Annotated in this window: 78 protein-coding genes, 2 tRNA genes and 3 pseudogenes (2 of these 83 only partly in view); 31 read left to right on the forward strand and 52 right to left on the reverse strand. The window is 26.7% G+C overall.

Translation table 4 applies throughout. The features are described from left to right. From EXC66_RS02205 to dcm, 14 genes and pseudogenes are all read right to left on the reverse strand, one after another. A protein-coding gene (locus EXC66_RS02205; protein WP_006886743.1) for an ABC transporter ATP-binding protein crosses the window boundary here: on the reverse strand, positions 1-1,259 show its 5' portion. The gene continues 67 nt to the left of window position 1, outside the view; the window shows 1,259 of its 1,326 coding nt (coding positions 1-1,259); the start codon lies at positions 1,257-1,259; its stop codon lies off the left edge, out of view. Between the two features lie 2 nt (positions 1,260-1,261). Further along, the gene (locus EXC66_RS02210; protein ID WP_006886744.1) at positions 1,262-2,461 is read right to left on the reverse strand and encodes an ABC transporter ATP-binding protein; all 1,200 of its coding nucleotides are present in this window, start codon (positions 2,459-2,461) and stop codon (positions 1,262-1,264) included. 6 nt (positions 2,462-2,467) lie between these two features. Next, positions 2,468-3,490 carry an ABC transporter permease gene (locus tag EXC66_RS02215; protein ID WP_006886745.1) on the reverse strand — a complete coding sequence of 341 codons (1,023 nt, stop codon included), beginning with the start codon at positions 3,488-3,490 and terminating at the stop codon, positions 2,468-2,470. Positions 3,491-3,492: 2 nt separating this feature from the next. Then, complete coding sequence (locus EXC66_RS02220; protein ID WP_006886746.1) at positions 3,493-4,530, reverse strand: ABC transporter permease; 1,038 nt, start codon at positions 4,528-4,530, stop codon at positions 3,493-3,495. Positions 4,531-4,532: 2 nt separating this feature from the next. Further along, positions 4,533-7,631, reverse strand: a complete 3,099-nt coding sequence (locus EXC66_RS02225; RefSeq protein WP_006886747.1) for an ABC transporter substrate-binding protein — start codon at positions 7,629-7,631, stop codon at positions 4,533-4,535. 9 nt (positions 7,632-7,640) lie between these two features. Further along, positions 7,641-13,037 (reverse strand): PDxFFG protein, encoded by a 5,397-nt coding sequence (locus tag EXC66_RS02230; RefSeq protein WP_006886748.1) that lies wholly within the window; start codon positions 13,035-13,037, stop codon positions 7,641-7,643. Positions 13,038-13,164: 127 nt separating this feature from the next. After that, a tRNA-Leu gene (locus EXC66_RS02235) sits at positions 13,165-13,248 on the reverse strand. Positions 13,249-13,266: 18 nt separating this feature from the next. After that, entirely contained in the window at positions 13,267-13,764 is a 498-nt protein-coding gene (locus EXC66_RS02240; protein WP_006886749.1) for a dUTP diphosphatase, read from the reverse strand. Positions 13,765-14,477: 713 nt separating this feature from the next. Continuing rightward, positions 14,478-14,744, reverse strand: a pseudogene (locus tag EXC66_RS04540) (IS30 family transposase); the annotation flags it as partial. 870 nt (positions 14,745-15,614) lie between these two features. Then, positions 15,615-17,276 (reverse strand): IS1634 family transposase, encoded by a 1,662-nt coding sequence (locus tag EXC66_RS02250; RefSeq protein ID WP_112579085.1) that lies wholly within the window; start codon positions 17,274-17,276, stop codon positions 15,615-15,617. A 151-nt stretch (positions 17,277-17,427) separates the two neighbouring features. Further along, positions 17,428-17,586: a BspA family leucine-rich repeat surface protein gene (locus EXC66_RS04545; protein ID WP_465100954.1), complete on the reverse strand. Its 159-nt coding sequence runs from the start codon at positions 17,584-17,586 to the stop codon at positions 17,428-17,430. Positions 17,587-17,601: 15 nt separating this feature from the next. Further along, positions 17,602-17,874, reverse strand: coding sequence for a BspA family leucine-rich repeat surface protein (locus tag EXC66_RS04440; protein ID WP_006886475.1), 273 nt, complete (start codon positions 17,872-17,874; stop codon positions 17,602-17,604). A 24-nt stretch (positions 17,875-17,898) separates the two neighbouring features. Then, positions 17,899-20,727, reverse strand: a complete 2,829-nt coding sequence (locus EXC66_RS02260; RefSeq protein WP_006886476.1) for a DUF262 domain-containing protein — start codon at positions 20,725-20,727, stop codon at positions 17,899-17,901. Beyond that, entirely contained in the window at positions 20,717-21,955 is a 1,239-nt protein-coding gene (gene dcm, locus EXC66_RS02265; RefSeq protein ID WP_006886477.1) for a DNA (cytosine-5-)-methyltransferase, read from the reverse strand. The genes EXC66_RS02260 and dcm overlap by 11 nt, the downstream gene beginning before the upstream one ends. Positions 21,956-22,258: 303 nt before the next feature. On the opposite strand from dcm, the gene EXC66_RS04320 reads away from it, so the two are divergent. The 4 genes from EXC66_RS04320 (at position 22,259) to EXC66_RS04325 (ending at position 23,587) form a co-directional block, all read left to right on the forward strand. Continuing rightward, complete coding sequence (locus EXC66_RS04320; RefSeq protein WP_165166782.1) at positions 22,259-22,402, forward strand: hypothetical protein; 144 nt, start codon at positions 22,259-22,261, stop codon at positions 22,400-22,402. 37 nt (positions 22,403-22,439) lie between these two features. After that, on the forward strand, positions 22,440-22,634 hold the full coding sequence (locus EXC66_RS02270; protein WP_129622352.1) for a hypothetical protein: 195 nt from the start codon (positions 22,440-22,442) through the stop codon (positions 22,632-22,634). Between the two features lie 32 nt (positions 22,635-22,666). After that, positions 22,667-23,470, forward strand: a complete 804-nt coding sequence (locus EXC66_RS02275; RefSeq protein ID WP_129622354.1) for a DDE-type integrase/transposase/recombinase — start codon at positions 22,667-22,669, stop codon at positions 23,468-23,470. A gap of 35 nt (positions 23,471-23,505) precedes the next feature. Beyond that, positions 23,506-23,587, forward strand: a tRNA-Leu gene (locus EXC66_RS04325). Positions 23,588-23,611: 24 nt separating this feature from the next. On the opposite strand, the gene EXC66_RS02280 is transcribed toward EXC66_RS04325, so the two are convergent. From EXC66_RS02280 to EXC66_RS04550, 17 genes are all read right to left on the reverse strand, one after another. Next, entirely contained in the window at positions 23,612-24,277 is a 666-nt protein-coding gene (locus EXC66_RS02280) for a SprT-like domain-containing protein (RefSeq protein ID WP_006886305.1), read from the reverse strand. A 207-nt stretch (positions 24,278-24,484) separates the two neighbouring features. Continuing rightward, positions 24,485-25,231, reverse strand: a complete 747-nt coding sequence (locus EXC66_RS02285; RefSeq protein WP_129622357.1) for an IS30 family transposase — start codon at positions 25,229-25,231, stop codon at positions 24,485-24,487. A 34-nt stretch (positions 25,232-25,265) separates the two neighbouring features. Continuing rightward, positions 25,266-25,667, reverse strand: a complete 402-nt coding sequence (locus EXC66_RS02290) for a hypothetical protein (RefSeq protein ID WP_129622359.1) — start codon at positions 25,665-25,667, stop codon at positions 25,266-25,268. 92 nt (positions 25,668-25,759) lie between these two features. Next, entirely contained in the window at positions 25,760-27,289 is a 1,530-nt protein-coding gene (locus EXC66_RS02295) for a DUF31 family putative serine protease (RefSeq protein WP_006886308.1), read from the reverse strand. Then, positions 27,279-28,823, reverse strand: a complete 1,545-nt coding sequence (locus EXC66_RS02300) for a hypothetical protein (protein ID WP_006886309.1) — start codon at positions 28,821-28,823, stop codon at positions 27,279-27,281. Before EXC66_RS02300 ends, EXC66_RS02295 begins: the two co-directional genes overlap by 11 nt. Positions 28,824-29,124: 301 nt before the next feature. After that, the gene (locus tag EXC66_RS02305) at positions 29,125-29,457 is read right to left on the reverse strand and encodes a hypothetical protein (protein ID WP_006886310.1); all 333 of its coding nucleotides are present in this window, start codon (positions 29,455-29,457) and stop codon (positions 29,125-29,127) included. A gap of 164 nt (positions 29,458-29,621) precedes the next feature. Next, positions 29,622-34,052: a DNA-directed RNA polymerase subunit beta' gene (locus EXC66_RS02310; RefSeq protein WP_334198991.1), complete on the reverse strand. Its 4,431-nt coding sequence runs from the start codon at positions 34,050-34,052 to the stop codon at positions 29,622-29,624. After that, a complete protein-coding gene (gene rpoB, locus EXC66_RS02315) occupies positions 34,042-37,641 on the reverse strand; it encodes a DNA-directed RNA polymerase subunit beta (protein ID WP_006886312.1) in 3,600 nt (1,199 codons plus the stop codon). Before rpoB ends, EXC66_RS02310 begins: the two co-directional genes overlap by 11 nt. Before the next feature lie 327 nt (positions 37,642-37,968). Continuing rightward, positions 37,969-38,337: a 50S ribosomal protein L7/L12 gene (rplL, locus tag EXC66_RS02320; protein ID WP_006886313.1), complete on the reverse strand. Its 369-nt coding sequence runs from the start codon at positions 38,335-38,337 to the stop codon at positions 37,969-37,971. Positions 38,338-38,373: 36 nt separating this feature from the next. After that, positions 38,374-38,871, reverse strand: a complete 498-nt coding sequence (rplJ, locus tag EXC66_RS02325; protein ID WP_006886314.1) for a 50S ribosomal protein L10 — start codon at positions 38,869-38,871, stop codon at positions 38,374-38,376. A 176-nt stretch (positions 38,872-39,047) separates the two neighbouring features. Next, complete coding sequence (locus EXC66_RS02330) at positions 39,048-40,454, reverse strand: hypothetical protein (RefSeq protein WP_006886315.1); 1,407 nt, start codon at positions 40,452-40,454, stop codon at positions 39,048-39,050. After that, a complete protein-coding gene (gene holA / locus EXC66_RS02335; protein ID WP_129622361.1) occupies positions 40,402-40,968 on the reverse strand; it encodes a DNA polymerase III subunit delta in 567 nt (188 codons plus the stop codon). Before holA ends, EXC66_RS02330 begins: the two co-directional genes overlap by 53 nt. Then, the gene (locus EXC66_RS02340) at positions 40,941-41,339 is read right to left on the reverse strand and encodes a DNA polymerase III subunit delta (protein WP_129622363.1); all 399 of its coding nucleotides are present in this window, start codon (positions 41,337-41,339) and stop codon (positions 40,941-40,943) included. Before EXC66_RS02340 ends, holA begins: the two co-directional genes overlap by 28 nt. Before the next feature lie 28 nt (positions 41,340-41,367). After that, positions 41,368-42,600 carry a ComEC/Rec2 family competence protein gene (locus EXC66_RS02345; protein WP_006886317.1) on the reverse strand — a complete coding sequence of 411 codons (1,233 nt, stop codon included), beginning with the start codon at positions 42,598-42,600 and terminating at the stop codon, positions 41,368-41,370. 98 nt (positions 42,601-42,698) lie between these two features. Beyond that, positions 42,699-43,196: an MAG0490 family ComEA-like DNA-binding protein gene (locus EXC66_RS02350; protein ID WP_129622365.1), complete on the reverse strand. Its 498-nt coding sequence runs from the start codon at positions 43,194-43,196 to the stop codon at positions 42,699-42,701. Positions 43,197-43,277: 81 nt separating this feature from the next. Continuing rightward, positions 43,278-43,517, reverse strand: coding sequence for a YneF family protein (locus EXC66_RS02355; RefSeq protein ID WP_006886253.1), 240 nt, complete (start codon positions 43,515-43,517; stop codon positions 43,278-43,280). Between the two features lie 252 nt (positions 43,518-43,769). Beyond that, entirely contained in the window at positions 43,770-43,985 is a 216-nt protein-coding gene (locus EXC66_RS04550; protein WP_083815523.1) for a leucine-rich repeat protein, read from the reverse strand. Positions 43,986-44,958: 973 nt separating this feature from the next. Between EXC66_RS04550 and EXC66_RS02365 the strand changes: the two genes are divergently transcribed. Continuing rightward, positions 44,959-45,303 carry a hypothetical protein gene (locus EXC66_RS02365; RefSeq protein WP_129622366.1) on the forward strand — a complete coding sequence of 115 codons (345 nt, stop codon included), beginning with the start codon at positions 44,959-44,961 and terminating at the stop codon, positions 45,301-45,303. 28 nt (positions 45,304-45,331) lie between these two features. Here EXC66_RS02365 and EXC66_RS02370 read toward each other — a convergent pair whose 3' ends face one another. From EXC66_RS02370 to mutM, 4 genes are read right to left on the reverse strand one after another with little or no spacing between them, the layout of a single operon-like run. After that, on the reverse strand, positions 45,332-46,414 hold the full coding sequence (locus EXC66_RS02370) for a zinc-binding metallopeptidase family protein (RefSeq protein WP_006886250.1): 1,083 nt from the start codon (positions 46,412-46,414) through the stop codon (positions 45,332-45,334). A gap of 28 nt (positions 46,415-46,442) precedes the next feature. After that, positions 46,443-46,745, reverse strand: a complete 303-nt coding sequence (locus EXC66_RS02375; protein WP_006886249.1) for a Smr/MutS family protein — start codon at positions 46,743-46,745, stop codon at positions 46,443-46,445. Then, positions 46,733-47,272 (reverse strand): cysteine hydrolase family protein, encoded by a 540-nt coding sequence (locus tag EXC66_RS02380; protein WP_006886248.1) that lies wholly within the window; start codon positions 47,270-47,272, stop codon positions 46,733-46,735. The genes EXC66_RS02375 and EXC66_RS02380 overlap by 13 nt, the downstream gene beginning before the upstream one ends. Next, a complete protein-coding gene (gene mutM, locus EXC66_RS02385) occupies positions 47,262-48,122 on the reverse strand; it encodes a bifunctional DNA-formamidopyrimidine glycosylase/DNA-(apurinic or apyrimidinic site) lyase (protein WP_006886247.1) in 861 nt (286 codons plus the stop codon). Before mutM ends, EXC66_RS02380 begins: the two co-directional genes overlap by 11 nt. 48 nt (positions 48,123-48,170) lie before the next feature. Here mutM and EXC66_RS02390 point away from each other — a divergent pair, with 48 nt between their 5' ends. From EXC66_RS02390 to EXC66_RS02405, 4 genes are read left to right on the forward strand one after another with little or no spacing between them, the layout of a single operon-like run. Beyond that, the gene (locus tag EXC66_RS02390) at positions 48,171-48,665 is read left to right on the forward strand and encodes a Sua5/YciO/YrdC/YwlC family protein (protein WP_006886246.1); all 495 of its coding nucleotides are present in this window, start codon (positions 48,171-48,173) and stop codon (positions 48,663-48,665) included. Between the two features lie 57 nt (positions 48,666-48,722). Further along, entirely contained in the window at positions 48,723-49,787 is a 1,065-nt protein-coding gene (locus EXC66_RS02395; RefSeq protein WP_006886245.1) for a Dam family site-specific DNA-(adenine-N6)-methyltransferase, read from the forward strand. Then, positions 49,780-50,550, forward strand: a complete 771-nt coding sequence (locus tag EXC66_RS02400; protein ID WP_006886244.1) for a DNA-methyltransferase — start codon at positions 49,780-49,782, stop codon at positions 50,548-50,550. Before EXC66_RS02395 ends, EXC66_RS02400 begins: the two co-directional genes overlap by 8 nt. 60 nt (positions 50,551-50,610) lie before the next feature. Next, positions 50,611-51,465: a type II restriction endonuclease gene (locus EXC66_RS02405; RefSeq protein ID WP_006886243.1), complete on the forward strand. Its 855-nt coding sequence runs from the start codon at positions 50,611-50,613 to the stop codon at positions 51,463-51,465. A 351-nt stretch (positions 51,466-51,816) separates the two neighbouring features. Here the strand turns inward: EXC66_RS02405 and EXC66_RS02410 are convergent. Together EXC66_RS02410 and EXC66_RS02420 are read right to left on the reverse strand one after the other, a co-directional pair. Further along, positions 51,817-52,799 (reverse strand): annotated as a pseudogene (locus EXC66_RS02410) (IS30 family transposase). A 296-nt stretch (positions 52,800-53,095) separates the two neighbouring features. Then, complete coding sequence (locus EXC66_RS02420; RefSeq protein WP_006886538.1) at positions 53,096-59,851, reverse strand: coiled-coil domain-containing protein; 6,756 nt, start codon at positions 59,849-59,851, stop codon at positions 53,096-53,098. Positions 59,852-60,693: 842 nt separating this feature from the next. Between EXC66_RS02420 and rpsP the strand changes: the two genes are divergently transcribed. From rpsP to rpsR, 11 genes are all read left to right on the forward strand, one after another. After that, positions 60,694-60,948 carry a 30S ribosomal protein S16 gene (rpsP, locus tag EXC66_RS02425; protein WP_006886537.1) on the forward strand — a complete coding sequence of 85 codons (255 nt, stop codon included), beginning with the start codon at positions 60,694-60,696 and terminating at the stop codon, positions 60,946-60,948. Beyond that, the gene (gene trmD, locus EXC66_RS02430; RefSeq protein WP_006886536.1) at positions 60,948-61,634 is read left to right on the forward strand and encodes a tRNA (guanosine(37)-N1)-methyltransferase TrmD; all 687 of its coding nucleotides are present in this window, start codon (positions 60,948-60,950) and stop codon (positions 61,632-61,634) included. The genes rpsP and trmD overlap by 1 nt, the downstream gene beginning before the upstream one ends. Then, positions 61,624-61,974 carry a 50S ribosomal protein L19 gene (gene rplS / locus EXC66_RS02435; RefSeq protein WP_006886535.1) on the forward strand — a complete coding sequence of 117 codons (351 nt, stop codon included), beginning with the start codon at positions 61,624-61,626 and terminating at the stop codon, positions 61,972-61,974. The genes trmD and rplS overlap by 11 nt, the downstream gene beginning before the upstream one ends. Positions 61,975-62,115: 141 nt before the next feature. Next, a complete protein-coding gene (locus EXC66_RS02440) occupies positions 62,116-63,444 on the forward strand; it encodes an MAG3090 family protein (RefSeq protein WP_006886534.1) in 1,329 nt (442 codons plus the stop codon). A 96-nt stretch (positions 63,445-63,540) separates the two neighbouring features. Then, positions 63,541-65,901: a coiled-coil domain-containing protein gene (locus EXC66_RS02445; RefSeq protein ID WP_006886533.1), complete on the forward strand. Its 2,361-nt coding sequence runs from the start codon at positions 63,541-63,543 to the stop codon at positions 65,899-65,901. Positions 65,902-65,945: 44 nt separating this feature from the next. Further along, complete coding sequence (locus tag EXC66_RS02450; RefSeq protein WP_006886531.1) at positions 65,946-68,366, forward strand: UU173 family protein; 2,421 nt, start codon at positions 65,946-65,948, stop codon at positions 68,364-68,366. A 266-nt stretch (positions 68,367-68,632) separates the two neighbouring features. Beyond that, entirely contained in the window at positions 68,633-69,814 is a 1,182-nt protein-coding gene (locus EXC66_RS02455; protein ID WP_129622287.1) for an IS30 family transposase, read from the forward strand. Between the two features lie 217 nt (positions 69,815-70,031). Further along, positions 70,032-82,265: a GDSL-type esterase/lipase family protein gene (locus tag EXC66_RS02460; RefSeq protein WP_006886225.1), complete on the forward strand. Its 12,234-nt coding sequence runs from the start codon at positions 70,032-70,034 to the stop codon at positions 82,263-82,265. Between the two features lie 150 nt (positions 82,266-82,415). After that, positions 82,416-82,778 (forward strand): 30S ribosomal protein S6, encoded by a 363-nt coding sequence (gene rpsF / locus EXC66_RS02465; protein ID WP_006886224.1) that lies wholly within the window; start codon positions 82,416-82,418, stop codon positions 82,776-82,778. Positions 82,779-82,809: 31 nt separating this feature from the next. Next, entirely contained in the window at positions 82,810-83,595 is a 786-nt protein-coding gene (locus EXC66_RS02470) for a single-stranded DNA-binding protein (RefSeq protein WP_006886223.1), read from the forward strand. An 18-nt stretch (positions 83,596-83,613) separates the two neighbouring features. Continuing rightward, a complete protein-coding gene (gene rpsR / locus EXC66_RS02475; protein WP_006886222.1) occupies positions 83,614-83,871 on the forward strand; it encodes a 30S ribosomal protein S18 in 258 nt (85 codons plus the stop codon). A 63-nt stretch (positions 83,872-83,934) separates the two neighbouring features. Here the strand turns inward: rpsR and EXC66_RS02480 are convergent, their stop codons facing one another. Next, the gene (locus EXC66_RS02480; RefSeq protein WP_006886221.1) at positions 83,935-84,666 is read right to left on the reverse strand and encodes an MAG0110 family membrane protein; all 732 of its coding nucleotides are present in this window, start codon (positions 84,664-84,666) and stop codon (positions 83,935-83,937) included. Between the two features lie 65 nt (positions 84,667-84,731). Here EXC66_RS02480 and parE point away from each other — a divergent pair. Further along, a pseudogene (gene parE, locus EXC66_RS02485) lies at positions 84,732-86,656 on the forward strand (DNA topoisomerase IV subunit B). Positions 86,657-86,693: 37 nt separating this feature from the next. Here parE and EXC66_RS02490 read toward each other — a convergent pair. Further along, the gene (locus EXC66_RS02490) at positions 86,694-87,377 is read right to left on the reverse strand and encodes a LemA family protein (protein WP_006886219.1); all 684 of its coding nucleotides are present in this window, start codon (positions 87,375-87,377) and stop codon (positions 86,694-86,696) included. Positions 87,378-87,385: 8 nt separating this feature from the next. Then, the gene (locus tag EXC66_RS02495; RefSeq protein WP_006886218.1) at positions 87,386-89,290 is read right to left on the reverse strand and encodes a hypothetical protein; all 1,905 of its coding nucleotides are present in this window, start codon (positions 89,288-89,290) and stop codon (positions 87,386-87,388) included. 673 nt (positions 89,291-89,963) lie between these two features. Between EXC66_RS02495 and EXC66_RS02500 the strand changes: the two genes are divergently transcribed. From EXC66_RS02500 to EXC66_RS02515, 4 genes are all read left to right on the forward strand, one after another. Then, positions 89,964-90,932, forward strand: a complete 969-nt coding sequence (locus EXC66_RS02500; RefSeq protein WP_006886217.1) for a hypothetical protein — start codon at positions 89,964-89,966, stop codon at positions 90,930-90,932. Positions 90,933-91,000: 68 nt separating this feature from the next. After that, positions 91,001-92,746 (forward strand): S8 family serine peptidase, encoded by a 1,746-nt coding sequence (locus EXC66_RS02505; protein ID WP_165166784.1) that lies wholly within the window; start codon positions 91,001-91,003, stop codon positions 92,744-92,746. A gap of 114 nt (positions 92,747-92,860) precedes the next feature. After that, positions 92,861-93,796, forward strand: a complete 936-nt coding sequence (locus tag EXC66_RS02510; RefSeq protein WP_006886215.1) for a hypothetical protein — start codon at positions 92,861-92,863, stop codon at positions 93,794-93,796. After that, positions 93,789-94,538 (forward strand): ABC transporter ATP-binding protein, encoded by a 750-nt coding sequence (locus EXC66_RS02515; protein WP_006886214.1) that lies wholly within the window; start codon positions 93,789-93,791, stop codon positions 94,536-94,538. The genes EXC66_RS02510 and EXC66_RS02515 overlap by 8 nt, the downstream gene beginning before the upstream one ends. Before the next feature lie 62 nt (positions 94,539-94,600). Here the strand turns inward: EXC66_RS02515 and der are convergent, their stop codons facing one another. From der to EXC66_RS02530, 3 genes are read right to left on the reverse strand one after another with little or no spacing between them, the layout of a single operon-like run. Next, positions 94,601-95,902 carry a ribosome biogenesis GTPase Der gene (gene der / locus EXC66_RS02520; protein WP_006886213.1) on the reverse strand — a complete coding sequence of 434 codons (1,302 nt, stop codon included), beginning with the start codon at positions 95,900-95,902 and terminating at the stop codon, positions 94,601-94,603. Continuing rightward, positions 95,895-96,572 (reverse strand): (d)CMP kinase, encoded by a 678-nt coding sequence (gene cmk, locus EXC66_RS02525; RefSeq protein WP_006886212.1) that lies wholly within the window; start codon positions 96,570-96,572, stop codon positions 95,895-95,897. The genes der and cmk overlap by 8 nt, the downstream gene beginning before the upstream one ends. 48 nt (positions 96,573-96,620) lie before the next feature. Beyond that, positions 96,621-97,058, reverse strand: coding sequence for a hypothetical protein (locus tag EXC66_RS02530; RefSeq protein WP_006886211.1), 438 nt, complete (start codon positions 97,056-97,058; stop codon positions 96,621-96,623). A 44-nt stretch (positions 97,059-97,102) separates the two neighbouring features. On the opposite strand from EXC66_RS02530, the gene ftsY reads away from it, so the two are divergent. Both ftsY and EXC66_RS02540 read left to right on the forward strand, forming a co-directional pair. Further along, on the forward strand, positions 97,103-98,095 hold the full coding sequence (gene ftsY, locus EXC66_RS02535; RefSeq protein ID WP_006886210.1) for a signal recognition particle-docking protein FtsY: 993 nt from the start codon (positions 97,103-97,105) through the stop codon (positions 98,093-98,095). After that, a complete protein-coding gene (locus tag EXC66_RS02540; RefSeq protein ID WP_006886209.1) occupies positions 98,088-98,318 on the forward strand; it encodes a sigma factor-like helix-turn-helix DNA-binding protein in 231 nt (76 codons plus the stop codon). Before ftsY ends, EXC66_RS02540 begins: the two co-directional genes overlap by 8 nt. Before the next feature lie 228 nt (positions 98,319-98,546). Here the strand turns inward: EXC66_RS02540 and EXC66_RS02545 are convergent, their stop codons facing one another. Both EXC66_RS02545 and pfkB read right to left on the reverse strand, forming a co-directional pair. After that, on the reverse strand, positions 98,547-100,568 hold the full coding sequence (locus tag EXC66_RS02545) for a PTS fructose transporter subunit IIABC (protein WP_006886208.1): 2,022 nt from the start codon (positions 100,566-100,568) through the stop codon (positions 98,547-98,549). Further along, on the reverse strand, positions 100,559-101,476 hold the full coding sequence (pfkB, locus tag EXC66_RS02550) for a 1-phosphofructokinase (protein WP_006886207.1): 918 nt from the start codon (positions 101,474-101,476) through the stop codon (positions 100,559-100,561). The genes EXC66_RS02545 and pfkB overlap by 10 nt, the downstream gene beginning before the upstream one ends. 160 nt (positions 101,477-101,636) lie before the next feature. Here pfkB and EXC66_RS02555 point away from each other — a divergent pair, with 160 nt between their 5' ends. Next, positions 101,637-102,380, forward strand: coding sequence for a DeoR/GlpR family DNA-binding transcription regulator (locus tag EXC66_RS02555; RefSeq protein WP_006886206.1), 744 nt, complete (start codon positions 101,637-101,639; stop codon positions 102,378-102,380). 38 nt (positions 102,381-102,418) lie between these two features. On the opposite strand, the gene lpdA is transcribed toward EXC66_RS02555, so the two are convergent. The 5 genes from lpdA to EXC66_RS02580 all read right to left on the reverse strand — a co-directional run bounded on the left by lpdA (position 102,419) and on the right by EXC66_RS02580 (position 109,519). Further along, a complete protein-coding gene (lpdA, locus tag EXC66_RS02560) occupies positions 102,419-104,587 on the reverse strand; it encodes a dihydrolipoyl dehydrogenase (RefSeq protein ID WP_112579250.1) in 2,169 nt (722 codons plus the stop codon). Positions 104,588-104,589: 2 nt separating this feature from the next. Continuing rightward, positions 104,590-105,486 (reverse strand): 2-oxo acid dehydrogenase subunit E2, encoded by an 897-nt coding sequence (locus tag EXC66_RS02565; RefSeq protein ID WP_006886350.1) that lies wholly within the window; start codon positions 105,484-105,486, stop codon positions 104,590-104,592. Between the two features lie 16 nt (positions 105,487-105,502). Then, positions 105,503-106,501 (reverse strand): alpha-ketoacid dehydrogenase subunit beta, encoded by a 999-nt coding sequence (locus tag EXC66_RS02570; protein ID WP_006886351.1) that lies wholly within the window; start codon positions 106,499-106,501, stop codon positions 105,503-105,505. A 2-nt stretch (positions 106,502-106,503) separates the two neighbouring features. Then, a complete protein-coding gene (gene pdhA / locus EXC66_RS02575; RefSeq protein WP_006886352.1) occupies positions 106,504-107,622 on the reverse strand; it encodes a pyruvate dehydrogenase (acetyl-transferring) E1 component subunit alpha in 1,119 nt (372 codons plus the stop codon). Between the two features lie 175 nt (positions 107,623-107,797). Then, positions 107,798-109,519, reverse strand: coding sequence for a GIY-YIG nuclease family protein (locus tag EXC66_RS02580; RefSeq protein WP_006886353.1), 1,722 nt, complete (start codon positions 109,517-109,519; stop codon positions 107,798-107,800). 54 nt (positions 109,520-109,573) lie between these two features. Here EXC66_RS02580 and secA point away from each other — a divergent pair, with 54 nt between their 5' ends. From secA to rplA, 3 genes are all read left to right on the forward strand, one after another. After that, the gene (gene secA / locus EXC66_RS02585; protein ID WP_006886354.1) at positions 109,574-112,084 is read left to right on the forward strand and encodes a preprotein translocase subunit SecA; all 2,511 of its coding nucleotides are present in this window, start codon (positions 109,574-109,576) and stop codon (positions 112,082-112,084) included. 168 nt (positions 112,085-112,252) lie between these two features. After that, positions 112,253-112,837, forward strand: coding sequence for a 50S ribosomal protein L11 (rplK, locus tag EXC66_RS02590; protein WP_006886355.1), 585 nt, complete (start codon positions 112,253-112,255; stop codon positions 112,835-112,837). Beyond that, the gene (gene rplA / locus EXC66_RS02595) at positions 112,837-113,532 is read left to right on the forward strand and encodes a 50S ribosomal protein L1 (RefSeq protein ID WP_006886356.1); all 696 of its coding nucleotides are present in this window, start codon (positions 112,837-112,839) and stop codon (positions 113,530-113,532) included. The genes rplK and rplA overlap by 1 nt, the downstream gene beginning before the upstream one ends. Positions 113,533-113,797: 265 nt before the next feature. Here rplA and EXC66_RS02600 read toward each other — a convergent pair whose 3' ends face one another. Both EXC66_RS02600 and ylqF read right to left on the reverse strand, forming a co-directional pair. After that, a complete protein-coding gene (locus tag EXC66_RS02600; RefSeq protein ID WP_006886357.1) occupies positions 113,798-114,982 on the reverse strand; it encodes a restriction endonuclease subunit S in 1,185 nt (394 codons plus the stop codon). A gap of 269 nt (positions 114,983-115,251) precedes the next feature. After that, positions 115,252-115,343, reverse strand: the end of a protein-coding gene (gene ylqF, locus EXC66_RS02605; protein WP_006886358.1) for a ribosome biogenesis GTPase YlqF. Its footprint extends 754 nt past the window's final position; only the last 92 of its 846 coding nucleotides appear in the window; its start codon lies beyond the right edge, outside the window; it ends in the stop codon at positions 115,252-115,254.

Below are 115,343 nucleotides of genomic sequence, written 5' to 3' on the forward strand. Positions count from 1 at the left end.
TTTACTTTTAGTCACTCAGGTTGGTTATTTTCACTATATTTATGAATATTAATATCATATTGATATCCTAGTAAACTACCTTTATCGCCATGAATTGAAGGAACTGCTTCTAAAAGAGCTTTAGTATATGGGTGAAGTGGATTATTAATTATTTCTTCAGTTTTACCTATTTCCAAAATTCTACCTTTATTCATTACAGCAATTCTATCAGAGATATATTCAACCATTCTTAGATCGTGTGCAATAAAAAGAATAGTTAAATTATATTTATCTTTAAGATCGTTGAATATATTGACAACTTGAGCTTGGATTGATACGTCCAAAGCTGAAATAGGTTCATCAGCAACAAGTAATTGAGGACGAAGTACAACAGCACGAGAAATTCCAATTCTTTGTTGTTGACCACCCGAGAATTCTAGTGGATAACGTGGTAAAACAGATTCATCAAGACCAACTGATTTAAGAATTTCTACAACTAAGATTCTTTTACATTGATTTTCTGTTAATTTTGATAGTTCTTCTCTTTTAATTTTTAACTCATTAAGTAATTTTGTCGCTTCCTCTAAACCTTTTGTTTTTGCTATATCATTTAGAAATACATTATAAAATTCTTCAAATGCAATATCTTCATTTGTGGCTATTTTAACATTTAATTTTTCTAAATATTCACCATAAAATTGTGGATATTTTTTAGAGTCAATTAAATCGTAAACATTTTTTTGAAATTCTTGATCTTTATTATAAAGATAAATCTCTTTTGAGTTTTTAGTATTACTTAATCCTTCTGAAACAACACTTTCAACGTTAATATGTGGATTTAAACTGTTTGCAGGATCTTGAAAAATCATCTGAACTTTGTTAACTAGAAAGTTAACTACTTCATTATATTCTTTAAGTTTTTTTCCAAACTTAAAGCCTCTAGTTAGTTTATTTGGTATTTTTTTACCTAGTAACTTAATTTCTCCAAAACTATAAGGAACTAAACCTACTAATGCCTTACCGATCGTACTTTTACCAGAACCAGATTCGCCAACTAAACCTAAAACTTCACCTTTATAAATATTTAAGTTTAAATCACTTACAGCTCTAAATGATTTTGAACCACGTCCATAAGTAATATCTACATTTCTTAATGTAACTAATTCTTCTTGTTTATCATCACTTTTTAACATCTCTTCAACACCTTTGGTTTGCACACGTGTTGTAGTATATGTTAATAATCCAAACTTTTTGGTTTTTTCTTGATAAGTATTATTCATAATTATTTATCCTTTTTATTTAAATAATTAGTTCACATTTCTTGAATTAATTTAGGTGGTTGGTAACTTTCAGCTCTTTCATCTAAAAGAGCTGATTTAACTCTATGAGTTTCAGATTTGAAATAAAATTTAGACTCTTCAACAAAATCAATTCCTAGCGCATAATCATTTCTAACAGCGAAAGCTTCACCAACAATATTATTTAAGTTTGATGGAACACTTCCACGAATAGTTGAAAGTCTTTTTTCCTTGTTTACATCAGGCATACTTAATATTAATCCTCAAGTGTAAGGGTGTTGTGGATATTCTAGAATTTCTCTAGCTGTACCTTCTTCAATAATCTGTCCTGCATACATTATAGAGATATAATCGGCCATTGAAGCAACTACACCAATATCGTGGGTAATAAATACAATAGAAAGTTTAAGTTTATTTTGTAATTCTTTAATGATATCTAACACTAAGGCTTGAACAGTTGGATCAAGTGCGGTGGTTGGTTCATCCATAACTAAAATTTTAGGTTCAAGAGCAACAATTGCTGCAATAACTACCCGTTGAATCATACCACCACTCATCTCATGAGGATAAAGTTTCATGACTGCTTCAGGATCATTTATTTTAGTCATTCTAAGGAATTCAACTGCACGTTCATACGCCTCTTTACGGTTATTAACAACTTTATTAAGCAACATTCCCTCGATAATTTGCTCACCGACTTTCATTGTTGGATTTAATGTTGACATCGGGTTTTGAAATACAGCAGAGACTACAGTTCCACGATAATGTGAACGCTCTCACTGTTTAGCAGTAAATTTTTCAACGTTATGATTATAAAGTTTAACTTCACCAGAATCTATAACTGCATTATCTCCTGTAAGTCCATAAAGTAAACTAGTGATAACTGATTTTCCTGAACCTGACTCTCCAATGATTGCGTGTACCTTTCCTTCATAAATTTTAAGTGATGGCCCACGAAGTACTTTATTTTTTTCTCCAGGACGTGCTGGATTAAGAAATGAGAGATGAATATCTTTAATTTCTGCTGCAATTTTTAATTTTGTTCCATCGCTAAATTCTTGAAATTCAGCTTGATTGTAAAATTCTTCAAGATTAATAGATTTTTTACCTCTAAATTGTCTTAATGATTCTCAACTTAAATTCTTTTTAAGTTCATTAAATTTACTAATAATTTTCTTGTTCATAAAAACCTATCTTTGTCTTCTAAGAGCATCTTGAATATTTGAACCAATTAATTGCACGCATGTTGTAATTAAAATCAAGAATGATGATGGAACAAAAACATATCTTAAATATGTAGGGAACACTTTTTGACCTTCAGAAATTAAATTACCTAATGTTGGAACATCATCAATGGCTAAACCAATAAATGCTAAACTAGTTTCTGAAAGAATAACGCCAGGGATTGAAAAAACAAGTTGAGTAATCAAAATAGGTAAAATAACTGGAATGTAATTTTTTAGAATTTTATAAGTAGGTGTTCCTAAAACTTTAGAAGCACTAACTCATTCGAAATATTTCGCTCTTTTAACTTGTGCTCTGATTTGATTTGCCATTCCACTTCAAGATGTAAGTGAAAGTGAGAATACAATAACTCAAAAACTTGGCGAAACAATAATTGTCATTAGTATAAGGATAATAATAGTTGGTACAACTGAAATAATTTTAATTATGAAAGTCATGATTTTATCAAATAATTCAAATTGTCCCATCATAATACCGATTGTTAAACCAATGGCAACTTCAATAAAAGTACATACAATTGCTAATGCTAAAGAGTATCTAAGACCTCATCATAGTCTAGCTCAATAATCTCTACCGATATCATCAGTACCTAAAATATGATAAATTCCATGATCATCAGTTTGATTGAAAATCAAGTTTTTTGCATCTGTAAATGAAGCGTTTGGATCTTGAGTTGTAAAGGGAATAATTAGTGCAAGTAAGATCATTACAAAAATTGTAATAATTGCAAAAACTCCACCAAAACCATGTGCAAAACGGTATACAAATTCCTTAAAAACTTTTGTTTGAGCACCAAGATGTAAATCATTGTGATAATCAAAAGTTTTTCCAACAATTTTTCAAGCTTGATATTCAAAAGGTTTAGTTATTGGATTAGGAGCAAGATCTTTATTAAGTGTATTTGTTGGACCAAGTTCTTGACGATTTTTGATTTTTTCAAATCATTTATCAAATCTTTTATTACTCATAACTATTTACCTCTTCTTCTAATTCTTGGGTCAATAACTTCATAAAGAATATCACGAGTTGCATATGAAAGAATTGTAAGAATTGCGAACATAACTATCAAGAATAAAATTACATTATAATCCTTGGTTTGAATTGCTTGAAGAAGTGTTGCACCTGAACCTGAAATAAAGAATATTTGCTCAATAAAAATACTTCCGATAAATGAACCAAAGATAACAGCTGGAAAGAATGTTGCGATTGGGAAAAGAGAAGGTTTTAAAGCATGTTTTCAAACAAAACGATTCTTGCTTAAACCTTTTAAGTATGCAAATTTAGCATGTACTGAATTTAATTCACGGTTTAATTCAGTTCTAATATATTTGATATAAACAATGATACTTCCAAGCGAGAGAGCAAATCCAGGTAAGATGTAAGTTATAAAATCTTTATCATTAAAGATATATGGTAAACCAACTAATCTTCCAACAAAAACTAAAACTAAAGCAAAGATAATTGATGGAACAGATGAGAAAATAGAAACTAGCACAGTTGAGATTCTATCTACCATTCCATTAGGGTTTTTACCAACTCAAATACCAATACTAATACCAATAACAACTGTTAAAAATACTGATCAAATACCAACTAGGAATGATTTATAAAACCTCTCTCAAATAAAATCGTTTATTTCTCTAGCGGGAAAAAGTGATAAAGAAACTCCAAAATTTCCTTTAAATAAGTTGCCTAAATACATAAAATAACGTTGAATAATTGGTAAATTAAGTCCGTATTTAGATTCAATAGCTTCTTTTGCTTCTTGATCTAAACCAGCAGTAATTGTATTAGAACCTGGAACAGCATTAATTAAGAAGAATGTAATTGATACAACAATAACTCCAATAATGAAGAACTCAACAATAATTTTAATAAATTTAAATAATATGTTTAATAATGGCGAGTCGATTGCTACTAATTTCTGTTTCAAACTAAGTTCTTCAGTTCTTTTATTTGTGAAGAAAATTAGATTTTGATCAATCTTATTTCTTTTGTTTAGTTTCATTATTAACCATCCTTTCTTCTTGGCAATCCACTGCGTGGTGGGTTAGTATAATCATATGCATATTGTAGTGCAAAACGATAAAGTGAGTCTACACCACCAACTTTAGTAATTTCTCAGTTTGTATCAACTTCCATTAAAGGTATTACTGGAGCAGCATCACGAACAATTTTTTCAATCGAACCAATAAATGTGTAAATTTGAGCCTGATCTCATCCTTCGCTGTTTTCCTCATTGGTTAAGTTACCTGAGAAGAATGCATTGAGTCTTGAAGTGTACTCTGAAAGAGTTTCATCATTTCTTTGATAACTTAAATCAATGAATTTTCTTCAGTAATCAGGAATTTGTTTTCCTGAGACTGATTGTTTAACTTGATTAAAGTTAAGTCTTTCCCTAGTATCAGTAGTTAACTCTACAATTTTTTCAATACCAAATTTATTGAATATGTATTCGTTGAACGCTTTTGCAATTTTTAGGTTTGTTAACCCAGAGATATTATCAAGTTTAAGCGAATCTTTGTTAAGAATTATTGATATGTATAGAATTAAATTCGAAACATATTCATTTGTAAATAAGTTTGAGTAATCGACATATTTTTCTTTTAGAATTTGAGTAATTTCTTTAGATTTGGTTTGACTAAATTCTGTTAAAAGTAATTTATTTTTAGTTCTGCCAGGTCTTTGAATTAAGTTTATTCATTCCGAATTACTTTCAATAATTTCTCTTATTCTGTTAATATCTTTAGTTAAAACTTCAATTTTTGTTAATGTTTTATTAGTCTCTGGATTTACTAATTTTTCCAACACTAAATTAGAAATGTAATCTGCATAAATGAATGAACCTACAGGGTTATCTTTAAATGCGATATTTTTTTGCCCTAAAGAATCAATCTCATCACGTTTAAAGAATGCACCAATATAATCAGAAGGTCCGTTTCCACCAATTCTGTCATAGTTTTGGTAGATAATGTCATATTTACCTGTTTCAATAAAGCTTACAAAAGTATTTTCAGGTAAACTTTTTAACTCAATATTAATATATCCGTTAAAGGCAGCATTTAATTTTTCTTTAAGGAATTGACCTGCTTTTTTCTGCTCATCAGTTGAATTATTTAGGAATGTTAAAGTTATCCCTTTTAAATCTGGGTGTTTAGCCTTAAATCTATCTAAATAATATCTAGCAGTTTCTAAATCATATGCGATATCTTTACGTTGAGTTTTTTCAAAGTTAAACGCTTTTGAAAGGTGAATTACATATTCGTAATTTTGCAAGTCAAAAGTTTTGTTATTTTTAGCATTTGATGTTAAACCATTAAAGAACATTTCAAGGTTTTTTCCATCAAAAGATTTATATTGGCCATAAGCAGTTCAGGTATTAACTGGGAATGAGAAATCTCAACCTACATATTTAAGGATATCTTCACGATCAATAGCAAAATAAATAGCATTACGTAAATCTTGATCTTGAACATAACCATTTGTATTAGTTTCATTATCTAAATTAAAACCATAAGCAATTGTTCCATAACCTTGGTTTTTATTCAAATATTGTTTAAATAATGGATCAGATCAGTAACCAGTAATTTTATTTGCTGGTATAAATGTTTGAGAGATAATTCCATCTTCAAAAAATGTCGCATTAATATTCTTATCAGTTGAGAATAAAATTTTAATTTTATTCGATATTGTATTCGAAGCATCAAAGTAGTCTTTATCTTTTACTAAATCAATATATCCTTGAGGTCCAAGTACAATATCATCTATTAAAAATGGTCCAGTAGTTAAGAATTTTTTAGGATCTGAACCATATTTTTCAATTCCTTCACCTTGAGTTTCAACATAAGCACGATTGATTGGATAAAGGTTTGAAAGAATTGTAAAAAGTAAATATGAAAGATCAGGAGTTTTATTCTCATCAAAAATTGCTGTAAAACCAAATTGATTGTAACTTAAAGTTTTAATTTTACTTTCAATTCGATTATTATTAAACTCAAATTTTTGATATGGGTTAACATATTGATTTTTAATTAATTTAATTTGTACTTGTTTAGCATCTTTAGTGAGCAGTATAAAATCTTGAACATCTAAATTTGGATTAAAATTTGGATTTAAATGTAGTGATTTTGCAATTTCTTCATTGCTAAAATCTAAAAAATACTGCCCTGTATAAAAACCGAATTTTAATGCTGCTTGTTTTATTTTTTCAATTGCATCTAAATCAATTGGATTACCATTTGAATCACTAACTTGACTTTTTCATGGGATATCGTTAGGATCTTGAATATATCTTCCTAGTTCGTTGTTATAAATATATTTTCTACGACCTCAAGGGTTTTTATATGAAGTATTAAATAATTTACTATACTCTCTCTGAGCCGCAAGAAATTCATCAGCGGCTCTGAAGCTATATTTAACAATAGTATCTAATTTTTGCGAACCTGTATTTAAGTCTAAAATGTACTCTAGATAATCTCTAAGATCTGAAGCATTAACATAATCACCATTACTTCATTTGTTTTTGTACTCATTTAAATTCCCTGTGATCGCCATGTAATTATTTTGATTTTTTGGGTTTCTAAATGCATACATAGAAGCACTTTTTTTAACATCAGAACCGATTGTAGGAGCTCCTAAACCACCAACGATTGAAAAGTTATCTACTGCATATCATTGACCTAGAACATTACCATAACCATCTTCAGTTTCTAATTTTGAATTTAGTTTTTTGTAATAATCATCAAAATTTGAAGACTGATCTGCTTCGATTACATCCATCATAACAAAGTTGAATTGATTAGTAGGAATTACACTTTTAAGTTGTGCATTTGGTCCTGATTTTAGGTATGAGTCAACTAATGAAGGAAGTACTTTATCCATTGATTTATAACGAATATAGTTTAGATTATTAATAGGTTCTGTGGCTAAACCAAAATCATATTTAATAAATGATGAATTTTTAGAAGTGTTAATTCCATAAATTTCTTTAAGTTTATCTAACTCAGTTTTTTTATTATCATTACATGAAACAAGTGTAGCAAGAGAACTAAATATAGTTACACTACCGATTGCTAATAATGGTCATTTTCATTTAATATTTTTTTTCACTTAGTCCTCCTATATATTAAATTGATGATTTACCGAAATGATAACTTTACCGGTTTTTTCTTTATCTTTGTTTAATTCATTACTGATGTAAATTGGTGCTTGTGATGAATCTTTACCATTTTCAGATAAGCTAGATATATCTCCTAAATTAAGTTGAGTCACTACTTGATTGTTTTCATCAACAAATTCCATGTAATATGAATGTTTTGGTAAAAGTAATGCATCTCTATATTTGGCCATAATTGCATAATCACTGATTCATGTAGAATATCCTAAATCATGAAGAGTTACTTTAGATGAAGCATCATTTTGCTTTTGTAAATAGAAAATATTATTTGTTGAATTAATATTTACATTAACATATTTAATTTCATTAGTATTAACATCAGTAAATTTAATTTTCTTAATCTTATCTGCGTATTTATTTTCGATAAATCCATACATTGCAACAGCATCATAATCTTTATTTCTAAATACCCCAGCGATATTTCTGTTTCCAACTCCATAGTTCATTAATTGAGAAATAAAGAACGCTTTAGGTCTACTTGTAATTTTTTCGCCGTTAAAATCTTTTAGTCTGATAGTCTCATCGATAACTTCGTTAAGATTTTCATCATATAATTCCATTCCGATTTTTTCTTTTTGTCATCTATCTTTAAAGAAACCATTTGATTTACTTATAAAGTTACCAAAGTATGAAGATTCTCTTGATTCTACACTAGACATTTTTTGTCCACTAAAAATCTCTGGATTTTTGAGATCTTTGATTATTTCATCTCTAACAACTTGAGTTTTTTCAAACTTCTCACCTATTACAGAAACCATCTTTAGTGCATACTCGTCCTTAAGATTATTTAACTCTTTATATTTAGGATCTCTTAGATATGGTTGTCCTTCATGCTCTTTTTCGAATTTTTCAATTTCTTCTTTAAGACGTTCTCACTCTGCACGATATTCTAAATATTTAGTATTATATTCTGTAAAAATTTTAATAACTAACTCATTGTTGTAGTAATCATCTAGTTTTGAAGATATTAAGGCATCATAAATTGCTCTATTAGTCTTGGCATGATCTAAAAGGCGATCATTTCAAAAACTTAATTTAGTAGCATCAACAACATAATCAAGACCAGTTGTTGCCTCATTAATTCCGTTTAAGAAACTTGGTAAATTACCAAAATTATTTGTGTTAGCAATATAAGTTGTTTGAACATAATCACGAGTTAGAGTTTCTGCTAATGAATAAATATAGTCAGTGAATTTATCATTTAATAACGGTTCAATTCTAGTTGCATTGTATTGTGTTACATCAACTGTAGGAGTTCCATTTGAGAAGTTTGTTGTAATAATTGAGTCATAAGTAATATTACCTAGACCTAAATCTTTGAAAAATACACTATTTCCGATAAATGTATATAAATCTCATGTATCAACATTAACAACATATTTAGAATCTTCAGTTACTTTAAGAACATAATCATAAATAGCTTGTTGAAGGGTTTCAACATCAAATTTGTATTTAGTTTTCTCATTAATTAATTCTTTGTTATCAACATAACCTTCGCTGAATTGAGGTTCTAAAATATCAATTCCATACTCTTTAGAGAAGATCGCTTCATGTGAAATTAAATCTGTTGCAGGATTAAAATCAACTACACTTAAGAATAAATTACTATGTCTGAAACGGTACATTAATTCGTTAGCAATATTTTGTTCACTACTTAAAATCAATTCAATTTTTGATGAATTTGTATCATTTTTTGTTGCTAATAAAGCATTTTTAAATGTTTCAAAATCAAATTTACTCTTTACATAGTTAATATCTCAGTTGTATGATACAGTTTTATCTTCGTTAATTACTTTAATTGCTTTCTTATAATCTATTGAAGTGTAAGCAAATAACTCTTCAAGAGTGTTAAATGTTAGTCCTTTTCTTGTTCTGTTTTCAGTTTTATTATTTATAACATCTTTGAGATAACGTTTATTAAACGATTCAAAAAGATTGTCGATAATACCTGAATAAGAACGACTGAATGGATTTATAACAATTGCTTGCAATTTGTTAGTTTGTTTATTTGCGAAGATATCTTCATAATCAATTCCAGGAATTAAATATCCGTTAGAATCTACATACGAAAGTAATTTAGATGATACAAATGAGTTAGGGTTATTGGTTAAAATTGACTTGTCATTGAAACCAAAATAGTTTGCTAAATTTGTTTGTAATGAGTAACTAAATTTTCCATAAGGAGTACGTTCAGCAAAGTCTTTTAAATTATTCAATATGTTAGCATTTGCATCATAAGAACTTTTTAAAAATTCTGAATCTGACACATATGGTGTTGTATATTTAGACTTAACTTTATAACTACTTCCTGAATTTTCAACAAAAGCTAATCTAACTCCTACACCCGAGGATTCATGAACACTTCCTCATTGTGATGTTTGTCTACTGCTGTTAAAGATGTTTTCGGCTTCACTATAAGCATCCCCACTTAAAGCTAAATTATGATAAGTATTTCTAGTGATTCCATTATTTGTTTGTTCTAAAAAGTTTGTTTTAGGATCAAATTCATATAATTGATTTCTATAAACTAAATTTCTTTTATAAACTGGGTTTGATAACTCGCCACTAAGAGTTCTTAATGATACCTTTGTCTTACCACCAAGAGAGGTATTTGAATTATTTCAGCCGCTTTCGTAGTATCTTGTGTAAATTAGCTGTTGGAAAATCTTTGTTATCTCAGCAACAAGAGCATTTACTTCAGCTATTTCATCACTAGTTAATTCCTCATTTAATGGAATTGAAATTGCTGGTGTATTGTCTTTATTTAACAAGTTAACTTTAGTAACAATTTTAGTTTTAGGATCATTATTTAATCATTCAACCACTTTTATTGAAATTGTATTTTGTTCCTCATTAACTTCAAGAATACCTTCTAATGAATTACCCATTCCATCAGTGATATATCTAGCAATATTTGCAGCTTTAACATTACCTACTTTAAATGTTGTATTTCCATTTTCATCTAACTCTTTAACAAAAACTTTAGCTTCACCTTCAATATAAGGATTTAAGGTTCCTGAATCAGAATCAAATGAGTTAGCTATAAATAAATCACCTAAATTTACACCTCTTAATTTAGCAGCTTTTTCAAGTCCTTCAAAGTTTTGCAAGAAACGTCTTTCTGGATTGTCAATTACATTACCTACTTCATCATTTTGCTTATTTGTTCCTCAAATGTCTGCATAACTTTCAACAGCGATTGAACCACCAGATTTGATGTACTTAAATCTAGTAAATTCACCAGTTTCACTAACTATACCTGATGTATTTATTCTGTCAAAGTCTAGGTTTGTTCTTGCATATAAATAATTTCTTAAAGCATAAGCTGAATAATATGATGAGTCTGATGCTCCACCACGAGTTGAAAGTCCACCAATTAGAACAGCATTATTTGGTGAATCTCAAGCTTGTCCTTTTTCAAGCGTATAATGGTGACCATATTCATGAGTAGCAACATATTTTAAGAAGTCTGTTGAAATACCTTCATAATTAGGTATCGAAGCTGACAATAATAGAGGAAGACCAATTCTGTCTTGGTCACTAAACCCTTTATAATTTCCCTCTTCAATAAAATATTCAAAAAATCCTTTATCATTTAATTTTTTAACTACATGTGGTCCAGTTCTATCTTTTAATAAGTGAGGATATTTTTTGGCCATAACATCAAAAAGTCCTGCATATGCTTCATTATAGATTTGGAATTTTCTAGCAGCTAAACCTTTAATAGGATTTCCGTTTTGATCCACTAAAGTTGTATCTTCTGAAGAAGCCGATACAGCTATTGGATTAATTGAGCCATTATAACCGATTGCAGATTTAATTTGATCAAATTGTTCTCTTATGTTCTTATTATTTTCAATATCTTTGATATCAAAGATAATTCAACGGATTTCATTATCATTTGATTTTAATTTAAAATTAATTTTTTGTGCAGAACCAAATTCATTTCTGTCAATTCTAATTTCTTCAACTGTATAATTTTGAATTCTATTTTTTAGGTTTTCTTCGAGATTATTATAATCAGCAAATTCTTTTAGTGAATTTATAGCTTCAATTCTATTTCTGAAAAATCTAATATTTTCTGAAGTATTTGAAGGAGTATAAATAGTTAGAGTTTCTTTTTCAAATTCATGTACATCATAAAAATCATAGAAATGTTCAATTGTATTATTTACAGTTGTTCTAAAAGTGTTGTAAGAAATTATATTTTTATCATTTGATACACCAGGTTTAAGAGTGTATTGATAGTATCTTCTAGAATCTGTTAAACTTTTATCTTCAAAAATTACATTTAATGCTTCAACTTTATCGTTTACAACAGAAACCTCTTTTACAGTCATTAGTTTAAAATCAGCTTTTGTTATGTTGCTTGCAGTAGGATCTGTTTGAGATAATTTGTTTATTAAACTATTAAACTCTTCATCTGAAATATCGGAATTAACTACTATAAAATCACTTAATGATCTAACTGAATTTAATTCATTGGGTCTAGAATTTCTAGAAAGCATTACTAAAAACTCTTTACCTATTAATCTTTCTGGAATTGTGACACCTAAATAAGAAGAACTATTAATAAGTCCTTCTCTGGCATTTTTGATCGAAGTAGCTAGAGGAATATTACTTAAAAATTCATTAACCTTTTCCAATGACTCTGGGTTACTAAAGGTTGAATATGTTAATGAGTCGTTAGCATTTCCTGAACCACTTAAAATTGAGTAAATTGGCATTGAACCAAAGAAAGCGTCAGGGAAGAATTTTATTTCACTTGACTCCTTATGTAATGTTGAGTGTGAACCTAAAGTAATTGCATTACCATTTTGTTCAACTCCGGGTACAATTCTAAATGAATTAAGTGTTAATAAATCAGGCCCTCATGAAACATTATCTATGAATCATTTAGTAAATTCAATAAATTGTTTAGGATTCACAGCTAAAACATATTCATCATAGAAACTAAAACTTCCATATTTAACTTCCAATATAAAACTTTCATTGTAAATTTGGTAATAAATATTGAAAAATTCATCAAAAGTATATTTTTTACTTGGATTAGATTCGAATCAGAACTCGGTGTAATCTTCACTAACTTTACCCACAACTGTTTCTTTAAGTGGATCAAGAATAGTTAGTTCTGGTTTTAGTTCTCCGTTAACTCTAAAGGATGAATAATCATTAACCAGTTTATTTTTAGGTATACTTGAATATGTTCCATTCACTTCATCTGAGTTATTTGCATAGATAAACATTCCTGATATAGCTATAGCTGAACCAGCAGTTAAAACTCCAAATGAAGTAAGAATTTTTTTCTTTAACGATATTGTCTTACTTTTTTTACTCATATATTTCCTTCTTTATCGCTATATTTAATTAATTTATTTTAAATTATAATAGAAAAGCTATATATACATAGCAATTAAAAGAATTTTTATAACGTATTTTTAAAAATAAAAAAACGCGTAAGCGTTATGGTGCCTAAGACAGGACTTGAACCTGCACGGATTTCTCCAGTGGATTTTGAGTCCACAGCGTCTACCATTCCACCACTTAGGCGTGTAAAATTATTATACACTAATAATTCGTTTTTATTCTCTCATGATTTTTTTTATTTTTAATTTCGTATCATTTTGCTATTTCATTTTCTTCTAAACCATAAAGTTCAGCAAGTCCCAAAACCAATTCAAATATATTTAATAATTTTTCTTCATTAATTTTATTATTTGCCTGCGAAATAGCACTAAAAGTCTCTATCAATTGTTCATTTATGTCATTACTAATAATCTTAGAATTAATTGTTGTTGGTAGATTATAGTCATTACCAAACGACACCAAAAAATGAATTAAATCAGCGAATTCTTCACATATAAAGTCCCTATTTAAGTTTCTTGTTTTCTTTCAGTACTTAAATGTTTCTATCTCATTTGCAAATTCTCCTAATTCAACCATTAGAGCAATTAATTTTCTTTTTTCTAAGTCGTTTTTTGTAAAATTCGGATTCAAATCTAGTGCTTTTTGAGTAAGTTCTTTATCTAATTCTAATTGTTTATTAAATATATCTGTAAAATTCATGAATTAATTATACACAAAATAAATAAAAATAACCCCAAATTAGAGTTATTTATATTTGTATTTGCCATTCTTAAAATCATTTAAATAATTTTTTAAAATAAATGTATCTTTATCTAGATGAATTTCACTAAATGATTTTAAATATCAATTCTTTTGATTACTATAACACCAAAAATTAAGGGTGGTGGAAAAAATGTGTGGAGAAATTATTATTTAGATTTTGCTCGATCGTTATATATTGATTTTATCGAAGTAAAAAATAAATTAAATGTCAATTTATAAATTAATTCTTAATCCTTTTTTAAATCTTGAAGTGCAAATGCTTATCTTAACAAGATTTTATATTAAAATTGGTAGATTTTTTGTGAAAATAAGCTCCGCAGCGCTTGAAAAGATCAGTCCGTTAGGACGTTTCCTTATAAATTTTTAAAAAGAAAAGCCAGAGCGACGACTGAGCCTATAAAAATGAACTACATTAGAGATGTGGTTTAATAACGAAAAAAATCAAAAGCCTCTCCACTGCGTTTGAGTGGAAAGCTGATCAATAAAATAATTATGTAAAACATATTGTGGTTGAAATTGTGATATATGTAGTAAAAGACCACATTTTATTATTCAAGATTAGGTAATAGATCTAGTAAAATCATTTCTATATTTAACTCTTGTTTAGCCTTTTCTCTAGAAGATTTAAAACCAAAAATTTTTCTTGGCATATTGTTTATTTCATCTTGAAGCTCTTGAACTTCTTCATCATTTAGTTCCGTAAAATCAAATCCTTTTTTAAATTTTCTACGAATTAGTCCATTTAAATGTTCATTCGAACCTCTCTGAAATGAACAATATGGTTGTGCTTTATAAATTAATAAGTCATTTTTATAGATTGCTAATCTTAAGGTATGGAATTCAAATTTATTATCTGAAGTTATTGAAAAAAATGGAAATGGATAATCCTTAATTATTTCATTCAGCGCCTTGTTTATCTCAAATCAAAATTTGCTAGTGACCTTTTTATAATGGTAAAACGTGTTTTTCTTTCTGTTAAAGTTAGCAAGTTATGATATCCTTTTCATTTTCTTCTGATAACTAAGTCAATTTCTCAATAACCCCATTTTTCTATAGTTTCTATACTTTTAGGTCGCATAGGTATAGGAAAACAAACTTATTACCATGAGTTAATCTAATCTTATAATCAATCTTTCTTTTACTATTCTTAACATAGCACTTTCTTAAACAGTTTTTCATTTTCTGGACTCAAATATTTAATTTAATCCACTCGTAAATAGTTCCAAAAGAATAACCTTTTTTACCTGTTTTTTCTTGATAAAGTTTAAGAGTAGCTTGAAAACACCATGATAATTTTCATAGCGTTCCGCAAAGAAATCATTAAATTCTTTATCTACAAAAGCATTATGATTTATTGAATAGCATTTTCTAATTTTTGTTTTTTTATTAGCGTATGCAGCATCATATTCACTGTAGATATTAGAATTTCGTTTAACTTCTTTAGAGATTGCTTACAGATCTTTTTAACATTTGTGCAATTTCTTTAATGTTTTGGAAATGGAGTTGATTTGAATAATTAATCTTTCTTCTGGTTTTAATTGTGTATAATTTATATAACTCATTTCAAAATTTAGGGTTAAAAGAGGAACATGCGTTTGATTTTAGTTAGTTTCTCTTTTTTATTTTAAAATAATTTAAACTAAAAAGCACAAACACAAATATGTTTGAACTTGAAAGTATAATCAATGAAAAAATATCGCATTATAATTTACGATATTTCCTGTGTTTCCCACTTAGTAGCATAAATAAAAAACTATCAAACACTAATTTGTTTGGTAGTTATTTTTTTATTTTGTAATCTCATTAAAAGCAAATTTAATAAGATTAAAATCTTCTCAAGATTGCTCTGTAATGTTATTTTTAATCTCTAAAGTTTCAATTAATTTTCCATCAAAATATTTTTCTGTTTCTTTAACATCTCTCATAATTGAGATTATTTTTTCGACAGTAAATTTATCATCTCCAGAAAGTCCTGTAAATTTGTTTATTTGATAAACTAAGAATTTGATCATCACTAGACTTAAAAATGAAAGACAAATATAACCTTTAATATGATTTCAAGTTGAAAGATACATTGGTCTAAGGGATAAATTTCCTTTAAGAACCCTAAAATTCTCTTCTGCTTGTCATTGCTTTGAATACAATGAAACTATATCACTTTCCTTTAGATCAAATCTATTTGTTTCGTAAATATAGTATCCATCGTATTTTTGATCTTCCTCAATTTTTTCTATATCTAAAATATAATAAGCTTTATTTTCAATCGCTTTAAAGAATCTATATTTTTTGTTAGCTGTCATATTTTCAAATGAAACTTGACCTTTTTCGTTTGCTATTTTATTAAAATTATCAATTAATTGTTCACGATCTTTTCTGTCTTTTAACGCTCTTTTTGAACTAAATGTAATTATTTGTTTTCTATAATTCCCATTATTTCTACCATTTTTATATGTCGAAACAATTTCTCTACTTTTGAATAACATCCCATTTTCTTTTTTATATCCATCTTCATTTATTACATATTCCTTGAATGCTTTACTTGAAGATTTAAGTCTATATGAAATGATGTAATTTAGTTTTTTGTCTTCTAAAAATCTTATGTTTTTATTAACACTCATCCCTTTGTCTGCGATTATTGTTACATTCTTAATTTCATATGTTTTAAGTAATTCTAAAACAAATGGTATAAATGTTTTTGAGTCAGCTGTATTTCCAGGGAAAACTTTGTAATGTAATGGTATTCCATTAGAATCTGTTACTAAACCGATTACAATTTGGTCTTCTTTGAATTTTCCATCTTTTGAAAATCCTGGTTTTTTAAAGCCTTTTCTATCGAATGTCTCGAAATACGATGTTGTTGAATCATATCATACAATCGAAATATCTCTTTTGTATGTTTCAACAATTTTATTATTTACATTCTTTAGTATTTGTTCTTGATTTAATGCTATATAATCGAGAGATCTATAAAATGAATTTTTCTTAAAACTATCTTTATTGTGTTTTAAAGATTCTTTATATGTAGCAAATACACTTATGGGATTAGTTATTTTTTGGTAAATTTGTTGAACAACAATTGTATTAAGACTAATTGATTTTGTATCGGTGCAATTTTCAAATATGTTAAAGTAATCGACCATATTTTTTATCAATTCAATACCCTTATATTTTTCATAAACTTCAGATTTTTTAACATTTTTTTGCTTAATCTTTTTATCAATTATTTCAATAATTTTCTCCTTTGTTCAGCTTAAAGGAATATCTCTTATGATTTCTTGAATTATTTTTACTGAGTTTGGTTGAAATGTGTCAAACTCTTCCTCATAACCAATTCCAAATCTTGTCTCATATCTCGAACTATCCAATCTTCTATATCCTATCGAGATATAAGTCCCTTTATTTCTTTTTGACCTAGAAATAATTCAATTTCTCTTATTTGTCTTTTTCATACCCTATATTATATCACATTAGTAGCATAATAGTATAAAATTTTATATTTATAAATAAATATAAATGAAAAAAAATCCTACATTTTCCACATTAAGTGGGAAATGCAGGAAAAATATCGCATTATAATTTACGATATTTTTTTGATATTATCTATTTTTCTATTCGTGCTTGAGTTAAACTTATGCATCCAGAAAACATATCGGTCATCTCTTTGACTTTTGAAGTATTAAAGTTTAAAGGCTGGTTAAAGTTTTGACAATTTGAAAACATATAGGACATGTCAGTAACGTTTGAGGTGTCAAAGTTTAAGGGTTGGTTGAAGTTTTAGCAACCAGAAAACATTCCGTACATATCTGTAACGTTTGAGGTGTCAAAGTTTAAGGGTTGGTTGAAGTTTTGGCAACCATAAAACATGTTGAACATGGTTGTAACGTTTGAGGTATCTCATTTTTCTATTCCATTATAATTCTTTCGTTTGATATTTACAAACAATCTAGACATATCTGTAATTAGCTCGGTATTGATTTCACCTAAGTAAATTTCTTCATTTTTAATTAATTCTCTTAATTCTTCCTTAGTTGTTGGCTTAAATTTCATATTTTCTCCTTTTTTATATATATTTTAAAGATAATACATATTTCATAATATATTTAATATTCTTTCTTCTCTTCGATTTATTTGCATAACATCAAATTGATCGATTTTATTTGTATCTTTATCATTAGAATGTTTTGAATTTTTAATAAAATAACTTATATCTATTAAAATCTCATTTTTATTATAGTTTTTATTAGCACTCTGATCGTCATCATAATATACAATAATTTCAGGAATAACCTTTTCTCATGCATATTTAAGGCCTTTCAATGTGCAATTATAATCACTAGTATTAACTACATTAAGTTTATCTTTTAGTTCTTTTTTACCAGCGCTTGAATTTAATGATTTTTCTAAAATAGTTCCGTTACCAATTGATTCAACCAAAATACGCTCTTCATCACTCTTAGAATTTCAAAAATTACTTTTCTTAGCTTGTATATGCTCATAAGTAGGATTGTTTTCATAAATTGAATTTATATTTTTTAGTATATTCTTTAGTCCTATAACATCTTGCGCTTGCATTGTTCTGAGAAAATATGTAATGTTAAATAATAACTCCAATTTATCTTTATTTGTGCTAGATAGAATTTTTTTATTTATTTTTTCTTGCATTAAATTATATTTTAATGCTTGATTAATTGTATCGTAAGATGCATTTTTGAAAATATTCAACTCGAATAATTTGCCTCTAAAGGATTCTAGAGAATCCAATCTATCGCTTTTAATGTCTTCAGCTATTTTATTTAACTTTCATTGAATAGATTGTCCGCCAAAAAATGAAGTTTTTCAAATAAAATTGAATCTTTGAATTTCGAATAATCAACTTATTAATTCTTCTAAATTATTTGACTTGTTTTTAATACAAAAACGCTTGATGATTTGATAAATTAAGTAAGTGAAAACTGTTCTTCTTCCACCTTGAGATATTGAAAAAATGTAATGAAAGATTATTTTTAATGTTTCCACATCAATTAAACTAGAATCCAATTCTTCTAAAATTTCAACATAGTTGTTAATTTTTTCATTTTTATCACTTTTAATTTTCTTAGCATTGATAAGATTGTAAATTTTAGATAAATACAAAATTTCATCAATCTTCTCTTTAGGAGATTTTTCTGTATTTTCATCTAATAAATGACTAAAAGCTTTATAAGAAGGTGAAATTTTAGAATCCATTAAATCATCGATTTGTCTTTTACTATATCCTTTCTCCAATAGTACAAATGTTATAAAATGTTCGAGTTTATCTTTATCAACTTCATTTGAATTATTCTTTCTAAAATAATTGAAAAAGTCTTCATCAATTTTTTTTAATTCTTTATTAATCCTTTCTTCATTTTGTAAATTCATCCCTTCTCTCAAATAAGAATAGAACAAGGATTTTAGTAAATCAATATCATTTAGTTTTACACCCAATGTATTCAATTTTTCAAAATAAGAATAACCATTGATATTAGGTAAAACTATTAACGCTAATTTCACATGAAACAAAAACGAATTGACAAATTCTTCAAACTCATCCATATTATTATCGTAATTAGTCTTTATTCAGTTATATATTTCAATAAGATTGTTTCTTAATAAATTATCTTTATTATTATTTTTGTCCATTTCTGGATCCAAATCAATGATTTTATTAAATTGCTCATAAGAACAGGAATCGCTTAAGTTTTTAAATTTTTCAGTAATCACTCGTGAATGCGTTCCGAACATTTTGTTAAATAAATCAGGTATTTTCTTAAACTCTTCTTTTTCTATATCAATGTTATTTACATAATATATGTAAATAGCGAAAGATATCAATAATAATGTAGTAGTTCTTTGTTGTCCATCGATAATTGAATAAGAATTTTCATAGGTGTCATGTGAAAAAATAATAATCGAAATAAAGTGCTCCTTTTTATCTACTTTAATATTTTTTATGTCATCCAATAATACCTTAATAATATTGAAATCTCAAACATAATTTCTTTGGTAAATAGGTACATTAATAGTGCTAATATTAACAAAACTACGTTCGAAATAATCATGAACATTAAGATTTTTAACTTCAACATTTTGAATGTTAGATTTTTGTTTAAAATCATTTACATTAAATTTTCAATTTATTTTTGATAAAGAATCTATTTTTGCTCTTAAATTAGAACTAAAAATTTCTTTTTTTGCTTCATATGTTTTATTCAATGAAGCAAGTACTAACAAATTAGTAGCACTATTTTTAATTCTTTCAACAATATCAGTGTAATTCTCGTCCTTAAAATCTATCTTTAGGCTTCAAAATCTATTTTTACCATCAAAATAGTTAAAACTTCCCAAAGAAAGTACCTTATCTTTAAAATTCAAACTATCTATATTATTATCCATTAATAAACTAAAAGTTGTAGAGTATTCGTCCAGCCATACCATGTCAATATCCGAAGAATTATCTTCGCATTTATATTGTAAAAATGAATAGAACTCATTAATTTTGGAGTTTCATGTTTCTAATAAATGTTTATCAAATGACAATTTAATTTTTTCTGTTTCATCTTCATTTGAAATTTTTATTATTTTTTCAGATATATAAAGTTCATCTTTTTCCTCATAAATCAATTCAAAATAGAGACAACATTTTTTAAATTGGTCAAAGGTTGCGGGACTACTTTTACTTAACCATTTTTTTAAATCTTCACTAACTACTCTTTTTTCGGCTTTATTCTTTGAATAAATTAATCTATTAATTTCTTTAGAATTAATGTATTCTGTCAATAATTGATAAAACTTATCATTTATATAAAAATTTAAGGATGTTCCTATAATATGATATTTAAAATAATCATTATTTTTTATTATTGAAATATTATTTTTCATTATTTAATTCCTCAATTCTTGCTATGGTTTCGAAAATATCTTCAAGCACATTTACATCTATTGAATTACCAGCCATGAGATAAAGTTGGTTGTGATTTATTACATTTTGTTCTATAAATGGTTTTATTAAATCAAAATCCTTATCTTCAAATCCCATGATTTTGAATGCTTCTCTTGGAGTGATAAAACGATGTTGTAATTTATTTTTTACATTATTCTCAAAATAAATAACTCCAACATTAGGATTACGATCTTGTTTAGTTGTTAAAGTATTAATGCGATATGAGTTCTTTTCTGCTAAAACTAAATCTGATAAACACTTGTTATCTTCGATCATTTTATATCGACTTGGGGTATCTGGTATCAATGCTTCTAAAGCCTCATCAGGGTGCTTTTTGTTTGTAATATCTAATATTTCTTTATACTGTTTTTCGAGATTATTTTTAGTAGTATTATTTTTAATGCTTCGTACATAATAAGCAAATTCAATATCATTATTAAATGGAGTTTTAAGATCTTTTAATACACTTAATGCAAAAACTCTTTCCCTTTTTTGTAGGGAGTTATGATGATTGGCATTAAAAACTCCTGTAAATGTTTTGTATCCATGTTCTTCCAATTTTTGAATTCACTTTTGATATTCGTTTTTATACTTCGTTACTAACATCTTGACATTTTCTAGCAATAAATATTTAGGTTTTTCTTGCGCTTCAGCAAGTATTCGATCTATTTCTCATACTAAATGACTTGTTGAATTTTGATTCATTATACCTAATGAACGACCCATATTTGCAGCACTTAGTCCTTGGCATGGAAATGAATATGTCAATAGATCTATTTTTAGTTTACTTAATGTTTTCCCGCTAAATTCCTTGATGTTTGAGTAATTATTGGAAAGCAAGTTGGCTGCAACTAAATAATTTAATACTTGAATATTCTTTGGAATTTTTTTAGATATCCTTTTTGAATCTATTGAAAAATCATTAGATTTTCAATACTTTATTTTGTCTTCTAAAATGTCCATGTTATATTTTTTCAATATTTCATTTACATTGTCGACAGTTAAATTATGATGTATTACAGAGTAAGCAATATTAGCGCTTACATATCAATCGCTAATTCCCACAACTTTAAACTTAGTATTGTAATTTTTTTTATTTATTTTTTTAATTGATTTATGTTGAGCACCTATACCTGCAAAAGCTTCAAAAACTCTTATTTTAGGCATAACTAAATATGCGTTCGATTAAACGCAATTGTTTTCTAATATTATTTTTCTTAATTATGCTTTTGCAATATATATATATATATATATATATATATATATAAAAAACGTATAGCCTATGTTTTTAGTATAAATTAGCATATATTAATTATATACTGTATGCGTTTTTTCTGACAAAAATAAGTATAAACTTACACGCACGATCGATAAATATATATTCTCAAATAAAAATTAATAAAAAACAGAAACTAAACTAGGACACAAAAAGTTGACAAATAAATGTCAACTTTTTTTATTGGAGGAAATATGGGAAAACATTTATCTTCCAATCATTGATTCGAACTCATCAATGATTGGAATAATGGATTATCTAGAGAGATAATCCTTGAAAAATATATTAATTTTTCTGGGTACTGAAAGTTAAAAGCCAACGGGAAAGAACTTTTTTAGAACGTTAAAATATAGAGCAAAAGTTTATAATAAAGGTATGGAATACATTTTAACAAGCAAAAAACATCCTAGTGAGATGAAGAAACGTGGAAGACCCAGAAAAGAAAATAAAGATCAAGAAATTGATTGAAGTGATTTTAAGAGAGAAGAATTGATAGAAATTGCTAAAAGATATGTTGAGATAACTAAAGACATGCCTAAAAGAGAGAAAACAAAAGAATCAAAGCATTAACTAAAACACCAATTACTAAAATTTCTAAATTATTGAAGATTTCAAGACAATCTATTTATAATACAAGAAAAAGAGATTGTTCAACTAAAAAATGAAATTCTACAATACCTGAAAAATATAGAAAAGAGATTTTAGAAGCTAGAAGAAAACATAAAAATGCAGGCAGAGCTAAATTATCAAAAATCATGCAAAATGACTTTAATATAGTATTAAATGAAAGAACTTTAGGCAGATTTCTTAGCAAAAACAACTTAAATTCACAAATAAGAAAGCGTAGAAGAACAAAAGAAATAAAAGATATTAATTACATAGGAGAAGACTTAGTTAAAAGAGATTATAACGATTCTCAAAATCTCAACATTAAGTGTACTGATATAACATACTTGCCTGCTACAAAAGATGCAATCCAAAACCACGTTTATCTTTCTGTGATTATTGATCATAGATCTAAATTAGTTGAATCATTTCAACTATCTTTTTACAATGATCTTGACTTAGTTATGGATAATTTAAATAAAAATAATTTTAATAATAAAACTTTTATAGTTCATTCGGACCATGGATTTCAATATACAAACGAAAGATTTATAGATAAAGTCAAATCATTGAATGAAAGAACTTCATACTCAAGAATTGGTAATAGTCTGGATAATAGAGAAGCAGAATATTGGTTCTCGGTGTTGAAAACTGAATTCATTAGAGATTTGAATGTAAGAAATTTAACGTTAAAAATGTTAAATGATGAAATAAAAAAATTCATAAATTATTATAATAATGAAAGAATGCAATCAAATTTAAATTGAAAAACACCAAAGCAATTTGCAATGATGTCTTAAAATAATTTTTTGTCAACTTTCGTTGTCCTAGTTTATGCCGAGTGGTGAAATTGGCAGACATGCTAGGTTAAGGATCTAGTGGAGCGATCCGTGCAAGTTCAAATCATGTCTTGGCACCATAAACGCTAGATTTTTTTTTTGCTAGCAAAAAATAGTTCTCTCCAATTTGTTATTAATTTCATAATAATTGGGAAAAAGTTCTAGTAGTTTTGAATAAAAAACTTCATCATGATTACTTTTAGGGGTATAAAAATGTGCGATTTCATGATACACAACAGAATAAATTGCTTCAATATCATAATGACATAATTTTTTGCTAAATTCTATTTTTTTATTAAATCAAATTTTGCCGTAGGTTGATTTTCATTTATGATTAATAAAAATATCGTATTTATTTAGTTCTTGATCACCAAATTCAAGTATTTTCACTTTAATTAGTTCTAAGAGTTTTTCGATTGCAAAATTTTCTAAAACATCATAAATCTTTTCTTCATTTTTACAAGTTAAAACTTCGTTATATTCATTTCTTATTGAGATTATTTTTAATTGTGGAATGTATTTATAATAAATTTTTTTACCTAAAATAACAATATATTCGTTAGTAAATTTTTTATAATATTCTTTTTCTTGGTAGTGTTTTACAAATTTTTTGAATTGCTTAATTTGGTTATATTCCTTAATTAATTCTTCGTTGTAATATATATCAACAATATTATTGTTTTTGCTACATGAATAGATAATTGTTTTTCGTTCAACATCATGTAAGTTTACTATCGTTTGTAATCTATCTAAATTATCGTATCACATATTATTATTATACTGAAAAGATTTAGTGCGTTAAATAAAAATTTAAATTAATAAAAAGTTGTAAAGTGGAAAAGTCATGCGAGTATTATTTTTATTTAAAGATCTTGAAGTACGATAGTGCTTCAATATTTATAATTATATTGCTTTTTTATATAAAAAAGCACACCAAAAGAATCGGTCATGACCGATTTTAAATTTTTTTCAATATTATTTTGAGATAAGTAATAAATATTCGTTAATTCTATTGATTATTATTTGAATTTTTTCTTCTGAAAATTTGTTCATCGAAATTCCTTTAGCGATGTATCTTCTAATATGTCTGTGAATATTCTCTATAGAACCTTTTTGATATGAGCAATATGTATCACATTTGTATAAATTATTTTGATTAATAACTTCGTGCAGCAACACATTCTCGGAGCCGTTGTCAATTGTTAAAGTTTTGATTTTTAATGCATTATTTTTAATAATTTTAATCAATGCTTCCTTAACCGCTAATGAAGTCTTTAGCGACCTAACTGAATAAAGTCTTCTAGATTTTCTATCTAAGAGAGTAACTAAACAATACTTGTCCTCACGTTTACCAATAACTGTATCAAGTTCATAATGACCTTCCGTAGTTCTATTGTTAGCTTCCTCAGGTCTTTGATGAATCGGAATTGCATTTTTAAGAGAACTTTTTTGAGTTTTAAGAGTTCTCTTTCGGTATTTTCCTACCGAAAGAAATTGTAAAATATCTATAGATAATGAAAACTCATTTGACTTTAAGCACTTATATACAGTGCTTGTCGTAGGACAAGGACTATTAGAGTAATGTTTTTTAAATTTATTAACAATCGCTTTTGTAGAAACTTTTATAGCTCTTTTTGTAAAGTCCTTACTAAATCGATTTTTTCTAAAATAGTTTACTTCATCATTTCAAAATCTAACAAAATCTTTTCATTTGTTTTGGATAGTTTTTGAGTGAAGTCTAGTTCTTTTTGACTTATTAAGATATTAAATGTTTAGCCAATAAATTAAAATCTATGTAGTTGACATAATTGATGTAGTGATTGCAACTATGACAGATTTTTTTGAATTTCTTTACAAAATCACCCTTATCAGTTGTTGAAATTTTCAACAACCTCTTAATAGTTTTTGGTTGAAATCTTACAATGTTAGAAACTTGAGAAATAGTTTTATTTTGTAACATTAACCTTAAACATTCATTAAAATGAAGAATACTCATTTGATTTTCTTTCAAAAGTCTTGTTTTTATGACTTGCGAATGCAATAACCTAATTTCTTCATCAGAATTCTTTATCAAATAATGATTGTTAGGAAGATGTTTTTGTTTAGTTTTTATACACGCAACTTTTTCAAGAGAATTTTTAATATTTGCTATAATCATATTGGGTCCTTTCTTATTTTTTTGCACAATATTATTTTACTAAAAGACCCAATAAATAAAAACAGTCATGCGCTAATGGTCGCATGACTTTTCTATTTTGCATATTTATATTTGTATTTGCCATTCTTAAAATCATTTAAATAATTTTTTGAAATAAATGTATCTTTATCTGGATGAATTTCACTAAATGATTTTAAATATCAATTCTTTTGATTACTATAACCACCAAAAATTAAGTTATATCCTTCGATTATAAAGTCATCATAAAGAGTATAGTTAATATCTTTTTCATTAATGAATTTTTTAAATCTATCAATCTCACTTCATCATAATGGTATTCATAAGCCCATTTGGTCATCATAATCAGCATATTTTATAATTGGATATTCTCCAATATAAGCCAGCGAACCACTACTTCCAGCTCCATAAGCTGTATTATTTATCCCTATAGCTGTTGAAATATCAACAAATTTTTTATCTTTGATATTAATTATACTTTCATTATTTGTTAAAAATCTGTTATAGATAAAAGGTTTTTTAAGTTGTTTATTTTCTTCAAAATTTCATGACAAGTATGATTGTAATCCTTCTAAAACCTTAACTTTATTTTCTTCTTCATATAAAAATGTATCGCTAGCTTTTAATTTTTGAAACTTATATTGATTAGAATAAGGAAAATACGAATCTAATGGGAGATAATTTAAATCATTATATCTGTAATGACTAAAATCTATTCAATCGATTCTAGTAAATTTTTTGGCTTGTTCGGCATTATCGAATTTTACTTCAACAATCGCTAAATCAATAAATTCTTCTAAATCATCTTCGTAATTCTCAACATGAAGCTTTTCCTTAAACTTATTAAGATTGCTATCGAATATATCAAAACCCATAAACACAACTTTAGGAGTTTGAGTTATTTTATCGGTGTATAATCTGTTATATAGAGTAAATTTTGAATCTTGTTTTGCTTTTGTAAAGAATGATTGATATTTATAATAATTATTAGAATTTCAATAATTGTTTAATGTATGTATATTTGTTAACATATATCATGTTAATGGATAATCTTCGTTGTTATTTATTAAGTAATCGATAAATACTCCGTTTGCACTAGAAGTATATTCGCCATTATCCACTGTAAACATAACTTGATTTTTTCTATATTTATTATATTCACCAGATAAACCATTTTCAAAAGTTATTTCGTTTTCCAATAAACTAATTCTTGATTTTTTTAATCCTTTAATGATCAAAATAGCTTTTTCTTTTTCTTTACTAAAAAAACCTTTAGGTATTAATAAACCTAAAATAGCACAACCTTGTGAATCGTAGGGTCTTACCATCGATAATTCTACATCTTGCGAAAATTCAATTAATTCGTTTAAGTTGTTTTTATTAATTTCTGAAGGTAATGTATTTTGAATTTTTTCTTCATTTCGTTTATATTTAATTGGAAATTCTGCTAAATAACCTTTTTTATTAGGTAAAGTGCCAAAACTATCTTGAGGATATTTTTTGGGTAAATTTGTAACTATTCCGTAAGTAATACCAACTATAGAAGAAACCCCTATTACACTAAATAGAATGATATTTGATTTTTTTAAACGCTTATTTTTCATATATATCCTTTATTTTATGTCCGAAGTTAAACTCATTACCAGGTGAAAGTCATTCTCAATATTTCGAAGGTATTTTAGCAGGATCTGGATAGTCCATCATTTGTTTAGCTATATATAAATCCGGAAATGAAAATCATCTATCCGTAACCATCCAAACTATTCCATGATTAAAATACTCTGACTTTCTAGCGGCTATTTTAATCATTTCTTTTCTATTATTTTTTCATTGAAATTCTCAATCATTTAATCCATGATCGTGCATATTTTCATAAATTGTAAATCCGTTTCTTTGAGGGATTATATTAATTAAAGCATCAGTAATTAAAAATAAAGTTGCAGCAATTTGAGCTGGTGGGAATGATATACCTGAAATTAATAAAGAAGATGCAAGAACTCTCATAGTACTTAAGAACATCTTATTTACATCTTTAAGATTTAGGTGATTGTGTGCAAATAAATCCTTGTTAAAATCTATAAAACTTATGTTAAATTTTATAGCTTCTATTGCAATCGAGAGGTAAGTTAATGATTTTAGTGTATTTTGTACTCACTTTGTATTAGAAATAAAATTTTTTATTGCTGAAATGTTATTTTTTAACATTTCAGATTTAAAATCAACTAGAGAATCTTGCAGTATTTTCATATCCTTAAAAACTTCTGAAGATAATATTTCATTTGATGCCTTTGAAGTTTGTTCTAAGAATTTGCCAATTTTGTCTACTATACCACTAGCTTCAGTAAGTGTTTTTGCATTAGATAAACTTCTTAAATAATTAATTAAATTTTTTGTTTTAGAAACGAATTTAACGCTATTAGTATATTTTTTAAAGTCTTTTTGAAAAAATTTAATTGCTCTTTCTATTCAATTTGAGCGTTCTTCAACTTTTTCGATTCAGGCATCAAAATTTAATAAATCTTCCGTTTCTATGTCAGTATTTATTTCTTCCATATTTTCACTTGCTAAATTAAAAACTTCACTCAGTACTCTTTGATTGTCCCACATGAAATAGGTTCAGTCAGTACCTCAAGTTGAGTCAAAAGTGTATCCTCCATTAAGTCCAACAACCATAACTGGATAACCCTTAAAATAAACATTAGTATTTTCACTTAATTGTAAATAATCATTACTACTTTTGCTTGTTCCATAATCAATAGTTTTATCAGTTCTTAAAACTTGCCTTTTATTTTTCAATATAAACTTATTTAAAACTTCATAACTTAAAACTAATGATTCTTCATCATTTAATTTTAATTCTGAAATTTTTTTACTAATATTTGAATATGAATCATCATAATTTAATTTTTTAATAAAATCATCAACTTCAGAGTTATTTTTTAGTTTTTCAAAAATGTTAGACACTTTTTTATCTCCTAGTTTTTCCACTGATTTTTTTGTTTCTTCGGGGTATCTAATCCAATTTAATATTGTAATTTTGTTACCTTGGTCTGACAAAAAAGTAGTTGAAATTGATAAATTGCAAGCTAATGTTAATGAAGATAATGCGATGGGTAATACATTTTTTTTAAATTTCATTCTATAACTCCTATCAAATATTTATATTGATTTTATCATATAAATACAGGACAAACAAAATAAATAAGACTTAATATAAAAGTTTAAATTACTAATTTTAAATATTAAATATCATTAGAATACAAATTTAAAATTTTTCTTACAGGCAATCGGCGAATTTAATAAATCAATAAGGGTAATTTAGTGACTAATTAAGGATGTGAAACAATAAAAAACAGTCTTAAAAATTATTTAATGAAGGGTATATTAAAAGACATGGAAAGCTAAGTCAATTTTTTATATTAAAAAATAGCAATATATGCTATTTTAAACAACTGTTTTTTGAATCACAACTGCAATCATCACATTTGCAATCTTTTTTAACATCACAACCAGCTACTAAATCACATTCTTTTTTACATTTGTCATCACATGACTTACAGTCTTGATTGGGGTCGCAACATTCTTTTAAGTTACAATTTTTTTCGCAATATGACTTTGTTGAACAATTAGACATTTTAGTTTCGCATGTTTTTTCTTTGTCTTTTAAGTCAACATTTTTGTTGCAAGATGTTTTGCTTGCACAAACTTTATCTTTTGTACAAGCTGTTTGAGTATCACAAGTTGTTTTTTCTTTATTAGATTTACAATTCATATTAATATTTTTAATTCCTTTCGAAATTATTATAATGCTTTTTTTATTATTTTTTACAAAAAATCAATTTTTTATCAAAATTTTAGTGTTTTTACAACTTTTTTGTTTTTGCTAAATTATTTTTAAAAAAATAAGCCAACTAAAACTGACTTATTTTGCTTATTTTAATAATCATCATTATAATCATTATCTTCATCTGGATTATTGTCATAAATTTCATCAAGAGAAATTGTGTATTCATCTCCATCAATTAAATTATAACCATTTAATCCTTCTAATTCTTCAAAATCTTCATCAATACTTATATTATCAAAGTCTTCATTAGTTGGATCGTATTTTCCTTTAAAGTATGTTCTTGGATCACGAATGTCATATTTTCCTTTTGCTTCATAATTAATATTAGTTCCAGCTGGAATTTTGTGACCAAGAATAATATTTTCTTTAAGACCTTCTAAATTGTCAACTCTTTGAGAAATCGAAGAATTAACTAATATTTTTGCAGTTTCTTGATATGAGGCAGCTGCTAAGAACGAATCACTAAGAAGAGGTGTTTGTTTTGCCCCTCTAATTTTTACTTCCCCATATGCAGGTTTCTTACCTTGAGAAATTAAACGACCATTTTCTCTTTGATATACAAATGTATCTATTAAACTACCTGTAAAGAAGTTTGAATCTCCTGGGTCTGTTATCATGACCTTAGAAAGCATTTGACGAATAATAATTTCAATGTATTTATCAGAAATTGAAATACCTTGAAGTCTATAAAGTCTTTGGACTTCTTTTAATAAGTAGTTTTGAACCGCTCTTGTGTCAACTGTTTCAAGTAACTCAGTTAATACAATAGGACCTTCAACAAGTTTTTGACCTGGAATAACTTTATCTCCAACAGATACTCTAAGTTTTTGTGAAACTTTAGCATTGTATGTTTCCCTAACAGTTTCATCACCATTTCTATATGCAACAGTAATTAATAAGATATCAGTATCTTTACCATCTTTGTCTTTTGCTATGGTAATACCTGTTACTATACCATTGTGTTTTGAAATTACAGCAGGTCTACCTCAAGGTGAATCGTAGGCATCGATTAATTCAATTAAACGACCAAATCCACCAGTAATATCTTCAACCCCGGCAACACCCCCGGTATGGAATGTACGCATGGTAAGTTGTGTTCCAGGTTCACCAATACTTTGAGCGGCAACAACTCCAACAGCTTCACCAATATTAACAATTCTGTTTGTAGCCATATCTTTACCAAAACATTTCTTACATACTCCATTACGTGTATGACATGAAAGTACAGAACGGATTTCTACTTCAGTAGCTTTAGCATCATTGATAATTCTTTCTGTAATTTCTGGTGTTATCAATGTATTAGCAGCTGCAATTAATTCACCATTTTCATCATAAATTGCACGGTTTGTAAATCTTCCTTCAATTCTTTCTGAAAGTGACTCAATTACTGTATCAGTTTTTGTATCTTTAATATCTTTAACTATGAATCCAAAGTCAGAACCACAATCATCTTCTCTAACAACAATACCTTGAGCAACGTCAACTAAACGACGTGTTAAATATCCAGATTTAGCTGTGTTAAGAGCAGTATCGGTAAGTCCTTTACGAGCCCCGTGAGTTGATGAAAAGAACTCATATCCTGTAAGTCCGTCAAGGAAACTTGACTTAACAGGGATCTCAATAATACTACGAACAACACGATCATTAGCAGCATCGGCTTTAAGAATTTTTGTATTGTTTGTCATAAGTCCACGCATACCAGCAAGTTGAACAAAGTTAGAGATATTTCCACGAGCTCCAGAAAGGAACATTGTAAATAATGGGTTATTCATATCAGATTTAGTAACAACTTTTAAGTCGGCTTCAATACTTTCTTTAACTTCAGATCATTTTTGAATTGTTAATATGTAACGTTCATCATCAGTTAAATATCCTTTTTCAAAGTATTCTTTTAGTTTGTTTGCATAAGCTTCACCATCTTTGATTTTTTCTTTAGTAGATGGAACAGTTGTAACGTCATTCATTGAAATAGTTGTACCTGATTTAGTTGAGTAATGGAATCCTAAATCTTTAATCTTATCTAGAATTTTAGCTACTTTGTTGGTATAGTCAAATCATACTTTTTCAAGTAATTCAGTGTAATTTGATACCGTTCACTCTTTTTGTAGACCTTTATTCTTTCTAGTTGAAATAGCATCTATTTCTGCAAAATGTTTTTTGATTAATTTAGCAATTGTGTTTGCATGTACTTGATTGATTGGTTCATTTTTATAATCTTTTAATTCAGCACATTTAGTAAATAAATCTTTGTAATTTTCTCTATTAACTTCATTTATTACACTTGCAATATCTTCCATTGTAACAACTGCAACATATTTTTCATAAACTTTACGAACGATTTTTACAATATCTTTTTTAGATAAAGCGGTGTTTGTTGGTAAATTTTTAATATATTCACTAAAGTTTACTTCATATGGAAGAGTATATTCATCAACATTATTTAAACTTGTATGAATTTTTTCACTCTCACTAACTTTAACATCACCATTTGAGTCTGTTGTAACTTTTTTTGTTACTCTTTTACCAAAAACAAATTCAAAATCTGATGGAAAGGCATTGTTAAGAATGAATTTCCCAGGTGTTGAAATTACATATTTTTTGTTTGGATCTAGTTGTAATTGGTCTTTATTAACTTCTTTTATAGGTAAAACAACTCTAGTGTGAAGGGTAATGTATCCTCTTTCATAAGCATTAAGCATATCGCTCATTGAAGAATAATATGTTGCTTCACCTTTTGCGTTTTCTTTTTCAAGAGTTAAGTAATATAAACCAAGAATAATATCTTGAGATGGGTTAATTATCGGTTCTCCATCTTTAGGACCAAGAATATTTTTTGAGGCTAGCATTAATTCTCTAGCTTCACGTACCGCTTCGTCAGAGATAGGAACGTGAACAGCCATTTGATCCCCATCGAAGTCAGCGTTAAAAGCTGTAGTTACTAATGGGTGTAATCTAATTGCTTTCCCTCTAATTAGAACTGGTTCAAAAGCTTGAATTGAAAGACGGTGAAGTGTAGGAGCACGGTTTAATAGTACTGGTCTACCTTCGATTGCTCTCTCAACATAAGGTCAAATCATAGGATCAAGAGATTCAACTTTCTTTTTAGCAGCTTTAATTGAGTTAATTCCTTCATTAGATTTAATAATTTCTTTAATAACTCATGGCTCAAATAATTTTGCAGCCATTTCACGTGGAATACCAACTTGGTGCATTTTTAATGTAGGACCAACAACAATAACACTACGTCCTGAGTAATCTACACGTTTTCCAAGCAAGTTTTGACGGAAGCGACCTTTTTTACCTGTAATAGCATCACTAATAGATTTAAGAGGTCTTGAATCTTTTGATACAACAGGACTAGGTTTTTTTCTAGCGTTGTCAATCAAAGCATCAACCGCTTCTTGAATCATACGGTATTCGTTTTGTTTGATTAACATAGGTGCATCAGATGCATTTCATTTTTCTAAACGATTATTTCTAATAATGATACGACGATATAACTCGTTAATATCGCTAGTTGAGTGACGTCCGCCATCAAGTTGAACAAGAGGACGAAGATCAGCAGGAATAACAGGAAGATTGTAAATTAACATACTTGTTAATTTTTGACCAGATTTAATAAATGAATTAATAATTGTAAGTCTTTTATATAGTTTAGTTCTTTCTTGAACCTTTGTTCCTGTTAAAGTTTCGCCAACAGGGATACTATTATTAATTAATTCGATTTCTTCAGTAACTTTTTTTGCTTCTTCTTCTAAATCAATGTGAGTTAAAAGATATTCAATAGCTTGAGAACCAGTACCTATTTTAGCATTTGAATATTCATGAATAATATCGTTATATTCATAGAAGTCAATACCGTAATCTTTACCCATTTGTGATGCTGCATATTGGCGTAATTCACTTAGAGCTAGTGCTATGTCTTCATATTCTTCAGAATCTTTTGGATACATATCAAGCATTTCGTGAAGAACAGATTCGTAAATACTTGCAGCTTCGTTAATGTCAATAATGGTATTTTTCTTAAGAGCTTTAAGCCCACCATCTTCAAGAACAATGTGTGATTTATAGTAAATTAATTTTTCTAAATCAGCCTTAGTAACAATTTTATTAGTATCACTAACTTTAAGTCCTAATAATTTAGAAATGATTGAGTGATCAATTTTAAAGAATCAGAAGTGCACAACAGGGTTGTGTAAATGAATGTGCCCCATTCTACTTCTACGAGTAATTTTTGGAAGTATTTTTGGTTTATATTTTTCACAAGCAGTTGTTTTTGAACAAACACTATTTTCATCACTTCTTTTATATTTTGTATTACAGATAGGACATTTATAATCTGTAGTTGGACCAAAAATTAATTCATCAAAAAGACCATCTCTTTCAGGTTTATATGATTTATAGTTAATTGTTTCAGGTTTAGTAACTTCACCATTTGATCATTCTAAAACATCTTCATCTGTTGCAAGACTTAGAATGATTTTTTCTATTTTTTTAGATTCTTCAAAATTATTCATTATCTACCTCTCCTGATTCTAGGTATTGGAAGATATCATCATCTTCATCTTCACTATTTTTATCTTTAAGAGTTAATTTCATTCCTAATCCTCTAAGTTCATAACTGAGAACATTAAATGATTCAGGTGTACCTGGTTTAGGTAATTCTCTACCGCTAGCTAAAGCGCTGTAAAGTAAGTTTCTTCCAGAGATATCATCAGATTTATATGTTAAGATCTCTTGTAAAACATTAGTTGCTCCATAAGCTTCAATAGCTCATGTTTCCATTTCCCCAAATCTTTGTCCCCCGTTTTGGCTTTTTCCTCCAAGAGGTTGTTGTGTGATTAATGAGTATGGTCCTACACTACGACCATGCATTTTATCATCAACCATGTGGTTAAGTTTAAGCATATACATAACCCCAACAGAAACAGGATTATCAAATTTTTCACCAGTAACTGGATCAATTAAAATTTGTTTTCCTGTTTTTGGAAGTCCTGCTTCTTCAAGAGCATTTTCAATATCTTGTTTCTTAACTCCATCAAATGAAGGTGTAACAAATTTAACACCAAGTTTACGTGCAGCCATTCCAAGGTGTAACTCAAGAACTTGACCTATATTCATACGTGAAGGTACCCCTTGAGGGTTAAGCATAATATCAACTGGTGTACCATCTTCAAGGTGTGGCATATCTTCTTCAGGTAAAACTATGGAAATAACACCTTTGTTCCCGTGGCGACCAGCCATCTTGTCACCAACTTTGATTTTTCTCTTTTGAGCAATTGACACCTTAACAATTTTGTCAATTCCATCTTCTAGAACATCGCCAAGTTCTCTACTTAAAACTTCAACACCAATAACAGTACCGTTGTGACCATTTTTAACCTTTAATGATGTATCTCTATCACTAGATGGTCTTTGTTGAAGAATAGCCATCAATAATTTTTCCTCTTGTGTTGGGTTTTCTTCACCTTTAGGACTTACCCGACCAACAAGAACATCACCTGGTACAACTTCAGAACCTACTCTAACAATACCGTTTTCGTCTAAGTTTCTAATTGAATATTTTGATACATTAGGAATTGAAGCTGTTAATTTATCATCACCAGCTTTACTATTTCTAAATTGAATAGTTTGTTCTTCGATATGGATCGATGTATAAACATCATCTTTAACTAGTTTTTCATTTAAGATGATAGCATCCTCATAGTTATAACCGTTTCATGTTGTAAAAGCGACTAAAACGTTTTTACCTAAAGCTAATTCACCATTTTTGAATGATGAACCATCAACTATTAATTCACCCTCTTCAACTTTATCACCTAATTTAACGATAGGGATTTGGTTAATAACTGTTCCTTGGTTAGATCTTTCAAAATTTCTTAAAACATACTTGTCTGTTGTACCTTTATCGTTTTTAATGTGAATTTTTTGTGAGTCAACATAAATAACTTCACCAGCGTTTTTAGCAACTAAATTGTATGCTGAATATTTAGCAATATCACCTTCAATACCTGTCGCAACATATGGAGCTTCAGTTTGAAGAAGAGGCACTGCTTGACGTTGCATGTTTGAACCCATAAGTGCACGGTTAGCATCGTCGTTTTCTAAGAATGGAATAGCACCAGCAGCTACTGATACCATTTGTTTTGATGAAACCTCGATAAAATCAACTTCACTTGGTTTATCAATAACATAATTATAGTTATGTCTAATTGTGATTAATTCATCCACAATTTTGTTGTTTTCGTCAACAGTTACAGAAGATTGAGAGAATTTATACCCAATTTCCTCTGATGCTGTTAAATATCTAACGTCATTATAGTCAATAACACCATTGTTAACTTTGAAATAAGGAGTTTGTAAGAATCCCATTTCATTAACTTTTGCATATGTTGCATAGTTCAAGATAAGACCGATGTTTGGACCTTCTGGAGTTTCGATTGGACAAATTCTTCCGTAGTGAGTTGAATGAACGTCACGAACCTCAAACTGAGCTGTATCACGATTAAGTCCACCAGGTCCAAGAGAAGTAACACGACGTTTGTTAGATACTTCTGCTAATGGATTGATTTGGTCCATAAATTGTGAGAGTTTAGATGAGTTAAAGAATGTCTTCATTTGATTTGTTATTAATTTGTTGTTTGTAACATTTTTAGCCGTTACTTTTTCAGGTTCTTTAGCTCCCATTCTTTCACGAGTGGTCTTTTCAAGTTTTGATAAAGCCACATTTAATTGGTTAGCTAATAATTCTCCTACAGAAACAATTCTTTTATTAACCATTGAGTCTGGATCATCGTCAGTACCTATATCGTCAATTAAGTTGAAATAGTAACTAATTGCTGCAACGATATCAGAAATTAATAAGTGTTGTTCATCGGAGCGTTGGTCATTCCCAATAACAAGTATTGGTTCTTTGTTTTCATCTTCCATGCTCTTTCTGTTTGGATATATTTTAACTTTTGAAATTTTAATTCTTTTAGCAAGAGATTTGTTTTGAGGAGTAATTAAGTTATAGTAAACTAAATCAGGATTTACATTTTCAATATAATCCATTGCTACAATTTTTTCTTTAAATGATTTATTAATTTCTAAGGCTATTTCATGTGTTATGAATGTACCTTCAGTAAATAGCACTTCCCCATTTTTAGCTTTTATATCTTCGGCTAAATAAGTACCAATAATACGATCAACCACACTTAATTTGTTATTTAACATGTAACGCCCGGTAGCTGAAAGGTTGTAACGCTTTTTATCAAATAAAATATTTGGAATTAATGATTTTTTAGCATCAACAGAAATACGATCACCTTTTCTAAGTCATCTGAATAATTCTTCTTGACACATATCAATCATTTCTTCATCAGTTATTCCTGGAGTGTTGATTAATTTGTCTCTATTTAATGTTTCAAGTAACTCTTCACTTGAACCGAATAACTTTTTAATTGTTTCAGGCATAATTCCTAAAGCAACTAAGAAAGTTGATAATGCAACGTTTTTGTTTTTGTCTATTTTAATTTTTACTGTGTCAATATTTGATGATGTAATTTTATGTGAAATTTCAACCCATGAACCAATTCTAGGTAAAATTTCTAACTTGTTAAATAGATCATCAGATTGTTTGTTACGAACACCTCTACCAAAGTATGCACCAGGTGATCTAATCAACTGACTAACAACAACTTTTTCTGAACCGTTAATAATAAAACTTCCACCACTAGTCATTAAAGGAATTTCACCAAGAAGAACTTCATCTTCTTTAACTTCCCCTGTGCTTGTAATTTCACGTTTTAATGTTGCATAAACTTTTGCAGAAAAGTTAATTCCTTTAGCTTTACACTTTCTAATTTCCTCACCTTCGCTGGTTATTTTTTTGTAAGGATAAGAAATTCTTAAACTTTTCTTGACATAGTCAAGTTTAACTTTTTTATCAGCTGCTTCAATTGGATAGTGTTCCAATAAAGCTTCTTCAATATTACTTTTTAAGAAATTATCAAAGCTATCTTTACTAGTTGATAAGATATTAAAAACAGGAAGAGATCTTTTGGTTACCGAGTAATCTCTTCTTTGAGTATTTTTTCCGAATGTACTAATTCTGTAATTTTGATCCATCTTCGCTCCTTATTATAAAATGCATTAAAAAAGTATTAAAAAATACTTTATTTTTAAAATACATATAAAGCATATAAATGATATCAAAATAGTCTTTTTTTTAAAGTAAAAAAATAAGTAATTTTTAACCTATTTTTAAGTGTTTTTTAGATTTTGTTTGGAGTATTAAAATAACAATTTTTACCTTATCTTTTAGTTAAAAAATTAAAAATACAGGTGATTATAATCACAAATTTAAACGATTGTTTTTCTTTATTTACACATAATTACACAAAATTTAATAATTAATAAAAAAAGCCGAATGGCTTTTCTGTTTAATTATGATAATTAGTCAATTGATACTTCAGCACCAGCTTCAACTAAAGCGGCTTTAATTTGTTCAGCTTCTTCTGGTTTAACGTTTTCTTTAAGAGCAACAGGAGCAGAGTCAACTAATTTTTTAGCATCCATTAATCCTACTCCTAAAAGGTCTTTAACTACTTTAATAACAGCAACTTTGTTTGAAGCTGATTTTAATGTAACAGTAACTTCAGATTTTTCTTCTTCAGCAGCTGCAGCAGGACCAGCAGCAACAGCAACAGCAGCAGTTGGGTCAATACCAAACTCTTCTTTCATTGCTTCTACTAATTCCATAATTTCTTTAATTGTCATTTCTTTTAATGATTCGATGAATGATTCTCTTGTTAATTTAGCCATAATATTATTTCCTTTCTTAATATTTTGAATTTTTAATTATTCTGTTTTACCTTCACTAATTAATTTAAGTGAAAGAGATACTTGTTGTAATGGTGCCATCATTGAACGAGCAAGAATTCCAAGTGCTTCTTCGTAACTAGGTAATGTAGCAACTTCATTAACACCTTTAGCATCAATAGCTTTACCTTCGTATGTACCAGCTTTAATAACCATAATTTTGTTATCTTTAGCGAAGTTAACTAATAACTTAGCAGCAGACATAGCATCATTATTTGAAAAAGCAAAAATGTTTGGACCAACAAGGTGACTTTCAAGACCACTTATTCCTAAATCTTCAACAGCTAGCTTAAATAAACGGTTTTTGTAAACTTTAATTTCAACACCAACTTTTTTAGCTTCTCTTCTTAATGTAAGAAGTTCTTCAACTGTTAATCCACGGTATTCTGCGAAAGCGATTGCTTGAGATGCGTTAATTTTATCTTTAATTTCATTAACAACTTGTCTTTTTGCAATTCTTAATTTTGATTCAGCCATACAATCTCCTTTCATAATATATATAAGCAACACATTAAGATAAAGATTATAATTAATATACACTCGGTAACATTTTTAAGCTATGCCGTTACTGTCTTGATGTATTGCTAAGATATTATAATATAAAATATAAAAAATCCAAACCTAATTTACAGTTTGGATAATTGCTTAATTTTTTATTTATTTTGCTCGTTTATAGATACTTTTTTATAAATTTCAAAATGATAAGGTCTTATTGTATCGTTAAAATATGAAATTCCGCTTGTGTAAATAATTTTTAAATCATCTTTAATTGTAAATTTTTTACTTGAAATATACGGATTAAATACAAAATAATAAGTTTCATCTTCACTAATTATTTTATAAATAAATACTTTTTCAATCATCGGAGATAAGATTTTAAGTTTATTTTCACTAGAGATTATTAATTTGAGCTTGAAATAAAAATTAGATAAAATCAAAATTTGATTAAAAAATGTCTTTTCTAAATTAATTCCTGCTAAATGTGATTCAGTCTTTATATTGTTCTTCTCTAAGTTTTTTCTAGAATTGTCACTATATTTTTCAACACTAGGAATATATGTGTTATAAATTGATTGTGACATTAATGCTTGTAAAGATAGAAATGATTTAATAATCTCACTTTTGTAAAATTTTGAATCAGCAAAATAATTAAATCTATTATTTTCTAGATCATTATTCAATACAAATGAAATTTTCGTTAAATAAAGTGATTCGATGATGTTGCTAACTTCTTCTATTTTTTGTAAATTTGATAAATCATAAAAATAATCATCAAAATAAGTTAGCTCTAATAATAAATTGAAAAATTCTTTGTTACTAAAATTATCTTTTAATGCAAAATTAACATTGAATTTTTGTTTTATTACATTAAAGATATGATTAATTTCCTCAACAAAACTGTGTTGTTCTTGTTCTTTATTTTTTGTAAATACTTTACTAAAATCGTTTATCACAAAACCTGTTGACATAAATGAATTTTTAAAATAATCCACAACTTTAGATAGAGATTCTTTAAAGTAACTTTGTCCGTTTTTAGATATTTTAAGGGTAAAACTTTGCGTTTTTATAAAATCAATTAAGTTTTCTTTGGTCTCCTGATTATTTTTTTGGTATCAAAAATTATCTGAATTAGCAGAGTTTGAATTAAATTCAGCATATTCCAAAATTCTAGATATTCTCTTATCAAATGAGAAGATCTCATCAACTGAAATTGTAAAGTAAACCCTAAGACCTAATGAGATTATTTTTCTACAAAAAATTTTAAGATTTCTAATTATTTCAATTTTATTTTTTATTTGTTCATTATTGTCCGAATATTCAAAATTCAATAGATTATTTATTTTAGGAAAAACAACAATTGATGAAGTATTTTCCAAAACACTAACATTGTTCAAAAATGATATTAAATACTCTTTTATTATATTTTTATCACAAGTATCAAAGATATATTGATTTAATTCTATATATGTTTTATGAGTTGAATTAAATTCATTTTTTTTATTTTTGTTAGTCAATTTTTGAAAACTGTTTAATCAAGAAAGTTTCAAATTCTTTTTCAATTTCTGCTCCTTTGTACATAACTCTTTCTTCAAGTTCCGCTGATTCTTTTATTATTTTTAATACTTTTTTATATCCATATTTATTAAATAGAGAATTTGCTTTTTTAATTCTAAATTCATGAATCTTTAGATATCCTGACATTTGCATTGTGGTAAAATCCATTTTTTGGAGTCTATACACTTTATGAGCTAGAGAAAAAATATTATTAATTTGCATTAAAAGTGTATAGTGATCTACACCTTCATCAATTTGTTGTTTGTAATTTTTTCAAATCTCAACAAAATTGTATGACTCAAGTGAGTTAGAAAAACCGAAAATATTATTTAAATTGTATTTTGGAATACTTGAGTTGAACATTTCAGAAGTTATATTTTTATTTTCAACTAGTAATTTATCAATTTCACTAATTATTATTGATAAATTATCAGGTAAAATTTCGCTTAAAATAATCGCATCTGCTTGCGAAATAGTACCACCTTTTTGTTTTATATAATTAAAGATCGAACTAGGCAAATCTTTTTTGAGATTTTCTTTGATTCAATTATTTTAGCTTCATTCAATATTTTGTTAGTCAAAGTATTTTTAGTTAACTTTGAATCATTTACTACAAAAATGATTTGATCATTTTTATTTGAGTTTAGTAAATCTACTATTAAATTAAGCTTATCATCGGTGATTTTTTTTGATACTAATCCTTCAAAATCTTCAATAATAATCAATCTATCCTGGTTAAATAAACTAAGTGAAGAAAGAATTTCACATAATTCATCAAAAGTATTTGTACTTTCTCATTTGTGAATGTCCGAATCTGAAAAAGTCTTTTTTAATTTATTTAACTCATCCTCAATAAAATAAGGTTCATCTCCAAAAATACAGTAAATCATACCTATATTATAAATTTTTATTTTTAGTTTAATTCATTTTGAAAAATTTTTGTTTAATTATTAATTTATATGGTTGATTTGTTCAAATATTGTTAAAAATAATTTTGATAAAGATAACGGAGAAGATAAAAGCTAAAACTAAATCTTGATTTAGTAAAAAATTAGTTGTTAAAGTTATATTAAAAATGTTGCAAAAATCAAAAATAAGATTAAAAATTATGTAATAGTAATCTATAATGATTGGAATAAATCAAAACAGTAAATTAAATATAATTGAAAACTCAATAACTATACTAAAAATAAATATGTTTATAATTGCAAGGATATTAAAATTATTTTGTGTAGTTAAAGAGATTAACAATGAAAAAAGATAAGAATTAATAAAAATGTATACTTGATTTAAAATAATTTGTTTCTTTGTTACAGTTTTCCTTTTAAATACAATGATAAGTATTGTTATTAAATATGAATATCATAAACTGATATTAAATATAAAAAATGGGTTTATAAGTAATGAAATAAGTAAGGTTATATAAATAATAAATAGTTTCTCGTTAATAAAATTATATTTACTGGTATTATTAATTTTAATTAATGAAATTAAGTTAACTAAAATAATGTATAAATAAGCTCTTAATGAGGAAACTGAGAAATTAACAAATATAAAATATACACTTATAAACATCAAAGGAAAATAAATATTCAAATTGAATTTAAGCTTGCTAAAAAGTTTATTAAAAATGCTAAAAACAATATTAAAATGAAAACCACTAATGACAATTAAATGAACTATTCCTAAATTTTTACTGATGTCTAAAATATTTGAATCATAATCTACCTTACCAAAAAGCAATGTTAAAGTCATATTCTTATAGGAATCTTTAGTGAAAAAATTTAGGTTAAAGAATTTGTCTATTCAACTTAGTTTTATATCGTTTTTGTGGTAATTATTTAATTTAATGAAGCCCAGTATAAACTTAGAATATCAAAAGTTTTTGCTTTGAGGATTAAATTCAGTTATTGTAAAAGTACTTGTAAGTTTTTGCCCAACTTCAAAATCATAATTATTTTTATACAGCAAATATCTTTTATTGTTAAATTGAACAAAATAGTAATTTTTATTTTTTGAAATAACCACTATTTCCTGTTCTATTATTTGATTATTATCATTACTAATATAACTCTTTCAAATAAGTATACTAAAACATAATGTTAATACACTACCAATATAAATAAGAAATACTTTTTTATTTATTAACATCAAAGAACTTAAAAATATGAATAAAAATAAATAAAATAAATTAAAACTAAAGAATAATTTAATCAAAAGAATTATGTTAGTAATTAAAAATATACTAATTACTCTAATATTAAAAATTTCTTTAACTTGGTTAAAGTAGTTAGACCAATACCTTTGATATTTGCAATATCGTCTCATGTTATCCTCTTATTAATATTTTTTTGCTTAAATTCCCATAATAATTCTGAAATTCTTTTTGTTATTCCACGATAGTAAAAATCCTGGTAGCTATTAATCAGTTTTCAAGTTATTCTTGAATTTTCAAATGGAACAAAAATTAAAGCATTTATTGGAGCTTTTTCTTCAAGATTTATATTAGATAAATCCGCTTGTGAGAGTATTTTAGCCTTAAAAAATAATTCCCGATAAGTTAATTCCACTTCTGAACTTATTTCATTAAACTTAACCGCTCCTTCTAGTTTATAAGTATAGATATCAATAGTTTTTTCTCTTTTTTTAGATATGATTAAAGAATTAGGAAAAACAACATAGTAGATAATTGCACTACTAACTATAATAAAAATTAGTCCAATAAAAATATTCATCTTTTGTTTCACACTTATTTATGTTTAAAAATTATTAAGTGAACAAAAAAAGGAAAAAATAAAACAAAATAGGATTTCTCCTATTTTGCATAATTAATCTTTAGCATTTTGCATTGAACGCATAACTTGTCTAATTTGTGCTTCGGATGCTTTTCTTCCCATTTGAGCAAACATAACTCTAATTTGTTTTTCAGTAATAGGTGGGTTTTCTTTAATTTGTTTTTGAAACATGTGTCTAACAACAAAAAATGTTATTATTCCTGTGAAGATCGCCGCAGCAATAATTGTACCAACAATCATTAACACTAATTGTCATACTTCAAAGTGTACCATATATATCCTTTCTTAGTTAGAATGTATATTAATTATAACTTATTTATACTAGTTTCCTTAATATATTTATAGCTAATAAGAAAAATATTAAAGTTTTTATTATTAATATTTACCTTGTATCATAATTTAGTAATTATTAAGAAAAGTATATACAATACCATTTATAATTATTGGGTTTTCACTAAATTTAGTTTTTAAGTTTTCTAAAAATAAGGTATTATCAAAGGCCCCATTACCAATTCAACTAACATTTTACGTAATATTTACTATAGCTGAATTTGAGCAATTTTCAAAAGCTTGATTATCAATTCAATTTAAGCTTTCTGGAAGAATAAACAATGTTAAACTAGAACATCCACTAAATGAACTATGTCCAATAAATCTTGAACTTTTACTAAAAGAAATTAATTTTAATTTAGAGCAAGCACTAAAGGCATAACTTTCAATTGAAGATACTTTATCAGGGATTTAAATTGATTCTAAGCTAGAACAATTCAAGATGGTGGGATTCATGAAAAAATGTGTTATTTATTAATATGAAATTTTTACCATCTTTATATTTTTATTTATTTGTATCAATAAAACATTAAAATTAAATTAGTTAAAAAGATTAAATGTGAGGAAAAATATGAAGATCAAAAACACAATAAATTCACTCAGAACAAAACGATAAATGAGTTTGTTAAAAGCAATAAAAAACTTATAGTCAAACATTACAATTAAAGATTAAAATAAGATTGAAGATTATGTTTGATAACAACTAAATGACTTAATAATAGAATGCAATTTGAATAAAAATATGAATTGCTTTATCAAATTTTAAAAATAGAAGAATATATATCAAAAAGTTCTAAGAAATTTGATTGAGTTACAATTAATAATAACCGTAATTTAGTTCATGCTAAAAGGAGGATATGATGGCTAAAACTAAATATGAACTTCACAAAATCAAACTTACAAAAGTTTATGATAAGACAAAAGGATGATATATAAAAACTCTACCAAATAAAACAAAAATAGATAATTTAGGATAAAAATGTATTTATATTTAAATAGTTTTTATGGTTTACTAATTACATCTGTAATAACAGCATTACTTATAATTATAATTTTATCTTGTGCCCTAATTCCATATTCAAAAACGATTAATTTAAACAAAAAACTACAATACAAAAAAATATTTTTTAAATATGAATTTCGTACAGATTACTTAAAACCAATAATAATATCTTATGCTGTTTTTGCCGTATTATTTTTAAGTATTATAGTTACCATATTTATCAGTGGTGATATATATTGAAAACATTCGCATTTTTTAGTTAATGTTTGGCTTTGTCTTATCGTATTATTTTTATCAAATATAGCTTTTTTCATATTAGATAAAAAATATAAAAAATTAATTAAAAATATCAAAATTACTGAATTTAAGTTAAGCAAAAAAATGTTATTAAAACAAAACGTTTTTGGCAACTTTAACAACACAAATTTAATCTATGCAAATACAATGGGTAGAAAATATAGATTAAAAGATTTAAGTATAATTACAAAAATATGAAAAATTTTTGCTAAAAAATATTTAGCCCTTAAAATATTTAGAATTTTAGTTTTTTACACTCCAGAATGCATGAATCTTCATAAATATGTGGATACAAAAAATCATCAAGAAGTTTATACTATGTACTTAAATATTGCCTTTAAACAGTGAAGTTATTTAACTAAAAGCAACGATTCAGCTTTATTTATAGATCAAATAGCGAAATTAAAACATTTAATAACCGTTGAATAAAAACACAAAGTTTTATTAACCTTGTGTTTTATTTGTATTTTATCTCATTAAATTTTTCTTCATTGAAGCTCTTAATAAATTCAATAATTAAGTTACCTGAACTTATTAAATCAGAAATAGAACAAACTCCAATTGGTGAGTGAAGATATCTCTGAGGAAGCGAGATGGTAATTGTTGCAACTCCACCACGACCATATTGCAATTCGGCTGCATCAGTTCCTCCACCAGCTGCGATAAATTTATAAGCCTTAATATCTTTTTCTTTAGCTAATTCATAAAGATATTTTACTAGTTTAGGGTCCATCATGGTTCCACCATCATGAATTCTTAAAGCTGCTCCAGCAAATAATCTAGTAGTTCCAGCTATTGTACCAATTGTATCGTGTGAACTAGTAGTATCTAGTGCGATTGCTACATCTGGATTAATAATTGAAACTGCAGTTTTGGCTCCACGAGTTCCAACTTCTTCTTGAACTGTTCCAACAAGATATAAATCAACATCTAGTTCTAAGTCTTTAATTTGGTTAGCGATATAGTCTAAAACAGTAACTCCAGCTCTGTTATCCATAGCTTTACCACCAATTAAATCTTCATTTTTGAATTTAATTGTTTCACCACTGAGATAAACTCTGTCACCAATTTCAACACCATTTTCCTTAGCGTCAATGTCTGAGGTAAACCCAAAATCAGCATAAATTTCTTTGTTAGTAATAGCTTTATTTACTTTTTCAGCTTCCATAATATGAATTGAAGTGTGTCCAAAAACACCTAAAAACTCTTCATTTTTACTTGTTACTAATTTAGCTTTAGTTCCGACTACTACTGTTGGTCAAATTCCACCAACTGGCGAAAGTAATAGTTGCCCTTTAGGATCAATTAATCTTACTAAATAACCAACTTCATCCATGTGAGCAGCAATCATAACTTTAGGTGCATTAGATTTTTTTGATTTCTTATGAATAATTAGTGAACCAAAACCATCACGAGTATACTCAAAATTATTACTAAAAGTATTTTCTTTCAAAGCTTGAGCAACTGGTTCTTCAAAACGAGACATTCCTTCAATTTTCATATATTGAATTAATCTATTTTTAAATTCTTCTCTGTTCATTTTTTACTCCATTTTTCTCTACGTAATATTAATTTTTATATTGGCTAAAAATTTCATCGATGTCTGCATCAAAATCTTCTTCATCTTCTTGAAAGAAGTTATCATTTTCAACTTTTCTGGTGATTAAATAAGCGCCTTTTTTATTAGTTTCTACTCAATTAAAATTGAATTCTTCTGCAGTTTTCTCAACATAATATTTAAGTGCTCCAGTACCTACGCCTGTAATCACTAATAATTGTGAAACTTCACCTTTCTCAAGTCTTGAAAAAGGATCTCAAATTTCAGATTGAGCTTGTTCAATTGTGCAACCGTGTAAATCTATTTCAATCATTTTTGTACCTTTATTCCAGCATTTTTCATTAATTTTAATGCGAAAGTATTAAACTCTTTAGCATTATGATCTTCACTATCAAAAGTAGCTACTAAATCACTATATACAATTATATCTTTATTAATTTTTAAAGAATTAAAATATGTCTTTAATGTTGTTGCAAACTGTAAAACACAAATATCAGTACAACAACCGATAATCTCAATTGTGTCAAATTTATTTAGCTCATCCTTGTCTATAAAAAAGAATGAATTAGTGCAGTTTTTATAGACAATATTTTGAATATATTTACTTAATTCCTTAACTACTTCAGACTCAGAAGTATTCTTCAAGCAGTGAAGAGGATACTCATTCATTTCTATGTCATCTTGTTCATGAAAATCACAAAGAAAAGTAATAGAACTACTCTTATTTATTTCTAAAAATTTTGCAATTGGCTTGATAATATCTTCAATATTTTTAGAATACAAATTACCATGATGTGCAAAACCATTAACCATATCCACAACAAAAATTTTATTCAACATTACCTTCTTTCTGGCATCTTGGACAATAAGTAGTTCCGCGACCATTATCTTTAAAATCCAATTTCACTTTAATTAATTTTTCTTTATTACACTGTAAACAAGTTAAATTAAAACGTCCATAAACAAATAACTTATTCTGAAAAGTACCAATCTTACCATTCACTCCTTTGTATGAATTTACAGATGAACCACCTGCATTAATGCTTTGATCCATAATCTCTTGTGCACTTTTAAGAATTTTTTGTAATTTATTTTTAGATATTAAATTACATTTAGTCATTGGATATACTTTTTCTTTATGAAGCGTTTCATCAGCATAGATATTACCAATTCCAAGCACTAAAGACTGATCAAGCAATATAGACTTAATACTTTTAGTTCTTTTCTGGAGTTTTTTGTATAACTCATCTACATTTACATCTCCCGGTAATTGAGCTAAATTTTTAATTTCATATAAACTTCGCTTATCCTCTTTATCAATGATTTCAAATGAACCGAACATTCTTGTATCATTGTATGCAAGAGCGATATTTTTATCTAAAATAAAAATGATGTAATCATGTTTTTCTCTTATACCTTCTTTAATTAATTTTATATCACGAGTGTAATATTTACCTTCCATTCTTAAATGTGAAATCATTCGAGAATTATCATCAAAAATAAACTCAATAAATTTACCAATATTATTTACTTTAGTGATAGTTTTATTAACTAAAAAATTTATAAATTCTTTCTCTGTAGTATTTTTTATAAATTTAGAAGAAATAACAATAACTTTAGTTATTTTACGATTATTTACAATGGTTTCTAAACCTTTTCTTACGATAGTAACTTCTGGATATTCTGGCATATTTAATATTATATTTTAAAAGAAATAAAATAATATAAAATTAATTTTATGTATGATAATTTTGATGATATTATAATTTGTTCAACTGACACAGTAAATGGAATTGGTGGTCCAGTAAATGATTCTGTTTTAGAAAAGATTTATTATTTAAAAAAAAGACCAATTGATAAAAAAATTATGATTTTAGTTAGCTCGATTGAACAAGCAAAAAATTTTCCTCAATGAAATCAAAAAGCGACTGAGTGAGCTAAAAAATATTGACCAGGAGCTTTTAGTATTGTGGTTAATAATCAAGGTTTTAGAATGCCTGATAATAAGCAATTACTTAAATATCTTGAGATTAATGGTCCTCATTATATGTCTAGTGCAAATATCTCTTCTGAAGAAGTTATTGAATTAAGTCAAGCAAATACTGTTTTTCCAATGGTTAAAAAAGTTTATGACTTTGGTAAGTCAAATGGACTTGCAAGTAATATTTATATTTTAGATAAAAATGAATGAATAATCAGAGATATAAACAGTTTTAATCTAAAAGAAAAATAATATTATTGGAATTAAAATAATTCTTGTATTAAAATACACATTTAGTATAATTAAATTATGATTAAAACTATTCAACAAAATTTTGGTACTAATCTTAAACAGATAAGAAATAAATCAAATTTATCACAAGAAGATCTTGCAGAACTTTCAGGAATCGATAGGGCTCAAATTTCACGGATTGAAAAAGGTCTAATTAATGTTACTTTAGAGACAATTGTAAAGCTAAAAAATTCATTAGGTGTTGATTTTTCTCAAATTATGGATATTGATGCCGATTTAAAACCTAAGCCATTCGTAAAATGGGCAGGTGGAAAAACTCAGATACTTTCTAAAATCAAAGATTTTTTACCAAAAAAATATAATGACTATTATGAACCTTTTGTTGGTGGTGGTGCTTTATTTTTCGAACTTTGTCCACAAAAAGCATATATAAATGACTTTAATAAAGAATTAATTTCTGCTTATAAATGCTTTCAAAATTTAACTCAATTGGTCAAACTTAAAGAAGAATTACTAAAACACGAAAGTAACCATAGCGAAGAATACTATTATAAAATTCGTGAAATGGATAAATCTGATAACTATGAAAGTTTGGAGCTATATATGAAAGCAGCAAGATTAATTTACTTGAATAAATCTTGCTTTAACGGATTATATAGGGTTAATTCTAAGGGTTTTTTTAATGTACCCTTTGGTAAAAAAATAAATGTAAAAACTTTTGATAATGAAAATTTTGAAGCTATTAAATTATTCTTTAATAAATCTAAAATAGAGATAACAAGTCTAGATTTTGAAAAAGCACTTGAAACTGCTAAAAATAATGACTTTGTTTATTTAGATCCGCCTTACGATATTTATCCTGATAAAAACGGTTTTGTAAATTATGATAAAAATGGGTTTGGAAAAGATGAACAAATTAGACTTAGAGATTGTGTTATTAACTTAACAAGCAAAGGTGTAAAAGTTATGATCTCAAATCATAATACAAAATTTATAAATGAAATTTATAAGGACTTCAATATTCATGTAATTAGTGCAAAGCGAATAATAAATTCTAAAGCAGACAGAAGAGGTGAAGTTGAGGAAGTTATCATAACAAACTTTAAGGATATAAATGAATAAAATTAAACCTTATTATAATGAAGATGGATTCACACTGTATTTTAAGAATAATAAAAATCTATCAAAAATTATAGAAGAAAAAACAATAGATATGATTTTTGCAGACCCTCCTTATTTTCTATCTAGTGATGGTATAACATGCAAATCAGGAAAAATGGTTTCAGTTAATAAAGCCACTTGAGATAAAACAATCAATATAAAGGAAAAGATTAAATATAATAGAAATTGAATAAAAGAGTGTAAGAAGGTTTTAAAAGATAATGGAACTATTTGAGTCAGTGGCACTTTTCATAATATTTATTCTGTTGGAATAGCACTTGAATTAGAAGGATTTTCAATCATAAATAACATTACTTGACAAAAACCAAATCCTGCACCAAATTTATCCTGTAGAACTTTTACACACTCAACCGAAACTATAATATGAGCAAGAAAAAAAGATGCTAAAAACAATAAATACTATTTTAATTATCGGTTAATGAAACAAATTAATAATGGTAAACAAATGAAAGATGTTTGGAATATTAATTTGCCGAAAAATGATGAGAAGAAATTTGGTAAACATCCGACCCAAAAACCATTATCTCTTTTAGAAAGAATAATTTTATCCAGCACAAAAGAAAATGAATTAATTTTAGACCCTTTTAATGGAAGTGGAACAACTGGAATTGCAGCCAAAAAATTAAATAGAAAATATATTGGAATAGATAATGATAAAAACTATTTAGATATAACTGTTCAAAGATATAAATTTGGTTCATAAATGTTTTATATTTGTAAACTTTATAAATTTAGTACATATACATAGTAGAGTGGTAATGATATGAGAAATTATGATGAATGAATCTCAAAATTTAAACCTAGTATATCAGGTTATGATTTTTATGTAGATTTTGATAAAGTCTATAATAATATTGAAAAAATAAAAGTTGAACTAAATATTCTTAATTCACTAATAGGTTCAAAAGATATTGAAAGAGAATTTCGAGAAATTGTTCAAAAATATCCCGAAACACTTAAATGCATTCCGATACTTATAGCTAAGAGAGAAAAAAGCATTTTTTGTTCTGACAAAAATGGTGGTTTTGAGTTTGATTTTTACAATATGAATTATTCAATTGATGATTATGTTAATTTTATGGAAAAAACCGGATTATTTAATTTAATTCAAAATAATATTATAGGTAACCTCTATGACTATGTTTTAGGTGTAGAGGTAGGGTTAGATTCTAATTCTAGAAAAAATAGAGGTGGATTATTGATGGAACATCTAGTTGAAAATTACATTAAAGATGCTGGATTTATAGAAAATATTAATTACTTTAAACAATTACAAATTACTCAATTAGAACAAAAAATTGGTAAAAAATTAGAATCTTTATATCATTTAAAAAATACAATTAAAAAATTTGATTTTGTTTTGCTTACTAGCAAAAATATTTACTTGTGCGAATGTAATTTTTACTCATCAAGTGGTTCTAAATTAAACGAAACATCTAGAAGCTACAAAAGTCTAGCAAATGATATAAACAAAGTTAGAGGATTAAAATTTGTTTGATTTACAGATGGAATTGGATGATTGAATAACAAGAATATATTAAAGGAAACCTTTGATATATTGGAAGATATTTATAGTATTGATGATTTAGAAAATGGAATATTAAAAAAACTTAAATAATGATTGTTCAATAAATATACGTTATATTATTTATTAAAAGGATAAACACCAAATCGGCCCATTATTCTGTTCGTTTCTTTTTTAAACCTTCAAGTGCAAACACTTCTCTTATGTTTATTTTACACAAAAATTAAATATTTTTTATAAAAAGCCTTGCGGCGCTTGAGCAGATTAGTCCGTCAGGGCGTTTCGCTATTATAATTAGAAAATAAAAAGACCGAGCGTCGTTTGAGCGGGGAGAAAAAGAACCATATCTTGTATGTTAATGAATAGCAAAAAATCAAAAGCCTCCACGGCGCTTGAGTGGATAAAAAGATAAAGATTTATGAATTATTGTGGTTATATTACACTCTATCATTCAAGATCAGGTAATTGGTTTAATAAAAATAGTTCTATTTCGTATTCTTGTTCGGCTATTTCTTTAGAGGATTTAAAACAAAAAATTTTTCTCGGCATATTGTTTATTTTATCTTGAAGTTCCTGGATTTGTTCATCTGTTAAATTAGTAAAATCAAATCCTTTTTTATGTTTTCTTCTTATTAAACCATTTATATTTTCATTAGAACCTCTCTGAAATGAACAATATGTCTGTGCTTTATAAATTACTAAATCATTTTGACGAGCTACTAGTCCAAGAGATTGAAACTCAAAACCATTATCAGAAGTTATTGATAAAAATGGGTATTTTGATTCTTCAATTATTTTCTTTAATACTTTGTTTATTTCAAGAGAAAATTTACTTTTAACCCTTTTTATATAGGTAAAACGTGTTTTTCTTTCGGTTAATGTTAATAAATTATGATGTCCTTTCATTTTTCTTCCGATAACTAAGTCTATTTCTCAATGACCTCATTTTTCTCTTTTATCAATATCTTTTGGTCTCATAGCAATAGGGTAGACATATTTATTTCCGTTTGTTAATCTAACTTTATAATCTGCTTTTCTTTTACCGTTTTTAACATACGCCTTTCTTAGTCTATTATTCATTTTGTGAACTCAAATATTCGACTTAATCCATTTATAAATAGTTTTTACAGAATAACCTTTTTTATTAGTTTTTTCTTGATAAAGTTTAAGAGTTGCTTCAACCCCGTGATAATTTTTTTGTAATTTTTAACAAAGAAATCGTTAAATGCTTTGTGTCTGAATACGCATTGTGATTTCTTGAATAGCACATTGTCTAATTCTCATTTTTTATGTGCATATGATGCATCGTAACATCCATAAATATTAGAATTTCTTTTAATTTCCCTTGAGATTGTACTAACTGATCTTTTAAGCATTTTCCCAATTTCTTTTAATGTTTTAATTCCATAATGAATTTGAATTATTAATCTCTATTCTAGTTTTAATTGTGTATAATTCATATGACCTCATTTCAAATAAATGGTTAAAAGAGAAACTGTTTGCAATCTGTTTGTTTCTCTTTTTTTATTTTAAATCAAAAAAGTACAAACGCAAATACGTTTGCACTTCAAAGTATAATCAAGGAAACATGAAGTTAGCCAAAATAATTGGTTAATTTCATGTTTTTACTTACAACTTGGAAACTCAGGTATAAACAAGAATAAATATACTAAACTAAAAAATGCAAACACAGATGTGCTTGCACTCAAATTGTAATTAATGATTAAACATTATAAGTTTCAACAAAGTAAGCTAATATATTCAATAAACTCGGGTGGAATAAATCAATAAATATACCAAAACTATCTGTTTGTTCATATTTATTTGCATAAATTGAATCTACAAAATATTTAATATCTATTTTATATTTAATAAATTGATCAGATTTAATTTTATTCGAATTTAAGTCATCTAATAATTGTTCATATTTTTCATAAATTTTTCTAATGTCACTTCATGCTCTGATAAATGTAATATATAAACCATCTTTAACTCAAATGTCTCATTGGTTAATAGCACGTTGATGTCTATCATTTCAAGCTAATGTTCCACCTCAATTTCTTCTAGCATAATCTAATATACCAACTTCTCCATCGCTATTAAAGTGCTCTCTTTCTCATGTTCTTATCTCATAGTTGAAATTTCCACCTTGGTTTCAATAACGGTTTTTAGCTTGTTGTGTTCATAGATGAACTTTAAGATCTGGCGTTCCTTTAGTTTGATATCTATAAAATTTATAAACATACCCTTTTAAAACATTATAATCAGCGTTACCTTTAATTAAAGGGTTTTGATATTTATATCCACCAAAATTATTTCAATAATTCATGAAGTTTTGCATTGATCTTAATGTTTCAAGACGCAAGAAACTCTCAACTAAACTTGTTTTTGTTCTTAATTTAGCTTGTAATAAATCTTCATAAACCATTTCACCATTTGAGGCACCAATACTTCTTGTAATTGTATTAAAGTCATTATGATTAATTTGAGGTTCTCTAAAATATCCATCTTCTCAGTATTGCATAGTATCTTTCAATTTTGCTCAATTTCCAACTAGATTATTATTGGTAATTCTTAAGGAGTTTGCAATATTAGCTTGAGTTCTATTATAATTTAGTGAACCAATTCTAGTAAGTTCGTTATATTCATTAGTTAATGTTTGAAATTGTCTTGTATATGTACTATATTTTGACTTATCAGTACCATTATAACTTCAAGCTTCAGTTCTTGATAAGTCTAAGACTTTTTTGTCTACACTTCCTGAGTCAGCATTATTTTTTAAGTTATAATCAAAAGCTTTTTGTAATTCTTTTTTAGCTAATGTATACAATCATTTATCACCATTTCTTGTTCAGTTATCATCAAGTATTTTATTAATTATTGAATCAGCTTTTGTTAATTCAGTTAATTTTATATTTAGCTCCATAAATTCTTGAACACTTGGTTTATTTGATGAATCTATTCTTATAACTAATGAATTTAGATTATCTTCAGGTCTAATATTTGCGTATTTAGAACTTAAATCATTACGTTGATTAATTGCAATATTATCTAAAGCTATATTTTTATGTTCTGCTTTAGTTGAGTTAGTAACAGTTGAAAATGTTCTTACTTTTTGCGCATTTTGAGCAACACCTCCATTAATTAGTGTTGTGATTTTATCTTGCTCAAGTTTTAATTTTTCTTTATAAACAGCTAATGCAGTATCGAGAATTTTCTTTCCTTCTGTTAAATTAGTTAATACATTTGTATTTGGACCGGATAAGAATTTATCTTCATAAACTTTCGCAGCATTTAACACTCTATTGTCAAAATCAGAAACATATGAATTATTAGTTTCAAGTAATTTTCTTAACTGTTGTGCATTAGTTTTACTATTTACATAGTTAGTATAAGCATTTTCATATTGATTTTTTACTTTATTTAATGCAGGGATATATGACTTGATTTGTCAAAGACCATTTGACAACTGACTGATTGTTTTTAATGATTTTCAACCTACTAATTTGCCTTCTGCTTCTTGGATATATTTTGAATGAAGATTAGGTTGTTTTTTCATTTCAGCAATGATTTTTTCAAGTGTATTGATTTTAGCGACCATATCAACTTTTAGAGGATATCACTCATTGTAAATCCTGTTAACATCACCATTTATAGAAATAATTTGATTAATTCTATTTAATAATTCATTTTCATCAATAGTATCGATGTTAGGTTGAACTTTTTCTAATAGTATTGCTAGTCTATTTGATTCAACTTCTAAACCTTGATCCCTATATACATTAACTTTAGTTTGTAAAGTTTTTGTGTTTTCAATTAATTCTCTAAGTTTGTTTCTTAAGGCCTGAAGTGATTTATTAATTTCTATATCTAAATTATTTTTAGCTAATAAAATACCATCTTTTGATAAATCAGTTAACGCACCTTTAGCAAAATCTATTTGCTTTCTTAAATTATCTCTTATGTTTTGTTCTATATTAGCTGAACCTAATTTAACAAGCAACGCTTCAGCTTCGGTAATTTTATTTTGTAATTCACTTTTAGCTGCATCACGTTCACTCTTCATATTCTTAGCATTTTTAAGTGCATTCTTAATATTTTCAGTTTTAGTAAGAATATCATTTGTAGAATCAGTTGAAACTAATGAGTTATTTTGAACAGTTTTGTCATAAACAACCTTAGTTGAGTTAGGATCAGTTCATTCACCCTTTTCAGATTGATTAAGGTTTTGATTAATTCATTGATTACCTTCTAAAACTGCTTGGTTATATAATTCAGTTGCTTTATTTTTTTGATCAGATTTAGCTTTTTTAAAAGCAGTGTTTAAACTTTCATATTTTGATTTTAATTCGTCTCTTGATAAGCTTTCAATATTTTCTTCAGCTTTAGTAATGGCAACTTCTAATTCAGATTTAATATTAGTATAAATATCTTTGTTAAGTCCTGTTTCTGAATTGTTTGCAAATTCTTTTGCTTGTGAAATTAATTCATTAAGTCTATTTTTTTCTTCATTAGATTCTAATTGAAGTTTTTCTGCTTTCGCTTGATTTAATAACTCTTCCAATTCTCTAGCTTTTTGATCCAATCCATCTTTATCAAGTGAATCTTTAATACTATTTGCTTCATTAATTTTAGCTGTATATTTCTCTTTTAATTCAGCATATTTTGGATCACTTAATTCTGAATTTATGTAGTCATTTAAATTTTTGATCTTACTTTCGAGGTTAGCGTAAGAATTTTGATGTTCTTTAAATTGTCCTTGGATTGTATATCATTGAGAGTTAAGTGAGTTGTACATTTTTTGATATTGTTCAGCGGTTAAGTTTTGATTATTAGATATTATTTCACCACGACTAATTTGAGTTTTTATACTATCATCAATAGTTTTATATCCTTGTTTTTGTAATTCTTCAGAATTTTCATCTTTTGTTAAGTTTGTAACTCTTCACTTTTTAACTTGTCCTAATAATTCAACCAATGCATTTCTTGCTTGTTCCTTACTTTGACTCTTTTGGTCAATAGCAGTTTTTCTCTCTGAGATATTTTTAAGTATACTATATCAATCAACGATGTCTTGATCAATTTGAGCTTTTGTACCTGTGGTTAATAATCCTTCAGAAGTAGTAATTTGTTGTTGCAATTCAGTCTTTAATTCACTATAATCAGGATTATCACCTAAAGTTTCATTTAAGTATTTTTTAGCTTGATTTTCGATAAAGCCTTTTAATTCTTGTTTAGATTTTTCTCTTTCTGCTTTATTAAAATTATACTTATTAATAGCATTTTCAAGTTCTCTAGTTGAATTTTCAATATTAATTGCTTGATTTAATGAACTAGAAATATTATTTTTAATTGAATCAAGAAGACTTTGACTTGAATTAGTCGCTTGCTCAACAAGTTCAATATCACTACTTAAACCAGCATCTGCACTAGTTCTTTCGGTTGTAGTAAGTGTTGTAACTTCTTTTATTTTTTCTTCTAAAGCAATTAATTTATTAATAATATTATTTTGTTGTTCAGCATTAGCTAACTTATCAGAAATTTCTTTTACTTTAGAATTAATTTGTTCAGCAGTACCGTTAGTTAAGGTGTCATTAGCTGAATTTTTAAGCGAATTTAATTCATTTCTTAAATTATCAGCAATTGCATTTTCGCTTAACTTACCAATAAATTGAGTTAGTTCATTAATTTTATCTTCTAAAGCTTGTTTAGCAATGTTTCTTTCATTTTCTTTTTGTTTAGCGTTGTTGAAAGCTTTTTGTAAATTAAGATATTTATTTTCTAACACATTGTCTGCATCACCAGTAGCAGGAGAATTCTGTGTTTTAGATGTACTTAGTTCAACTTTAATATCGTTTTCGCCTTGCTCAGTTAAATTAGTGTTAATAAATTGTTCAACTTCGGAAATAAGTTGGTTAAGTTTTTGAAGTTTTTCCTCAGTTAGAGAAGTATCATAGTTTTTCTTATCTTCTTTAGCTTTATCTAAAGCCGCTTGTAATTCTTCAAGTTGTTCTTTGATTTGTTCTTTAGTTAAATCATTTAAGTTTGAATTAGCTAAAGAATTTGATTTATCGATAACTTTATCCAGAGTATCTTTAATACTTTGATATTTTGAATCAACTAATTCCTTGTTTGAAAAATCGGTTGAGCTAGCGATAACTTTTTTTAGTTCTTCGAGTTCTTTTTGTTTGTCTAAAGCTTCATATTTATTTTTGAAGTTTTCGAATTGGTTTGTTAATTCTTCATTCTTTTGATTAAATCTTGAAGTATCTCCTTGAATATCTTCAGTTTCTGTTAATTCAGCTTTAATTGAATCTAAATAATCACTAATTTCTTGTTTTAATTCGCCGAAAGTGTCGCTGTCTGCTCAACGTTCAGTTTCATTAATAAATTCTTCAACTTTATTAATTGTTTCTTGTAATTTATTTTTAGATTCGTCTCTGTCTTGTTTTAAAACATCTTCTTTAGCTTTATCAATAGCTGCAGCTAAAGTTTGATTTAATTGTTTTAACTCTTCAGTGTTAGCTGTATTTAATTTGTTATTAGCATTATTACGAATTTGTTCAAGTTCAGATTTAATATTTGGATATTTATCTAAAGTAGCTAATAATCCATCAGCTTTAGCAATAGTTGAACTTAATTCATTTTTAGCTTGAGTGTATTGATTAAAATCACTTTGAGCTTTTTGAATAGCAGCTATTAATGAATCATTTAAGTTTTTTAACTCTTCAGTATTTGCAACATTAACTTTTGAAGTAGCTTCATTTATTACCGCTTCTAATTCAGCTTTAATAGTTGGATTGGATTCAACAACTACTAATGTAGCATTAGCTTCAGTAATAGTTTGATTTAGAATATTTTTAGCACTATTATATTTATTAAATTCACTTTGTGCTTCAAGATATTTATTGTTCAACTCTTTAATAGCTTCACGAATAGCGGCTTGTTCTTCACTAGTTAAGAAAGTTTTAGCATTTTCGATTGCCTCAAGTAATGGATTTTTAATGTAATCTGAACCACTAGTGGTTAAATTAGTATTAATTCATTCATTAACTTGGTCAATTAATTGACTAAGTTGTTGATGCAATTCATTTAAATTACTATTAGCAATATCAGCTTCAAGTTTATCTTTCTTTGCTTGTTCAAGAGCTGCTAACATTTCATCTTTAGCATTTTTAATGTCTTCAAGAGTAGCATTATGATTATTAAGAACTTCATTAACTTTATTTTGAACATTTGTTAAGTTTTCAATAATTTTGTCATATTTATTTGAAGAATCTTGTTTAAGTTCATCTAAAAATGGATCAAGTTGTTCTTCTTTAATTTGTTTAAGTTCCTCTTTAGCTTGATTTATTTTATTAGCTTGATCATATTGTTCTTGTTTTTGTTCAATAAAACTATTTGAAGCGTTAACAAAATTTTCTAAAACTTCTTTAGTGTTTTCGACATTTCAATTTTCTTTATTATCAAAACTCGCTGCCTCTTTAGCGTCAGCAAATAATTTATCTCATTGTTTTTGCTCTTCAGCAGTTAAAGAATTAATTTTTCCTTGATTGATTAAGTCGTTTAACAATTGATCTTGATCTAATTTTTCTTTATATAATTTTTCAATTTCAACTAAGTTTGATAACTCTTTAGTTATGTTAACAACTTTAGTGATATCACTAGAAATTGCACTTTCTCTATCAACTAAATTATCTATAACAGCATTAATATTTTCATTTTCATCTCTAAATTTGTCAATTAAAGGTATATATTTTGATGAAACTGGATTACCTAAAGAATTAATGAAGTTTTTGTTATTTTCAACCGCTTCATTGAGATCTATTAGTGCCTTATCATATTGAATCTTAACAAATCCAGCTTCTTTAACTTGTAAATCTAAGTTTATCTTATTAAGATAATATTGTGAGATTATTTTATCATTATCATAAATATTCAATTGTTGATCAATCGAATTGATTAATGATTGAAGTTCATGAACAATAACTGAATATTTAGAAATGTTGTTGATTGAATTTTTGTAATTAATAATTCTTTCTTTTAATTCTTTATATTTATCAAGCAGTTGATTTTTAGCTTGTTTTAATGAATTTATTAATTCTTCTAATTTATTAGATATATTATTTTTAGTCTTTTCTAATTCATCAGCACTTAATTTATCACTGTTTTCTAACACTTGAATAACCTCTTTTTTTAACCCTTCAAGTTTAGTGATTAAATCAGCATCTTTTTCTTTATCTAAAGTTGATAATAATTTATCAATAGAACTGTTTAAATTATTAAGATCTTTAACAACTATATCTTTCTTATTATTAATATTAGGTGTTTCAGGTTCTGCGGGAACATTTAGATTATCTTTTTTATTATTTCTTAGTGCCACACATGCTGAAATCCCAGCAATTGGTATTAAAGTAGCTAGCGCAACAGAACTAATAATAAGAACTTTTTTCTTTTTGTTATTTTTTGCTCCACTCATAGTTCCTCTCCTTTTTAGATTAATTTTAATATTTAAAATTCGGTTTAATTTAGTTTCACACAATTATATGTAAAAATTCAAAAAAAAAAAAAAAAGAACATAGATCGGAAAAGTTATGTGATTGCTATTTTTAAGGAATTTGAAGTGGTTAAAGTTCGGTAAAATTCTGTACAAAAAGTTCCGAAACATATTATAATACTGGACCTTTATTTTTAAAAACTAAAAAATAAAGTTCATTATAATCGCCATTTACATCTATATAAATTCCTCTTCAGTTTTAGTAGATTCACGTATTTTACCATTCTGGAAATATATATTAAGAATACCAATATTTACTAATATTTTATGACTTATACTTCAATGGTTTTTTTAATAATTTATTGATTTTATCGATATATTTAATTATTTTAGTTAATTATTATTATCTTTACACTATACTAGTTCATAAGTATATATAAAAAAATATTTAATTGTAAGTGCTACTATTAAAGTGGACGTAGCAAAAATATGAATTCTTATATATGAAAGTTTATAGCTTCTATTGTTTATAGAGCGATAAGCAGATAAAATTTTGATTTTAAAATAAAAAAAGAACATTTAAAAATAAAATATTAAATTTATGAGTAAATAATAATGGAACAATAAATCAGAAATATATGTATGACTTTTATTAATTTGCAAAAATTGGAATTTAAACAAATTTCTTACTTACTTAACTACTATTACAACAATTAAATAATAAAATAATCAATTAAAAATTATTAAAAATTTATTTTTATATTATAATATATTCAACTAATTTACATGTAAAGCAAAAGTGCTTTACAGCATAAGGAGGAAAGATGGTTAAAATTAGACTAAAACGTATGGGAAGCAAATTTAATGCTTTTTATAAAGTTGTTGCTGCTGACTCTAGAGCTCCACGTGATGGAAAATTCATCGAAGCTTTAGGACACTACAACCCACATACAAAAGAATTAGTTTTAAATGAAGAAGCTACATCAAAATGATTAGCAAATGGTGCTCAACCAACTGTTACAGTTTCAAACTTATTTAGAGCTAAGAAACTTACTGAAAAATTAATGCCTGGTAAATAATGAAAATTAATTTTTTGACTTTATTTCCAAATTATTTTACTCCATTCACTGATGAGAGTATTATTAATAAAGCGATTCAAAAAGGATTAATTAATATTAATATAGTTGATTTTAGGGATTTTAGTCGTAATAAACATCATAAAGTCGATGATGAAATTTATGGCGGAGGGCATGGTTTACTTTTACAAATTGAACCTATAGATTTAGCTCTAAGATCGTTAGAAAACAATGGTGGATACAAAATTCTTGTTTCTCCACAAGGAAAAAAGTTTACCCAAGAAATGGCAAATAATCTTGCTAAAGAAGAACAAATAACCTTTATTTCAGGAAGATATGAAGGTTTTGATGAAAGAGTTGTTAGTCTGGTTGATGAGGAAATATCAATTGGAGATTATGTCTTGACCGGTGGTGAATTACCTTCGATGGTTATGGCTGATTCAATCATTAGGTTAGTACCCGGAGTTATTCGAGAAGAATCTCACATTTATGACTCATTTCAAAATGATGGTCTACTAGATTATCCACAATACACCCGGCCAAGAGTTTACAATGGAATGGAAGTTCCAGAAGTACTTTTGAATGGAAATCATAAAGAAATTCAAGATTGAAAAGAAAAAGCAAGATATGAAAAAACATTAAAAAATCGCCCTGATATCATAGAAAGGATGAAAAATCATGCAAAATAGATTATTACAGTTAGTTGAAGAACCACAATTACGTACTGACTTACCACAATTTCAAACTGGTGATAATGTTAAAGTTCATGTTCGTATTCGTGAAGGAGAAAAAATTCGTATTCAAATTTTCGAAGGTTTAGTTATTTCTAAGAAGGAATCAGGAACAAGAGAAACATTTACAGTTAGAAAAATTTCTTACGGAATCGGTGTTGAAAGAACTTTTCCACTACATTCACCACTTATTGCCGCTATTGAAGTAGTTCGGTCAAATAAAACAAGAAGACAAAAACTTTACTACATGAGAAATCGTAGCGGAAAAAGTGCACGTCTTAAAGAAATTAACAGATAATATTTTTTCTTTATTAAATAGCATTGACTTGCTATTTTTATTTTTAAAAATTAAAAATTAAAAATAATGGTATAAATGTGGTAATTTAATATTTTATTAAAAATTAGTATATAATTAAAACACATAGAAATAAGGAGAATTATGAAACGTTTACAATGTTTATATAGACCAGAGCAAAATCAAGAATATCCTTGAATGCTAAAACACCCAAAAGTTAATGCAGCACTAGCTTTATTTAAAACTCGTCAAGAAGCTACTGAATGATACTTCTCACTTAAAGAAGAATGTGTTTACTGATTCCAAAATGATCGTGGAATTTGAGCTGGACAAATTATTTCAGGAATTGAATCTGATGGAGTATTTGAACACGAAATTGTTGTAGATAACTTTGATGGTGGTTCAACAATGGAAAGTGTTGGAAAAGAAAATCACATTAGTCTTTCAACATGAAGAAGAAATGAAAAAGATGCTGAACAACGTTTAAGAAACATTACTGACTTCAAATTAATTAGTGACCCAAAAACATACTTCCCAGCAGAAGATATTAAAAGACCAGCACGTAAAAGCAGAAAAGATGTAGAAATTGAAGAATTAAGAAAAAGAATTGAACTTTTATTAATTCAACTAGCAAATTCTTCTAAAGATTACTCAAAAGAAATTGAATCATTAAAAGAAGAGTTAAACAACTCATCTTTTGATAAAACTGAATTGCTTGAACGTATTATTGAATTACAAAAACGTGCCGATGAAGAAGAAAAAGCAAAACAAGTTGTTGTTGAAGAAAAAGTTGTTGAAAAAGAAAAATCATATTTAACAACATTTATTTGTGCTTGTGAATTATCAATTGAAGACAGAATGAAAGTTTTAGTAATCTATAAAGATAAATTAAACAAGATTAGACAAAACTTACAAAACAAAGTTGGATCAACTGCTGATGTTAACGAAATCAAAAATAACATCGAAAAAGTAAATCAAATTTACTCAAAATTACTTAAAGAAGATAAGAACTTAACTGAAAATCAAAGAACAGTAGTGTCACTTCTATTAGAACAAGTAAAAAATTCAGCTATTGAATTAGTAAAATCATTCGAAATTAACGCAGATGCTAAAGATACTCCAGCATCAGCAACATACTATTATGACGATGAATTAGGATTTAATAATAAGGTTGCTCACGGAACATCTTATGTGTTATTCAACATGCACCATGTTGCGTTCACAACAAAAGATAAATATACTTACTCAGTACCTGCTTTAACAAAAATTTCTAGAAACAATGTTGCAATCGAGTTGTTAAAAGAAACAGTTAAAGAAATTGTTACTGAAAAAGTTCCAACAAGTTCAGTCTCACACGATAATTGTGAAAAACCTTCTAAATTATTAAGATTATTTGCTGTATTATCATCAGTTTTACTTTTTATTCTAATATTCGTATTAATTTTCTTGGTTATTTACTATGTCCAAATGTAATTATTAAGAAATCAAGGTACTGTACAGCCTTGGTTTTTTATTTTCCTTTTTTATTTTGTTTTGCTTTTTTACTACATTTTAATGTGAAAGGAGAAAATGAAATTCAAAATACAAAAGAAAAATTTAGTATTGCTAATATTAGGATTAGCAATACTAGGTGGAACAATTGGAATAACTACACAAGCAATTATTGCCAAGCAAACAAAAGTTTTACAAATTGATTATATGAAACGTTATTATGATGAAGAAAAAATTAATAAACATTTAATAAAAAATAATAACGTATTAAATAATCAAATACAAGAATTGAATAAACAAAAAAATGAAATCGAAAACAAACTAAATACTGTAAATATTGAATTAAGAAATAGTGAATTACTATTACAAGAAACTGAAAAAATTAAAAATGAATATATTTTAGCTAATAATGAACTTTCGAAAGAGAAATTACAAGCAACAAACACTATAAACACGTTAAATTCAAACTTAAGAGATAAAGAAATTTTACTGAACAAAGCAATCTCAAACATAGAATTAACCGAGAATCAAAAACAGTCTTTATTGAATCAAATATCAATTTTTAAGGATAAAACTCTTAAATATATAAACAACTTAATAATTTCTATAAACTCAAGTAAAAGCCATTTCGAGCACTTGTCAAATATAAACTCTGAAAGAGGTGATTTATATCATGAAATTATCTCATTACATGAACAATTATTAGAATTTACTAATTCTTATTTAGAAAAAATAAACTCAACTGAAGTTAATTTTGAAAATTCTAAAATATTAAATGATTTAATGAGTTCTTTTTATTATGATCTAGAATCAAACATTTCTATTATTAATAAGAAAAAAGAAATATCGCTAACTGAATTGGTGAAAATAATTCAGGAACAAAAAGATTTAATTAACAATTACAGAACAAATGTAGAAGACTTAAATAGAATTATCGAAAATAGTAATAAAGAAATTGAAAAATTAAATAATCTTAGTGAACTTCAAAATAAGAAAATTCAAGAACTACAAAATTCAATAAATGACAAAAATACTTCTCTAGAAGAAAAGGTGAAAATTATAGATAATCTACGTGTGGCTGAATCACTTAGCTTAAATGAAACTATAAATAATTACAAATTACTTCAAGAATATATTGTTCAATACAAAATAAACAATACAAGTTCAGAAATTGAAGAAAAAATAAATGAATTAATAAACTATTATTCAAGTTCACTTAATGAATTTATAGAGCGTTATCAAAATAGTGAATCTAAGATTGTAGGATTTGAAAATAACAAATCTGTTCGTGTGTTAGATGATTTTAGTTTAGCAAATAATTTAAACACAGAGATAAATCTAAAACTTAGCAAAAACATGGTAGATGTATTAACTCAGTATTATTTATTAAATAATCATAATAATGAAAAATTTTTAACCATAAGCAAAGAGAATAATAAATTAAGTATTGAAAATACTCGTCTTGAATCAAACATAGATGATTTAACAGTAGAAAACGAAAGAAATCTTAATATCATTAGCTCATTAACTAATGATAAAAACATATTAGTTTCAAGGGTTAAAGAAATTGAGGGTGAGCTGAATTATTCAAATACTCAAAACCAAAATTTAAGAGGTGAATTAGAAAATATAAAACTAAAAATAGCAAAAAAGGATCAAGAAATTAATAACTTAAGAAATATAATTAGTGAAAATAATGAAAAAATCAACCAACTAATCAACGAAAGAAATACTTTAAGAGAAGAACTTAATCAAGCTAATTCAAAACTGATTGAAGAGCTAAAAAATAAGCAATATTTAGAATCTAAAATAGCTGTATTAAATTCAACAATAAACACATTAAAAGCCGAATTAACTCAAAAAGATGCCCAAATTCTTGAATTAAATGAAAAATATAAAAATAATTTAAACTTATTACTTTTAGCAAACAATGAAAATGCTAAACTTAAAATTAATAATGAAGAATTAAATGCAAAAATAAATGAATTAAACGACAAAATAAATGATTTTAATAATCAAAATAATGAATTTAATAACCAACTTGAATTATTAAAAAGACAAAATGATGATTTATTAAAACAAAATGAAATATTAGCTAATGAGCTTGCTAAGGCAGAAATTAAAATTAGAGAATTAATTGTTAATGAAGCTAAATTTAAAGCTACTATTAATGCATATAAAACCGATATTGAATTTTTAAATGAAAAAATCAATAAGATCATAATTTCTATAAAAGAACTATTAACTCAAATAAAAAGTATGACGGAATTTATGAGTAACTTTTCAATTAAAACCACTACATATTGAACAGGATATTATTCAAGAACAGAACACACCGAAATAAATAACTCACATGTTAATGAACTGGTAGATAAAATTAAAAACGCTAAGAAAGATCTAGACAATCTAATTGACTCATTCTTGATTAATATAGATTAATATTAATTCATTTCATATATAATTCAAACTAAAGGGGGATGATCATGAATAAAGAAATTATAAAAATAGGATTTAATCACTTTAGACTTTATAATAGCGGATTAAAAAACCTTTCATGGTTTAATAATTTTGAGGAAAAATCAATTGAATTATATAAAGAAATATGAGATAAAGGTGCTGATTCAGAAGATTTACTAAATTTTATTACTAGTGATGAAGAAGGTGATGAAGATTATAGTAATGAACTTCATGAAAATCTAAATTTTGATGATGACGACACTGATCAAATTGAAATTAAAATTGAGAACAAAAATTTTGAGAAATATGTTAATGAAGCTCTTGAATTCTACTTAACAAAAAATAATGTAACTGATAAAAATCAAATAGGTTTTGTATCGTCAAAATTACCAATAAAAGATAAAATAAAACAAACTATAGATTTTTTAAATGACCCTAAAATAAAAGTTATTTCAAAACCGGTATTAGGATATGTTGAAGATAAAATAAATAAAGAATTCTTGATTAATAGTTCAGTTTTTGCTTATGATAAAGATCAAAAGAAAATTATTTATTTAAAATATTCATCGTGTCCTACTCAAGAGTATTATCTTAAGGGTATATTCGACTATTCCATATACAAGAAATTAAACATCGATGTTGAAGAATTTTCAATAATTTGCATTGACGGAATTAAAGGCGGGAATCGTTTTATTATAAAAAATAAAATTAATTTCATTGAAACAAGAGGAGTATGACAAGGCAAAAATAAACCAAGCTTAAATAATGGTGATTTAAATAAATTCAATATAAAAATAAATGGTTTATTATATGAAAAAGCTTCTCTTTTTGGTGCAAATTTTGACTTACCTTTATCTTACTGAGTTAAGAGAAATTTATTTCCTAATGTGTCTGTATTAAAAATTAATGGAGATTTAGAGTCTGGATACAGTATCAAATATGAAAACATAATAAATAATGCAACTAACATTATTGATGAACCCTTTAACACTATTGTTAATAATATTATCGAAAGTAGTAAATATGTAGGTGATTATAAGTTAATTGCAAATTATTTAACCAATGAGTTGTTAAATATCAGCTTAGATGAATTGAAAAATAAAATAGAAACTGAGCGACTTGAAAACTTAAATTTTTATAACAAAATTAATACATTAAAATGATTAAAGAAAGAGGAAATAAACTCATTATGTTTAATATTGATGGGAAAGTTACACCATCAAAACGGTTTTAAATTATATGGTATAAAAAACAAATTCAACCTATTTGCAGTTAAAAAAATTGATGATAGATTTGCAAAATTACCATACATAGTATGTACAGAAGCATTAAATATCATTAAAAAAATTCATATAAAAGACAGCGTTACTGTTTGATATGATTATGAAGGTTTTAGCTCAGTTTTCCCAATAATTAATGGTATGGGACCAAATAGACAAATTATTAATCAAGTTTCAATTATCAAAACATCTAATGGTAAAAAAATTTGAAACACAAATTTAGTTATTGACACTAAAAAAATCAAACTAATTGATTTAATTGAATTAATAGAAAATATATATGATATCAACGCATCTGCTTATGTTGTATTTAATAAAACTTATGAAAATTATAGAAATTCAGAAATTTCAGATTTGGTTTATCAAGCTATAAAAAAGGTTGAAAAGTATGAGCAGTTATGTGAAAGCGAAGATCCAAGAAGACATGAATTTTATGAAGTAAATAACCTAAAGGATGATATTGAATTTGTTGAAGAATTTATCAAAAAAGGTTATGTCGATGAACAAAACAATCCAGACCATTATAAATTTGATAAATTGATACAACACATAAATAACAATACAGTGGATCTAGCGGATGCATTTAAATATTATTCTTTACAAAATGAAGCGATACAAAAAACAAAATACTACAAATTTACAGTTAAAGATAAACTTATTCATAAAGATAAACTTAGTAAATCTTATAACTTTGAAGATATGAAAGAAAAAATATGACTTCTAGGAAAAGACGAAGATAAAACAACAGATTTTGAACCTTGTTATGCAAAATTGGCCTTTACTTTTTTAAATGACCTTAAAAATAAATATTCAATAAAGAAAATTGAAAATTTTATAACTTCAAACGACTTAAAACTAAAAACTAGAATAAAACCGTACAAGAATTTAGAAATAAAAAATGGTACGATGGCTATGGCTGAAGCAATAAAAAGACATGCAGGTATAACTGGTGAGTTCTCATGAGAAAAAATAACAGAAAGCTTAAAAGAGTATTGTGAGAATGATGTGATTGCGATGATAATGGTTTATGAATTTATAATGGAAATATTTAGAAAAATAACAAATAACATTGATGACTTTGAGTATAAACTTAATATTAATGATGTTAAAAAGGATTCTAAATATGTGATTGATGATAATTTAAACATTGATTTTTTAGTCAATTAATATTCATTTTTATGCAATAGGAACCTTTTTCCTATTGTTTTTTTACTTCCTATTTTTTAGAATTTGTATATTCCAATGTTAGCCAATAGATAAAAAGCGAGAATATGAATTATTTTTATAATGAAAACGCTTTTTTTACTATTTTACATTCAGTTAAAATCATTCGTAAAATAGAAAAGTCATGCGACCATTATCGCATGACTGTTTTTATTTATTGGGTCTTTTAGTAAAATAATATTGCTCCAAAAAATACGAAAGGACCCAGTATGATTATAGCAAATATTAAAAATTCTCTTGAAAAAGTTGTGTGTATAAAAACTAAACGAAAACATCTTCCTAACAATCATTATTTGATAAAGAATTCTGATGAAGAAATTAGGTTATTACATTCGAAAGTCTTAAAAACAAGACTATTGAAAGAGAATCAAATGAGTATTCTTCATTTTAATGAATGTTTAAGGTTAATAGGGCAAAATAAAACCATTTCTCAAGTTTCAAACATTGTAAGATTTCAACCAAAAACTATTAAAAAACTATTAAAAATTTCTGCAACAAATCAAGGTGATTTTGTTAAGAAATTTAAGAAAGTTTGTCGCAATTGCGACAATTATATTAACTATGTTAACTATATAGATTTTAATTTGTTAGCTGAACATTTGATATTTTATAGGTCAAGAAGAACTAGACTTCACTCAAAAACTATTCAAAACAAATGAAAAGATTTTATTAGATTTTGAAATGAAGAAGTTGACTATTTTAGAAAAAATCGATTTAGTAAGGATTTTACAAAAAGAGCCATAAAAGTTTCTGCTAAAGCACTTGTTAATAAATTTAAAAAACATTACCCTAATAGTCCTTGTCCTACGACAAGCACTGTATATAAGTGCTTAAAGTCAAATGAGTTTTCATTATCTATAGATATTTTACAATTTCTTTCGGTAGGAAAATACCGAAAGAGAACTGTTAAAACTCAAAAAAGTTCTCTTAAAAATGCAATTCCAATTCATCAAAGACCTGAGGAAGCTAACAATAGAACTATGGAAGGTCATTATGAACTTGATACAGTTATTGGTAAACGTGAGGACAAGTATTGTTTAGTTACTGTTTTAGATAGAAAATCTAGAAGACTCTATTCAGTTAGGTCACTAAAAACTTCATTAGCAGTTAAAAAATCATTGATTAAAATTATTGAAAATAACGCATTAAAAATCAAAACTTTAACAATTGACAACGGCTCCGAGAACGTGTTGTTGCACGAAGTTATTAATCAAAACAATTTATACAAATGTGACGCGTACTGCTCATATCAAAAAGGTTCTATCGAGAACATTCATAGACATATCAGAAGATATATTGCTAAAGGTATTTCAATGGACAAATTTTCTGATGAACAAATTCAAATAATGATCAATAGAATTAACAAATATTTATTACTTATCTCAAAATAATATTGAAAAAAATTTTAAAATCGGTCATGACCGATTCTTTTGGTGTGCTTTTTTATATAAAAAAGCAATATAATTATAAATATTGAAGCACTATTGTACTTCAAGCTCTTTAAATAAAAATAATGGTCGCATGACTTTTCCACTTTATAAGTTAAAATCATTGATAATCTTGTATAATTTCACATATATTAATATTACATATTGATAAGGAGTTGATATGAAATCAAAGAAAAAGTTAATTATCGTTTCTGCAGCTTCATCGGCTGTTGGTATCGGTGCGATTGTTGGTGTATCTACTTGAATAGCTACACATAAACCCAAAGAAATCGCTAGAGGTGGTAATCCAATAAATAAAGATGATGAACCTGGTGACAAAAAATACGAAATAATCGACTCAAACAGCGGAAATATTATTGATTTTGACGCAGTCTTTAACAATAAACAAAATGTAGACTTACCTGAGCAGAGAATCAAATCAAGTCACTTTATCGACAAAAACACAAAAATTAAATATGTTGCGATTGGTGACTCAATCACAGCAGGTTTTGATGGTACATTGGAAAAAGATTATAAGGGTAGTTTTGAAAATGGTTTAGTAACTGGTCTTAGTTATCCTTCATACCTATCAAGACTATTTAACAAAATCAACAGACTTGAATCTTTCGATAACTACTCAGTAACTGGTTCGACAATTAACGAATGAATTGATTTATTGCAACTAAGCACAAATCCTAAGGATTTAGTTAGTGAATCATCATTGATAAGTAGATTTGGCAAGGATTATAAATTGCTTGCTAAAGAAATTATTAAGCAATTGAAAGAATCTAATTTCATAACTCTATCAATTGGTGCTAACGATTTTATCCACACTTTTATTGATGCAATAAAGCAAAGTGGTATAACTCAAAGTATTCAGTTAATTTTGAATGACAATCCAACATTTGGACCTTTAATTGAGGATGTTAAAAAAATCCTTGATAGTTCAATAAAAGAAGTTTCTAGAAGACTTCAAGTTTTTGCTTCAGAAATAAAGAAATTAGCTCCAGATGCAAATATAAATTTTATTTCATATCCAACTCCATTTTTAAAACTTAAATACATGATTGATAATTTTGTTAAAAATTTTGCTGGTGATATAGCAAAAGATTTTAGTATCACCGATTTCTTCACAGGTATTTTAAATAACACAATTAAATTAAACGCAAACAGAAATGGTATTAACTTTATAAATCCTGTTAATAATCAGTTTTGAAATAAAAATGCCCAAAAAATTAGTTCAATTTGATTTGATATTCACCCTAATACAAATGGTTATAAAAAATTAGCGATTGATTTATTCATTAAACTTACTAACCCTAGCTTGATTATTGATGATTATGAAAAATTAGGTGATTTTAACTTTTCAACTGATTTTTTAAAAAGCGATTATCAAACGGCAAGTTACCAAATTGAAATAGAAAATTATTCACAAACCATCAAGGAAATAATCGGGCTTAGTGATTGAGAATTTATTAATAAAAAAGATAAATTTGAAACTGATTTAGAAGCATTACGCTCAACAGATAACTTTGGTAAGAGAATGCTAAGAATTAGCGGTAGCTTCAAAAAAATTACTCAGGGGTTGGTAACATCAATTGTTAAATCAGACTATATAAAAATTATCGATCCGAACGGAACGTTACAACAATTTTTAACTGAGGATGGCTTTAGAAGATCAGAACAAATCGTAACTTGATTACTAAATTCAGGATACTTGTCAGAATTAATAAGCAACTTACAAAATGAATTAACTAAATTAGTTGAAGAAAATCCTAATGCTTCAATCTTTGATGAAGGCGTTATAACTAGTGTTATTACAAAAAGCTTCACTAATGAAAAATCTGTACTTAATTTACTTAAGTCATTAGCTAAAAGTGATTTTATTCAACAAAACAAAAATGAAATTAGGGAAATTTCAAATAATCTAAGAGATTCTAAACTAATGGGAATCTTATTTACTAAATTAAAATCATTTATTTCACCATATATCACCAAGCTAATTAACAACCCGTCATTCACACAAGAAAAAGTATATAACCTACTTAATAATTCTATTCAGCAAGCCGATTTAGAAAATGCTATCATTGGTATGATCAATGACTTTTTAGATATTTCAGATGATATTGATCAAGTAAATTCATATTACGATTTATTTGTAAAGATTATTTCAAATGGAAAAACTATTAAAAGTCTTAAAACTCCTTTAAGTAAAGTAATAGAAATTTTACTTTCTGATAAAGAAGTTATTAGTTTAATTTCAAATAAAGTTAAAGACTTATTGAATCAATATGATATCCTGCTAAATGTTGATGAAAAAAGATTTGATTTATTATTACAATCCTTACTTAATAACGAGTCAATCAAGGATCTTGCTAATAGTTTAGTGAATGTTTCTGTAGACACAATTATTAACTTTGTAAGAAACAATCATCAAAAATACAACAATATCACAGCAATTTTAATTGATTCAATAAAATCAATGTTTGGTTCAAATTCTTTGGGCAATATAAATCTAACTCAATTACTAGTTCCTGTTTTCGAGATATTAAACTCAAATGTTTTAGATAATAATGTTGATATTATCGAAACTATGCTCCATAACTTTATTGAAAGCAAAAAAATTAACCATGCAGATTTAATTATTTCTGTAATTCCACAAAATGTTAAACAAATATTAAATGATTTTATTGATATTTCTACCCTTAAAAACAAAGTTACAAATATCATTTCAAATCAAAACAACAAAGATATCTTAGTAAAGACTATTACAAACTCAATAAAGGAAAAATCAAACTTTAAAAACAAAATTAGTAATGTAAACGATGCTTTATATCTCATAGCAAAAGGTTTTGCAAAAAACGATAAGGCTAACATATTAAAATTTATCAATTCAATCAAAGACGAATTAGAAATTGATAAATCAATTAGAAAAATAATAGAAAATTACTATAGAACCATAAATTTAGATTTTACAACCGCTCAAAACAGTAAATTTATTGACGATATAACAGCATTTTTAAGTGATTTTATTAAAAATGATAAAAACATCGAATTATTAATTGATAATTTACTTTTTGCTATCAAAAACTCAAATAATTACTCATCATTAAAGGAAAATGTTTCAAATAAATTAATTTCTTACCTAAAAGATGTATTAAACATTACTGAGTTTAACTTTGAACAAATATTAAATAAAATTCTTAATTTATCCCTCGTTAAAGAAAATCAAAATGCCATTAAGGATTTATTGAAATCAACAGTTAATTTCTTACTTAAAGATGATAATAATTATTTAGAAATTTTTCTATCAACATTATTTGGTGATGATAAAAATTCAAATAATCAATTTATAGTAACAATCTCGCAAAAAATTAAAACACCTTCATTTAAATTAGTATTAAACAAATTTATTGATAATTTACTTTCTGATAATTGAGTTGAAAAATTAAATAAAAATCCTATTTCAACAATCATTTTTAACTCATTAAAAGATCCAAAAATAATAAATGAAATCAGAAATAATAAAAGTGCAATAATCTCACTTGTAGAACTTCCTAAAATCAAAACATTAGTAATTGATTTAATAATTTCTCAAACTAAAAAAATCGGTTTAAATAAAGAAATTTTCAATTACGAAGAATTTGCCGCTATTCTATTTAGTAATTTAGTGAATAATTTATTAAAAAATCCCACTACAAACAATATTTTAGACTTATTAATTAATTCATTTGAGAAGAGTTCTAATTTAGATAATTTTATTGATAATATTAAAAATCAATTAGGTGATGAAGCATTAAATCTTTTAAAATGAATTTCTTCATCATTAATAAAAGCAATTAAGGATACTAATTTCCCTGTTAAAACAACACAATTTGTTAAAAATATTATTAATCAATTAATTAACGAAAGTAGCATAAAAACTCTTTTAGATAAATCTAATATTCAAGCTAAATTTAAATTAACTAAGTATCCTGAACTAAAGAGTTTTCTAACTAATCAGTTTACGGATAAAGATTTTACTAAATTAATTGACAAAATATCTTCTGCATTTGTAGATGGTATAACTCAAACTAACACATATTCAGAAAACATAATTGATCAATTAGTCAAAAACATATTTTCTTCGAATAAAATCGATCAAGAATTTATTAATATCCTTAATACCAAGTTAGAAAGTTTAATTAATAACGAATCAGTTCAAGAATTGATATCAAAAATATTAATCACAAAACTTGACCAGCTAGAATATTCATGAATTTTTGATAATGTTAAAAATCCCGAGTTTGTTATTTCTAAGTTAATTAAATTGTTAGGTCAAAATAATACTAAACTAAAATTATCAGAAAAGTTAATACAAACTTTCATCGCACAATTATCAACTAAAGGAACTAATTTAGATATCAAAGAAATGTTATTTAGCTTAGTTTCACAATACAATTTTGATGGTGAATCTTTAGAAAAAATAATTGTTGACTTTGTTAATAGTCTAGCAAAAGACAAAGAAATAAATAATTTATCTTCAGATATTAAGGTAATTATCAACAATATATTTAATAAAATCAAAACAGACAATAAGTTTGTTAGTCTTATTTCTACAAAGTTATTTAATATCTTTAACTTAAAATCAATTTTCCAAAATCAAAACGATTTTGAGCAACTAATTATTGAAATTTTTAATAATGATAACTTTAGTGTATTACTAAATCAATTAGTTGATTTATTCTTTAGTAATATTACTAAATTAGATAAAGCAAATAGTTACGAAGAATTGTTCAAAGTTTTATTTACAAACTTTAAATTTGTTGAATTCGGACAAAAAATCGATAGTCTAATCGCTGATTTAATTCATTCTGAATCTATCAAAAAAGTTATTGGTAATATAATCAAAAAACAACTAATAGCAACTAATAGTAATTTAACAAGCAATCAAATTGATAAATTCTCAAAAGATTTAGCAAATGATGTTCCTCTAATTTTTGAAATTTTAGGGCTTAAAAACAATTTATTTTCAGCTATTGCTGAAGATTTAGATAAATTAAATAAAGAAAATAATTTAACTACTTTTACTCAAATTTTAGAAGTTATAATTAAAAAAGTTACAAGTCAACTAACAGCCGATTTAAGAAATAAATTAAACAAATTGCTAAAAATTGAGTCTATTCAATCAAACAAAGAAGAATTTACTACTCTAATTAATTCATTTTTACCAATAATAAAAGATAAATTCATAAATGAATCGCTTTATGAAAAAATCATTGATATTGAGTATGCACAAGACAAAAAAATAGGTTTATTAATTGACAAAAACGAAATTTATAGTTTATTAAACATTATAAAAAACGACACAAATTTTGATAAATTAGTTTCTATTTTAGTTAAAAAGATTATCAATAATCCTGATATTTTAATGCTTAATAACAACAAAGAGTTAATTAATACTTTATTATTCGACGATAACACCAAACAGGTATTAAGCTCACTTATTAAAAATCTATTTAATAATTTTGATATCACAAATCTAAGAAATACACTTAATAAATTAATTATAAGATTATGTAAAGATAACAATTTAATTCATTCAGAAGAACAAGTAAATGCCTTTACAAACGCATTACTTTCTTATCTAAAAAATAATCAATCAAAATTGAATATCAATAATATTTCTAATTTATTAATCCAATCAATCAATAACTCAAATAATATTGACCAATTAATAAGTAATATTCAAAGTAAATTACTAAATTTAATTAACCTTAAGGAATATGGTTTTGTTAAAGAAATCTTAAATAGTGATTTCATTTCACCATTAAAAAAATTCATCGTAGATAACTTTGAGTACTTATATAGTAAATTCACTGATAATATTGATATTTTCCAAAAAATTAAATCAATAGATATTTCTAAGCAACTAAACATACAAAACACAAATATTAATCATAACTTTATCTCGGTAATTGAAACTCTTGAAAATGACCCTGATTTTAAACTCATTTTAAAACAATTCATTAAAGATTCAATTTCAAATATTGATAAATTTAAGAATGCAAATAGTTATTATGAACTAATCATTAATGTTATAAAAAATCAAGATAATTTAAGTAAAAACTCACCAAAGATCAAGCAAATTATCAATAGGTTGCTAAATAACACTCAATTCAAAGAACTATTTGCGCTAATAATTGAAAACAAAGTATTTAATAATGCAGAATTTGCTGAAATTTTTAACGGAATTAACAATAAAACTAGATTCTCTAAAAATATTGTTGAATTTATTTCTACATCAAATAAAAAATTTAATTTCACGCAATTCATACTTGACAACCTCGTATCTGAGATTTCAAATGAAAATTTCAATGTTAATGAATTTGCAACTTCAATACTTAATAATTTTAAGAATAAATACTTAAGCAATGAGGGTGATACTGTTGAATTCATTAAATTTATCTTTAATGAAAAAATTTGAACTGAAGATAAACAAAATGTATTACAAATAGTTAAAAATATTGTAAATTCCGACCTAACTAAAGTGCTAAAAATCGATTCACTTATTGATTCATTAGTTAAAGATAATCAAATCATTGATGCTCAATCTCTAAAAAGTATTGTAAAAATAACAACTGGATCAAAAGAATTCAAAAATATCATTAATAAGATAATTGATGCGATAAATACATCAAATCTTAATTTAGAAAATGTTAAAACTTATAGTCAATTAATTAACGAATTCTTAAAAAATGTTGATTTTAATTTGATCAAAAAGGATGTTAAAAACTTAATTAATACACTATTAAATAGCGATGATGTTAAAGCTAATATTTCTTCACTAGTTCAAAAGATTATTTATAGTTTCACAAATGTTCCACAAAGCAATTCAATAACCAAATTATCAAATGATATTGCATCGAATTTATATACTATAGTTTCATATAATGACTTAGTAAACAAGATTATTGATTCAATTTTTAACAAATTAAATGAAATCAAGAATAACAAAGACTTTGAAACTTTGATCTCTGAAATACCAACTTCAATATTACAAAGTGTAAAACAAAGCTTATCAAATCCAATTGATTTTATTAGATTTATATTTAATAATCCAGTTGTAACAAATAATTATGAAGGATTGAATTACATAATTCAAAATGGATTAGAAAACATTATAAATATTCCTGAAATTAACCAACAAATACTTAATCTATCAAATTCAATTGATGAAAAATGAGTCGACAGAAATGAAATTAGAAACTTCATAAGCAAATTAATTAAAGATAATAGATTTATTCAAATGGTTAAAAGCTCAGCATCAAATTTATTAAAAACAAATAATTGAATCAACAAAAATAAATCTGAAGAGATTATTTTAGAAGCTATAAAACAAAGTAAATTATTAAATAATTCAGGTCAGATTGTTGAAATACTAAAAAGTAATTTAACTAATGATTCTTTGATATTAACATTTAATAAATTGACAAATAATCTTTTAATTGACAATAATATAATCAGTGAAAGTCAAAAATTATCAACTAATTTAACAAACAGTTTATATCAGTCATTAATTAGTAATGAATCATTCGATTTAATAAATAAAGTTTTAGAATTAATTAAAACAAATATCACTTCAAGCACAAGTTTCGAACAACTATTTTCAACTATTAAACCTAAATTGATTGAAATATTCAAGAATGATTACTATAAATTAATAAAAAATATATTTAGTTCTCAAGTAATATCTAAAAATAAAGTTGAAGTTAAAAACTTCATTCATTCACTGCTAAATAATTACATTCCAAACAATATAAACTCATGAGTTGATCAAATCAATTTAACTGAATATACAACTAAGTATGATTTTGATGATCATGAACTAAAAAGTGCTTTGGTAGATGTATTCAATTCACATCATTTAATTGATATAAGTGATTACTTAGTTGATGATATTTCCGCAAGAGAAAATATATATAAAAATACCAATAGTCTTGAAGAGTTTATACAAACACTACTTTGAAATAATCAAACTAGAGAAAAGATTGAGAATTCATTAAGCTTAATAATAAAAGATTTTATTAGCAAAGCAAATATCAGAGAAATTATCAAAAAAGTTTTACTTAAAGAATTAACAGGACCAACAATTGACTTATTTTTAGAAGGTATTTCAAGCAAGGAACAATTAATATCAAATATTATTGAAATCTATAATGATATTGATTCGGTTGTAAATTTAACAAAAAACATTATAAGTTCAACAACTGAAGAAATAAAATTAAACGGATTTAAAATAGGTATAAGTTCAATTATTTCAAATATTTTTAGCAAAATTAAGAGTGATAAGTTCAATGACCAAAATGCTAAAGAAACTGGATTTAAACTCATTAAAGTTATTCTTAATTCGAAATTAATTACCCAAAATAAAGATGACTTGGTAAAAATAATTAATAATTTAATTAAACTTCTTTCTAATGAAGAATCAATTTCAAAAATCCTTGACGGACTATCGGATTCGATTAAAAATGAGTTATTTAAATATGCAAGTAAGCAAAACCTAATAGATATTATTAAATTTGTGGCTACAAACAATAATTTCAATCAAATTATTAATGTTGTTACCCGTGATTTACTTGAAAATGTTAATACCTTAAAACAAACACAGAATTTTGATGATTTTGTAGCAAAGTTGCTTTCATTGGTAAACTTTGAAAAATTAAAAGAAAATATCAAGGGATTAATTAACGATTTAATCACAAATAAAGATATTAAAGTTATTCTTAAGAATATATTGAAACAAACTTTAATAAGTTATGGTGCAACCAATGACTCTAAACTTGAGTTAATGATTAGTGACATAGTTGACGAACTTGATGTACTAATTAATGATTTTGAATTAATAAATACTATTATTGATAAATCAACTGAATTGCTATCTCAAGCTAAAAACAGTAATGATCCAAATTCAATATTAATTAAAATACCTAATGAAATATCAAAAATTATTTCAGAAAAAATTAAGGAAAACCCATATCAGTTTGTTGAAAATATTATTCAACACAAATCAATTAAAAATAACTATGACACCTTAATCAGAACAATTCAAGAAGTTCTTGAACACTTAATAAATAATCAAACAATTGAAAATCTAATAATAAAACAAATCAATTCAATAGAGCCAACAAATGAATTGTTTAATTATGCTAATAAAAACGATTTAAATGAATTAGTAAGATTTTTATTGCATGACAATGATTTTAAAAATACTATTAAAAACTTAGTACCAAAATTATTAAATAATCGTCAATGACTTAATAATTTAAATAATACTAATGAATTGTTAAAATCAATTTTAGAGATAAATGGAATCGTTGACGAAAACAAGACTAACATTTCTAATTTAGTACAAAAATTATTGACTAATAATCAATTCAAATCAATAGCTACTAAATCATTAATTTATATTGCAAAGCAAAACGATATTAACCTAAATATAAGTGGTATTAATGAATTGGTAAGTTCAACTCTAGATTCGATAATTCCAATCTTAAAAGAATTAAATCTTTATGATCAGTTCGTTGATGATATGTTTGAACTAATTAAGGATCCAGTTAATCTTTCCAAATCAATTAGTACATTTGTAGATAAGATTAAAAATATATTGTTAAATAATAATTTTGAATTACTTAAGAAATTACTAGCTTCAAGAATATTTAACGATAGTAGAAATAAAGCAACTCTTAAAGCAATAGTAAATGAACTACTAACTAAATTAACTACTTCAGAAAAAGTCATAAAACTAGTTAAAACTTTTGGTTTAGATAAATTATTACAAAAATTCAATATCACCAAAGATCAAACTAATACTTTAAGTGTTAAATTATTTACCAATGGAAATAAAATCAATTTAGTTAGAGATGTTCTTTATAACGTAATAGATAACTCTAGCGAATACTCAACAAGCACTAATTACAATGATTTAATTAAACGAATTTTCAACAGAACTCAAATCCAGAATTCGCTAAGAACTAATTTCAGTGCTCTTGTAAAAGAATTACTTAATGATTCTGAAATTAGAAATATTATTGCCGAACCTATTAATAAGTTATTAACAGAATTAGAATCAAACTGATTGTTAAAAAATACACAGAATTCTAAGTCTTTAATAACTGAATTATTAACCGTCGCAAATTCAATTAACAATAATTTACACATAAGTGATAAACTAATTGAAACGTTGATTAGTGAAATAAAACTTAACGGAACTGAAATTAATTTTAGCAACATACTTAATAGTATTTCAACTAGTTTATCAAAAGAATTAGAAAACAATTTAGATCAAAAACTTACTGAATTAATCAAATCGATTACAAATACTAATATTTTTAGAAACTCAACAAATTACTCAGATCTAAAAGTTCTAATTTCTAACATACTTGAATACTTAAACAAAAATAATACACTTGCTAATGTCTTAGTAAACTCGTTAAATTCAACAACTTTAACTGAAATTAACAAATATGCTGATAATACCACATTAAAAAATGCAATAAATGTAATAATTAATAACGAGCACCTTAAAAACACAATTTTTGCACTTTTAGATTCAATAAAATCTAAGTCAGCCCAAATCTCTCAAGCAAATAATTTAAATCAAATTGTTAAAATCTCATTAGAAGATACATCAACAAAAAATAAAATTAAGAATGAGCTTAAATTACTTGTTAGAGATATCTTTACAAACCCAACGATTAAATCAATTCTCAAAAATGTCGTAAAACACTTCTTTGATTTCATTGGAATTGACTCAAATAATATTCCTGAAGCTAACTCGTTCATGAATATAATAGTTGATGATTTATATAACCTATTAAATAGGCTTGAATTAATTGATAATTTAATTAATCCTTTAGTTGACCAAATAGGAACTACAAATGACATAATTGGTTTATTTAACTCAATTAGCTCACAAGTAATTGAAAACCTTAAAATAACTGAATATGCTACTTTTACCAAGTTACTAAAAGATAATTTAGTAACTCAAAATAAACAAACTATTATTAAAATAATAAACCACATAATAAATAAATTAACAACTGACGAAACAAAAATAAGAAGAGTGCTAGAAAAATTAGACATTAGCTCTTTACTTATTAATGGTTCAACTTCACTTAATAAAAATAGAATTAACGATTTTATTATAAAAATTCTAAAGAATCAAAATCTTAAAAACTTATTAAATACATTAGTTGAAGAAGTAATAAATAATAACTTAGAATATGCCAAACTAAATACTTGATGAGAACTAATTAACAAGATATTGAATAGTTCAAAATCAAATGACATCAAGAATTTCATCAAAAACTGATTGATTGAGACTGTAAATAACAATGATATTGATTTTGAACTCGGATTAGGCGAATTGCTAGTTGAAATGCTTAGAAAAAGTGGATTTAATTTAAATCAAGGAGATAAGAATCTTTTTGGAAGAGTTGTTAAGAACTCACTTAAGGCTATATCTTCAACAAATGAATTTGATCAAATAATTAATAAAATTTATGATAATATCAAAAACTTAAGACCAAGTTCTACTAATCCAATAACATCAGAAAAAATAAGTGATGCAATTATCAAGGGAGTTTTAAGTATTATTTCGAGTGATGATGGATCTGCAATACAAGTTGTCAAGATTCTTGATAAATCTGAATTCATCGGTAAAATAATTTCACAAATTGGATCAGCCGATTTTGTAAAATTCATTGACAGATTATTCGAATCTAGCGACTTAAGAAAAAATACTGGTATTTATGCAATATTAAAACCATTATTGAGCAAAAACAACAACTCTCCAAGTTCAGCAAAGGTTGAAATTGGTACATTAAATGTTCTCTCTATTCCAGATAAAGCTAAAGTATTCTTAGCACAATTCTTCAAACCTTTTTACGAAGAATTATTCAAGAAAGCAATTAACAATAATTTACCATCATTCAAACAAGATACTATGGAATACAGAAACCTATTTAGAATTACTGAAATTGTCTTATGGTTTTTATGAAACAACAATCCAAGTGGTGTAAGTTATTGAAATACAAACTTACTAAGATCAACAACAATTGAAGGAATCGTAAACTTAGCTCATCAAAAAGCGATGTGAGATGACCTATATATACCAATTTATAAATATCCAATTGATATATTAAGAAATGAAACAACTTATAGAAAAATTGGATTCATCAATGGTAAATTTAATACAGAATTTGTTTTTGGAAGTCGTTCTAATTGAACAAAAAATTGAAATTATGATTCTGATCAACTTCTTGCATATATATACTATATTAATCAAGGAAACGATAGACACAACACAAGTAAAACTAAGGAACAAGTCCTTTGAGAAGCTCTTGAAAAAGGATACCTTGGTACTAAGAAATAGAGATCTCGATTTGAGATCTTTTTTATATGGAAATTTAGACCACAAAATTTATAAAAACAATCATTAAAAAATTGTAAATCTATATAATATAAAAGAGTAATTTTACTCCTTGGTTTTTAATAACCCTGAATGTCCAAAAGGAGGCTTAATATGGCTAAATATGAAATCATGATGATCGTTGATCCTAAAGCTGATGTTAACGTTGCTTTCGATTTACTTAAAGAAGTATTCGGAAACGGTGTTAAAAAAGCTGAAAAATTAGCTATTAACGAATTATCATACTCAATTAACAAATCAAAACATGCTCAATATGTAAATGCAGAAGTTGAATCACAACCTGAATTAATTTCTGAATTTGTGCGTAAATCAAACATTGTAAAAGCAGTATGAAGACAATTAGTAATTAATCTTGATACTGAAAGTGGTTTAAAACCTACAAACACTAAGAAAAATTCTAAAAAAACAGTACGTAAATCAACACCTAAAAAAGTTGCAGCTAAAACTGAAGAATAATTTATAGTTGATTTTAATATAAGGGGTTAATATGAATAAAGTACTTTTGATTGGTAGAGTTTCTTCCGATGTAAGAGTTTTCCAAACTCAAAGCGGTGTTAGATATGCTAGAGTTAGACTAGCAATTAATCGTCGTGGTACAACTGATATTACAGATTTTATTCCATTGGTTGCTTGAAGAAGCAATGCGGATTTTATGGCTTCAAATGTTTATAAAGGAACTTTGATTGCAGTGGAAGGTTCAATTTACATGAGCTCTTATCAAAAAGATGGTATTAATGTAAGTTCATTTGAAGTAAATATTGATAACATCAATATCCTGGAACCTAAATCTGTTGTTCAGTCAAGAATGAATAGTACAAACTCAAATTCTAATGGTAGATTTGTAACTGAAATACCTTCAAGGGATTTTGGTGAACGTATGCAAAATGTTCCAAATCAACAAGTCCGTAGATTTGATAATAATTCTAACCAATCACTATACAACAACACATCAAATCATAGTTTTGCTGGTTTTACAGTTGATGAAACATTTTCTGATTCATCTGCACAAAGTGGGATGAATAATCAAAAAATTACCTTCACACCTACTGAAAAACTAAACGAATTAAACCTATCAAATAACCAATCTTCTAACAACAAAGATTTCTTAAGTAATCTTGATGAAGATGATGATGAATATAACTTTGACAGTTCTTTATTCACTAATGATGAATCAACTACGAAAAATAATGGTAATTTATTCGAGTTGGATAGCGATAGCGAATTTGAAGATGATATTTTTAACCCTAATCATAATTTAGATTTCGATAAATAGAAACAAATAGGAGAAAAAATGAACTTTAAGAAAAATAAAAAAGGTTTTGGTTCAAGAAGAAAAGTTTGTGAATTTTGTGAACAAAACATGAACTATGTTGATTACAAAAATTTAGAATTACTTAAAAAATACATAAGTGGTACAGGTCAAATTAAATCATTATCAATGTCTGGAACATGTGCAAAGCACCAAAGAAGTGTTTCAAACGCAATCAAAAGAGCTAGATTTGTTGCATTATTACCATACACAATCGTTCGTGTTCGTGTACAAAAATAATGTTACTCAATTAACTAGGAATTATTCCTAGTTTTTATTTTGCAAAATAAAAAGCCAAACGGCTTAATTTCTTGAACCAAAAAGTCTTAATAAATATCAAATCATATAAACAATATTGATAAATACTTTCACTGCATCACTAATTGCATCTTTAAGCATATCTTTAGTAGAATTAAATTCAAACATTGTGTTTTTCTTACTGATAATATAGAATGAGAAGAAAATGTTAATTCCTGATATAGCTAATCCGACAAGTGAATAAATCATCTCAAGTGTACTGTTAAACACAAATAAACTTACTATAAATAAAACTAGAAATCCAAAAAGTAATATTATCGATAATATACTCATCACCTTAACTTTAATTAATTCAAAATATCCCACAATTCCGCATGCAATAGTTAAAATAACTGAAACTAAGAATATTAGTGCGATTAATCAAAGTCTTTCAGTAGAAATACCATTAGCAACCATTGATATAAAGGTTATAAAAGCCATATAAATAATTGTAAAAATATAACCTATAACTAGAACTGGAAATGGTAATTTTTTATATAAATAACTAAATAAAATCAGTCATACAAAAAATACTATTGTTGAAATTAGATAAGTAATAAAAAATGTAGATGAGCTAAAATTATTTAATATAAAGTAAGTAACTTGTTTTGAAAAAATTCCCAAAGATAAAACTAACGTTCCGAATATAAATAATCCTATTCCTACAAAAATTAATGTAAGTGACAGATAAGAGTTTTTGGTTTTTTTCTTTGTAATTCCATAACTTAATTCATTCATATAAAAATTATATATTAAATAAATAATATTAAAAATAAAGATAATTAATTTAATATAATAAATCTATGCAACAAAACAGTTATACAGAAAAAGATATAAAAAAATTAAATGGTCTTGAAGCAGTTAGAAAAAGACCAGGAATGTACATTGGTGGAACTGATGTAAATGGTTTACACCACTTAGTTTGAGAAATAGTAGATAACTCCATTGATGAAGCTCTTGCTGGATATGCTAATAAAATTATAGTAACTATAAATAAAGATAGTTCAGTTTCTATCGAAGATAACGGTCGTGGAATACCGGTAGGTAAAACTGAAGATGGTCGTACCGCGGTTGAATTAGTTTTTACTGAGTTACACGCTGGTGGTAAATTTAGTGAAGGTGCATATAAAAGTAGTGGTGGACTTCACGGAGTAGGTTCAAGTGTTGTTAACGCACTTTCATCAAAACTTGATGTAACTGTTTTTAGAGATGGACAAATTTGATATACCGAATTTGAGCAAGATAAAATCATTAAGAGAACCAGTTCTATTGGTAAAACAAATAAAAACGGAACAATAGTGCACTTCATGCCTGATTATTCATTCTTTAAAAAAGCTAAATTAAATACAGATATTATTAGCGAAAGACTAAAAGAAAGTTCATTTTTGATTTCTAGTTTAGAAATAATTTTGAATGATGAAATCAACCAAACAAGTGAAACATTTAAATACGATAATGGTATTAAAGAATTCGTTAACTTTGTTAATGATTCAAAAACCCCAATAATCGAACCATTTTCATTTAAAGATGAAAAAAATGGCGTGGAAGTTGAATTTGGTTTTCAATACACTGACACATACAATGAATTAATTCTAAGCTTTGTCAACAACGTAAAAACTCGTGATGGCGGTACTCATGAAACGGGATTTAAAAGTGCTTTAACAAAAGTTTTTAACTCTTTTGCTGAAGAAGAAAAAGTCATTAAAGGTAAAAATACACTTGAGGGTAGCGATATCCGCGAAGGTCTTACTGCAATCATTTCGCTTAAAGTACCTGAAAACATTTTAGAGTTTGTTGGTCAAACTAAAGATAAATTAGGCACACCTGAAGCTAAGGCTATTGTTGAAGATATAGTAACTAAATTCATGAAACAATGAATTACTGAAAATAAACAAATTGCTAGAAAAGTTTTAGAAAAAATCAAACGTGCTTATGAGATAAGAAATGATGAACGTAAAAGAAAAAATGAATTAAGACAAACTAAAAATATTCTTAAGACCAAACAAATTCTCTCTGATAAGTTAACTCCTGCACAGTCAAAAAAGTTGAAGAAAAAGAATTATTCCTAGTTGAGGGTGACTCAGCTGGAGGTACTGCCAAAACAGGAAGAGATAGAAGATATCAAGCAATTTTGCCTCTAAGAGGTAAGGTGCTAAATACTGAAAAATCTAAACTACTTGAAATATTAAAAAACGTTGAGATTAACACAATTATTAATACTATAGGTGCAGGATATGGTAAAGATTTTGATGTTTCTAAAGCTCAATATGGAAAAATTATTATCATGACTGACGCCGATACCGATGGCGCACACATTCAAATCTTACTTTTAACATTCCTTTATAGATACATGCGTCCATTAATTGAAGATGGAAGGGTATTCATAGCTCGTCCGCCTCTTTATAAAATTACTTCAAAATCAAAAAATAAAAATGAAGTAATTTATGCTTGAGATGACGATGAACTTAAGGAAATACTAGAAAAAATAAATAGCTATGAAATTCAACGTTATAAAGGTCTTGGTGAAATGAATGCTGATCAAATTTGAGATACTACAATGAATCCCAAAACAAGAACAATAATCAAAGTTGATATCAAAGACGCTTCGCTTGCTGAAAGACGTGTTACAATGCTTATGGGTGATAATGTCCAAGCTAGAAGAGAGTGGATTGATAAAAATGTAGATTTTTCTACTGATGATGATTTTGCATTAAATATAGATAATTAAAATAAAAGTTGGAAACATAAATCCAACTTTTATTGTCTTAAATATTTGATAATCCAGACATGTCAACATCTTTTTTAGATTCTTTACTTGCTTCAAATAATGCCATTGAATGTAATTTCATCTTTTGGGCTTTAATAAGAATTGGAAATGTAAAAATTTCTGTATTAAACTCACTAACTCTTTTATTATATAATCTTCTACTTGCTGCGATTTCTGATTCGATGTACTCACTTGAAGACATTAATTCAGAAACTACTTTAGAAGCTTTTAATTCTGGATATGCTTCAACAGAAATATTAATATCTCTTGAGATGCTTTCCATTAAATTATTCATTTCTTGAGTTGTTTTAGAATCTTCTGACATTCCTTCACTTTTTAAACTTCTTAATTTTGCAACATTTGTAAAAGTGTCTTTTTCAAATTTTAAATATGCCTTTGTTTCTTCAAATAGTTTTACTAATGTATCTTTTCTTTTTTGTAAATTAACATCAATCAATGATGCAGAATCATTCACTTCTAGTTGAAGTCTATTAAGTTTATTTGGTCATGATGAAATTCATTTATATGGTCAGTAAAATAATCCAAAAATTAATATGCAACTAATGAAAATCATTAAAGCAAAAAGGACTTTTTGAGAAGTTGTAGCTTTTGGTGAAATGATTTGATTTTGTACGTTGATTTCAGTGTGTTCAGTTTGTTCTATTCTTGTATCTATTAACATAAATTCTCCTATTTTTGAATTATAAACAATTCTTTCGATAGTTTAATTAATTCATTTATTATATTTTTCCTATTCATTCATTCTTGTTGATTAACACAAATTGATATGCCAGCCTGATTACAATGGATTGCAAAATCATCAGGTAATATTTTGCACATTTGCTTAATTATAGATAAAATTTTGTTTTCCTTATCATTTAATTTATTGTTAAAAATGTTTTTGCCAAATCATAATCTCATCAATGATCAAATTTCATCATCATCTGAGTATTTTATCCCATTATAACTATCTGCTTCGATTTTTGCTATCGCTTCATTGAAATACTTAATTTCTTGCTGAGTTAAAGAAATAGAAAACTCATGAAGAAATATCCTACTAGTGTTTCTAATAAAGAAAACAGTTTTTGGTTCACGCATTTCGTAAAATCTTCTATATTTAACTGGAATAACTTGTGGTCCAACATGTCTTCCTACTACTACAACATTATCAATAAGATCCTTATGATAAAACGAATTATAATTCAGACTATAAATTACACATTCTCCAGCTTCATCATACATTTTGCCATTTTCAAATGTTAATCAAGTATTTAGTGATGGATTATTTTTTCTAAAAGTAAAATATTTATCGTTATTCAGTACTGTTAATAAGTGCGTATTATCAAACTTTAAAACTTCATTATTATCTAACTCATATGTTGTTGAAGTGCTGTAATTACCACTATAATCATATAATTCTCTACTAATTGCTGGTGGTATTAGCAATGTTGTTAAATCTTGCAGCACATTTTTTATGTAAAATGATACGCTTTTTTCAACTAATTCAATTTTATTATCCAAACTTTCTTCAAAGCTAAACGAATCAAGTTCTTCATTTTTTAATAATGAAGAGTAATTAACTTCATGGCTTTTTACAATTCAGAAGTTACCACTCTTTGAGAAAATTGGCTTAGTATTATTCAAATATTTATACCAATTAACATAATCCTCTTGTGCTTTTATTGTAAAAAACTGCAATAAATTTACTTCAGATTCTTTTTCATTGCTTTTTAAGTTAGGCTTTATAAGTTTATTAAACTCTTTATTTTCAAATTTATAATTATTTATAATACCTGAATTATCAAAACTTAGTTGTGGGGAAAAATTCGTTTTAAGTATCATGTAATCTTTATTGTCAATAAACGGTGTATTTTCTCTATGATATGCAGTTAAAGTTTCAAAACTTGTTACTCTTTTCCCATTTACTACTTTAGTATAAGGAAAGCTTTCTGAATTAGAAGTTGTCACAATCTTGAAATATAAATCACTAAGTGAGACCTTATATATAGGTGTATTTTTATATCTAATTTTCAATAATGAATTTACTCCAACAACTTGTTCTGGAAGAGTATTTTTTTCAGTATTCGCGAATAATTCATTCAATAAATTATAATCAAAACTATATTCAATTTTAAAACCTAGATTTTTCATAACATACTCTGCAATTGTTTTTTTATCAACATTAGAAAAATATCCGGTTTTTAATCATATAATTCTACTTTTTTGATTATTAATTATTTTTGTATTTTCAAGTTTGAAAGCATTAAAGTCAGAAATTATTTTTTTGTTTTCTTTATAAAACTTAAGGAAAAATAAACCAAAAATAAGAATAAATGAAATAAAAATTAAAAAATTGATAAATTTTCTTCAAATTATTTTATCTTTCTTCTTTCTTTGTTTGATATCCCGCGATATTTGAATGCATGATTCAGTCAAATTAGTAACTTCATTTCTATACTCGGTATTTTCGCTATCATGCTGCTTAAAATAAATTTTAAGTATTTCATTGATCAATGATAAATTTTTTTCATATATGTTTTTTATAGGTTCTAAAGTATTATCTTTATAATTAAGATTGTCTTTTAGGGTGCTCATTATTTTCTCCTATAATAATCATACAATAATTATACTCTAATACATAAATCTATTTCTTACTAAACAGAAATCAGGAATTATTTTTTAGGGTAATCGAACCATTAAAATAATTTCTATAATTTTTTGAGATTTTATTAACTTCACTTAAATAAACTTTTTAGTTTAACTTTTTGTTTTTGGCATCCACCATATGAATATTACCGATATTACTTCTTTATAAGAAGGAATTTGCATTAAAAATGCAAGTTATTGAATGGATAAAATATATATAACAATAGTATTATTTTTTTGAATTTTATCTTCGATTTTATTAACCCTATCATATTTATTTATTTATTTATTTATTTATTTATTTTAGAATTAATTATCATTCATAATAATTTTCATCTTTAACTGAATAAAAATGTGGTCTATATTTATTATCATCCTATTACACATCAAAAAATGATTGACAAATCTACTAAAACTTATATTTAATAATCCTTATTCAGTTTACTCATAAGTACAACGCATCAGTGAATAAAAAACACAATTAATAAGATAACTGTTATCAATTCACTTAACAAATAATAGTTATTTTATTAAAAATAGTTTTATAAACTATAAATATAACTTAAAAAGTTGTTACGCTCATTTACATTATAAACATTTTAATTTTAAGTATAATTAATATATGATTAAAAAGATTAATGATAAGAAGAAAATATTAATAAAAAGTTTATTTAGAATTAATTTCCCTTGGTTTATTACAATTTCAATTTTAGTAGCAATATCTTTAATTATGATTTTATCAACAATACCTTGAATTATTAATCATAAAGATAATATTACATGAAATATATATAACAATTATTACGGAAGATATTCCGTTTGAGTAAGTTCAATATTCAAAAATGGAATATTTAGTTTTAGTAATTACTCTTTTAGTTCAAATAGTTTTTTAACAATTTTAATCGTTGTATTTTTTATAATTTCGGAATACAAAATTAATAGCATTTATTTTAAAAAGCATGCAATGCTACTAACTAAAGAAAAAAACATCAAATATATACCACTTATCTCATCAATTTCTTTATGTTTGTATACTTTTCTTACTTTTATAATTATTGATCTTATAGTTTTTGCTATACTAAAGGATGTAAGAAATCAATTAATTAATGGTGCTAATTTCACTTTTGAAAATTTTAATATTAATTTTTGAAAAAGTGAGTTTATAGTTATAGCTGAACAAGCTATTCATTACATTTTTTTAGTAGGATTAATTTATTCAATAATTGATCTTTACAGATATAAAATAAGCAATACTACCTGAGTAAAAATCAGTTTATTAATTCTAATTTTCTCTGTTGTTATTCCATTTGTATCGATAATGCTTTGAAGAATAATTTTTAATGTATATCCTAATCAAATGCCATTAAAAATTATTCAATGAATAGTGATTTTGTTGAATCCATTTGATAGTAGTTTCATCGGTGCCTACCCATTGTTTAGTGAAGAGTTTTTGTTATCTTCAGAAGAAATACAAAAGTTAATAATTGCTAATATTCAAAATATTAAGTGAATTATAAAAGGAATTTACATAGCTTTTGCAGTAATTTATGTTGTATTTCATTTTGCCTTCAAAAATCGAAAATATGAATAAATAAATTTCATCAAATATCGAAACAATAACATCTATGATACAATTTACAGTATTAAAAAGGAGTGTTTGTGAAAAAAAGCAAAAAATTTTATTCATTATTATTAACTGGTACCATTGTTACAACAGCAATATCACTCGTTAGTATAAAATCAAATGAAAAAGAATTAAAAAAATCTAAAATAATTATTGAAGGTTTACAAAACTTTAATAATTTATCAATTCATGACATCGATCAAGAAAGTGAAGTATTAGATAATTCCAAATTATCATTACTTATAGTTTTAAAAGAAAATATATCTGAAGATGAAATAAGTAAAATAATTGAAAAATTTAATAATTTTAAATGTAGTATAGGAATAGAACAAAGCAAATTATTGAATAATTTTTTAATAGCTTCTGTCGATTTGAAAGAAGATGATAATAAATTATTGTTTGATTTTTTAGAAAAAAATAAATTTATTAATGTAGTATATGCAAATGTTGAAAGCGAATTTACTAACACAAGCATTTATCACACCAAGGAAAAAGCTCAAGAATATAAACTTGAAACTTTATATCTGAATAATTTCAAAGTCAATAAATATACTGTTGATTTTAGAGATGAAATCATTGATAAATTCAGAGATTACATAAATAAAAACAATGATGAAAGAATAGGTGTAGGTGTTTTAGAAGTAGGTGACAAAACTAATTGATTCAACCATAACGCTTTAATTGAAAGTGTTAATGATTACTACTTTGATACTTCAAAAGAAACAGGGCATATTATAATAAACGATTGATCTAAATTTTATGTCCCTCCTTTTTGAAATATTAAACCTCAATATGGACAACATGCAACACAGGTAGCTTCTATTATAGCTGGAAAAAACGGAGTAAATCCATACTTAAAATTATATGGTGTCAAATTGAATTTATTAAACAACAAAAAAAACGTATATAAAGCATTAGAAGATGAAGTTCTATATTTAGTTAAGCAAAAAGATTTGAAGATAGTAAATTCATCATGAGGTTTAATAACAAATGATGAAAATTTAAGAAAATACAATTCATATTCTCATTACTTTGATGAAGTTGCTAGAAGAAATCCCGAAATATTATTTGTCTTTGCAGCTGGAAATAGTGGCGATGAAGATTCAATTGAAAAAAGAAAATTATCTGGCCCACAACTTTCATATAATTCAATTGTTGTAGGGTCGCATAATGCCAATAGGGAAATTAGTGATTTCTCTTCATATGGTTCAAATTCTGGGAAGAAAGTTTTATTATTAGCCAATGGAGAAAATTATAATTTTAAGCAAAATCCAAATTCAAAAGGAACTAGTTATTCAGCACCATTCATTTCTGGAGTATTAGGTAACACTTTAATAGAATATGCAGACAAATATGACTATGGTAAAAATAATATTATAGCAATGGCTGTTTTATCTGCATCTACATCATTAGAATTCTCACAAATGAGTAAAGATTTTCAATCTGGATTAGATGATAGATTTGGTTCTGGTGTATTTAATTATTCTAAGTTAGATCAAGCATTCAATAATCTTAAATATATTAGATGAGAAAGAGAAAAAAGTACTATAAATAACAAAGATAATCTAAAAACAACTAAAAACGAAATTATAATTGATGACCTTGAATTTAAACCAAATTCAAATATAAGAATGTCTTTGGCTTGAGAATTTAATGCTGAAACATTTTATGAAAAAGACAAAACAAAACCAGATTTAAATGACTTTGATTTATATATAATAGATGAAAATAGTAAAATAATTGCTAAATCAGTTACTGAAAAAATAATATTGAATATTTAAGATTTAAAACTAATGAAAAAGCAAAATACAAAATTAAAATAGTAAATTCAAGATTTGATCCATACAAAAATAATAATATTGAATTAGCTTTAAGTTGAACTGTAGATAGTAGATATGAGTAAAAAAATATACAAAAAATTTATCTTTATAAAATTAATACTTAAACAAAATTTTTGATGGATACTATCAGTTTTAATAGGATTAGCAATAATTTTTAGTTTTGTTTCTTTAACAATTCCTTGAGCGTTAAGGCAGGACAAAACATATAACATTGGACGCGGACCTGAACAAAGTCCTTTTGATGATTTTGTTCAGATGACTTTTCATTTGTACTTTGAAAAAGGATTGCTTCAATTCATAAATACAAACTTCTTTGTTCTAGGTTATTTAACATTTATAAACATAATTTATGTAATTAAATATAATTTCAGACTTAAAAATGTATTTCAAATAAAGAAACTAAATTCTTTAATTAAAGCTAAAAATATAAAGTTTATTCCATTAATTTTTTCATTATTGTTATTTATTTTTACAATTGGTTCAATATTAATTTATGATGTATGTTATTACAAAAACGTTTTAAATGTGCAAAAAGATATATTTAATCTCGATTTAAGTAAATTTTGAATAGATGAATTTTATATCGTACTTAAATTATTTCTTCATTATATATTTGTTATAGGCTTAATTTACTTGTTTATCGATATTTTCAAATTCAGAGTTTCAAAATTTATCACTCTTAAAATTGTGTCATTAATCTCGCTAATAGTTATAGTTTTACCTGCTATATTATGAATAGTAAACTCAAGTATGAGACCAATAAACGATTCTTCAACTGAAACCAATAAAACTATTCATTTTGTGACATTATTATTAAATCCTTTCGATGAATGATATTTATTTTATATAGCAACAACGAAGGAATTTATTGAAAGTTATTCATTAGAAAATCACGAACAGATTCGTTATATACTTAGAATAATTTATTCTTCTTTAGGATTTTTATACACTATATATCATTTTGTAGCAAATAGGGGAAAATATGAGTAATGCAATTTTAGAAGTTAAAGATATTAAAAAGAGTTTTAAAAGTAGACATATTTCATTTAAGAAACTTGAAGTATTAAAAGGCATCAATTTAACAGTAAGTGAACAGCAAAAAATTGCAATCGTTGGTAAAAATGGTTCGGGTAAAACTACTTTAGTTAAAATCATTGCTGGTTTTACTCAGCAAACTTCTGGTGAGATTTTATACAATTATGATTATGAAATCTCTCCTAAGGAAAAAATAGCACTACAATTTCAAAGCGAAATAGATTTTTATAGACCATACGTTAAAAATATCTATAAAGATTTAATTTTAGGATTTAAAAAATTTCTAGATATGGAATTTGTGAATAAATTAGGTGAAATTTTGATGATTAAAAAATATATGAAGCGAAGATATGATCGTCTTAGTGGTGGTGAACGCAAAAAAGTTGATCTATTCTTTACTTTATACAATAAACCTAAAATTGTTATATTAGATGAATTTACCTCTGGTTTAGATACTGATACTAGAGTAAAAATTAGAGAAGTAGTTGAAAACTATATCGATAAATATCAAGCAACATTAATTTTAATCAGTCACAATGCTAACGAAATAAGAAAACTAGCTAATGAAATTTATGTTTTGGAAGATGGTGTTTTTAATAACCACATTGAAAATATCCAAGGTAAATTTACTAATGACGATGATTTAGAAACATTTATTCGTCAAATAACTAATACTATTGATGAAGTTAAGCTTTAAGAAATAGGCAATCATATTGATTGCTTTTTTATTTAAATAAAAAGTCACAATGTGACTTAATATTATTCTAACCCTTGTTTATTCTTAAAGTTCATTTTTATCGGACAACCTTTGAAATTAAATGTACTTCTAAGTTGATTCTCTAAAAATCTTTGATATGAAAAATGAAGGAATTTTTTATCATTAACATAAAAATTGAATGTAGGAATTTTATCTAATGTTTTTCTAACAAAATAAATATTTAATTTCCCGCCATTATATGGTGCTGCTGGTTGAATCATTTGTGTTTCCATAATAAAATTTGATAATAAAGAAGGTTTGATATCTCTCTCAAGATTTTCTCTAACTTCATTTAATGTTTCAGTTAATTTATTCAATCTTTGATTATATTTAGCTGAAATGAATACAAATGGCACTCATGGAACAAAATGTAAGGTATTTCTCATTTTTTTCTCAAATTGAGCCATTGTATTAGTTTCTTTTTCAACAAGGTCTCATTTATTTACTACTATAATAATTGGTTTATCATTTTCTAAAGCATAACCAATAATTCTCGCATCAAAATGCGATAATTCAGTTGTAGCATCAATTAAAATTAATGACAAGTCAGATTCACTTAGTGAGTTCATTGCTCTCATTAAAGCGTAATGATCAACTGATTCAACTAGTTTACTTTTACGCATTATCCCAGCTGTATCTATAACATTATAGAATTTATCACCGATTTTTACTTTGGTTTTAACACTGTCTCTAGTAGTTCCTGCTATATCTGAAACAATTGAACGTTCTTCTTTGGCTAAATTATTTAATAATGAACTTTTTCCAGCATTGGGTTTACCAATGATTGAAAGCTTAAATAATTCTTCTTCTTGGTCTTCAGTGAAATCTAAGTTTTTAACAACTTCATCAAGTAGTTCACCAACACCTTCTCCATGAAGAGCACTAATTCTAAAAATTTCACCTCCAAGTTTATATAATGAGTAATCAAAATCTTGATTTGATTCTAATTTATTAGCTCCAATAATTATTGGTTTATTTGATTTTCTTAGAATATTCATTATAAACGCATCATCGTTGGTTAATTCCATAGTTCCGTCAATAATAAAGATGATTACATCAGCTTCTTCAATTGCAATTTTTGCTTGAATTTGAATTTGCTCTTGAAATGGTTTATTTTCGATTTCGATTCCACCAGTGTCAATTATTTTAATTGTATGTCCAGTTCAAGTTATTGCTTCATATAATCTATCTCTTGTCACACCTGGTTCATCATAAACTATTGATGATCTTTTACCCACCAAACGGTTAAATAATGTACTTTTACCAACATTGGGTTTTCCAATAATCGCTACTGTATTACGCATCTATTTCCTCAGCTTTATTTTTAATTATATTTATTATATGTTCAACCACTTCATCAAAACTCATATTGGTACAATCGACTAAAATTGCGTCTTCTGTTTTATGAAGAGGATCTACTTCACGATTCATATCTTGAGCATCACGCATCTTAACATCATAAAGCACTTCTTCATAATTGCTACTATAACCAAGTAATAAATTTTGTGCACATCTACGCTTAGCTCTTTCTTCAGGTTCGGCTCATAAGAAAATTTTAACTTCAGCATGTGGCATTAACTTAAATGTTGTATCACGTCCATCAACAATAAAACCTTTATTTGTTTTAGTTATTTCTTGCACATAATCAACAACAAAATTTCTAACTTCCTGATATTTAGCAACTACTGCAGCAGCTTTAGAGATATGTTCGGCTCTAATTTGTGTTGAAACATTTTCTCCATTTAAATAAACACTTTCATCTTCTTTAAGTTCAATCATTCCATTTTTTAAGGTTTTTAATACTGATGCTTTATCTACTAAATCAACACCCTCTCTTAAAGCATTTAAGGCAATTGCACGATATAAACTTCCACTATTTATAGGAGTGTAAGATAATAATGTTGATATTTGTTTACTTACACTACTTTTACCAGCTCCACTAGGTCCATCAATGGCAACATTAACTTTTTTCATAAATCCCTCATTGTTCTTTTATTATTCTTATTAATATACCATAATTTTTTAAATTTTAACTTGGTTCACGATAACTCTTGTAGTTTTGGTTAAATCAATAATAGAATCATCAACATTACTATCTTGAGTATTAAGATCAAGTAATCCACAAAGATATTTTACTTCATTACTTTCGAAAGAATATTCTTCCATAAAACTACTATCATAAATTTGTGAAAAAAGTTCAGTGAAGATATTATCTAATAACTCAAGTTTAGAGTTCATTTTAATAAACTGATTCATCTCATCACTTATAGTTTTACTTGAAAGATTTTCATTATTTATAGAAATGTTAAAATCAAGTTTAGGGTCAATATTCTTAAATATTTTTTTTAGTTTTTTATAGTCTTTTTCAACTTCATGATTATTTTTCAAGCTTAAATTACAAAGCAAATCCAAATCATATAAATCTTTAATTTCATTAACTTCATTTTTATTTTTTAACATATCAATATTTTACTTATTTTGCTTAAATTTTATAAAATATAAGTATGAAACTTTTTAAAAAATTAAAAGATTTCTTTAGCAAAGATCAAACTAAAGAACAACTTGAAAAAATATCTCATTATGATAAAGGTTTAGCTAATACCAGCTCTTTTGGTGCTAAAATTCGTGAACTGCAAAATAAACACCTTAAAATTGATGAAGAATATTTTGAAGAGCTTGAAGAAATTTTAATCATGTCTGATATCAATTACAACTTAGTAGATCAAATAATTGATTTAATCAAAAGTGAAGTAAAAGCAAATAAAATCACTGATCCAAAATTAATTGGTGAAATTGTTGCGGATGGTATTTTTAAAGCTTACACTAATAACACAATTGTTAACACTAATTTAAATGTTAAAGATGACAGATTAAATGTATTTATAATGGTCGGCGTTAATGGTTCTGGTAAAACTACAAGTATTGCTAAATTGGCTAATAAATTTAAAAACGAAGGTAAAAAAGTTCTTATTGCTGCTGCTGATACTTTTAGAGCGGCTGCTGTTGAACAACTTAGTGAATGAGCTAGAAGGGTAAATGTGGATATAATCAAACCTGATAAACCCAACCAAGATCCTTCATCTGTAGTTTATAAGGCTATGGATTATGCAAAAAATAATAATTATGATTTGTTAATTATTGATACTGCAGGTAGATTACAAAATAAAGTTAATTTAATGAATGAATTAAATAAAATGGTTAGTGTTATTAAAAAATTCCAAGAAGACGCTCCACATGAATCGCTTTTAGTCATGGACGCTACTACTGGTCAAAACGGACTTTCTCAAGCTAAAGTATTTAAAGAAGTATCTAATTTAACCGGAATTATTTTAACTAAACTAGACGGAACAAGCAAGGGTGGAATAATTCTTTCAATTAAAAATGAATTCGACTTAAATGTTAAATACGTTGGTATGGGTGAACAAGTTGACGATTTACAAGAATTTGATCTTGAATTATTCATTTATGAAATGACTAAGGAATTGATTAATGAGTAAAGAAATAATCATTGATGAAAACGAATATTATGTTTCACTTTACGAAAAATACAAGAACTTTTTAACTCAAACTCAAAGTCAAAATTTCTATTTATATTATTTTGAAGATCTTTCTTATGCTGAAATTGCTAAAATAAGTGCCACTACTAGAGCAGCAGCACAAGATTCAATCAAAAAAGCTAAAATGAAGTTGAAGAAAATTCACGAAAGTATTGATGAATAAGGTATTTCAAGAAATAAAAAAAGCCAAATGGCTTCAAAAAAGATTTCTTGAAATATTTTTTTATTATTTCATGACAGTGAGCTCTAGACTCCAGAAGTTGCCTTTGCAACAATAGTTCAATTAATGAACTCATCAAAATAATTATAACAAAAAAAATTTTAATAGTCATAATTTAGTTTTGTGTAAATAAAAACACAAACTTATTATTTGTTTGTGTTTAATTTCTTACTATCTTTTAGCTTTTCTAGCGTTAATTTTGAATGAAATTCCTTTTCCAATCGGAATACCTTTTCATCTTCCTAATTCTGGCTGATCAACATTTCTCTTGAGAGCACCAAGTATAAACGCACCAACAACAGTACCAACAACAAGCGATAGAATGTATCAGTATCATTTTTGGGCAACGATGAATACAAACACACCACCATGTGGAGCTGGAATTGAAGCACCTAAACCAGCACTTAATGCACCCGCAATAGCTGAAGCGATAATTGATGAAAGGATTACTCTAAGCGGATCAGCTGCTGCATAAGGAATAGCTCCTTCAGTAATAAAAGAAATACCCATTAAATAATTAATTTTTGAGTCTTTTCTTTCTTTTTTAGAGAATTTTTTAGGGAATAAATCAGCTGATAAAGCAATTAGGAGAGGAGGAACCATTCCACCAACCATAACTGCAGCCATGATTCATGGTTGGTTAATTCCACTAGGATCTAATGAAGCTGTACCGATTGTGTAAGCAACTTTGTTGATTGGTCCACCCATATCAACAGCCATCATACCAGCTAATAATGCACCAACTCCAATTTTAAATCCAATAGAAACTGTAGCATTTTTACCAATGATGTATTCTAATCCTAAATTAATATATTTATTTAAGTATGCTAATGGAGTATTAACAACAAAGAACATAATTACAGCCATAATTAATAATCCAAGTACTGGATAAATTAACATCGGCTTAATTCCGTCCATAGATTTAGGCAGTCACATAAATGCTTTACCAAGTAAAACAACAACATAACCAGCTAAAAATCCTCCGATTAATGCACCAAGGAATCCTGCGTTTGAACCTGTTTGCGAGATCATAAAGCTTGAACTTGCTGCCATAGCTCCAGCAGCCATACCTACAGCTAGACCTGGACGACCAGCAATTGAGTAAGCAATGTATCCAGCTAAAATTGCTAGCATGAATCCAAAGGCAAATTGTCCTGAATCCATGAAGAATTTAGCTACTTTTGAGTATGAACCAAAGTTGCTTCCAACAGCATTAGTTCCATAGAATGAGTCAATAAAGAACGCAAGTGCAATTAGAATTCCACCACCAATAACAAATGGTAACATGTGTGAAACACCACTCATTACGTGTTTATAAACTGTTTGAATAAACGTAGCTTTAGTTTTTTGATTTGTTTTCTTTTCAACTCCTTTAGGAGAGTAAACTTCTACATTTTCATTTAAAACTTTAGTAATTAACACTTCAGGTTCCTTGATTCCTTGAGTTACTGAAGCTTGTAAAAGTTTTTTACCAACAAATCTGTCTAATTCAACATTTGTGTCAGCTGCAATAATAACTCCAGCTGCTTTTTCAATTTCTGAATCAGTTAGAATATTTTTAGCTCCACCTGAACCTTGTGTTTCAATTTTGATATCAATATTAAGTTTTTTAGCAGTATTTTCTAACGCTTCTTGAGCCATATAAGTGTGAGCAATTCCAGTTGGACAAGAAGTAATTCCAACCAAAAATGGTTTGTCAGCACTTAATTCAGCCACTTCTCTACTATTGATTTCATTTTCTTTTTCTTCTAACAAGTTAAGCAATTCTTTAGAGCTTTTAGTGTTAATTAATTTTTCAGTAAAGTCTTTATCTAAAAGCATTTTACTTAATTTAGCTAAAACTTCTAAGTGTAAATTTTCTTCACTTTTAGTTTCTGGTGCAGCAATTAGAAACACTAATTTAACATCTTGTCCATCAAGTGATTCATAATCCACACCATCTTTAATAACTAAAGTAGCAAGAGCTGGTCTTTTAACAAAGTTTCCTCTTCCATGGGGAATAGCTAAACCATCGCCTAACCCAGTTGTCGATTGATTTTCTCTAGCTCAAACTGCTTTAGCAAAAGCATCTTTATTAGTTAAAATATCATTTTTAAACATTAAATCAACAGCTTCATCAATAACTTCAGCTTTATTTTTAGCTTTAGATGAGATATTAATTGTTGACTCTGATAAAAGATCTTTTATTCTCATTTCTTACCTCCTTTAATAAGTTCTTCAATTTCTTTTTTTGTAGCAATACCTTTATTAAACGCCGTAGCCGCACCACAAGCTATTGAAAAAGATAATGCACTTTGAAAGTCTTTTGATTTATCGTATTCATAAATGAATCCAGCAAGCATGCTATCTCCAGCTCCAACTGTATTTTCGACATTTCCTTTATAAGTATTTTCGTGATATACTTTTTTGTCATTTGTAACTAAAATTGCTCCTTTAGTTCCTAATGAAACTAAAACATTTTCAGCACCTAAATCAATTAACTCACTTGCTTTAACCACTATTTCTTCATTAGTTTTTAATTTAGTGTCAAAAATTTCTTCAAGTTCATCTAAATTAGGTTTAATCAAAAATGGATTGTATTTTAAGCAAGATAATAAATAATTTTTAGTTGTATCAAGATAAATTTTTATTTTTTTATCTGACACTAACTTAAAGATACTTTCATAAATAGTATTGCTAATTGAACTAGGTATATTTCCTGATAATACAAGAATATCATCATCTTTTAAGTTATTTAACAAGTTATACAAACTATTTAAATTTTCTTGACTAATTACTGGACCATTAGCATTGATAGCACTTTCGCTATCTTTATCATTAATTTTTACGTTAATTCTTGTGATTCCATTCACTTCAACAAATTTGTGTTCTATGTTTAATTGATTTAAACTAGATTTTACAAATTCACCAACAAAACCACCAACAAATCCTAATGCAATAGATTTTGTATTTAAATTATTTAATAATATAGATACATTAATTCCTTTACCACCAACTTGGTAGTTTTCTTGAACTGATCTATTAATTTCATTCTCTTTGAAATTATTTGATAATCTAACTTGATAATCTAGTGCAGGTGATAATGTAACTGTATAAATCATTAATTTTCTCCCTTCATTAAGAATTCTACATAATTCTACAAAATTCTTGAAAAATTAGCCAATATTTACAAAAATCTACAAAAAAATGGAAATAATTTTCACATTTTAACATTTAAAAGTGTTATTTATGATATATTTTAAATATAAATAAGAGGTAAGTATGTTAAAAAAACAAAGACATGAAATAATAATTAATGAAGTTAATTCAAAAGGTGCGGCAACGCTCAAGGAACTTTCATTATTGATGAAAGTTTCGGAATCAACCGTAAGACAGGACGTTATTGAACTTGATCAAAAAAATTTAATAAGGAGAGTTCATGGTGGGGCTTATGCTAGAGATAGTAAGACATTAAGCTTAGACATTTGATTTGAGTCAAGAGAACAACTTGAACAAGATGCGAAAATAAAAATAGCTAAAAAAGCTGCAGAATTTGTCAAAAACAAAAATTTAATTTTTATTGATGCTGGTACAACAACAAATGAATTAGCTAAAATATTGCCAAACTCCAAATTATGCGTTGTCACTAACTCATTCAGTATTGCGAATACTTTAAGAAATAAAAGTGAAATTGAGATTATTTTAATTGGTGGAAATGTTAAAAAAACAACATCAAACGTAATTGGTTCACTTGCAATTGATAACTTAAACATCTTCAATTTTGATGCTGGTTTTTTCGGTGCTAATGGTTATGATCAAAGTGTTGGCTTTACTACTCCGGAATTACAAGAATGTTTATTTAAAAAAGCTGCTTTAATTAAAAGTAAAGAAAAATTTGTTTTACTAGATGGAAGTAAAGTGAATCTAAATTATAAGTTTAGTTTTGCTTCTAATTATGATGATTTAACTCTTATTACTAATGCTAATGAGTCTGATATTAATTTTGAAAAAACAATTTTTGTTTAATAAAAAATGAGTCTTTTATAATCGACTCATTTTATTTATTATTTTTTAGCGTTTTCTTTATCTAATTTAAGTGCTGCACTACGAGCTGCTTCTCAAACAATTTCATTAAATGTTGGGTGTGGGTGAATTGTGTGTGCTAATTCATGAACAGTAACTTCTTGTTCCATTGCTAAAGCTATTTCAGCGATATAATCTGTTGAATTTGCTCCAACAATGCTTGCACCAAGAATTTCACCAAATTCTTTATCAACAACTAATTTAACAAATCCTTCAGTTTGAACTGTTGCAATTCCTTTTCCTAAATATTCAAATAAGTATTTTGAACTGAATACATTTCTTCCGGCTTTTTTAGCTTCTTCTTCAGTCATACCAATGAATGAAATTTCAGGAGTAATATAAATACATCCAGGTACAGCCTTACCGTGATATGTAGATTTTTCTTTATTTCCTAAAATGTGTTGAACTGCAACTAAGGCATGTGCATAAGCAACGTGAGCTAACATGTTTTGTGCTGTTACGTCCCCAATTGCATATACACCTTTAACATTAGTTCTTTGGTGTTTGTCAACAATAACTTCATTAATTTTTCCTAATTTGATTCCAACTTCAGCAAGTCCTTCAGAAACTGGTGCTCTACCTGTAGCTGTTAAAATTAAATCAGTTTCAACAGCAACTTCTTTAGAATCTAATGTGTAATATAATTTTCCGTTTTCAAATTTATTTGTTTGAACGTTAAATAATATTTCAACACCCATGTCTTTTAACGCTTTAGCAGCTGCTTTACCTACTTCTGCATCTGAACCAGGTAACAATCTATCTGTATTTTGTAATAATGTTACTTTTGTACCACTAAGTGAGAATACTTGAGCAAATTCAACACCGATAACACCTCCACCAATAATTACTAGTGATTTAGGTAATTTTTCTTTGTAGTTAATTGCTTCACGTGATGTAACGATTTTACCTTGTTCGTACCCTTCTTTAAATCCAGGAATCATGTCAAGTTTTTTAGGTCTAGAACCTGTGGCTAAAATTAAGTTTTTAGCTCTATAAACTTTACCATTAACTTCAATTTCGCGAGCTCCAACAAATTTAGCTTCAGCTTCTAAAATTTTACATTTTGAACCTAACATTAAGTTTCTAACACTTCCAGAAACTTTACTTACTACACCTTCTTTTCTAAGATGCATTTCTTTTCATGTTTTTTCTTCGTCAAATTTAATTTTGTCAAAGTTTGCAACTAATCCATATTTTGATGCTGTTTTAACTTCGTGAATCATTTCTGTTGATTTTAATAAAGCTTTAGTTGGAATACATCCAGTGTTTAAACACACTCCACCTCAAGCTCATTTTTCAACAATTAATGTTTTTAAACCTGATTTTCCAGCTTCTTCGGCAGCAAGATATCCACCAGGACCTGAACCTACTACGATAACATCAAATTCTTCTTCGATAGCACCGCTGTAAACTTTACCCTCTTCTAACTGAGTATCAGATTCAATTTTTTCTTCTTTTTTAACTTCAGTTGCTGGTGTAACAGTTGGTTGAGCAAAGCTTGAAAAATCAATTAAACTATTGTCAACAGTCACTTCTCCAACAACACTAGCTCCACCTTCACTGTCAGCTTTAGCTTCAGCTACTGATGCGTTATTGTGTACCTTACCATCATCAATTAAGAAAATATCTTGACCAACGTGGATTGTGTCACCTTTGTTCATCATTATTTTTTTGATTGTTCCGCTTACTGGAGAAGGGATATCTGAAGTTACTTTATCTGTTTCTACAGAGAAAAGTGAGTCTCCTTCTTTTACTGAATCACCTTCTTTGAAGAAAATTTCAGCAACAACTCCTTCGTGTAGTCCTTCACCAATATCTGCGAATTTAAATGTGTAAAATGTGTTGCTTGATGAACTTGATACTTGTGCAGCAGTTTGAGCTGGTTTTTCTTCAACTACTTCAACAGTGTCACCTGAACCATCATCAATTAAGAAAATTTCTTGACCAACGTGGATTGTGTCGCCTTTGTTCATCATTATTTTTTTGATTGTTCCACTTACTGGAGAAGGGATATCTGAAGTAACTTTATCTGTTTCTACAGAGAAAAGTGAGTCTCCTTCTTTTACTGAATCACCTTCTTTGAAGAAAATTTCAGCAACAACTCCTTCGTGTAGTCCTTCACCAATATCTGCAAATTTAAATTTATACATTATTAATATACTCCTAACACTTCTGGTTTTTCAAGTAATTCTTTAATTCTTGATGCAAAACGTCCTACTTCAGCACCATCAATTCAACGGTGATCAGCAGCAACGGTTATGTACATTACTTTTCCTGGAACGATTTGACCATTTTGGATAACTGGTTCATCAATAATAGCTCCAACTCCACAAATAGCTAATTCAGGATAGTTAATAACTGGTACTCCAAATAGTGAACCTACTGAACCGTAGTTTGTAATTGTAAAACCAGCCCCTTTCATTTCTTGTGGTTTAATTGTTCTTTTTCTAGCAGCTGAGGCTAATCTTGAAATTTCAGAAGCAACTTCTAAAATACTCAATCTGTTAGCATCATTAATTACAGGTACCATTAATCCAGCTTCGGTGTCAACAGCAATTCCAACATTTACTGATCCTGGGTATTCTAAAGTACTTTCTTTTTCATTATATTTAGCTGCAAATTTAGGGAATTCTTTAAGTGCAATTGCCACTGCTTTAACAATGTATGGTAAGAATGTTAATTTTATATTTTCTTTTTCAAAAACTAAATCTTTAATTGAAGCACGTAAATCTCATAATCTAGTCATGTCAACTTTGTGAACTAAGTTTGTATATGCAACATTTTCTCATGAGTTTGTCATTGCTTTTGCAATTGCTTTTCTCATTGGTGAAACAGGTTCAGAGTGAGCTTCAAAAGTTGGTTTGATTGGTGTAACTGGAGCTGCTTGAGTAGTTGATGCTTGAGATGGAGCAACAACTGGAGTAGCTTTAAAGTTTTTAATATCTTCTACTAAGATTCTTCCACCAATTCCAGTACCTTTAACATCTTCGATTTTAATACCCATTTTAGCAGCAAGAGCTCTCGCAATAGGTGTTGATTTAACAGTCATATTTTCCTCCTACTCTCTAAAATTTGAATGTCATTAATTCATTAACTTTTTCAATAATCTTATCTTCATTGATTGCGTAGAATCCTTCTCCTTTAGCAAGAGGAACAGTAATATCATATCCTGTAACTCTTGCCATAGGAGCTTTAAGGAATTCAAATGCTTTTTCATTTACAGTAGCCATAATTTCAGCCGAAACTGAGAATGACTTAACAGCTTCATGAACAACTAATAAACGACCTGTTTTCTTAACTGAGTTAATAACAGTTTCTTTATCTCATGGTTTAATTGTTCTTAAATCTATAAGTTCAATTGAGTATCCCGCTTTTTGCTCATTTAATTTTTTAATAGCACTTAAACAATCGTGAACTTGTGCTCCATAAGTAACAACCGTAAGATCATTACCAGGAATTAAAACGTTAGCTTTACCAATTTCCACTTCGTACATTCCGGCAGGAATTTCTTGTTTACCTGCACGGTAAATTTTCTTAGGTTCTAAGAAAACAACTGGATCTGGATCGTTAATTGCAGCTAATAATAATCCTTTTGTATCGTAAGGAAAGGCTGGCATAACCACTTTAACACCAGGTACATGTGCATAAATAGCTTCAAGAGCTTCAGAGTGGTGTTCAAGTGCTCTAATTCCTCCACCCATAGGCATTCTAATTACCATTGGACATGTAAATCTTCCTCTTGAACGGTTTCTAATTCTGGCAGCTTGTGTAAAAATTTGTTGCATTGCTGGATATGAAAATCCTTGGAATTGAATTTCTCCAATTGGCTTCATTCCTGTAAGAGCTGCACCAAACGCAACTCCGGCAATGGCAGCTTCAGAGATAGGTGTATCAAACACTCTTTTATCACCGTATTTCTTTTGAAGTCCTTCAGTTGCTCTGAAAACTCCACCTTCAAATCCTGCATCTTCACCAAAAACAACAACATTAGGATCGTTTTCCATAGCAAGATCCATAGCTTGAGTCAATGCTTGAATATTATTTAATATTAATTTATCTGCCATGATTATTTTCCTCCTTTATTGCTTCAAAATTTAATAGCTTCTTCTTTTTGTTCTTTAAGATCAGGTGTTAAAGTAGCATATGTATAGTCAAAAATATCATTTATATCTGTGTTTACAATTTTAAGGTGTTCTTCATATGTTGCTTTAACTTTAGTAAGTGATTCTTCTCAAATTTGTTCTCTTTGTTCATCTGTAAGAACTTTTATATCTTTCAGATATTTTTCAAAACGGTGCATTGGTTCCCATTTTTCTTGTTCTTTTTCTTGTTCTTCAGTTCTGTAAATTCTTGGGTTATCTGAAGTTGTATGAGGACCTTGTCTTCATGTAACAAATTCTACAATTACTGGTTTAGATTCATTTTTAGCATAATCAATCGCATCTTTAATAACTTCATAACTTGCTAAAAAGTCATTTCCATCTACACGAACTCCAGCACATCCAAAAGCATGTGCTTTACCAGAAATAGTTGGAGAGATAGTTTCTAAGTGGTTAGGAGTAGAAATAGCTCATTGGTTGTTGTTTACACAGAATACAGCTGGTCATTCTTGAACAGCGGCAAAGTTAACACCTTCAGCAAATTCTCCTTCAGTTGTTCCACCATTACCAATGAATGTAACAGCTGCACCACCAGTTTTTTGGTGTTTTAATCCATAAGCCACACCAGCACAGTGTGAAATTTGACTAGCTATAACAATATTTACTGGAACTACATTACTGTCAGTTGGAGTTTTAGCTCCATTTTCATTACCATTTCAGTATAACATTTGATTTAAGACAGGAACTCCCAATGCTAACATAGCAGCATTTGAACGGAAAGCTGGTAAGAATCAATCTTTTTTCTTATCCATCGCAAAAGCTGTAGCTACTTGTAAGGCTTCTTCACCAAGGTTAGGAGCAAAAGTTAGCATACGTCCTTGTCTTTGTAATTGAAGCATGTATAGGTCTTGTTGTCTTGATAAAACCATTCATTTATATGCTTCTAGTAATCTCTCGGGCGATAATTCAGGTTTGAATTTTTTGTCAATAAGATTACCATCAATATCTAGATGACGAACCATAACATTCGGATCGTCCATAACGTTGATTTTTCCATCAACAACTACATATTTATAGTTTTTCATATTACCCTTCCATCTAAAATATTAGTAATTTTGGTTCTATACGATATTAATTTATATATAAAACATTTATATTATAAGACATTTAAATTACATAAATTTTATAATCAAGTTATAAAAATCATAATATGGAAACAAATCCACCAACAATAAAAAAATACCACATTTATAGGTACTTTTAATTTTTAGATTTAATTTGTTGTATTGATAGTGCAACTTTTTGTGGAACAATTTTGCATAATTCTTCAAAAGATGCATTATATATATTTGAATATGTTCCAAAGTGTTCTAATAATTTCTTTTCAATTGCTGGTCCAACACCTTTTATCTTAGAGATCTTCCCTTCAAGAGTGGAAGTTAAATGTCGTTTTCTAAAGTGAGTTTTAGCAAAACGATCTACTTCTGTTTGAATGTATCTTAAGAAATTAAGTAAATTATTTGAAAATTTATTTATATGGATATAGTTAGTATCTATTATTTCTTTAGTTTCATGTTTTGAATTTTTAACTAGTGAAATAATATTATATTTATTAATACCTAACTCCTGTAAAGCTCGTTTAGATTCATAAAGTTGCTCTTCAGCTCCATCAATAACTATTAAATCAGTTTCATAATTAAATGATACTTGCCCAAAATATCTTTTTACGCTTAAATACATATATTGAATATCAGCTTTACGATCAGTATTTGAAAGGTAATTACTATGATTAAATTTTTTGTAATTCGCTTTAATGGATTGAATTCCATTGAAATAAACAACTGCTCCAACAGGTTCAAAATTTTGAAGAGTTGAATTATCGAAAATTATTAAATTTTGAATTTTGGGTAAATTCAAAAGCTTTTTTAACTCAAAAAAGGCCTGTAAATGTTTGACTTCGCGAGAGTTATCAACTTTTAAGACATTGTCTTTAATGTTTATTTCATTTTGTGATTCACAAAGCTCTTGAATTTCTTTAAGAATACCTTTTTTTGGAAATTTCACATTAAAAAATAACATTAGATTACTAATGAACTCTTCATCTTTAGAGTTAAAAATTGCCAGTTCACAAAGTTCATGATTATTATAAAATTGTTCAAAGTAATTTTGCAAATCGCTTTCAACTGATGTTATTATTTCAACGACATCAAATTCCTTGTTTAATAAAATTCCGTATCTATAAAACAGAACAGTTAGATAAATTTTATTATCTATGATCTTAAATGCAAAGACATCGATATTTTTTTGACTTTCAAGTTCAACAACTTGTGAATCTCTCATCTTATTTAAGGTATTAATAGCACTTTTATAATCATTTGCCAATTCAAAGTTTCAAATTTCTGCAGCTTGATGCATCATATTTGTTAATTGGTTAATAAACTTAGAGTTTTTCAGATTCAATACACTTTTAGCTTCAGTAAATCTAGTTACTCAAAAACTATGATTTTTATTTTTAATAGGAAGTCCATTTTCATATAAAAATTCTCGTTCCATTATTTTTACTAAATTAGAAGCATTTAATCCTGAAGGAAATGGCCCAAAATAGAATAATGAATCATCTTTTAATTTAAGCAAGTTTCTTTCTAGTTTAAACTTCAGTTTATCTTCAACTCAAATTTTTAAATATGGATAGCGCTTATCATCAATTAAAAGAATATTAAATGGTGGATGATACTTTTCAATTAGATTCTTCTCAAGAATTAATGCTTCTTGCTCTGTTTTAGTTAGAAACACTTCAAAATCATCTATATTTTCCACTAAGGTATTAGTTTTATATGAATTTAATCTACCTTCAAAATATTGTTTCATTCTACTCTTAAGTCTCTTTGCTTTACCGACATACAAAACATTTCCAGCATAATCTTTTCAGATATATACACCAGGTTGATTCACTAAGTTATTTATTCTTTGCTCAATATTCATTTTAATCCTTAGCTAAATTATAGTAAATTAAATAATATAAGGTAAAATATAACTATGAAAAAATTCAAAGAAATTTTTAAATCTAGCGAAATGCGTCTTGCTGAAAGAAATTTAGTTCAAATTAATAAGCTCGAACCTGAGATTTCAAAATTAACTGATCAAGAATTGCAACAAAAGACAAATGAATTCAAAGCTAGACTTCAAAATGGTGAAACTACTGAAGATTTACGAGTAGAAGTTTTTGCAGTTTGTCGTGAGGCTACTAAGAGAATTTTAGGTAAGCGCCCATATGATGTTCAAATGCTTGGTGGGATTCTTTTAGATCTTGGTTCAGTTGCTGAAATGAAAACAGGTGAAGGTAAAACTATTACTTCTATTGCACCTGTATATTTAAATGCACTTGAAGGCAAGGGAGCAATAGTTTCTACTGTAAATGAGTACCTTTCTGAGCGTGATGCTCAAGAAATGGGACAAGTGTTTAATTTTTTAGGACTAAGTGTTGGACTTAACAAAGCACAAATGTCCCCAGAGAATAAGCGTGCTGCATATGCCGCAGATATAACTTATTCAGTGCATGCTGAAATGGGATTTGACTATTTAAGAGACAATATGGTCTCAAATATGTCAGAGAAAGTTCAACGTGGATTACATTTCTGTTTAATTGATGAGGTTGACTCAATTTTAATCGACGAAGCTAAAACACCTTTAATCATCTCTGGTGGTGAAGGAGAAGATACCCAACTTTATTTTGCAGCTGATCAATTTGTTAGAATTCTTAATGAAGATGATTATGTAATTGATGATGAATCCAAAGCTATAAATCTAACTAACTCAGGAATTGAAAAAGCTAATAAATTCTACAAAATTAACTCACTTTATGACATTGAAAATAGTGAGATTGTACATAGAATTGCTAATTCACTTAGAGCTCACAAAATTATGAAAAATAATGTTGAATATATCGTAAGAGATGGAAAAATTGAATTAGTTGATGCTTTTACTGGTCGTATTATGGATGGTCGTAGTTATTCAGAAGGACTTCAACAGGCTCTCCAAGCTAAGGAAATGGTTGAAATTGAGCCAGAAACTAAGACTTTAGCGACAATTACTTATCAAAACTTCTTCCGTATGTTTGATAAGCTTTGTGGAATGACTGGAACTGGAAAAACTGAAGAACAAGAATTTATTGACATTTATAACATGCGTGTTAATGTTGTCCCAACTAACTTACCAATAGCACGTATAGATGAACCTGATGCGATTTATGCAACTGCCAGTGCTAAATGAAAAGCAGTTGTTGAAAAAATTGAAGAATTGTACAAAAAGAAACAACCTGTTCTAGTTGGAACAGCACAAATTGAAGACTCTGAAATCGTTCATGAAATGTTAAGTAAAAAAGGAATTCCGCACCAAGTCCTTAATGCTAAACAAAATGCTGCTGAAGCTGAAATTATCGCTAAAGCTGGTGAAGTTGGTGCAGTTACAATCGCTACAAATATGGCAGGTCGTGGAACTGATATTAAACTTGCTAAAGAAGCGCTTGAGCTTGGTGGGCTTTATGTATTAGGAACAGATAAAGCTGAAGCAAGAAGAATAGATAATCAGCTTAAAGGTCGTTCAGGACGTCAAGGTGATGTTGGAACAAGCAAATTTTTCCTCTCTCTTGAAGATCAATTAATGAAACGCTTTAGTAGCTATGAAAGTTTCCAAGAAGCATATCGAAACTCTGGTGATAAAGAAATAACAAATAAAAATCTTAACTTTGGTTTTAATCACGCTCAAAAGAAAATTGAAGGATTTAACTATGATTCGCGTAAATCTGTGTTAAATTATGATGATGTTATTCGTCAACAACGTGATTTAATCTACTCTCAGAGGGATCTAATATTACTTACTGAAGATGCGTCCTTTATTGTTGAAAGAATGATTAAATTTAGTATTAAATCAATCACTAATAATGAAGAATATAAGCTACACAATGGAAGTTTTGATTATCAAAGCTTAGTTAATTTCTTAAATAAAAATATTGGCGAAGTTATTAAATATCAATTCTCGCTAGATGAAGTTAAAATGATACATGAACAAGATCTTCCTGAGTACATTTCTAAAAAAATCATTGAACTTTATGAGATCTGAAAAGAAAATGCACAGATTAATTATGACGCCGAACACATAAACGAGCAGTTACGTCATATAATCCTTAAAATCCTAGATGATAAATGACAAAATCATATTAACATAATGGATAAACTTCGTTCAAATACAAACTTAGTTCAATACGCACAAAAAAATCCATATCAAACCTATACTGAAGAAGGAACTAGAAAATTTGAGGCAATGCTTGAAAATATAGCATATGATGTGATGCTTTCAGTGTTTAGAAGTTCAATCGGTAGAAAAACTAATATTACAAAAGAGATGAAAAGCGATCCAATTTTCATTCAACTCTCAAGAACTTATACATTTATCCCTACATTAACATATGAAGAAAATGAACAACAGTTAATTGAATTATATAAAACAGTTAAGAGAAGAATTGAAGAATTAGAAAAGCCAAAGGAATAAAAAATCTTTGGTTTTTTATGACTTTATTTACAAAAAATTGATTTTGAAAAATTAGCTTTTCCTATATAATAAATAAGCATTTAATATGTTAATATTAATTCGCCTCTAGCTAGTGGGAGATTTATTAAAGAAGATCGCTAGTACCACATATATCGAAAGGATACAAATATGGCTAAAAAAGAAGTAGTTCGTGTTGCTAAATTGCAATTCAACGCTGGTCAAGCTAAACCAGGTCCAGCTCTTGCCGGTGTTGGAATTAACATGCCTGAGTTTACAAGAGCATTTAACGACGCAACTAGAGAAAGAGGAAGTGAACCAGTTCCTGTTGAAATTACTGTATATAAAGATAAATCATTTGATTTTAAATTATTTACATCGCCAGCTTCATACAAACTTTTACAAGCTGCTAAATTATCAAAAGGTTCACAAAATTCAAAAACAACAATCGCTGGAACAATTTCAGTTGACCAACTTAGAAGTATTGCTGAGTATAAATTACCAGACTTAAATACTGATGATGTTGAAGCTGCTATGGCTACAATTGCTGGAACAGCTAAAAACATGGGAATTTTAGTTGAAGGTTATGATGATATTGCTCAAGCAAAAGCTGCCGCTAAAGCAGCTGCTAAAGAACAAGCTTTAAATAAAGCAAGAGAAGAATCACTTGCAAAAGCATCACAAGAATTAGTTGATTCAAAAGGACAAGCAATCAATGTTAATGTAATTGGTGAAGAAGAAAAAGGAGAAGAATAATGGCTAGAAAAATTTCTAAAAAATTACAAGCTGCTAGAGATAGTTTTGACAGAACAATCGCTTACGATTTAGAACAAGCTATTGAAATCGCTAAAAAAACTTCTTATACAAAATTTGACTCTTCAATCGATCTTGCATTCAACTTAAATCTTGATGTGCGTAAAGCTGATCAACAATTGCGTGGAGCAGTACTTTTACCTTACGGAACAGGTAAAAATATTCGTGTATTAGTTGTTACAAACAATGTTGAAAAACAAAAAGCAGCTAAAGAAGCAGGAGCAGATATCGTTGTAGATGGTCCAGCTTTAGAACAAAAAATTAAAGAAGATGACTTTGATTTTGAAGTTATGGTTGCTGACCCAGCTATGATGCCTATTTTAGGTAAATACGGAAAAAAACTTGGGCCTAAAGGTTTAATGCCAAACCCTAAAACAGGAACAGTTACACCTACACCTGAAAAAACAGTTGAAGAACTTAAAAAAGGTAAAGCTAACTATCGTACAGATAAAGCAGGTATTGTTCACTCATTAATCGGTAAAGCAAGTATGCCTACAGAGCACTTAGTTGAAAATGCAAAAGTTTTAATTTCATTAATTAGAAAATTAAAACCTGCTGCAGTTAAAGGAACATACATGTTAAACTTAACAGTTTCAGCATCAATGGGACCAAGTGTTAAAATTAAATTAGAAAAATAATTTTAAGAACGTTGATTAATTTCAACGTTTTTTTATTTAAAATTTTTCTATGAATTTAAATAAGTGTTTCTAAAACACAAATGTGGAAAAAACACTTATTTTTTATATATGAAATCTTTTGACTTTCCAAGATAAAAGTAAAAAGATTGTTTTTAGCAAAAAATTTGTATAAATAAAACTTTTTTAAAAAATTTACATAAGAATTTTTAAGTTTAATTAAACTTTCCCACTTAGTAGTATAAATAAAAAAACTACCAATTGGCAGTTAATTCTTAGGAAAGTCTAAAAGTTTATTTCTATAATATTCATACTGTTGTTTTCTAAGTTTGATTTCTTTGGGGAGACCTTCATAAATTGAATTTGATATTTTGTATAACTTATTCAATTTTTCAGAAACTAAATTTTGTAAAACAATACTAGGTAAAGAAATATCTATTTTACCTAAATTATCAGTTGAAATTCTTATTATATTTGTACCACTCAAATATTTTTCTTTTTGTTTTAAAAATCTTTTAGTTGAGAAAAAATGATTTAAGAAATATGGATTTACATTTCCTCTAAAAATACACATGTCACTTGAAATTCCAATTTCATAATCACCACTTCAAATACATGTTTTACATACTCCATCATTATCTTCTGATGTTAGTACTATCATTAAATCATTCTTAATTGCCTTTTTAAGTTTCTTGAAAAGATCATTATTAGTAAAAGAATACGTAAAATCAGTTTCAAACTTATATTTAGTATGTAACTCACCGTATCTAACAACAGGTTGGCCACTATTTTTTATTTCTTTTTTTGTTAGATTATTACCTCTAATGAATACACCTAGTTGATTTAAGGTTTTATTTTCAACAATACTTTCAGCTGCGTATTTATTGGATAAAAATTTTAAAAAATCATCATTAAAACATAGTTCATTATAGTATTGATATTGTTTATTCCGGTGCTCCAACTCGTGCTCCAACTCTTTAACATAAATGTTGAATTTATCAAGTATTTTTACGATTTTGTTTTGTGTTTCGATTGATGGAATAGGAATTTTGAAATCACTAAAAACATTTTTGGTTATAAATGGAATAATACTATCATTATTTATTTGATTAAAAATAAACTTTCTAAAATTCATATGCAAATAGTGAAGTATAAAATTTTTCGTACATTTTTTAAAATTATATAATACGTATGTTCTTTGGTAAGCATTAAATTTACCATTGTATTCGTTAATGTGTCCCACCCTGCTTCCATTACCTGAAATTAATATTGCATCTAAATCAAATTCTCAAGAATCAATTCTTAATGGTTTTTCGTTGCATGTAAAAAATGGGTACTCTCCATTTTCTTTTGATTTATTTGCATTTAGTTTACCGGTAGTTATTTCACAAATCTCACTTAGACTTTTTCACTCAACTTTTTCATTTTTAATCAAATCTCAAATTTTACCCATATCTCTCCAATTGTTAAATTAATTATATTTTATTAATGCTTTTTTGCTAGTAAAATATTATGCTACTAAGTGGGAAAGAAGGATAAGACAATAAAAAATTCTTATGTAAATTTTCAAAAAAACATTAAATATTAAAATGATTAACTTAAAAATTCACTTTTTGTTTTTTTCTTGGAAAGTCTTATATTTCATAAATTTATAAAATAAAAAACCTAAATTTCTTTAGGCTTATTTGACATCTACGACGTCGGCTCATTAATAATTATACATTAATCATAAGTTACACCACGTAGATTTTTAAGAAATTGTAGAAATCACTTTTGAGTTCTCAATTCATCAGGTTTACCATCTTTAGTTAAGA

Origin of the sequence: Mycoplasmopsis anatis (genome assembly GCF_900660655.1) — a bacterium.
GTDB classification, from domain to species: domain Bacteria; phylum Bacillota_I; class Bacilli_A; order Mycoplasmatales; family Metamycoplasmataceae; genus Mycoplasmopsis; species Mycoplasmopsis anatis.